The organism is Leptospira saintgironsiae (assembly GCF_002811765.1).
GTDB classification, from domain to species: Bacteria; Spirochaetota; Leptospiria; order Leptospirales; family Leptospiraceae; genus Leptospira_B; species Leptospira_B saintgironsiae.
Map to the genome: position 1 here is coordinate 807,400 of NZ_NPDR01000001.1, position 115,343 is coordinate 922,742.

General features: G+C 39.3%; 108 protein-coding genes, 4 tRNA genes and 1 pseudogene (2 of these 113 only partly in view). 54 read left to right on the forward strand and 59 right to left on the reverse strand.

Annotation, left to right across the window (positions count from 1 at the left end; translation table 11 throughout):
- Positions 1-1,511, reverse strand: the 5' portion of a protein-coding gene (locus CH362_RS03735; RefSeq protein WP_100708977.1) for a transglycosylase domain-containing protein. The gene continues 883 nt to the left of window position 1, outside the view; only the first 1,511 of its 2,394 coding nucleotides appear in the window; the start codon lies at positions 1,509-1,511; its stop codon lies off the left edge, out of view.
- A 207-nt stretch (positions 1,512-1,718) separates the two neighbouring features.
- Between CH362_RS03735 and CH362_RS03740 the strand changes: the two genes are divergently transcribed.
- Positions 1,719-2,618, forward strand: a complete 900-nt coding sequence (locus CH362_RS03740) for a class I SAM-dependent methyltransferase (protein ID WP_100708978.1) — start codon at positions 1,719-1,721, stop codon at positions 2,616-2,618.
- Positions 2,619-2,621: 3 nt separating this feature from the next.
- Here the strand turns inward: CH362_RS03740 and CH362_RS03745 are convergent, their stop codons facing one another.
- The 6 genes from CH362_RS03745 to CH362_RS03770 all read right to left on the reverse strand — a co-directional run bounded on the left by CH362_RS03745 (position 2,622) and on the right by CH362_RS03770 (position 8,319).
- Positions 2,622-3,878 carry an NAD(P)-binding protein gene (locus CH362_RS03745; RefSeq protein ID WP_100708979.1) on the reverse strand — a complete coding sequence of 419 codons (1,257 nt, stop codon included), beginning with the start codon at positions 3,876-3,878 and terminating at the stop codon, positions 2,622-2,624.
- A gap of 89 nt (positions 3,879-3,967) precedes the next feature.
- Positions 3,968-5,812, reverse strand: coding sequence for an OmpA family protein (locus tag CH362_RS03750; RefSeq protein WP_100708980.1), 1,845 nt, complete (start codon positions 5,810-5,812; stop codon positions 3,968-3,970).
- A 69-nt stretch (positions 5,813-5,881) separates the two neighbouring features.
- Positions 5,882-6,199 carry a hypothetical protein gene (locus CH362_RS03755; RefSeq protein ID WP_100708981.1) on the reverse strand — a complete coding sequence of 106 codons (318 nt, stop codon included), beginning with the start codon at positions 6,197-6,199 and terminating at the stop codon, positions 5,882-5,884.
- 61 nt (positions 6,200-6,260) lie between these two features.
- On the reverse strand, positions 6,261-6,521 hold the full coding sequence (locus CH362_RS03760) for a hypothetical protein (RefSeq protein WP_100708982.1): 261 nt from the start codon (positions 6,519-6,521) through the stop codon (positions 6,261-6,263).
- A gap of 218 nt (positions 6,522-6,739) precedes the next feature.
- Complete coding sequence (locus CH362_RS03765; protein ID WP_100708983.1) at positions 6,740-7,105, reverse strand: DoxX family protein; 366 nt, start codon at positions 7,103-7,105, stop codon at positions 6,740-6,742.
- 407 nt (positions 7,106-7,512) lie between these two features.
- Entirely contained in the window at positions 7,513-8,319 is an 807-nt protein-coding gene (locus tag CH362_RS03770; RefSeq protein ID WP_100708984.1) for an SDR family NAD(P)-dependent oxidoreductase, read from the reverse strand.
- Between the two features lie 136 nt (positions 8,320-8,455).
- Here CH362_RS03770 and CH362_RS03775 point away from each other — a divergent pair, with 136 nt between their 5' ends.
- Positions 8,456-8,863 (forward strand): winged helix-turn-helix transcriptional regulator, encoded by a 408-nt coding sequence (locus CH362_RS03775; protein WP_100709266.1) that lies wholly within the window; start codon positions 8,456-8,458, stop codon positions 8,861-8,863.
- A 519-nt stretch (positions 8,864-9,382) separates the two neighbouring features.
- On the opposite strand, the gene CH362_RS03785 is transcribed toward CH362_RS03775, so the two are convergent.
- From CH362_RS03785 to CH362_RS03795, 3 genes are all read right to left on the reverse strand, one after another.
- The gene (locus tag CH362_RS03785; protein WP_100708986.1) at positions 9,383-10,618 is read right to left on the reverse strand and encodes a glycosyltransferase family 4 protein; all 1,236 of its coding nucleotides are present in this window, start codon (positions 10,616-10,618) and stop codon (positions 9,383-9,385) included.
- Positions 10,619-10,703: 85 nt separating this feature from the next.
- On the reverse strand, positions 10,704-11,765 hold the full coding sequence (locus CH362_RS03790) for a hypothetical protein (RefSeq protein WP_100708987.1): 1,062 nt from the start codon (positions 11,763-11,765) through the stop codon (positions 10,704-10,706).
- Between the two features lie 75 nt (positions 11,766-11,840).
- Positions 11,841-12,227: a YfeK family protein gene (locus CH362_RS03795; RefSeq protein WP_100708988.1), complete on the reverse strand. Its 387-nt coding sequence runs from the start codon at positions 12,225-12,227 to the stop codon at positions 11,841-11,843.
- On the opposite strand from CH362_RS03795, the gene CH362_RS03800 reads away from it, so the two are divergent.
- The gene (locus CH362_RS03800) at positions 12,226-12,873 is read left to right on the forward strand and encodes a hypothetical protein (RefSeq protein WP_244280465.1); all 648 of its coding nucleotides are present in this window, start codon (positions 12,226-12,228) and stop codon (positions 12,871-12,873) included. The genes CH362_RS03795 and CH362_RS03800 overlap by 2 nt on opposite strands.
- A 598-nt stretch (positions 12,874-13,471) precedes the next feature.
- Here CH362_RS03800 and CH362_RS03810 read toward each other — a convergent pair.
- Positions 13,472-14,260 carry a class II glutamine amidotransferase gene (locus CH362_RS03810; RefSeq protein WP_100708990.1) on the reverse strand — a complete coding sequence of 263 codons (789 nt, stop codon included), beginning with the start codon at positions 14,258-14,260 and terminating at the stop codon, positions 13,472-13,474.
- Between the two features lie 126 nt (positions 14,261-14,386).
- On the opposite strand from CH362_RS03810, the gene CH362_RS03815 reads away from it, so the two are divergent.
- From CH362_RS03815 to CH362_RS03850, 8 genes are all read left to right on the forward strand, one after another.
- Positions 14,387-15,514, forward strand: coding sequence for a glycosyltransferase (locus CH362_RS03815; RefSeq protein WP_100709269.1), 1,128 nt, complete (start codon positions 14,387-14,389; stop codon positions 15,512-15,514).
- Entirely contained in the window at positions 15,511-18,273 is a 2,763-nt protein-coding gene (gene polA, locus CH362_RS03820) for a DNA polymerase I (protein WP_100708991.1), read from the forward strand. The genes CH362_RS03815 and polA overlap by 4 nt, the downstream gene beginning before the upstream one ends.
- Before the next feature lie 58 nt (positions 18,274-18,331).
- Positions 18,332-19,288 carry an aldo/keto reductase gene (locus tag CH362_RS03825; RefSeq protein WP_100708992.1) on the forward strand — a complete coding sequence of 319 codons (957 nt, stop codon included), beginning with the start codon at positions 18,332-18,334 and terminating at the stop codon, positions 19,286-19,288.
- 78 nt (positions 19,289-19,366) lie between these two features.
- The gene (locus tag CH362_RS03830) at positions 19,367-20,263 is read left to right on the forward strand and encodes an alpha/beta fold hydrolase (RefSeq protein WP_100708993.1); all 897 of its coding nucleotides are present in this window, start codon (positions 19,367-19,369) and stop codon (positions 20,261-20,263) included.
- Between the two features lie 84 nt (positions 20,264-20,347).
- Positions 20,348-21,169, forward strand: coding sequence for a histone deacetylase (locus CH362_RS03835; protein WP_100708994.1), 822 nt, complete (start codon positions 20,348-20,350; stop codon positions 21,167-21,169).
- Positions 21,170-21,284: 115 nt separating this feature from the next.
- Entirely contained in the window at positions 21,285-21,641 is a 357-nt protein-coding gene (locus CH362_RS03840; protein WP_100708995.1) for a PilZ domain-containing protein, read from the forward strand.
- Between the two features lie 100 nt (positions 21,642-21,741).
- Positions 21,742-22,521, forward strand: coding sequence for a GNAT family N-acetyltransferase (locus CH362_RS03845; RefSeq protein ID WP_100708996.1), 780 nt, complete (start codon positions 21,742-21,744; stop codon positions 22,519-22,521).
- Between the two features lie 172 nt (positions 22,522-22,693).
- A complete protein-coding gene (locus CH362_RS03850; RefSeq protein WP_100708997.1) occupies positions 22,694-23,788 on the forward strand; it encodes a hypothetical protein in 1,095 nt (364 codons plus the stop codon).
- Between the two features lie 10 nt (positions 23,789-23,798).
- Here CH362_RS03850 and CH362_RS03855 read toward each other — a convergent pair whose 3' ends face one another.
- Positions 23,799-25,541: an acyl-CoA dehydrogenase family protein gene (locus CH362_RS03855; RefSeq protein WP_100708998.1), complete on the reverse strand. Its 1,743-nt coding sequence runs from the start codon at positions 25,539-25,541 to the stop codon at positions 23,799-23,801.
- 16 nt (positions 25,542-25,557) lie between these two features.
- On the reverse strand, positions 25,558-27,582 hold the full coding sequence (locus tag CH362_RS03860) for an oxidoreductase (protein ID WP_100708999.1): 2,025 nt from the start codon (positions 27,580-27,582) through the stop codon (positions 25,558-25,560).
- Between the two features lie 137 nt (positions 27,583-27,719).
- Between CH362_RS03860 and CH362_RS03865 the strand changes: the two genes are divergently transcribed.
- The gene (locus CH362_RS03865; RefSeq protein WP_100709000.1) at positions 27,720-28,370 is read left to right on the forward strand and encodes a TetR/AcrR family transcriptional regulator; all 651 of its coding nucleotides are present in this window, start codon (positions 27,720-27,722) and stop codon (positions 28,368-28,370) included.
- Here CH362_RS03865 and CH362_RS03870 read toward each other — a convergent pair.
- The 3 genes and pseudogenes from CH362_RS03870 to CH362_RS03880 form a co-directional block, all read right to left on the reverse strand.
- The gene (locus CH362_RS03870) at positions 28,359-29,834 is read right to left on the reverse strand and encodes a flavin-containing monooxygenase (protein ID WP_100709001.1); all 1,476 of its coding nucleotides are present in this window, start codon (positions 29,832-29,834) and stop codon (positions 28,359-28,361) included. The genes CH362_RS03865 and CH362_RS03870 overlap by 12 nt on opposite strands.
- 155 nt (positions 29,835-29,989) lie before the next feature.
- Positions 29,990-31,999 carry a sensor histidine kinase gene (locus CH362_RS03875; RefSeq protein WP_100709002.1) on the reverse strand — a complete coding sequence of 670 codons (2,010 nt, stop codon included), beginning with the start codon at positions 31,997-31,999 and terminating at the stop codon, positions 29,990-29,992.
- Positions 31,983-32,750: pseudogene (locus CH362_RS03880) on the reverse strand (response regulator). Before CH362_RS03880 ends, CH362_RS03875 begins: the two are co-directional and overlap by 17 nt.
- Positions 32,751-32,860: 110 nt before the next feature.
- Between CH362_RS03880 and CH362_RS03885 the strand changes: the two are divergent.
- Entirely contained in the window at positions 32,861-34,126 is a 1,266-nt protein-coding gene (locus CH362_RS03885; protein ID WP_100709003.1) for a sugar transferase, read from the forward strand.
- 12 nt (positions 34,127-34,138) lie between these two features.
- Positions 34,139-34,552, forward strand: a complete 414-nt coding sequence (locus CH362_RS03890; protein WP_100709004.1) for a hypothetical protein — start codon at positions 34,139-34,141, stop codon at positions 34,550-34,552.
- A 117-nt stretch (positions 34,553-34,669) separates the two neighbouring features.
- Here CH362_RS03890 and CH362_RS03895 read toward each other — a convergent pair whose 3' ends face one another.
- The 5 genes from CH362_RS03895 to CH362_RS03915 all read right to left on the reverse strand — a co-directional run bounded on the left by CH362_RS03895 (position 34,670) and on the right by CH362_RS03915 (position 41,799).
- Positions 34,670-35,695, reverse strand: a complete 1,026-nt coding sequence (locus CH362_RS03895) for an LEA type 2 family protein (RefSeq protein WP_100709005.1) — start codon at positions 35,693-35,695, stop codon at positions 34,670-34,672.
- A 179-nt stretch (positions 35,696-35,874) separates the two neighbouring features.
- Positions 35,875-36,390: a hypothetical protein gene (locus tag CH362_RS03900; protein WP_100709006.1), complete on the reverse strand. Its 516-nt coding sequence runs from the start codon at positions 36,388-36,390 to the stop codon at positions 35,875-35,877.
- A gap of 86 nt (positions 36,391-36,476) precedes the next feature.
- Positions 36,477-39,836, reverse strand: coding sequence for an efflux RND transporter permease subunit (locus CH362_RS03905; protein WP_100709007.1), 3,360 nt, complete (start codon positions 39,834-39,836; stop codon positions 36,477-36,479).
- Between the two features lie 471 nt (positions 39,837-40,307).
- On the reverse strand, positions 40,308-41,408 hold the full coding sequence (locus tag CH362_RS03910; RefSeq protein WP_100709008.1) for a DegT/DnrJ/EryC1/StrS family aminotransferase: 1,101 nt from the start codon (positions 41,406-41,408) through the stop codon (positions 40,308-40,310).
- Between the two features lie 175 nt (positions 41,409-41,583).
- Positions 41,584-41,799 carry a hypothetical protein gene (locus CH362_RS03915; protein ID WP_100709009.1) on the reverse strand — a complete coding sequence of 72 codons (216 nt, stop codon included), beginning with the start codon at positions 41,797-41,799 and terminating at the stop codon, positions 41,584-41,586.
- A 155-nt stretch (positions 41,800-41,954) separates the two neighbouring features.
- Here CH362_RS03915 and CH362_RS03920 point away from each other — a divergent pair, with 155 nt between their 5' ends.
- Both CH362_RS03920 and CH362_RS03925 read left to right on the forward strand, forming a co-directional pair.
- A complete protein-coding gene (locus CH362_RS03920; protein WP_100709010.1) occupies positions 41,955-42,974 on the forward strand; it encodes a helix-turn-helix transcriptional regulator in 1,020 nt (339 codons plus the stop codon).
- Between the two features lie 10 nt (positions 42,975-42,984).
- Positions 42,985-44,223 carry a M48 family metallopeptidase gene (locus CH362_RS03925; RefSeq protein ID WP_100709011.1) on the forward strand — a complete coding sequence of 413 codons (1,239 nt, stop codon included), beginning with the start codon at positions 42,985-42,987 and terminating at the stop codon, positions 44,221-44,223.
- A 24-nt stretch (positions 44,224-44,247) separates the two neighbouring features.
- Here CH362_RS03925 and CH362_RS03930 read toward each other — a convergent pair whose 3' ends face one another.
- Entirely contained in the window at positions 44,248-45,390 is a 1,143-nt protein-coding gene (locus CH362_RS03930; RefSeq protein WP_100709012.1) for a DJ-1/PfpI family protein, read from the reverse strand.
- Positions 45,391-45,506: 116 nt separating this feature from the next.
- Between CH362_RS03930 and CH362_RS03935 the strand changes: the two genes are divergently transcribed.
- On the forward strand, positions 45,507-46,568 hold the full coding sequence (locus tag CH362_RS03935) for an AraC family transcriptional regulator (protein WP_100709013.1): 1,062 nt from the start codon (positions 45,507-45,509) through the stop codon (positions 46,566-46,568).
- A gap of 3 nt (positions 46,569-46,571) precedes the next feature.
- Here CH362_RS03935 and CH362_RS03940 read toward each other — a convergent pair whose 3' ends face one another.
- Complete coding sequence (locus CH362_RS03940) at positions 46,572-46,994, reverse strand: VOC family protein (protein WP_100709014.1); 423 nt, start codon at positions 46,992-46,994, stop codon at positions 46,572-46,574.
- Positions 46,995-47,567: 573 nt separating this feature from the next.
- On the opposite strand from CH362_RS03940, the gene CH362_RS03950 reads away from it, so the two are divergent.
- Entirely contained in the window at positions 47,568-47,903 is a 336-nt protein-coding gene (locus tag CH362_RS03950; RefSeq protein ID WP_008595389.1) for an LIC10421/LIC12816 family protein, read from the forward strand.
- 132 nt (positions 47,904-48,035) lie between these two features.
- On the opposite strand, the gene CH362_RS03955 is transcribed toward CH362_RS03950, so the two are convergent.
- Positions 48,036-48,272: a hypothetical protein gene (locus CH362_RS03955; RefSeq protein ID WP_100709270.1), complete on the reverse strand. Its 237-nt coding sequence runs from the start codon at positions 48,270-48,272 to the stop codon at positions 48,036-48,038.
- Between the two features lie 131 nt (positions 48,273-48,403).
- On the opposite strand from CH362_RS03955, the gene CH362_RS03960 reads away from it, so the two are divergent.
- Positions 48,404-49,969 (forward strand): LA_3751/LA_3752 family putative glycosyltransferase, encoded by a 1,566-nt coding sequence (locus tag CH362_RS03960; RefSeq protein WP_100709016.1) that lies wholly within the window; start codon positions 48,404-48,406, stop codon positions 49,967-49,969.
- A 30-nt stretch (positions 49,970-49,999) separates the two neighbouring features.
- On the opposite strand, the gene CH362_RS03965 is transcribed toward CH362_RS03960, so the two are convergent.
- The gene (locus tag CH362_RS03965; protein WP_100709017.1) at positions 50,000-50,407 is read right to left on the reverse strand and encodes a 5-fold beta-flower protein; all 408 of its coding nucleotides are present in this window, start codon (positions 50,405-50,407) and stop codon (positions 50,000-50,002) included.
- A gap of 154 nt (positions 50,408-50,561) precedes the next feature.
- A complete protein-coding gene (locus tag CH362_RS03970; protein WP_100709018.1) occupies positions 50,562-50,867 on the reverse strand; it encodes a hypothetical protein in 306 nt (101 codons plus the stop codon).
- A 163-nt stretch (positions 50,868-51,030) separates the two neighbouring features.
- Between CH362_RS03970 and CH362_RS03975 the strand changes: the two genes are divergently transcribed.
- The 10 genes from CH362_RS03975 (at position 51,031) to CH362_RS04020 (ending at position 60,688) form a co-directional block, all read left to right on the forward strand.
- Positions 51,031-51,978, forward strand: a complete 948-nt coding sequence (locus tag CH362_RS03975; RefSeq protein WP_100709271.1) for a helix-turn-helix transcriptional regulator — start codon at positions 51,031-51,033, stop codon at positions 51,976-51,978.
- A 51-nt stretch (positions 51,979-52,029) separates the two neighbouring features.
- Positions 52,030-52,923, forward strand: a complete 894-nt coding sequence (locus tag CH362_RS03980; protein WP_100709019.1) for a 4-(cytidine 5'-diphospho)-2-C-methyl-D-erythritol kinase — start codon at positions 52,030-52,032, stop codon at positions 52,921-52,923.
- A 10-nt stretch (positions 52,924-52,933) separates the two neighbouring features.
- A tRNA-Gln gene (locus CH362_RS03985) sits at positions 52,934-53,009 on the forward strand.
- A 25-nt stretch (positions 53,010-53,034) separates the two neighbouring features.
- Positions 53,035-53,790, forward strand: coding sequence for a sugar phosphate nucleotidyltransferase (locus CH362_RS03990; RefSeq protein ID WP_100709020.1), 756 nt, complete (start codon positions 53,035-53,037; stop codon positions 53,788-53,790).
- On the forward strand, positions 53,787-54,728 hold the full coding sequence (locus CH362_RS03995; RefSeq protein WP_100709021.1) for a ribose-phosphate diphosphokinase: 942 nt from the start codon (positions 53,787-53,789) through the stop codon (positions 54,726-54,728). The genes CH362_RS03990 and CH362_RS03995 overlap by 4 nt, the downstream gene beginning before the upstream one ends.
- Before the next feature lie 17 nt (positions 54,729-54,745).
- Complete coding sequence (locus CH362_RS04000) at positions 54,746-55,381, forward strand: 50S ribosomal protein L25/general stress protein Ctc (RefSeq protein WP_100709022.1); 636 nt, start codon at positions 54,746-54,748, stop codon at positions 55,379-55,381.
- 42 nt (positions 55,382-55,423) lie between these two features.
- The gene (gene pth / locus CH362_RS04005; RefSeq protein ID WP_086447991.1) at positions 55,424-55,987 is read left to right on the forward strand and encodes an aminoacyl-tRNA hydrolase; all 564 of its coding nucleotides are present in this window, start codon (positions 55,424-55,426) and stop codon (positions 55,985-55,987) included.
- A gap of 212 nt (positions 55,988-56,199) precedes the next feature.
- Positions 56,200-58,176, forward strand: coding sequence for an ATP-dependent zinc metalloprotease FtsH (ftsH, locus tag CH362_RS04010; RefSeq protein ID WP_100709272.1), 1,977 nt, complete (start codon positions 56,200-56,202; stop codon positions 58,174-58,176).
- On the forward strand, positions 58,173-58,652 hold the full coding sequence (locus tag CH362_RS04015) for an EVE domain-containing protein (protein WP_100709023.1): 480 nt from the start codon (positions 58,173-58,175) through the stop codon (positions 58,650-58,652). Before ftsH ends, CH362_RS04015 begins: the two co-directional genes overlap by 4 nt.
- Before the next feature lie 11 nt (positions 58,653-58,663).
- On the forward strand, positions 58,664-60,688 hold the full coding sequence (locus tag CH362_RS04020) for a PP2C family protein-serine/threonine phosphatase (protein ID WP_100709024.1): 2,025 nt from the start codon (positions 58,664-58,666) through the stop codon (positions 60,686-60,688).
- On the opposite strand, the gene CH362_RS04025 is transcribed toward CH362_RS04020, so the two are convergent.
- The 7 genes from CH362_RS04025 to CH362_RS04055 all read right to left on the reverse strand — a co-directional run bounded on the left by CH362_RS04025 (position 60,663) and on the right by CH362_RS04055 (position 68,410).
- The gene (locus tag CH362_RS04025) at positions 60,663-61,040 is read right to left on the reverse strand and encodes a hypothetical protein (RefSeq protein ID WP_100709025.1); all 378 of its coding nucleotides are present in this window, start codon (positions 61,038-61,040) and stop codon (positions 60,663-60,665) included. The genes CH362_RS04020 and CH362_RS04025 overlap by 26 nt on opposite strands.
- A gap of 149 nt (positions 61,041-61,189) precedes the next feature.
- The gene (locus CH362_RS04030; protein WP_165780231.1) at positions 61,190-62,689 is read right to left on the reverse strand and encodes a polyamine aminopropyltransferase; all 1,500 of its coding nucleotides are present in this window, start codon (positions 62,687-62,689) and stop codon (positions 61,190-61,192) included.
- Between the two features lies 1 nt (position 62,690).
- Positions 62,691-62,891, reverse strand: a complete 201-nt coding sequence (locus CH362_RS04035; protein ID WP_100709027.1) for a hypothetical protein — start codon at positions 62,889-62,891, stop codon at positions 62,691-62,693.
- Positions 62,892-62,900: 9 nt separating this feature from the next.
- A complete protein-coding gene (locus CH362_RS04040) occupies positions 62,901-64,862 on the reverse strand; it encodes a DUF4178 domain-containing protein (RefSeq protein WP_100709028.1) in 1,962 nt (653 codons plus the stop codon).
- 75 nt (positions 64,863-64,937) lie between these two features.
- Positions 64,938-65,774: an adhesin OmpL37 family surface protein gene (locus tag CH362_RS04045; RefSeq protein WP_100709029.1), complete on the reverse strand. Its 837-nt coding sequence runs from the start codon at positions 65,772-65,774 to the stop codon at positions 64,938-64,940.
- Positions 65,775-65,850: 76 nt separating this feature from the next.
- The gene (locus tag CH362_RS04050; protein ID WP_100709030.1) at positions 65,851-68,199 is read right to left on the reverse strand and encodes a heavy metal translocating P-type ATPase; all 2,349 of its coding nucleotides are present in this window, start codon (positions 68,197-68,199) and stop codon (positions 65,851-65,853) included.
- Between the two features lie 4 nt (positions 68,200-68,203).
- Positions 68,204-68,410: a heavy-metal-associated domain-containing protein gene (locus CH362_RS04055; RefSeq protein WP_100709031.1), complete on the reverse strand. Its 207-nt coding sequence runs from the start codon at positions 68,408-68,410 to the stop codon at positions 68,204-68,206.
- Between the two features lie 137 nt (positions 68,411-68,547).
- Between CH362_RS04055 and cueR the strand changes: the two genes are divergently transcribed.
- Entirely contained in the window at positions 68,548-68,937 is a 390-nt protein-coding gene (cueR, locus tag CH362_RS04060; RefSeq protein ID WP_100709032.1) for a Cu(I)-responsive transcriptional regulator, read from the forward strand.
- A 7-nt stretch (positions 68,938-68,944) separates the two neighbouring features.
- Here cueR and CH362_RS04065 read toward each other — a convergent pair whose 3' ends face one another.
- Genes CH362_RS04065 through CH362_RS04090 form a run of 6 tightly spaced genes read right to left on the reverse strand, consistent with a single transcriptional unit; the run spans position 68,945 to position 75,473 of the window.
- Entirely contained in the window at positions 68,945-70,120 is a 1,176-nt protein-coding gene (locus tag CH362_RS04065) for an MFS transporter (protein WP_100709033.1), read from the reverse strand.
- On the reverse strand, positions 70,117-70,500 hold the full coding sequence (locus tag CH362_RS04070; RefSeq protein ID WP_100709034.1) for a PilZ domain-containing protein: 384 nt from the start codon (positions 70,498-70,500) through the stop codon (positions 70,117-70,119). The genes CH362_RS04065 and CH362_RS04070 overlap by 4 nt, the downstream gene beginning before the upstream one ends.
- A 7-nt stretch (positions 70,501-70,507) precedes the next feature.
- Positions 70,508-71,254 carry an NRDE family protein gene (locus CH362_RS04075; RefSeq protein ID WP_100709035.1) on the reverse strand — a complete coding sequence of 249 codons (747 nt, stop codon included), beginning with the start codon at positions 71,252-71,254 and terminating at the stop codon, positions 70,508-70,510.
- A 1-nt stretch (position 71,255) separates the two neighbouring features.
- The gene (lsa66, locus tag CH362_RS04080) at positions 71,256-73,028 is read right to left on the reverse strand and encodes a fibronectin-binding adhesin Lsa66 (protein ID WP_100709036.1); all 1,773 of its coding nucleotides are present in this window, start codon (positions 73,026-73,028) and stop codon (positions 71,256-71,258) included.
- Between the two features lie 34 nt (positions 73,029-73,062).
- Positions 73,063-73,617, reverse strand: a complete 555-nt coding sequence (locus CH362_RS04085) for an NUDIX hydrolase (protein ID WP_100709037.1) — start codon at positions 73,615-73,617, stop codon at positions 73,063-73,065.
- On the reverse strand, positions 73,614-75,473 hold the full coding sequence (locus tag CH362_RS04090) for a carbon starvation CstA family protein (protein WP_100709038.1): 1,860 nt from the start codon (positions 75,471-75,473) through the stop codon (positions 73,614-73,616). The genes CH362_RS04085 and CH362_RS04090 overlap by 4 nt, the downstream gene beginning before the upstream one ends.
- A 105-nt stretch (positions 75,474-75,578) precedes the next feature.
- On the opposite strand from CH362_RS04090, the gene CH362_RS04095 reads away from it, so the two are divergent.
- Complete coding sequence (locus CH362_RS04095; RefSeq protein WP_100709039.1) at positions 75,579-76,490, forward strand: DnaJ domain-containing protein; 912 nt, start codon at positions 75,579-75,581, stop codon at positions 76,488-76,490.
- On the opposite strand, the gene CH362_RS04100 is transcribed toward CH362_RS04095, so the two are convergent.
- Complete coding sequence (locus CH362_RS04100) at positions 76,491-76,949, reverse strand: YHS domain-containing (seleno)protein (protein ID WP_100709040.1); 459 nt, start codon at positions 76,947-76,949, stop codon at positions 76,491-76,493.
- Between the two features lie 46 nt (positions 76,950-76,995).
- Between CH362_RS04100 and bufB the strand changes: the two genes are divergently transcribed.
- Together bufB and CH362_RS04110 are read left to right on the forward strand one after the other, a co-directional pair.
- Positions 76,996-77,808: an MNIO family bufferin maturase gene (gene bufB, locus CH362_RS04105; RefSeq protein WP_100709274.1), complete on the forward strand. Its 813-nt coding sequence runs from the start codon at positions 76,996-76,998 to the stop codon at positions 77,806-77,808.
- Positions 77,805-78,560 (forward strand): HvfC/BufC N-terminal domain-containing protein, encoded by a 756-nt coding sequence (locus CH362_RS04110; RefSeq protein ID WP_100709041.1) that lies wholly within the window; start codon positions 77,805-77,807, stop codon positions 78,558-78,560. Before bufB ends, CH362_RS04110 begins: the two co-directional genes overlap by 4 nt.
- Here the strand turns inward: CH362_RS04110 and bufA2 are convergent.
- Positions 78,550-78,807 carry a BufA2 family periplasmic bufferin-type metallophore gene (gene bufA2, locus CH362_RS04115; protein ID WP_100709042.1) on the reverse strand — a complete coding sequence of 86 codons (258 nt, stop codon included), beginning with the start codon at positions 78,805-78,807 and terminating at the stop codon, positions 78,550-78,552. The genes CH362_RS04110 and bufA2 overlap by 11 nt on opposite strands.
- A 163-nt stretch (positions 78,808-78,970) precedes the next feature.
- On the reverse strand, positions 78,971-79,558 hold the full coding sequence (locus tag CH362_RS04120) for a YceI family protein (RefSeq protein WP_100709043.1): 588 nt from the start codon (positions 79,556-79,558) through the stop codon (positions 78,971-78,973).
- Positions 79,559-79,726: 168 nt separating this feature from the next.
- On the opposite strand from CH362_RS04120, the gene CH362_RS04125 reads away from it, so the two are divergent.
- Positions 79,727-81,316 (forward strand): LA_3751/LA_3752 family putative glycosyltransferase, encoded by a 1,590-nt coding sequence (locus CH362_RS04125; protein WP_100709044.1) that lies wholly within the window; start codon positions 79,727-79,729, stop codon positions 81,314-81,316.
- Here CH362_RS04125 and CH362_RS04130 read toward each other — a convergent pair.
- The 3 genes from CH362_RS04130 to CH362_RS04140 are packed head-to-tail and all read right to left on the reverse strand — an operon-like array spanning position 81,305 to position 83,918.
- On the reverse strand, positions 81,305-82,000 hold the full coding sequence (locus tag CH362_RS04130; protein ID WP_100709045.1) for a glycosyltransferase family 2 protein: 696 nt from the start codon (positions 81,998-82,000) through the stop codon (positions 81,305-81,307). The two genes, CH362_RS04125 and CH362_RS04130, sit on opposite strands and share 12 nt — an antisense overlap.
- Positions 81,997-82,791: a hypothetical protein gene (locus tag CH362_RS04135; RefSeq protein ID WP_100709046.1), complete on the reverse strand. Its 795-nt coding sequence runs from the start codon at positions 82,789-82,791 to the stop codon at positions 81,997-81,999. The genes CH362_RS04130 and CH362_RS04135 overlap by 4 nt, the downstream gene beginning before the upstream one ends.
- A gap of 11 nt (positions 82,792-82,802) precedes the next feature.
- Positions 82,803-83,918 (reverse strand): LIC_10450 family protein, encoded by a 1,116-nt coding sequence (locus CH362_RS04140; protein WP_100709047.1) that lies wholly within the window; start codon positions 83,916-83,918, stop codon positions 82,803-82,805.
- A 505-nt stretch (positions 83,919-84,423) separates the two neighbouring features.
- Between CH362_RS04140 and rpsT the strand changes: the two genes are divergently transcribed.
- From rpsT to CH362_RS04190, 9 genes are all read left to right on the forward strand, one after another.
- Entirely contained in the window at positions 84,424-84,693 is a 270-nt protein-coding gene (gene rpsT, locus CH362_RS04150; RefSeq protein WP_100709048.1) for a 30S ribosomal protein S20, read from the forward strand.
- Positions 84,694-84,709: 16 nt separating this feature from the next.
- Positions 84,710-84,782 (forward strand) — tRNA-Val (locus CH362_RS04155).
- A gap of 37 nt (positions 84,783-84,819) precedes the next feature.
- Entirely contained in the window at positions 84,820-86,211 is a 1,392-nt protein-coding gene (gene glmM, locus CH362_RS04160) for a phosphoglucosamine mutase (RefSeq protein ID WP_100709049.1), read from the forward strand.
- Positions 86,212-86,214: 3 nt separating this feature from the next.
- On the forward strand, positions 86,215-88,047 hold the full coding sequence (gene glmS, locus CH362_RS04165) for a glutamine--fructose-6-phosphate transaminase (isomerizing) (RefSeq protein WP_100709050.1): 1,833 nt from the start codon (positions 86,215-86,217) through the stop codon (positions 88,045-88,047).
- 5 nt (positions 88,048-88,052) lie between these two features.
- On the forward strand, positions 88,053-89,096 hold the full coding sequence (locus tag CH362_RS04170; protein WP_100709051.1) for a GlmU family protein: 1,044 nt from the start codon (positions 88,053-88,055) through the stop codon (positions 89,094-89,096).
- 18 nt (positions 89,097-89,114) lie between these two features.
- Complete coding sequence (locus CH362_RS04175; RefSeq protein ID WP_100709052.1) at positions 89,115-90,722, forward strand: carboxyl transferase domain-containing protein; 1,608 nt, start codon at positions 89,115-89,117, stop codon at positions 90,720-90,722.
- 306 nt (positions 90,723-91,028) lie between these two features.
- Positions 91,029-92,327, forward strand: a complete 1,299-nt coding sequence (locus CH362_RS04180; protein ID WP_100709053.1) for an ammonium transporter — start codon at positions 91,029-91,031, stop codon at positions 92,325-92,327.
- Positions 92,328-92,362: 35 nt separating this feature from the next.
- The gene (locus tag CH362_RS04185) at positions 92,363-92,707 is read left to right on the forward strand and encodes a P-II family nitrogen regulator (protein ID WP_008595143.1); all 345 of its coding nucleotides are present in this window, start codon (positions 92,363-92,365) and stop codon (positions 92,705-92,707) included.
- A gap of 135 nt (positions 92,708-92,842) precedes the next feature.
- Entirely contained in the window at positions 92,843-93,634 is a 792-nt protein-coding gene (locus CH362_RS04190) for an SH3 domain-containing protein (protein WP_100709054.1), read from the forward strand.
- 54 nt (positions 93,635-93,688) lie between these two features.
- On the opposite strand, the gene prmC is transcribed toward CH362_RS04190, so the two are convergent.
- From prmC to fusA, 7 genes are all read right to left on the reverse strand, one after another.
- A complete protein-coding gene (gene prmC / locus CH362_RS04195; RefSeq protein WP_100709055.1) occupies positions 93,689-94,552 on the reverse strand; it encodes a peptide chain release factor N(5)-glutamine methyltransferase in 864 nt (287 codons plus the stop codon).
- Between the two features lie 7 nt (positions 94,553-94,559).
- Positions 94,560-94,636 (reverse strand) — tRNA-Arg (locus CH362_RS04200).
- Between the two features lie 26 nt (positions 94,637-94,662).
- Positions 94,663-95,304, reverse strand: coding sequence for a Crp/Fnr family transcriptional regulator (locus CH362_RS04205; protein WP_008594423.1), 642 nt, complete (start codon positions 95,302-95,304; stop codon positions 94,663-94,665).
- Positions 95,305-96,366: a cyclic nucleotide-binding domain-containing protein gene (locus CH362_RS04210; RefSeq protein WP_100709056.1), complete on the reverse strand. Its 1,062-nt coding sequence runs from the start codon at positions 96,364-96,366 to the stop codon at positions 95,305-95,307.
- Between the two features lie 24 nt (positions 96,367-96,390).
- The gene (locus CH362_RS04215; protein ID WP_100709057.1) at positions 96,391-97,620 is read right to left on the reverse strand and encodes an amidohydrolase family protein; all 1,230 of its coding nucleotides are present in this window, start codon (positions 97,618-97,620) and stop codon (positions 96,391-96,393) included.
- A gap of 36 nt (positions 97,621-97,656) precedes the next feature.
- Positions 97,657-98,310, reverse strand: a complete 654-nt coding sequence (locus CH362_RS04220; RefSeq protein ID WP_425269011.1) for an LIC_10271 family cell wall hydrolase — start codon at positions 98,308-98,310, stop codon at positions 97,657-97,659.
- Between the two features lie 93 nt (positions 98,311-98,403).
- The gene (gene fusA, locus CH362_RS04225; protein WP_100709058.1) at positions 98,404-100,524 is read right to left on the reverse strand and encodes an elongation factor G; all 2,121 of its coding nucleotides are present in this window, start codon (positions 100,522-100,524) and stop codon (positions 98,404-98,406) included.
- Positions 100,525-100,783: 259 nt separating this feature from the next.
- Between fusA and CH362_RS04230 the strand changes: the two genes are divergently transcribed.
- Positions 100,784-102,352, forward strand: coding sequence for a TrkH family potassium uptake protein (locus tag CH362_RS04230; protein WP_100709059.1), 1,569 nt, complete (start codon positions 100,784-100,786; stop codon positions 102,350-102,352).
- A gap of 9 nt (positions 102,353-102,361) precedes the next feature.
- Here CH362_RS04230 and CH362_RS19230 read toward each other — a convergent pair whose 3' ends face one another.
- On the reverse strand, positions 102,362-102,532 hold the full coding sequence (locus CH362_RS19230) for a hypothetical protein (RefSeq protein ID WP_165780211.1): 171 nt from the start codon (positions 102,530-102,532) through the stop codon (positions 102,362-102,364).
- A 223-nt stretch (positions 102,533-102,755) separates the two neighbouring features.
- On the opposite strand from CH362_RS19230, the gene CH362_RS04235 reads away from it, so the two are divergent.
- From CH362_RS04235 to CH362_RS04250, 4 genes are all read left to right on the forward strand, one after another.
- A complete protein-coding gene (locus CH362_RS04235) occupies positions 102,756-103,655 on the forward strand; it encodes a decaprenyl-phosphate phosphoribosyltransferase (RefSeq protein WP_100709060.1) in 900 nt (299 codons plus the stop codon).
- Positions 103,656-103,673: 18 nt separating this feature from the next.
- Entirely contained in the window at positions 103,674-104,189 is a 516-nt protein-coding gene (locus CH362_RS04240; RefSeq protein WP_100709061.1) for a redoxin family protein, read from the forward strand.
- A 71-nt stretch (positions 104,190-104,260) separates the two neighbouring features.
- A complete protein-coding gene (locus tag CH362_RS04245) occupies positions 104,261-105,031 on the forward strand; it encodes a hypothetical protein (protein ID WP_100709062.1) in 771 nt (256 codons plus the stop codon).
- A 75-nt stretch (positions 105,032-105,106) separates the two neighbouring features.
- Positions 105,107-105,760, forward strand: a complete 654-nt coding sequence (locus CH362_RS04250) for a DsbA family oxidoreductase (protein ID WP_100709063.1) — start codon at positions 105,107-105,109, stop codon at positions 105,758-105,760.
- Here CH362_RS04250 and CH362_RS04255 read toward each other — a convergent pair.
- Positions 105,757-106,644 carry a hypothetical protein gene (locus CH362_RS04255; RefSeq protein ID WP_100709064.1) on the reverse strand — a complete coding sequence of 296 codons (888 nt, stop codon included), beginning with the start codon at positions 106,642-106,644 and terminating at the stop codon, positions 105,757-105,759. The genes CH362_RS04250 and CH362_RS04255 overlap by 4 nt on opposite strands.
- 158 nt (positions 106,645-106,802) lie before the next feature.
- On the opposite strand from CH362_RS04255, the gene CH362_RS04260 reads away from it, so the two are divergent.
- Both CH362_RS04260 and CH362_RS04265 read left to right on the forward strand, forming a co-directional pair.
- Positions 106,803-107,366, forward strand: coding sequence for a polyhydroxyalkanoate synthesis regulator DNA-binding domain-containing protein (locus CH362_RS04260; RefSeq protein ID WP_100709065.1), 564 nt, complete (start codon positions 106,803-106,805; stop codon positions 107,364-107,366).
- Positions 107,367-107,433: 67 nt separating this feature from the next.
- Entirely contained in the window at positions 107,434-108,312 is an 879-nt protein-coding gene (locus CH362_RS04265) for a HEAT repeat domain-containing protein (protein WP_100709066.1), read from the forward strand.
- A gap of 93 nt (positions 108,313-108,405) precedes the next feature.
- On the opposite strand, the gene CH362_RS04270 is transcribed toward CH362_RS04265, so the two are convergent.
- Positions 108,406-108,479 (reverse strand) — tRNA-Val (locus tag CH362_RS04270).
- Positions 108,480-108,806: 327 nt separating this feature from the next.
- Here CH362_RS04270 and CH362_RS04275 point away from each other — a divergent pair.
- Both CH362_RS04275 and CH362_RS04280 read left to right on the forward strand, forming a co-directional pair.
- Entirely contained in the window at positions 108,807-109,658 is an 852-nt protein-coding gene (locus CH362_RS04275; RefSeq protein ID WP_100709067.1) for a metal-dependent hydrolase, read from the forward strand.
- Positions 109,659-109,668: 10 nt separating this feature from the next.
- Entirely contained in the window at positions 109,669-110,514 is an 846-nt protein-coding gene (locus CH362_RS04280; protein WP_100709068.1) for a metal-dependent hydrolase, read from the forward strand.
- A 67-nt stretch (positions 110,515-110,581) separates the two neighbouring features.
- On the opposite strand, the gene CH362_RS04285 is transcribed toward CH362_RS04280, so the two are convergent.
- From CH362_RS04285 to CH362_RS04295, 3 genes are all read right to left on the reverse strand, one after another.
- A complete protein-coding gene (locus tag CH362_RS04285; RefSeq protein ID WP_100709069.1) occupies positions 110,582-110,878 on the reverse strand; it encodes a YciI family protein in 297 nt (98 codons plus the stop codon).
- A gap of 64 nt (positions 110,879-110,942) precedes the next feature.
- Complete coding sequence (locus CH362_RS04290; RefSeq protein ID WP_100709070.1) at positions 110,943-112,028, reverse strand: fatty acid desaturase; 1,086 nt, start codon at positions 112,026-112,028, stop codon at positions 110,943-110,945.
- Positions 112,029-112,141: 113 nt separating this feature from the next.
- A complete protein-coding gene (locus CH362_RS04295; RefSeq protein ID WP_100709071.1) occupies positions 112,142-113,425 on the reverse strand; it encodes a UvrD-helicase domain-containing protein in 1,284 nt (427 codons plus the stop codon).
- A 132-nt stretch (positions 113,426-113,557) separates the two neighbouring features.
- Between CH362_RS04295 and CH362_RS04300 the strand changes: the two genes are divergently transcribed.
- On the forward strand, positions 113,558-114,064 hold the full coding sequence (locus tag CH362_RS04300) for a GAF domain-containing protein (protein ID WP_100709072.1): 507 nt from the start codon (positions 113,558-113,560) through the stop codon (positions 114,062-114,064).
- A gap of 32 nt (positions 114,065-114,096) precedes the next feature.
- On the opposite strand, the gene CH362_RS04305 is transcribed toward CH362_RS04300, so the two are convergent.
- Positions 114,097-114,999: a prohibitin family protein gene (locus tag CH362_RS04305; protein WP_100709073.1), complete on the reverse strand. Its 903-nt coding sequence runs from the start codon at positions 114,997-114,999 to the stop codon at positions 114,097-114,099.
- 145 nt (positions 115,000-115,144) lie between these two features.
- Between CH362_RS04305 and CH362_RS04310 the strand changes: the two genes are divergently transcribed.
- Positions 115,145-115,343, forward strand: the 5' portion of a protein-coding gene (locus CH362_RS04310) for a hypothetical protein (RefSeq protein ID WP_100709277.1). 146 nt of this gene lie beyond the right edge of the window; the window shows 199 of its 345 coding nt (coding positions 1-199); the start codon lies at positions 115,145-115,147; its stop codon lies beyond the right edge, outside the window.

Genomic DNA, 115,343 nt, shown 5'->3' on the forward strand with positions numbered 1-115,343 from the left:
GCAATTGTGTTTACAGACTGAGCAAATGCAGTTCTGGTTTGCATCGCTCCTCTATGGCCTTTGTACCAGTTTTTTGGGGCATAACCTCTGATCTTGATTGGCTCATCCACAACGATAGAAGTTGGAGTTGCGATCCTTTTTTCGAATGCCATCAGATATACAAGTCCCTTGATCACAGAACCTGGTTGTCTTACCGCAGAAACTGCACGGTTTAATCTAAATATATTAGAAATTTTGTAACTACCAACCATTGCTTCTACATATCCGTTTGTAGGATTAATGGAGATTAAACTTCCGTTCATGTTTTCAATGATCTTGTTTTGTTTGGAAGCTTCTTCTGTTTTGCCGGCTTTTAGATAATTAGCTTTATCTTCGGAAAGTTTTTTGCGAACTGCTTCGATTCCTTCTCTGAGAGAACGTTCTGCTGCTTCTTGTTTATCGTAATCCAATGTGGTATACACATTCATGCCGCGGCTTTCCAGATCGATCTCCGAAAAATTCTCGATCACGAATTGGCGGACACCAAAATTAAAGTCAGAAGCTAAGTTGATTGTAAAATCTTTATCAAATCCGTACTTTCCTATCTCGGAAGTGATGACTACTTTATCCTCTTCTTCCTTGGTTTCCTCTACCACATAGAATGATCTGAATTTGCGGATATTCGCATCTACCTTCTTCTCAAAATCTCTTTCAATAGATTTAGGATTTGGATGAAGGTTTTGGTTTTTGCCCATAACGGTCATCACCATCTTCTGTCTTTTGAGAGCTATCTTAGGATTCCTAACAGCATTATAGTTAGAAGGAGCCGGAATTGTTCCCACAAGAAGTGCCGCTTCTGCAGGAGTTAACTCGTATGCGGGTTTATTAAAATAATAACGGGAAGCTTCTTCTACTCCTGTGTTACCTTCTCCCAAGAAGATACGGTTTAGATACATAGCTAAGATCGTATTCTTATCGAATTTGCTCTCTAAATAGAATGTGCAGTAAAATTCGGTGAGTTTATTAAATACATTTCGAGCTCCTAAATCCAAAGTGAGCTTTGCTAACTGTTGGGTGAGAGTGGAACCACCTTGTTTTTGGAAAGTAGTTAGGTTTACTATGATCGCTCTAAGTAACGCAGTAAAATTTACACCATTATGTTCGTAAAAATCTCTGTCCTCGGAACTGAGTAGGGCCCATATTATATTTCCATGATTTGCTAAATTATCAGTGCGAATCGGTCTGAATTTTCTGCGAGAGAATTCTCCGATCAATTTTCCATTTTTATCCAAGATACGAATTGGTTTGATCTCATTTGGATCGTACGCATCTGAAACTTCTCTCTGGAAAGTTTCCAAATTACGGGCGACTTCTTCTTGTTTGGTGAGCCACACAACATAGGATCCTCCTATTAGAAATGAAAGGATTACGATCCCGGAAATTACCGAGACTTTGATAATGGATCTCCAGTTTGTTCTAGAATATTGGAGGAGTGCAGCTAAAATTCCAAGGATACGATCTTTGATGTTCATAAGGTCCGTCGGTAGGTTTTCCGCCGTAAGTTAAGGAAAGAAAAGGACTTTTTTTGCGGATTTTTGTCCGGACCTCACTCTCTTATGTCGGCATAAAACATATCCGAAAGGATTAGAGAACGGACAAATAAAGGTGATTCTGGTAGACAGTTCGTAAATTCTATGTCCAATAAAGTTTTGCTTTGGGCAACCGAAGACTAAGGAATCATGGAAGACCTGCCTTACAAAAAAGAAATTTCTCTTCGCCATCATTCTTTTCCTGCAAAGACGGATATCTGGCCCAAGGTCAGGCTATTATTTGGAAGAGAAGGAATTCCTACAGATCTATCTCATCTCTATTTGAACGAGCATGGAGAATCCTGGGCCAATCTGGGTTATTGGGAAAACACAAAAGAATACGGGACGGCTTGTGCAAATCTTGCAGAACATTTGGGAACATTAGCTGGATTGGATTCCGATTCTAAATTATTAGATCTTGGATTTGGATGCGGAGACCAATTTAGGATTTGGGAAAATATATTTGGAGTAAATGTTTCGAATATATACGGGATTAATATTTCCAAGACACAGATCGAATTTGCAAAAAGACGTTATGAAGGTAGAAGCAGTTCTCCCAATTTAATTTTAGGAAGTACAGAAGGTTTAACAGAATTCGAAGACAAAACCTTTGATGTGGTGATCGCCTTAGATAGTTTATATTTCATTCCGAACCGAAATAGATTGGTTGGGGAAATTTATAGGATCTTAAGACCGGGAGGAGTATTTGTATCTGCAGAGATATTATTCTCAGATCGAAAGATTTCGTATTGGGAAACTTTCAAAAGAAATTTGATCTCCAAAATGGCAAAAATGTCTTCTGATCTTAAAAAGGTAGAAGGTATCGTCTCAGAATATTCTGCCTTAGGTTTTAACTTCGAAGTTTTAGAAAGAATAGATCCTTTTGTATTCCCTGGATTTTCTCAATTTATATTAGAAAAAATTAAATCAGAAAACAAAATCCCAAAACGACTCGCGGGAAGATACGAGATGCTAGGAGAATACTTCGGTTCCGAAACAATCAAAAAACATTTTGAATATTGGGTCTATAAAGTCAGAAAACCTGTTTAGATCTTAAGATCTAAGAGAATCTTCTATCCATCGTTTAACATCTAAAGAAGTGGAAACTCCTGCTTCTAAAAGTGGCATTCCATATTTAGCGTAAGAACCGCAGAGTAATACTTTTTTGCCTGGAAGTTCTTGTAATTCTTTCAACTCTTCTAAGATCTTTCTGGAGGCGATATCTATCACAGGTCTTTCAAATTTGGATCTGCTGATAAAATCTTTTTCATTTGGTTCTACGAGTGGATTCCAAGTTTGGAATACAGCCTTACCTTTCATAGAAGGGAGAACCTTGTTTAGAAGAATAGTAGCTGTCGCAGTGGAACTATCTTGTGAAAGAGAAAAACACATAGGTGCCCAATGTCTTTTCTGTTTGGGCATAAATTTTTCGTCAGAATGAACTACTACTTCAGAAGCCTCATATCTAAGTCTGGAAAGTAAAGCCTTCTCCTTTGAATATTCGTCGGGAAGAATTGAAATTGTTTGATTGGCCGGGGCAGCAACCACCACTCTGTCGAAAAGTTCTTCTCCATTCTCAAAAACCAGTTTTACTTTATCTTTTTCTAAAACGATTTTTTTGGGATCAGTGCTTAAACGAACAGAGGAAGCTCTTTTAGAAAGTTTTTCCGTAACATCTCTAGTCCCTTTTTCTGGGGTTAAAAATCTTAAGAACTTTAAACCACTAGAATGATAACCTATCACAACTTCTGCAGGATAATTTTTAGCACTTTCAGAAGTACAGGTATTGATTGTGGAAAACATTGGGATCAGATATAGATCTTCGAACTCTACAGAATAACCGAATCTGCTTAAGAATTGAGAAATTGTAAGTTGTTCTCCCTCTAATGATTGGAGTTCTCTTTCTGATTCTTCGTAAAAGCGGATCGCATCCGAAAAAATACGTCTAGAAGTTTTATTAGAAAAACAAACCCAATATGGGATCGGAACAAAATTGCCTCCGATGCCCAAAGTAGAAAAACCGAAATATGTAGTGCCATCTCCGTAGTTTAAAGAAAACGAATAATCTACAGGTCTTACTTCGATTCCTGCTTCTTTGTACAGATCCAAAAGACAGGGATAATAATTTCGTTTAAATGCTCGGAAGGGAACATCAACTCGGATAGAATGCCCGTTGGAGAAAAGATCAGTACCGTGAGCATCCATACCGACCAGAGGATGTTTTTCTATAAGAGAGACTTCATGTTCTTTGCCCAAATACCAAGATGCGCTTAAGCCGGCGATTCCGCTACCGATGACCGCTATTTTCATTCCAGATTAGATTCCTTTTTTAAAACAAAAATTCAAGGTAAAACCTGAATTTAAGGAAGGAATGATACAAAAAAGGAACCGAACGAAATTCAGTCGACGATCTGTAATACAACTCTTCTATTCCTTTGACGGTCGGAAGCGTTGTCATTGGAGGAAATTGGTTGGCTGTCCCCAAAACCTTGGGTCCGAACTCTTTCGCCATCGATTCCATGTTTGGAAATCAAATAATCTGCCACAGCTTTTGCTCTGTTTTCGGAAAGTTCCAGGTTACGTTCTTTTTTACCTACGTTATCTGTATGACCTTCTACAGAGATTTTGAGTTTAGGATTCGATTTTAAAAAAATCCCTAAACGATCCAATTCAGGTTCAGAGTCTTTGGAGATCTCAAATTTGTTTGTCTCAAAAAATAAATTGTTCAGAAGGATTTGTCTGCCGACTGCCAGAGCAGGAAGACGAAATTCAACATCCAACTTAGCATCTTCTTGTTTGGATTCTGTAAGATCAATATTTCTGGAAACGGAAAGATGGCCAGACTTCTCCGCATAAAAACCGTATTTTTCGCCATAAGGAAGAACTAGACTAAATGAACCGGTTTTAGAATCACTTTTAGCGCTTCCTCTTTTTTCTAAACGTGTTAAAGATTCGTAATGTATTTCCGCACTTAATGGATTTCCTTCTTCGTCCAAAACTTTACCGTTGATAACGACAACAGGGTTTGGTCGGAAATCGCGAGGTAGATAGGCCATGTATAACTGACCTTCTTTGCTTACGTAAGCCCAGTCACTATTTACTGGAATAGAGAAGAAGTTTACACCTTTTAGATTGGCAGAGACCTCAACTGGTTTAGTCCAATTATCCCAACCTTCTCCAATTCTTTTTGTCACATATACGGAAAGTCCCTTATGACCATCGCTACAGAAATAAAGAGTTCTATCATCTCCTGCTAAAAATGGAGCAGTTTCCTCAGAAGAAGTATTCACAATATCCCCTAAGTTTTTACCAAGAGTGAAGGAACCATCCGCCTTTTGAATACTTACGTAAAGATCCAATTTGCCATAAGAATCAGGTTGTTGGACAGAATAGATCAAGATCCTTCCGGAAGAAGATAGAGTGGAACCGCCGAAAACCGAAGTATTATTTTTTAAATATATATTAGAAAACTCAGGAAAATTAATCGCCTTAGGGTAGGACCAACTTCCTTTCTCTTTATAACTTTTATATAATGGAACAGTTGCCTTATTTTGGAGTAGATTTATTTTGCGAAGATATTCGTAAGCGAGTTGTTCTTCCTTTAAACGAAATTCCATTTCGTCTCTTGTGTTTCTTTTTAACTCTTCTCTTTTTTCTTGGAACTCTACTTGTATTTTATGAGTGGCCTCGTCATCACCGAAAGAACCGAAAACGAATAATTCATTATTACTCGGAAGAACTGCGATCACCGCAGAGTTCAGATCATTATTCAAAGGAGAAGGCATTTCTTTACCATCTCTCCAGAAACCTCTGTCATCCTTCTCCGCAAACCAAATCCTTTGAGTGCCTGATTTACCTTTGCTAGAATACACAGTCCAAAAGATAGATTGTCCATCAGGAGTTACGGTAGGATTAAAAGCGAAATAACCTCTGTTCACATAATTTGGAATTCTTTTCAAAGTCCAATCTGCTAGGCCCTTAGATTCGGAAAAAGGGTAGGTCTCATAACGTATCGGGTCGCAATTTTCTCCCCTCATCTGGCAAAGAACACGAATTGTTTGGTTATGAAGTCTGGAAAGTTCAGGACTCAGATCATTGGAAAGTACTTGGATGAACTCGTTGCCTGTACCCAACATTCTACCAAATTGAAGAAGTTTACCTTCGATAATTTTTTCTTCCGCAAGAAGATCTGAAGAGAAAAATAGAAAGATAGAAGAAAGAAAAACAGAAAGAAGCCGGTTCATATTATATGTTTCGGAGAATAATATCCAAACCGGAAGAGAGGAAAAGAAAAAATTAAAATTAGGAAGAGATCAGGCGATCCAACCTGGGAAAAACTTGCGGATGAGAAAAAGACCGACCAATAGAATACCAAAGTTTAAAATAGAAGAGACAAGAATAAAGACAAGCTTGGAAGGTTCTTTGTCCTGAGACTTGTGACGACTTGCAGTAAAAGCCGCCCCAATACTCAAAACTAAGCCGGATATAAAGGAAATCTCAGGCAGTTCGTTCTTATCATAAAGGTAGGAGCTCAAACTTTCAGAGACCACTAACATAATACAAAGAACGATCAAAAACACAAAACTTCTTATGAACCCTAGGACATAAAAAGAAGTCAGATCCTTATTCATAAAACCCCACCCAAAAGTTTGTATGAGGTAGAAGATTTAACGATTAATCCGGCTTGTAAACTTAATTGCAACTGCAGGCGGAACCTTTTCCTCCAATAGATTGAGCATAATTATCAGCATCAGAAGAATAATCGAATTCTTTCAGGATACAAACATTAGAACCTCTAGCAGATTTCATCTGATCCAAAGTGCGTGAATCCGATTCAATCTTACCATCAGCACAAAAGACACTATACTTAGTATTCGCCTGAACCTTTGAAGAAGAAAAAGTTAAGCCCAAAATCAAAACACTTCCACAGATCGCTATCCATAACTTGAACATAAAGAAACTCCAGAAACTTAGAAGGGGAGAATATCTTCTTCTAAAACCTTTTCAATAAATTTTTGACTGAAATAAAAAGTAAAGATAGGGCTTTTGTGAGCAAAAGAAATCAAATCGATTGTATACGATGATCTAAAAGGAATATGTGATAGCTTTGTAGGAGTTCCAACACGACAAAAGCAGTGAGTTGTTGGACCTCCTACAGAAAGGACCAAAACTTAATACGTAAAAGTGTAAGCCCAGTAAATCAGAAGTAATTGCAAAGGAAGCCTTAAAATTAAGGCCCAAGTAGGAGGATCCTTTCTGGTTCTTGATTGAAAGTGGTAGACGTTAGCTGGAAACACAGCGATCAAAAGAAAGACCACTCCCCAAGCTGCTAACACTTTGGTTTGAGGAAAGAATAGCCCGAGTCCTAAAGCGATCTCTGCAATACCGCTGAATTGGACCATAAGTTTATGATAAGGAATCCAAGGTGGCATGATCCTCATATAAAATTTAGGGATCACAAAATGAAGAATACCGGCGATCGTATATATGGTCGCCATGATCCAGAGACTGATAGTTTTAGCGTCTAGGTTTTCCATGGAAAACCATGATAAGACAACTATGGTGACAAGGTCTGCCTTTTTTCTCTGTTTTTATTACGAAACCTTCTCTGTCTGGAATGAGAAGACTTATTGGCGATCTTTAGGAAGGTGAGATATTTTTCTTTAGCGACGAAGGGACGATTTCTCTCTTGATGATCCGTGCGAGGTCCGGGAAATTTCAGCATAGGCTTTGCTCCTTGCCGTTAAATTTGCCAGTCATTATAGTAAAGGCGAAGAAAGTACAAGCGAAAAAAAAGAATCTTCAAAAAAATTCCGAAACAATTTATTATAAAAGTTTGGGCGCGTCCCTTGCAATGCAAGGGTCGGTCTTTTACGGACTCGGTCCTTCGGACCACGTCCTGCAAAGACCTCGCGCGTTATAAAAGTGTAATAATATTGTTCCCTTATGATTTGGCTTTATGTAGTCTTTTCATGATCGAACTCTCAAAAGCTTTATACGCATAGTGTTGCATCGTAAGAATAAACGAAGCACCTTGCCCAACTGGGAAATTGAATTTTGGATCTTTTTGATTTATAATTTCTACCACAGTGTTTACAACCGGTTCTGGAGTAGGAGCTTTATCGAATGTTTCTTTCGAGAATGCAGCGGTTTGTTTTCGAAGTAGATCGTAATCTTCAATTTGTACTTTTGATCTAACGGCGCTCGTGCCAATATTTGTTTTGAAACCCATCGGCTCAACCATACTGACCTTTATATTAAAATCCTTTAATTCAAATCGTAATACTTTGAAATAACCTTCCAAAGAATGTTTCGAAGCCGAATAGTAAGAAACATTGGGAAGACCGATTAAACCTAGAATAGATCCTACAGTAATAATTTTTCCATACCTTTGTTTTCTGAAATAAGGCAGCAATTGATTGGTGAGTTTTACTGTTCCCCAAAAATTTGTCTCGAATTGTTGTTTACCTAGATCAATAGGGGTTTCCTCGGCAAGACCTGATACCAAATAACCTGCGTTGTTTATGAGGACATCTAAACTTTGAATCTGACTGAATAGCCGTTTCGGGAAGGATTCAATTGAACTGTCCGAAGAAATATCTAATTCTAATAATTTAAAAGGTAATTTAGAACTATGTTCTTCTGGATTGCGGCTTGTGCCGATGACGGTATGACCGCTCTGGTGGAGTTTATTGGCAAGAAGGAGCCCAATGCCTGAAGAAGCTCCTGTTACTAAAATTGTCTGTTTCATCTTATATTCCTTATTTTGCGAAGTTTCGCGGCCTTTTCATATTTATTATGGCCAGCTAAATTACTTGCAAATTGCAAGTAATTATAGGGTGCGGAAAAATACTTGCTTTTTGCAAGCTAATTTTAAGATGAATTTTATGTTAGAGGGAAAAAAAAGATCGGATTGTCCGATTAGTTGCTCCCTGGATATCTGGGGCGATAAGTGGTCGCTTCTCATTATTAGGGATCTTATGTTTAACAAAAAAAGGACTTACGGAGATTTCCTAAAGTCCGACGAGGGTATTGCTACAAATATCCTGGCATCTAGACTCCAATCCTTGGAAGAAAACGGTCTGATCGAAAAATCGGAACACCCAGATAGCAAAGCGAAAGTCCTTTATAGGCTTACACAAAAAGGCATCGATCTTTTGCCGGTATTTGTTGAGATCTATATGTGGGCGGAAAAGTATTTTGATATTCCAAAAGAAATCAAAGTCGCATTAAAAGATGTTAAGAAGGACAAAGAATCATTCGTAAGATCGATGACGAAAGAATTGAAAAAGTAATTGCTTTAGATAGTTATTAAAAACCGAAATATTTTAATTCAAAATCATTCGGTTCAAACGCATTTACTTTAGGAATTAAAAATAGAGAATCTGTATCGCAAGGAAGAATGAGCAGGGAATCATATAAATATTTTATATCTTTTTCTCTATAATAAACGGAACCCGAGCAAGATCCGTTGCAGCTTAAGTAGTTTGTGTAATCATTAATTTGAATTAAGTCGATTGGGTGCTGATTTTTTTGGTCGAGACACTTTACTATTCTAATTAAAGACACGTTTGAGATTCTATCTAATGCTTCTTTTCTGGGAATAAGGTTAGTTTGAAGATTAGCTTCGATATCGACAAGGATGCAGCTTGGTAGGAAGAAAAGAATAAGTAGGAATTTATTTGTATAAATTCTCGCAAATTCAATCAACCACATGATATTGAAATAAAAAGTGTCTAACTTAGTATTTTGAAAGTAAAATATTAGAATTTTTGAAGAATGTAAATGATTTTGTTCAAAAGCAAGCTCCCCTCCTAGCTCCTAACCATCTGCACTTTCAACTTAATTGCTTTCCTGGCTTTCGTTGCTTTTTTCTTAGAAAGAGAAAGTTTAGAGTAAGTCATCTCCAGAGAATCAGTAACATCTTCCCAGGTACAGGAAGCTGCGATCTTTCTTGCAGCGAGACCAAGTTTGAGAGCTAATTTTTTATTCTCTGCTAATAGGCAAGACTGTTCTATAAATTCTTCTTCTTTGTCGAAACCAGAGAGTAGGGCGGATTTTCCGTGTTTGAGATGTTGGTTGGCGGCAGCGTAGTTATAAGCAACGATTGGAAGTCCAGATGCCATTGCTTCTACGATTACGTTTCCGAAAGTTTCTGTTAGGCTTGGGAACAAAAATAGATCCCCGGTCGCATAATGTTCTGCTAATTCTTTTCCTTTTCTCATTCCTCTGAATATGAAGTCAGGATTTTCTTTTTGCAATTTTTCTTTAGAAGGTCCATCTCCCACTAAGATCAATTTTGCATTTGGAACTCTTGTTTGGAGTCTGCGAAATGTTCTTACTAATAGATCTAGATTTTTTTCTGGAGCTAATCTTCCTACGTATAGAACTCCAAGTTCAGAAGGTTTTAATCCCCATTCCGTTTTTAGTTTGGAATTCCTACGAGCAGGATGGAATAGATCAGAGTCAATCCCTCTGGAAACCACTTGTACATTTGTATATCCTTGTTCTGTTAACTGTTCTCTGATCTGAGCAGTCGGGACCAAGGTCATTTGTGTTCTATTATGAAGTCCTTTTAGGTAATTATGGACCAGTTTTCCTGCGAATCCAAACTTATAATATTTTGCGTATGCATGGAAATTTGTCCTGAAATCGCTGATGATTGGAATTCCAACATGTCTGGCAGCTCTAACTGCGGACCAGCCGAGTGGCCCTTCTGTGACCACATGTACTATATCAGGTTTTTCTAATTCGATTAATCTGCGTAATAGGTATTTTTCAGGAAATCCAAATCTTAAGTCTTCGTATAATGGGATTTTTGCCCCTCTTACAAGAACTTCTCTGTAGTTATTGCTCGCTGTTGCGTAATCATTATGACCTTGTTTTGGACGGACCAGAATTATCTCGTGACCTCTTTGCAAAAGATCACCCAACATTCTATGAAGTGTCTTGGCGACTCCATTTATCTCAGGAGGAAATGTTTCGGTCACCACTAAAATTCGAAAGGGACCCGCTTTAGGATAAGAACTGATATATGTCGATGGAAGCATCGACTTTTGATCATCTTAAATTTTTGTATCTACTCCATGAAGAGAGAATTACTTTTTCGTTACAGAGATCGGACCGAAGTACAGGTTACTGTTCGATTCCAGTGGCGAATGCCTTTCTCAAAAGTCTTCCACAATATACTGATTCTGCGTAGGCTAAACCGGATGTAGAATATCGGGCGATTATTCCATAAGTAGTGACAGTTGGATCAATCCAAGGATAGAATCCAAATTTTCCAGGACTACTGTATGCAGAGTCATTTCCGGAAGAATCTTCTACCCAATGTCCATAAGAATAATGTACGTCTTCCAAAACAAAAGGTGAGTACTTTGCTTGGGCTGGATGTACGGAAGGTAATGTAGGCACAAGATCTGCGCCTAAATAACTTCGGATTGTCAGATTAGAATTTAATATTCTTCTTAAGAATTGTGCATAAACGGAAGCGGAAGTTCTAACTCCGCCTGCAGGTTGAGGAACTGCATAATCTATTCCTGGATTGGATCCTCCGAATAAAGTGTTTCCTATCTCAGTTGCTAGTTGTGTACGAGTGTAATTTGTAAGTGCAGGAGTTAAGCCGCTTGGGTTTAGAGCTGCATAAGCTTGGAAATGTGCTCCATTATAATAAAAATAATTTAGATCACCCGCATTATAGTAATTATTATTATTTGTATTATCTCTACCTGGGCCGTTTGTAAAACATGCATTAACTGTAAGAGCTAGATTACATTTGTTATCATCCAGATTATCATAACCTGATCTCATTCTAAGATACGATTGTTCTATCGTTGTTGGAGTTCCAACCTTCTCCAAAACGTAAGCTCCCCAAATCCATTTAGATGCGGAAGCTATTAGAAGTAATGTGGATCCATTCACAGAACCGTTTACAGAAGAATATCCATAAGCTCCGTTTACATCTCCAATCTCCCAATAGAAGGCGCCCAGTTTTGTGCAAGTGGAGTTCTTTGTTGCAGTAGCTTCTACCGCGTCTAATTGGGTCTGTTTCGTTGAATCTACCACAGTAAATTCCGCAGGAACTTGTATATTAGATAATGTTAATGCAGATATTAGGGAAGAAAGCGGATCTTCGCTAGGCGGAGGAGGACAGGCGAATAAAAGGGAGATAGGAAGAAGGCACAGATATTTTCGCATAAAATTCTCTAGTTCAATTCGACTCAGCCATTCTAGAATAACTGCCGAGTTTATGTAATTTTTCGCTTAGGTAGCTTATTTTTTCTTTTTTGGTTTGGCTACAGGCGGAGGATTACGCAATTCATTCAATTTGTCAGTCAGCCATTTTTCGGATTCTACTTCCTTTCCGTCAGGAAATTTGATCTTGTAGGGAGTTCCTGTAATCGAGGATTTGCTTGCTAATCCTTTGATAAAATCTTCTGTGCTAGTTATCTTACTTTTGGCCGCGTCATATTTTCTGAGCAAATGAGCCTTTGCTTCGTCCAGCTTATGTTCCGAACCGTTTCTTATAAAAACACAACCTTTGCAAGAATCTAAGGAAGACACCAAGGTTTTGATTTCGTCTTCAGGCTCTGCTGCGAAACTTGGAGCAAGGCTAAAAACTGAAAGTGTGATTATAAGATAAAATAGGATTTTTTTCATGGTTGTCCGGAGAACTAAATCGGATCTTTCTTCTTCTGCAACTATAATTAATAAGGAAGTTTGGGTGAAAAAGTTAGCTATATTTTGTATATTTTTATTCGGTCTTACACCCCTTCATTCTCAGGAACTAACGACTACCGTTCCGGAAACAAAAGATAGATCTCGTTGGGATCTGGTTTGGAGAAGTGCCGTTCTTCCAGGTTGGGGACTTCTTCATGCAAAAGAATACAGAAAAGCTAGATTAACAATGGTGATCACTTCTATCTTAGTCCTTTCTGAATTGAAAGGTCATAAAGAAGAAGTACAAAGAAAAGAAGAGTTCGAAAACGCAAGGAATCTATTTATCGCGTATTCTAATTTTTATCCTCAACCTGATCCTGGAACGATGATCTTTTTAGCAAATTATCAACACAGTAAACAGGATGATTTGGAAGGAGTTCGTAGCAGAAACGATCTGAGATTGGCTCTTTTAGGAACAAAGTATATTCTTCAATTGGCTTATACGTATTGGAGAGGTATCAAATGGGAAGAAGAAGATAATTCTTCAGGTTTCGATTTCAATATTCGAACTTATTCTCAACTAGATGTGAGAGATCAAGTTAGGGATACATTTGGAATGGATTTAAGATATAGGTTCCGTTTTTAGGGCCTTATTCTTATCTGTGATTCGGTTCCTTATTATTCATCGAGAATTTTATTCGATATACATGAGGCGAAAAAAAGAATTCCTAAAATGAAAAGATTCATAAAAATCTGAAAATAAAAGTAATTTGAAAATAGTAGGTCCCAGGGAGGCCAAATAGAATACACTAGATTGATATTTTGAGCTGGATCAGTGAATTTCAGGCTGAGTAATTGTACGAAAACATACCATAAAAAGGCCCCAACCCAAGGGAAAGGGAATAATCCTATTCTTCGAAAACAATATATTGAGATAAACGCATATAATAAATGTGTAAAATATGAAAGTTTGTCTGACGAGTAATCGTTTAAAACTTCATCGGAAAGCCAAAGAATAGTTCCGAGTATTAGCCAAAGCCCTCCGATTCGAATTCCTTTTCGAAATTCGAAAATTAAACTTCCTGAGACTAAAAATGCAGAAACATGGCAAATCCAAAAATAATTATCCGGTTCTCTCCATAAATAATTCGTAATCAGGGTGTAGGATAAAAGAAAGATTCCTAGAATTTTTAGATAATTTGGAAATTTTCCAAAAGGATTCATAAAAGGATATTAGATAAGATCTATTTAATATCAGGAGAAAATCTTTGCCATTGTTTTCCTTCTTTCCATACCTGAAATTCCCCAGGTAAAAAACTGGTCCAAATTTCATCTTGGGTCAAAGGACTTGTAGCTAAAACTGTAACTATATCTTTCGGATTTGTATGTTTACTAAAGTCGATACTTAGATCTGCATCTATAAGTTTGGCTTCTCCAAATGGAGCATGTCTTGTTATATAAACAAGTTTTGTCGAACAATACGCATATAAATACTTAGAATCCGAAATTAGAATATTCGAAACTCCCTTTTTGCCAAGTTTGGAAAGTAGTTTTTGGATCTCCTGGGAGAGTTGTGTTTCGTTTTTAGGTCTTGTCTTAAACTTCTTCTTTAATTCGGAAAGTAGCCAACAAAAAGCATATTCACTGTCAGTGGTTCCGACCGGAGCAAAATCTTTTAATGGTTGTTTCTTCACTCCTTTCAATTGTCCGTTATGAGCGAATGTCCAATAATATCCCCAGAGTTCTCGAACGAACGGATGTGTATTTTTCAGATCCACCTTACCACGATTTGCTTTTCGGATATGTGAAATGACTAGATTACTTTTGATAGGAAATGTGCGGACCAGTTCCGCCAATTGAGAATCTGCACTAGCTCGCGGATCTTGAAAGACCCTGCAACCTTTGCCTTCATAAAATGCGATCCCCCATCCATCTTTATGGGGTCCGGTTTTCCCGCCTCTTTGGACAAGGCCGGTGAAACTGAAGCATATATCTGTAGGAACATTGGCACTCATTCCCAAAAGTTCGCACATTCTGGATTCCCTCTGCTATATTAGAATTATTGTCGCTAATGCGAATCCCGTTTGTCCAGGACTTTTTTCCTAAAAAGAAATGGCGGAACTCTTGCAGAATTCAAGCCAGAACCCCAATTTGATCGGGTGATTCTTCATATCGACACGGAAACCGGCTGGAGAGGAGGGGAAAGGCAACTTTTTCTTCTCGCAGAAGGTTTAAAAAAACACAAAATCCCTCAGCTCATTCTTTGTAAACCAGGCTCTGCATTAGAGACCCGTGCTAATGAGGTTGGACTTCCAACAGTTACTCTTCCTTTAAAAGGAGAATGGGACTTTGGTTCCGTAAAAGCACTCCAAGAACTTATCGTTTCTAAAGGGATCAAACTCATTCATGCACATACTGCAAAAGCACATTCTATTGCTTGGATGGCGAAAGCAAAACATCCTCAAGTAAAACTTGTAGTGTCTAGAAGAGTGGATTTCAGACTTAGAAAGAATTGGTTTAGCAAACGTAAGTATGTTTCTGATAGAGTGGACCTTTACTTAAGTGTTTCAAATCGGATCCGTGAAATTCTGATCATGGATGGGATTGATCCTGCAAAAGTTGTAACCGTATATAGCGGGATTGATCTAGGTGCTTCCAAAAAAGCGAGTGATATATCTTATCTAAGAAAAGAATTCAATCTTTCTAAAGATGAACTGATCATAGGAAATATTGCTGCGTTAGTCGATCATAAGGACCAAAAAACTTTACTCAACGCTTTATCCAATATTGAAACGGACAAAAAATACAAGGTCCTAATTGTTGGCGAGGGTGAACTCAGAAAAGAACTAGAACGTATTGCTTCCGAAAAAAAACTTTTGGATAAAGTGATCTTCACAGGATTTAGAACAGATATCTCTGAACTTCTTTCCTTATTCGATATTTTCACATTAACCTCAAAAGAAGAAGGACTCGGAACTTCCGTTTTAGACGCGATGGCATCCGGCTTGCCGATCGTAGCCACAAATGGTGGGGGCATTGCGGAAATGCTTACAGAAGGTAAGGGTGCATTCGTTTCTCAGGTGGGAGATGCAGTTTCTCTTGCTTCTTCTTATAAAACTTTATTAGAAGATCCTAAAGTTCGAAAATCTATGGGAGCATTTAATAAAGAATCCGTAAAAAGGTTCTCTGTTAAAAATACCATCAAGAAAACTGAACTGGCATATTATAGTTTGTTGGGCGAAGAGATCTATTCCGGCTCGAAAGGAAAATCTGGGGAAGCAGCATGAAAAAATTACTCATAGTAGACGGCCACGCATTCGCATTCAGGGCGTATTATGCATTTGCAGCTTCCAATCTGAAAAATTCTAAAACAGGGCAGCCAAGTGGTGCGGTCTTTGGATTTTTTAGGATGTTATTCAAACTGTTCGAAGATTATTCTCCTAGTCACGTAGCAATGACATTCGATCCTGGTGGACCCTTGGAAAGAGGGGCAACATTTGCAGAATATAAAGCAAATCGTAAACCTATGCCGGAAGATCTTCGCCCTCAATTGAACGAGATTATGGAAACCTTAAAGGTTCTAGGTTTCAGGATCCTGAAGATAGAAAAACATGAGGCGGACGATATCATTGGAACTCTTGCGGAAAATTATAAATCTTCTGCAAAAGAGATCCTGATCTTCTCTGGAGATAAAGACTTATATCAATTATTAGAAAAAAAGAATATTAAAATGCTCAGAGGTAAAAAGGGGGTCACTGAATTTGTGGAAATTGACTCCGCCTGGGTAAAAGAAGAAGTTGGTGTAGATGTAAAACAAATCCCTGACTATATGGGGATCGTTGGTGATACTTCTGATAATATTCCTGGAGTAAAAGGAATTGGGGAGAAGGGCGCTTCTAAACTGATCCAAGAATATAAAAACCTGGAAGGGATCTATAAAAATATAGAGAAGATCAAAAATCCAGGCCTAAAGAATAAACTTATAGAGCATAAAGATAATGCGTTCATGTCCAGGCAATTGGCCACGATCAAAAGAGATTTGGATCTTGGTATTAAGGATGATGATCTTAAACTTCCTGATTATGCTTCCGACGAAGGGATCAAATATCTAAAGAACCAAGGATATAATGTTCTATCACGCGACTTAGCTAAGTCTGTAGGAAAAGAACCTCCTAAAGATGATCCGGAAGAAGCAGGTGCGGATTCCACAAAAGGTCCAGCTGGCAAGAAAGGAATTTATAAACGAGTAGAAAGTGTAGAAGAATTAACCAAACTCGCAAGAGCTTGGAAAAAATCTCCCATCTTGTCTGTGGACACGGAAACCACATCCCAATACGCTTTTGATGCTGAACTTCTGGGTATTTCCTTATGTAACCAAGAAGGGACAGGTTTTTATATTCCTGTCTCTCATACCCAAGAGGGTTTATTTGCCAATAAGGAACAACTTCTTCCTTTGGACCAAGTCCGTGAAATATTGGGACCTATATTAGCAGATCCGAATATTCCTAAAGTGGGTCAGAACATTAAGTATGATCTGATCGTTCTACAAAACCACGGATTCGAAGTTACAAATATCGTTTTTGATACGATGATCGTGGCCTATATTTTGGCACCTGAAAGCCGCAGATTTAATATGGACGATCTTGCAGAAGATCTTCTGAATTATAAAACGATCACTTATGCTGAACTTGTCGGAACTGGTAAGAATAAAAAAAATCTTTGGGAAGTGGACCTGGACAAGGTCTCCGAATACGCTGCAGAAGATGCGGATATTACTTTAAGATTATATAATGTTCTTCGTAAATCTCTGAAACAGTCTGGACTGGAAAGTGTATTTAAGGATATCGATTTACCTTTAATTCCTGTTTTGACCCAAATGGAGAAAGCAGGGATTGCAGTAGATTCAAAATATTTTGCAGAACTTTCCAAAGATTTCCAAAGAGAAGTAAAAGATCTGGAAAAAGGGATCTACAGAGCTGCTGGAAAAGAATTCAATATCGCTTCTACCAAAGAACTGCAAAAAATTCTATTTGATGAATTACAACTGAGAGTTGTTAAAAAGACCCAAACAGGTTATTCCACAGACCATGAAGTTTTGGAAGAATTGTTGGGAGAACATCCTATCATCGAAAAACTTTTGGATTATAGAAAATATACAAAGTTGATCTCTACTTATGTGGATACTCTTCCCAGTATGGCTTCCCCTAAAGATGAAAGAATTCACACCAGCTATAATATGACGATTGCTGCGACTGGAAGACTTTCTTCTACAGATCCGAACCTGCAAAACATTCCGATCCGAGAAAAAGAAGGAAGATTGATCCGAAAAGGTTTTATCTCCGGTCATAAGGATTTTGAGATCTTAAGTTTGGACTATTCTCAGATAGAACTCAGGATCATGGCACATATTTCTAAAGATCCTGCCATGGTGGATGCATATAAAAAAGGGATCGATATCCACAAAAGAACTGCCGCAGCAATCTATGGAGTTTCAGAAGAGCTGGTTAGCCCGGAAATGAGGGATAAAGCAAAGGTAGTTAACTTTTCCGTAATATACGGGGTTACTCCTTATGGTCTCAGCCGTAATCTCCGAATTTCGAGAGATGAGGCAAAAAGTTTTATAGAAAGATATCTAACTCAGTATCCAGGTGTCCAAAAGTATATGGATGATACGATCGCCTTCTGTGAAGAGAAAGGTTATGTAGAAACCATGAAAGGAAGAAGGCGACCTGTTCCAGATATTAACTCCACTCATCGTCAGGCAAAAGAAGGAGCCAAAAGGGTAGCGATCAATACCCCTATCCAAGGAACCTGCGCCGACATGATCAAGATCGCAATGATCCAGATCCAAGACGAGATCGAAAAAAGAAAATGGAAATCCAAACTTCTACTCCAAGTGCATGACGAATTGGTATTCGAAGTGTATAAATCTGAAAAGGATGAGTTCCTAAAAGTTTGTAAAAGACTGATGGAGAATGCTCTTCCTTTGGATATTCCAATCAAGGTAGAAGGGAAATTCGGACAAAACTGGGACGAAGCTCATTAATTTTAGTTGAGTCTTCGGCCAAACTACTCTTAAAATTCTGCCGCTTGGGGAGAACTTTATGGAAATCACTTATTCCAGAAAAAAGTTCCTGAAACTTTTGGCGCTATCCGCCGCAGGTTTAGGTCTTTCGGAGAAAATGATTTCTCCGTTATTCCCCCAAACGTCCGGAGCCTCTAAGATGTTAAAACGTAAGATCCCAAAAACTGGAGAAGAAATTCCTGCAATCGGTTTAGGTACTTGGCAAACTTTAGATGTGGATCCTGATCCTTCTTCTTTGGCTCCTTTAAAAGAAGTTTTGTCGGAGTTCCTACATACTGGTGGAGGAGTTATAGATTCTTCTCCCATGTATGGTCGTTCTGAGGAAATTTTCGGGATCTTATCCAAGGATTTTTCAGATATAGAGAAAAAGAAATTTTTCTTAGCCACAAAAGTTTGGATCAGAGGAGAAGCGGCCGGAAAATCGCAGATCGAGGCTTCTTTCAAAAAAATGAAAGCGGAGAAGATTGATCTATTCCAAATTCATAATTTACTAGATACTCAAACTCATCTCAAAACATTAAGAGGTCTGAAAGAAAAAGGGAAAATCCGCTATATAGGCCTAACTCATTTTACTACATCTGCATTCTCCGAGATGGAACGTATTTCCGAAAAAGAAAAACCGGATTTCTTGCAGATACCTTATTCTATCCAAACGCGTGAAGCAGAGAATAGAATTTTGCCATTTGCCCAGGAACATGGGATCGCAGTCCTGATCAATCGCCCTTTCGAAGAAGGTGGACTTTTCAGAAATACAAAAGGTAAAACATTGCCTGAATATTTTAAGGAATGGGATTGTAATTCATTCGCGCAGGGCTTCTTAAAATATATTCTTTCTCATCCAGCAGTCACTTGTGCGATTCCAGCTACTTCTAAAATTTCTCATCTTAAAGATAATATGGGTGCTGGACTTGGTAGATTTCCGGAAGGCAAAGAAAGAAAAGTTTTTCTATCCAACCTTTTGGATGCAATGGACTGAAATTTCCTCCACGTTATTGATTTTACACTTTCCATTCCGAAAGCAGGGAGTACAATATTGCTCCTTCTGGAGGAGTCTATGTCGGAACCGCTTTGGAGAACCCACCCTTTGGCCTGGAAGGCATCGGGAGCTTTCTTTGAATGGAAAAAAAGAAAACTATTCTATCGGATAGGTGGAGAAGGAGAAGCACTTCTTCTTTTACATGGATTTCCCACTTCTTCTTGGGATTGGAAGGAAGTATGGGAAACTCTTACGCATCAGTACAAAGTTCTGACCTTAGATTATCTGGGCTTCGGTTTTTCTGATAAACCTAAAGATGGACATTATTCGATTTTTGAATACGCGGACCAGGCCGAGTTCTTCCTACAAGAACAAGGGATTAAAAAGGTGCATATTCTTGCTCATGATCTGGGAGATACGGTCGCGCAAGAATTAGTCGCAAGATTTAGAGAGAAATTATCCGGACAGAGAATTGGTGGACCCGACTTGGAGTCTGTATTCTTCCTAAATGGTGGGATTTTTCCGGAGACCCATAGACCTAGAGCAGTGCAGAAATTATTAAACGGTCCCTTGGGATTTTTATTCTCTCGTTTAGTGAACAAGACCTCTTTTCAAAAAAGTTTTTCAGAAGTTTTCGGACCGAATACAAAACCTCCGCAAGAGGAGTTGGACGGTTTTTGGGAATGTGTGAGCAACGGAGGGGGGAAGTTGATCTATCACAAGTTGATAAGATACATGAGAGAAAGAAAAATTTTCAGAGATAGATGGGTGGGATCAATACTCGACTGTCCAATTCCTTATGCATTGGCAGATGGTCTGGATGATCCAGTCAGCGGCAAACATGTGGTTGATCGCTTGAAAGAGATGAGACCGGACGCGAAAGTGTACGAACTCTCCGGCATTGGACATTATCCTCAGACAGAAGCTGCAGACCAGGTTTTGAAAGCGTACTCAAACTTCAGATCTAAACTTTGATATTTCTCAGATAGTTTGGTGACCGGATTTATTTCCTTGAAAAAAGGAAGAAACCTGCCAGACTGTAAGAAAGCGAAAGAGTAGATGGGTAAGGTTGCATACAATAATCCGCGTTTTTTTGATTTTGTATACGACGACTTTTTATGTGCGGCGGTGGACTCTCATGTCGCACAATCTGGAGTTCTATTTCACTCTTTGACCAAAGAAAGTGTTTGGGAACTTTTCGAGATCACTGGAGTTCTGGCTGAACTTAAAAAAAGAGGATACGACTCCTTTGAGCTGGATCTTTCCGGAAGTGATGATACCTACCAAAAACTCATCCTCACTTTTCAGAACGAAATTTTAGTACATCTACGTTTGAGCATCCAAGAATATAGGATCCGTCTCAACGATTACTTCTTCAAAGAAAAATATCTGGTTGTGAATTGGCTTCAGACACGTCATCCGAAACAGGTGGAAAGAGATTCGACTCGTTTATATCCAGGCCAAGATGTTCCTGGTCTTGGAATTTTTACTGAGATGGCTGACCTAATCGGATTTCTAATCATCTCTCTTAGATTGAATGGAGCTGTGATCCGTCCCGAATATTTTCATGACGCTGTACTCTTCTCCCGTAAGTTCCATTTTTTAGAAGCCGACTCTAAGGCTCTTTATCTGGCTTTGAGAACAACATTTCCGAAACATTCTATCCGAGCCATCTCCACTCTTTTACAACATGGAAAGATTGTAGATGCAAAACGAGGAGTGATCGAATGGAAACCAATAGAGATGATTTTCTTTTTGGAAAAATCTTTGAACTTCTTCGTGTTCAATCGTAAGTTTGAGAAGAAGGTTTCTAAGATACTCTCTACTTACAAACTCTCTCTGATCGAAGGTGCAGAGGCAGAATTAGGACTAAATACTTAGCACTATTTTGAACGAGTGTTACGTGATTATTTTTCGTAAGAAAACCGTTTTTTTCTCCCGTCTTATCCATTTATAATATAGGTTTGGCCATTATTCTATTCCGGAGGGTCCTCGGATGGAGAAAAGAAAACAGGTAAGGGTAGTCCCTTTCCCTAAACAACCAGTTCAACTCCAATTGATGGGGAACGGTTTTTTAGATATTCTTGTCGCCCAGGACGTTAGTGAGGGAGGGATTGCGGTTCGTGTTCCTCATAGATTTGATGGCTGCGATATTCATTCCAGCGTCGAAATTGTGGTTTCTCTACCCGGATATAAACCATTTAAAGCATTAGGTAAGATCAAACACTTGAGCGCTTCCAAGGAAGCACAGGGCCTTTTCGGGCTCCAATTCACTCAAATTGACGTAAAAGGGAAGGGATTCCTGCTCGATTATGTCAAAAAACTGACTTCTCTCCGCAGAATGGCAGGATAATCGGCCAGGTCAGTCATCGGAATTTCTTTCCAGCGTAATCCGACTGTAACCATTTAGGATGATACATAGAAGCATCCTAACAAGGAAAAGAAGGACGACAATGGGATCAGGAACAGTCCAAAAAAAGCAAAAATTAGAACGTAAGCTTGAAGTAAGGATCGCAGAGAACCAACTCGAGATCGAAAGAACTTTAGCTCTTCGTTATGATGTATTCAATCTAGAGCTGGGAGAAGGTTTACCACAATCCGCAGCTACACGTAAAGATAGAGACGAATACGATTTATTTTGCGACCACCTTATCGTAGTAGATAAGAACAGAGATGATATGATCGTCGGAACTTATCGCATCCTACGCAGAAGTGTCGCAAAGGCAAATCTAGGATTTTACTCAGACAACGAATTCGATATTACTAAAATTTACGAATTAGAAAGAGAACCTGCAGAGATCGGACGCAGCTGCGTTCATCCTGAATACAGAGACGGATCTGTAATCTCTCTTCTTTGGGGCGGACTCGCTCAATACATGAAGAAGAACAATATCGGATACCTATTCGGTTGTGGTTCCGTTCACAGCACTGATGCTCAATCTGCAAACGAAGTTTATGCTTTTTTGAAAGATAAACAAGCTCTTGCTGGAGAAGCTTTCGACGTAAAACCTCTTCCTGGATTCGAGATGCCAGGTTTCGATCAGAACTATTCTCCTGAAGATATCAAAGAAGTTTCTAAAAGAATCCCTGCATTAATAAAAGGGTATATTAGAGCCGGATCAACAATCTGCGGAATTCCAGCATTGGACGCAGTTTTCAAGACTACCGACTTCTTCATCATCTTCGATATCAAAGACATCGAAGCAAGATACAGCAAACATTACCTAGAGTAGAACTTAGGAACTTAAGTTTTCTCGTAAGGCGGGTCTCTTTTGAGGCCCGTTTTTGTTTTTAGCCCTATTCTCACGCCTAAATATGGGCCGATACACCTTGACCGTTTGGGCTTCTCCTTTTTTTCTATACTAAATTCATTCTAAATAAGCAAAAACCCAGTTTGGGTGCCTCATGAATCAAATCGATTTCCAACATCCCTCTTTTAAGGACCAGATCCGCTTTTATACTCTAGTATTTCTGTCCTTTTTGATCATGAGTGTTGGGTATTATTTAGGGATTTCTTCTTATATTCTTGGCTGGTTCGCATTTTGCATCTCCGCATTTTCTGTAGCAGGTAATGACGCTGTCCAAACTGTTGGGACATTTATAGAAAGTAAAAAATCAGTGCACTGGTTTCCAAAACTTGCTGCATTAGGCGGACTTCTTGCTTTGGTGTTTGGATATGCTTGGTGGTCTGCAAGCGGAGAAGTTCATTTTCACAGGTTGGATAATTTTACTCCTCCTGCAGAATATAATTTTCTACAATTGATTGCACCTATCATTCTTGTCATCATCACTCGGATGAAATCTCCGATCTCTACTACGTTTTTGATCCTAGGTTTATTCGGCGGGCAGAATATAGAGAAGATGCTGACTAAATCCTTTTTAGGATATATGATCGCATTTATCACTGCATTGGTAGTCTGGGGAATTTTAGTAAAAGTTGATCCGAAAGAATATTATAACGATCATATGCCTGATCCAAGAACGGAAAGAAAATGGGCGATCTTACAGTGGTTCTCCACATTGTTTTTATGGGCTGCTTGGCTTGCTCAAGATGCTGCGAATATAGTTGTATATCTTCCTAGACAATTGAATTGGATGGAGCTGACTGGCGCTGTTTCTATTCTAATAGGTGCTCTTGGTATCATATTGTATACGAATGGCGGAACTATCCAAGAGATAGTTACTGAGAAGTCCGATATCCAGTGGTCCAAAGCTGCCACTATCGTAGACTTAGTATATGCTAGTATTCTAATATTCTTCCAGAAGATCAGTAATATGCCTATGTCTACCACTTGGGTTTTTTTGGGCATGCTTGCAGGAAGAGAGATTGTGCTAAATTTCCTTACCTACAGGGACGCTCCTTATTTGGAGACATTCCGCAAAGTAGGTAAGGATGTACTTCTTGCATCTATAGGAATTGCAGTAAGTATTTTTATATTCTTACTCGCTTCTCAGTTTTATCCTGAAAAGACTTCCTTTATTCCTAAATTCCTAAAGTGATCTTAAGGTTCTATACGGCATTCTCTATTCTATAAATACATGCTTTCGAAATTGCTGTACTATCGATTAGATATGCTCTACAATCTTTTGCCCAACGATCGAATTGGTCGTTTTGTTTCAGCTTAGCTACAGCTTTTTCATACAACATACTGCATAGATATCTCGAAGTAATGATCATCAGATTTTCTGCGACCCTTTCTTTAGCTTGATCGTCTTCGATTGATTTGAATTTAGCAATTGCCTCTTCGAATATTTGGGATTGTTCATTTAGATATTTAGAAGGTGATTCCACTTCTGCTTTGATCGATTCCAGATATTTTTTGAAATTTCCTTCCCCACTCATTCCCGCTACAATCGCGCCGACTGCAATTCGAACATGGATCTGGCTTGTTCCCTCGTAGATCGTATTGATTCGGGAGTCGCGAAATATTCTAGCTACATCGTAATCTTCAGTGTAACCGGCTCCACCATGGATTTGGATAGCGAGGCCTGCACATTTATGTCCTTCTTCTGAACAATAGTATTTAGAGATAGGTGTAAGTACTGTAGCAAGATTTCCCCATTTTTTGACTCTTTCGTCTTTGCGGATCTCTCTATCTTCTTTATTTGCTTTTTCCAAACGGATCTGGTGGTGCTGATACATATCCACAACACGAGCCGTTTCAAATGTGAGAAGTCTCATTGCGTTAACTTCTCTTTGAATTTTATGAAGCATTTCTGCAACTGCAGGAATTTCTGCTATAGCTTTTCCGAACTGTTGTCTTTCTTCTGCATACTTTTGAGATTCGTAATATGCTCCGGCTGCACTTCCTGGACCACAAGCAGCACTTCCGAGCCTCATAAAGTTTGTCATTCCAGTGGTGTATCTGGTAAGACCTAGTCCTTCTTGTCCTAAAAGTTCACCATGACTGTTTTCATAAACGATCTCGCAAGTAGGAGATGCGTGAATCCCCATTTTTGTTTCGATTCCTGCAACAGTAACATCTTCACTTTTTACAAGGAATACTGATAAGCCTCTAGCTCCTCCGTTTCCAGTTCGCGCAAGAGTTAATAGGCTAGATGGATAAGGGCCGAGTCCACAACCTTGGGATATAAAACGTTTTGTTCCGTTTAGGCGGTAATACCCGTCTTCCATTTTTACTGCAGTCGTTCTAACGTTATTTAAATCGGATCCGAAATCTGGTTCGGTAAGTGACATTGCAAAAAGAGTTTCGCCAGTTGCTGCTTTCGCTGCAAAATTTTCTATTTGTTCTTCTGTTCCATATCTAGAAACAATCTGAGCTAGATTTAGTAGAGCTACAGTCATACAAAAAGAAACATCTGCTCTTGCCATAACCATTCCGTAAAATGCGCTAATGGTTCCTGGTAGTCCGAGTCCTCCTGCTTCTCTTGAAATGGAGAATGGCATGAGTCCTGTATCACGGAATTTTTCGTAGACTGATGTGGTTTCGTCTGGAAAGATCACTTTTCCATTTTCGTAGCGTAGATGTTTCTTATCCATGATGCTTGAAAGTTGAGAAACATCTTTTCCGAAAAATTCACCCAAGGATTCAAGGCTTGATCTGTATAATTCTACAGCCTCTTCGACGCTAGAAGGTGCCATTTCGTATCTTGGGTTATTCGTTTTCTTATAAAGTTCGTGTTCGAAAAACTCTTCGCCCTCGGTTGATTTTACGATCGAAGCCCAATCAATCAAATGTTCGAAAATTAGTTTTAGATCTTGGTCGTCTGTAAAATAATTATTAGCTATCATATATTCCCTTATTTATTTATGCGTTCGCGGTAATTTTGTTTTCTTTTCCGATACTATAAGCGGCGTTCAATCCTTCTAAGAATGCTCTCTCTGCATCAATTCCTTTCGAGTCCTTTGCTCCACCGATAATGAATATCTGCTTTTGTGGGTATAAAGATTTGTAGGTTTCATAAAGAGAACTTTCTTTTTCCTGTCCCACACAAAGAACCAATGAATCGCACTGATAAAGAACTTCTTCTCCATTTTTCAATGTTATCTTGAGACCTTCTTTAGTGATTTCCTTATAGTTGAGTCCTTGGAAGAATTCTACTCCGGATGCTTCTAATTCTTGTTTGAGAGCCCAAAAAGTAGTAGGTCCCAAGCCGGCACCATGTTTTCCACTTCTTCTAAAAATCGCAACATCTCTTTCCGATTTATGAGGCTGGATAACAGTATTCGTATATGAATCGATATTATATTTTTTTGAATAAGATTCTAGATTTGGATCGTTTTCTTCGGTGAGTTTATGAGCCACATCAACGCCGATTCCTCCTCCGCCGATCACTGCCACTTTTTTTCCTGCTTTGAATTTACCAGTCAGATAATCTGTATAATTTCCGGCAGGAAGATTATGAATACCAGGCAGTGTAAATTCTCTTGGTTTAACACCAGTTGCAAATATAATCGCATCTGGATCCAATTCTTCAAGTAAGTTTAGATCACAATTTGTATTTAAACGAATATCAACTCCAAGTGCTGGAAGTTCGTTTTTAAAATAACGGATTGTCTCTTTGAATTCAGATTTGCCCGGAATATTAGAAGCAAGTTGGAACTGTCCACCTAGCTGATCTGCCTTTTCGAGTAATATAACTTCGTGACCTAGAGAAGCGCTTGCTCTTGCTGCTTCCAAACCTCCTGGTCCAGATCCGATCACCACAACTTTTTGAGGTTTCACAGTCGAATCAATTTTGTATTCCAATTCATTTACAGCTTGAGGATTCACTAGACAGGAAACTGACTTATCTATGAAAGCATGATCTAAGCAAGATTGGTTACATGCAATACATGTGTTGATACGATTTGACATACCTGTTTGGATTTTTTTTACGATAAACGCATCAGCGAGAAATGGTCTCGCCATAGAAATTATATCTGCTTGATTCGTATCAAAAATTCTTTGTACTGTGTTCGGATCGTTTACTCTGTTGGAAGCAATGATAGGAATGCCAGGAGTTTTTTCTTTGATACGTCCTGCAATATTTGCCCAAGCTCCTCTCGGAACTAATTGGCTTATGGTTGGGATCCTTGATTCATGCCATCCGATCCCTATATTCAAAGCAGATACACCTTCTTGTTTTAATGTTTGAGCTAGATCACATACTTCTTCGAAAGTCGGATTTCCAGGAATAAGATCGATACCCGACATTCTAAAAATAATCGGAAAACCTTCTGGAAGATTTTTTACAACTGCTCGAAGAACTTCGACAGCCATATTCATTCGTCTTTTGTGATCTCCTCCAAAATGATCATCTCTATGATTTGTTACAGGAGAGAAGAATTGGTTAATGAGATATCCTTCACTCCCCATAATTTCTACTGCTCCAAATCCTGTTTCTTTCGCGAGCTTTGCTGCGATCCCGAAATCTTCTGCGGTTTTCCAACATTCTTCTTCTGTGAGAGCTCTAGGAACATATCTATTAATTGGAGCGCGGAGCGCAGAAGGGCCTACGCAGTTTCTATCGAATGCATATCGTCCTGCATGGAAAAGTTGAGCGCACATAGTTCCGCTTCCATTCAGAAGATCATTCATCTTCTTTAGTTCGGATGCATGTTCTTCATTTTGTATATTGAAGAAGTGTTTAGATCCTCTTCCTTCTTCGTTTACACTTATTCCACCGGTAACTATAAGGCCTACACCACCTTCAAAACGTTTTCCATAAAATGCGGCCATTCTTTCTGCAGTTTCGGTTTTGCCTTCGAGTCCAAGGTGCATAGATCCCATCACAAACCGATTTGGAAGGGTAAACTTTCCTATATTTATGGGTTGAAATGCTTTTTCCATGGTACAATTTCTCCGCTAATTTACGTATTGAAGCGATTATTTACCAATGGTAATATAAATGATCTAAGATTCAAGAGATAAATTACCACTGGTAAATATGTTCTTGCAAAGAATTGGAAATATTAAGAATCGTTAGTATGCCCGTAAATAAGAAACGCCGCCAACAACAGGGTCCAGGAAGGCCGTTTAAAAAAGATAAGATCACCGTTAGGGAAGATCTTATATCCGCGGGAACCGAATTATTAAAGACTACTCCTCTAGAGGAGATCTCTTTGCGAAAAGTTGCTTCTCTTGCAGGTGTGAGTCATGCTGCATCTTATCATCACTTCGAAAATAAAAACGCATTGCTTGCTGCGATCTCAGAAAGAGGATTTCAGAAATATTTTTCAGAGTATCAAAAGGAACTCGAAAAAACGGAAAACGATTTTCTGGGCCGTTTTCGCGCTCTTGGTTGGACCTATATTCAGTTTATTCTTAACAACCAACAATTCGCAAGGATTATGTTCGGTGGTATTGATATAAATTTACATCCCACATTGTCTGCAGTTTCTAGAAGAACATACAGACAGTTACATGAAATTATACGCATGGGTCAAAGACTGGGAGCAATTAAGCCAGGGCAAACTCGCGAAAAAACTGTAGCCTCTTGGTCTATGATCCATGGGATCGCAATGCTCTTTTTGGAAGGTAGGATAAAACCCCAAAAGAACAAAGAGGACATGAAAAAATTTATCTTGTCCGTGATAGAGTGTGCTTACACTGGAATGACATTACCTTTAAGCAGATAGAATTTCGTATTCGGATAGATCAATCTTTCTAGTCTTATAAGAATATTCGTAAGTATGACCGGGCCAATTGTTTGTGTTCTTACCGGAAGCATTGATATACCAGTTTGTACATCCAGTGTCCCATACGAATTTATCAAATTTTTTGTTTAATGATGTATTGTAGTTTTGCATGCTTCTAACTTTGGGGATCAATGCTTGGATCCCTTTTTTATTCATTTCATTCAAAGCAGAAATTAGATAGCGTACTTGAGATTCGATCATATACACGATAGAGTTATGAGCTAGATTGGTATTCGGGCCGTATAAAATATAAAAATTCGGGAAGCCTGCAACAGCCAAGCCTAGATAAGCCTCTGCACCATTCTTCCAAACTTCATTCAGATCTTGGTTTTTGGTTCCTTTCACTTTCATAGGAGAAAGGAATTCAGTAGCTTTAAATCCAGTTCCAAAAACGATCGCATCAAATTTTTGGAGACCAACTTTAGTTACTATTCCTTCTGGAGTCGCCTCTTTGATGGATTCAGAAAGAACTTTTGTATTCGGTTTTGCTAATGCTTCATAATAATCATTAGAAAGAAGAATACGCTTGCATCCTGCAGGATAATCAGGAGTCAGAATTTTACGTAGTTCTGGATCTTTTACAAACTTTTTCATATGGGAAAGACTCATCCATTTTACGATCTTGTTTGCATGATTATTCTTTTGGAATGCGATCATTCGGATCTCGTTCCAAATATAAATTTGGAATCTAAGTAATAATCTATATCCAGGAAAATATTTGAATAAGAACTTTTCGAAACCAAAATATTTACGATCTGGTTTAGGAACCACCCAAGGTGCAGTTCTTTGAAAAACAGTTACATCTGCTCCCTGGTTTACGATTTGTGGAATGAATTGAATAGCGCTCGCACCAGTTCCGATGGCTGCTACCTTCTTCCCTGAGAAATTATAAGAAGGATCCCAGTTTGCAGAATGAAATATCCTGCCTTTAAAACTTTCTAAACCTTTAATTGAAGGTAGAGCAGGGCGATTCAATTGCCCTACGGCAGAAATAAAAACATCATGTTCTAATGTTTCATTTTGAGAAGTTTTGATCTTCCAAACTCTAGACGAATCATCCCAATCTGCAGATTTGATCTCGGTCCCAAAACGAATATGTGGAAGTATTCCGTATTTTTCTGCGCAATGTTTTAAGTAAGAAAGTATCTCAGGCTGAGCGGAATATTTTCTAGGCCAGTTAGAATTTGGCTCAAAAGAAAAAGAATAAAGGTGAGAAGGAACATCACATGCAGCCCCCGGATAAGTATTTTCTCTCCAAGTTCCTCCTACTGAATTTGATTTTTCATAAATTACGAAATTATGGAATCCATTCTTCTTAAGTTGTATTGCAGCACATAAACCGCCGAAACCTGTACCTACAATCGCGATAGAGATCGATTTTTCTTTTTTATTTTGTGACTGCATGTTTTCCAAACTCCGGATAATGTTTATGAACAAATGTTCATGAGGCTTGATTTTTTAGGATTCGACTTAAGCGCATCATTGAAAGGAAAATCATTCTAGCAAGTCGATTTTTTGCGCTATAATTGTATCGAACCTTGTTAAATATCAACTTACGTTTATTCTTGAGGAGAAGGAAGAAAGATCCGGATCATCGCTTCCTTAGAATTAGGAAATTCCAATGTCAAAGAACCTTGGAAAATTCTCAATAATGCACTATGTATTTTCAACCCTTGGCCGGAAGAACGTACTGATATAAGATCTTTTCCTATTTCGTTTTTGATCTGAATGGATAAACCGCTTTCATATTGAATACGAATGTAAATGCCTGCTGATCTTAACTCTCCAGAATATTTTACTGCGTTGCGTAAGGATTCCCTGAATGCATAATACAAAACTTCCTGAACTTCGGGAGGATAGTTTTCAGTTTGTGAATTCACATTTGGATCTATTTTCCAAATTAGAGTGTAATCTTTTGCATCAATATCCTGTAGTTTTTGTAACATTGAAATTAAGCCTATCCTGGAAATTTCTAAGCCAGTATCAGACATTTCTCTCAATAGAGAGGATATTCTTTTATGAAGTTCTGTTAGAGAATTTGCATGTTGGGCATTGAGACTTCCCGATTTGTCATTAGAGATTTCCAAAATAAGAGAATGGATTTCCGGAAGTATTTCATCATGAAGTATTTGTCTAGTCTTCTGATCTGAAAGTCTTTGTTCTTGGATTTTCTTTCTTTGAAGTTCTTCTAAAATATTTCCTGTTTCCTCTAAAAATAGGGAATGTACGAGCCAAGTTCCTGTGATTCTTGCAATTTCAATTTCTTCTTCTGCGAATAGTCCTCCATTTTCTTTTTGGCCCAAGATTAAGTAGGCATCTCCGGAAAGTACACTTTCTATTTTTACTCGGACCACAAATCCTGAAAATTGATCTTTGTCTAAGTATTGAATATTTGGATTTTCTAGATTTGGAACTATTTTAGAAAAATCAAATGTTTCCGGCGGAATATTTTCCGGATAATAAATATTCGTATCTGATATGTATGGGATTTTTCCTTGGAATACCAAAGCCGCCTTAGTCGCTTCCAATACATCTTTGCACAAATATCCGAAAGAAAGTTTGATTGAACCGGAAGATAAGATCTTTTTTAATACTTCGTTTTGGTTGGAACTGATCTGTTTGTTTTTTCGAACTGTAAAAAATCGGGAAAGGAAGAAGGAATAAGAGAATATGATGAAAATTTCCGCTCTAGGATAGCCTAATTTTGCGAAAACAAAATATAAACAAGAAAGTAAGAAAGCCACATAGATTGAATTTTTCCATTCTTGTTTTAGGCTAATCTTAGGTAATATTCTTCCTGTAATTATTTCATAAGATGTTAATGCCCAACCTAAAACTAAAATAGAAACACAAATCAACAGTTGTATACTGAGGACAAATCCGTAAAAGTATTTGGGTTCTTTTTCTGCTTTTAAGATCAAATTTTCTATAATTCCGAATTCATCGCCTACAAATAGAAGAGAAACTAGTAAGACAACTCCGAACAAGGAAAAGCCAATTCCTTTTAAGAATGGAACTGCCTTTTGTCTTCCTAACTCGGAAAGACTATTATCCGAAATTTTGAATAAGAATAAACAAAGTAGGGAAAGAAATACGCACGCAAAAATATAGATTAAATAAGCGGATTTAAATGAGAAGGGAACTAATTTCCAATATTCAAATAAACTGATATTCCAGCTTCGTCCTGGGTTATAAATAAGTAGGATGGAGATTGCAATTAATTGGCAAAAAGATAAGATATAGAATAAATAAAAAAAGATCCCTTTCTTTTTTAAAAATCCAAAAAACCAAACAATTACTACAAACCATCCGAATGGAATCAGTATCAATAATATCAATCCCGGAAAAAAATATAAGATTGGATAAGAGGATACGACTAAAAACCCATTTTGGCCAAGGATTGCAGAGAAAGAGAATAATAACGAAGATACAATTAAAGTAAAAATACTAAAATATGCAGCAGCGTTTTTCTTTTCCAGATTTGTTCCGGTGGTTGATCCTAACCAAAACAAATTTGTAGAAAGAAAGATAAAAACGGAGCAGATTAATATTTCAAGATCTATAGTCAATATTAGGCTTCCATGGAATTCTTTCTCCAGTAGAATTCCTATAAAATATTTTTTCGTCTTCTTCCCATTCTAAAAAACGATTGGATAATACGATAAGTGCTGCTCTTGTGCGGGCCACTTTTTCATCTGAGTTAGTTTCGTTTAGTCCCCAAGCCGAGTAGATTTGTCCATTGATCCTGCTGATTGTTCTTTTATCTTTAAATCCAAAATGTTGTGCAATTTGTTCATTACTAAATCCTTGAGACAACATTTCTGCTACTGATCTTTCGTTCGGTTCTAATACTGCAAGAGGTGAATTTTCATCCTTCTCTCTGACTTCTGTAACTCTGGATTCGATTTCAGGATCTATAAAACTTTTTCCATCGTAAGCTAATCGAATAAGTGGTGCCACCATCTATGGAAGCAGATAATTCGATTTTCGAACGTATGCATAATGGCTTAAAATTCCAGAACTTCTGAAAGTCCTAAAATACTCATCGCTGTCTTGTATAGAATAGATGACCACAGGTTTACGTGGGAATTCCTTTCGAATGGAGATAATGGTTTCTATCCCATTTAATTTTCCGGCAAGTCTTACATCCAAAAGAAGAACGTCTACTTCTCCTTCTAAACAATAACGAATCGCGTCTTCTCCTGAATCACAGTCGAATACGGATTTTATTTTTCCGGATTCTTCCAAGCCAGAGATCATCGCTTTTCTAAGTTTTAGATTATCTTCTGCAACCAGTATCTTGAGAGGCTCGGCTTTCATCTGTTCTCAGAATTTTAGGATAAGAAGAACTAGGAGGTCAAGCACTTGAGTGCTTGGTGATCTGCACTCGGAAGGTGGGTTTATTTTTAAAATTCGATATTCTCTGATCCATGAAACGAATTTTAGAATTTTCTTTGGCTTTAATTGCTCTGGTTGTATTTTTCCCGGTTGTATTAGGGATCTTTTTACTGATTTCTGTTTTTGATCCAGGTCCTGTTTTCTTCCTACAAGAAAGGATCGGTTTAGGAAAGAAGGTATTTAGGATCTGGAAATTCAGGACCTTAAAGGATGGAGTTCCCACAAGGATAGGTTTGTTTTTGAGAAGTACAGGTTTGGATGAACTTCCTCAGATCTGGAATATTATAAAGGGAGATATGAGTATTGTAGGCCCAAGGCCATTGACTTCACAAGATATTGCGAGGTTAGGTTGGGGAGTAGAAGGTTTAGACAGAAGATGGGCCGTTCGTCCTGGGATCACAGGGCTTTCTCAATTGTATTCAGGAAGGGGCTCCAAATATTCTCTTTGTTTTGATCTTTCTTATCTTAAAAGAAGGAGTTTTATCTTAGATTTCAAGATCATACGTTTGACCTTAGTAATGAATCTTTTCGGCAAGAAAAGAATTAGAAATTTATTATGGACTCTTCTTCAAAAGCGGGACCGAGGTTATTTTTGGGGAAATTGGGCGAAACATTTCAAAAAAAATGCAGATCGCCCTTATCCTATCGTTCAAGAGCAGGTAATCGGTTTTATTCCTCAAAAGAGGCTTCCTGTAGCTAAATCTCTTGCAATCTTTCAGTTGGGAGAAGCGGGAGAAGGTAGGATCGCAAAAGATATCGATCATGTACATATCTACGGAGTGGATCCAAATTATAGAGAAGCACTAAAACTTTTTGTAAAAGAAGAAGGTAGACATGCGCGTATTTTAGGAGATTGCGTCCGTGCATTAAGAGGAGAACTGATCCAAAGTAACTGGACTGAAAAACTTTTTCATTTTGGAAGAAGGCTTTTAGGAACTAGACTCAAGCTAATGGTGCTACTCGTCGCAGAAGTGATTGGAATTTGTTTTTATAAGAAGATTGCAGAGAAAATCCCATTTGGTTCCGTTAAAAATGCACTTTTACATATCGCAGCAGATGAAGAAAAACATCTCATCTTTCATTCTACATTTTTTAGGATGAGGCTTAAGAATCCGATCACTCGGTTCCTTTTTAAGATCATGTGGAGATTCCTTTCTTTTGTGGCTTGCGTATCTGTCTTAATGGATCATCGCAAAACATTCAAAGCATTAGAAATTCCTGTTAAAGATTGCTATTTACAGTTCAAAAATATTTCCAGAAACACGGAGAGAAAAATCCTCCAGACATTTTTCGCCTAAGGAATTTCTTCTATGAATATAGTTTTAGTATTTAGAAGGAAAATTCTAGGTTATGGATTCGCATGTGAAGAAGGCGAGGTCGTCAACGAATCAAAACTTATTCTGGATCGTTTGGATCGGTATTTAGTAGAGAATCATATTCCAAAGAAACGTTTTACTGAGAAATACGAAAGATTCGGAAAAGTTTTAAAAGGATTTATTGGTTTTCTTGAAGAAGATATTTCATTTCTTTCGGGTGACTTTGAAGAAGTGGAGATCGAAACAGGTAAGTATTTGAAATTTGGAAATTCTTCTATCGTTGTTGCGGCCGGCGAATGGTTTTACGTTGACAAAAGAATCCAAACTTACTTGGAAGAGAACAATATCAGAACGGATTGGATGAGATTTTCTTCGGGAAAAAATTCGTATCTTAGGATTATTAATTAGATAATTATAATATATTTTGGATCAGCGCCGCGCAACGGATCGTAGCGGAAATCCTGCGCAGCAGATTGGAGCGGAGAGCCGGGTGCTCGCCAAAATGGCGAGCATGCGCCCAAACTCTTAATTCCAGCTAAAAGAACCGGATTTGTCGAATTTAAATTGGACAGGACCCGTTCCGATTTCGGGAGCTTCGGTGGTTGCTTTTCCGTTAAGTCGGAATGCTGCGGACCTTTTGGAAACTGCGTTTGCGATTCCTTGTGTGACTGTTCCGAGTGGGAAGGAAGTGCGAACGCTAAGAATAGATTCTTGTCCTTGGTTTTCGATCCGAACAGGTTGGCCTGTTAAGAATTTTTCTTTTTCAAGTGTGAGCTCAAATTCAAATTCAGAAAATTGTAATCTAGATGTAGCTCTGTTTTTTAATACGATTTGGAATTCGGTGTCTACTTTTAAGTCGAGTGCTGATAATCCTGCAGCGACCGCTGAGCCTGGTGATTTTTTCTGAGGACCGAGTAAGGTGTCTAAGAATGTTGTCGCTTTTTTGGCTAGATCTTCTGTGCCAGCGGAACTCAAAATGGTAGAAGGATCCGGTTTGATAATTTTAAAATTTCGGATCTCTATGTCCGGAAGAACTGCAGGGATTTTTCTTTCTTCTTCGAATGGAAAGTCGAGTGATGCAGCACCTGCAATGGATCTATATTTTTCAGGAATAGGAAGTGATACAACTCCTTGCACTTTGACTACTAGGTCTATCTTTCCTGGAACTTTTTTGTAAAGTTCTGCCAGATCATTATATGCAAACGTTAGATCTACTGGAACTGGTTTGTTGGAATTCCCACCAACGGTTGGGATTTTGGTTTTTGCCTTCGTAAATTGTTGGCCTTCAATCAAGATATTCATCTCAAGATTGGTGGCTGGCAACGCAATAGGATACGGATTTTTTACTTTAGAATCAACTCTAAGTTTGATCTCAGACAAATTGATTTCTGCGATGGAAACTTTTTCTAAGATAAAGGCAGGTCTATCTAAGTCCTCGATCTTTTCTTTTACTTTTTTTAAATCAACATTTTGTAATTGAGCACAACCGAATAGAAGGTTTGTTACTAGAGTAATTCCAATATAGGCATGTAAGGAAATTTTTTGGATCATAAACTACCCCTGAAGGTGAAGTCTTTATTTGGGATTTGTAGATTATTGGGAACTAAGTTTTGGAGGCTTGGAAATAAAAAATGGAGTTTTTGAGATCAGTAAAATGGTTTATTGCAAATAGATTTGGATCGGCAAGAGCGATGTTGGAATTCCAACATCGCAAACACTGAGAAAATCGTTTAAAATTGGCACTGAGGATTCGGCGGATAGCTAGGATTCTGAGTGTAACACTGAGCACTTTGGCTCGACGGGTCAATCAAGGATAATAGTTTTAAAATGCCCACAGGATAGCTTGCATTTTGCTGATAACCGTTACTCCAATCGATTTTGTAATTTCCATAGTTATCGGCAGGTCTTATTGTTCCCTTCAAAGTTGTATATGTTCCCGTCCCGCCTTGTTGCATACAAGATCGGATAGTATTAGAATCGGTAATCTCCAACCAAGCTGTGGGAGTCGGTCCGCCGTCTGCACAGCTTGCTACCAATACCCATTTTCCGTTCAAATTGATTCTAGAATCTTTTAAATCTTCGGCTTTTTCCTTACAACCGGCGAACATTAATATTACAAAGAGCCCTGTTAATATCCCTAAACGTTTCATTCGTTCTTCATTTTCCTTTGTTTTTTCGTTTAATTTATGAAAAAACAGAGAAATAAATTTAGAAAAATGAGGAAAAGTCAATAATTTATTATTCATTATAATATTAAAAAATACTTTTTTTTAATATTATGTAAACTTGAATTTTATAAATAAAAAAGGGCCGTTAGGCCCTCTTTTAATGGTTATTTTTTCTTCTTCGAACTAGTTCCTTTCTTGGGTTTGGACTCCACATCTTGGGCCCATTCACTTAAAGAAGGTTGACTATGGTTCGTAGAGACAGCGGCACTTCCGGAATGACCACCACCTTCGCTGTGGATGGTCGCTGTCATATCAGGACGGAACTTGCCTTCTATCCATTCTCTGAACTTGTCAATACCACCGAAGATAGACGGAACGACGATCAACGTAACTAACGTCGAAAGGATCAAACCTCCGATGATCGCGATACCCATTGCAGTTCTGGATTTAGCCGCTTCTCCAAGACCTAATGCGATTGGAACAGTTCCCATGATCATCGCGATGGATGTCATTAAGATCGGACGTAATCTCACAAGACCTGCTTCGAAGATTGCTTCGTCTCTTGTGATACCTCTTTCTCTCACTGCCTGCATTGCATAATCCACGAGTAAGATCGAGTTTTTGGCAACGAGTCCCATGAGTAGAATGAGTCCGATCATAGAGAATATATTCAGCATTTCTCCTGTTAAGAACAGAGCGAAGAATGCTCCGGAAATTGCAGGAGGGATTGCGAATAAGATCGTGATCGGAGTGATGAAAGATTCATAAAGAGATGCAAGAACCAAATAGATGAATATCAACGCGAGACCGAATGCTACGATGATATTCAAGAATAGTTCTTTTAAGTCTTCCGACTGACCTTGGAAATTAAAACGAACTCCTGGAGGAGGAGGAATCTCTTTGGTAAGAATTTTAGTAGCTTCTTCCATTGCAGTTCCGATCGCGCCACCTGGTGCAAGGTTTGCGTTCATCACAACAGCTCTTGCTCTATCAATACGATTGATTCGAGAAGGACCTAGGTTTTCTTTACCGGTACTGATCGCTGCCAGAGGGATCAATCTGTTTGCGATATTCGGGACTTTAGTTTGGTTATATGCTGCTCTTAAGTTCCTTTGATCATGCCCGAGTCTCATACGAACTTCATATTCGATCCCTTTATCGTAAAACTTACTGACCTGATCTCCGGCGATTTGGTATCTTAACTCGGAACCTGCAACACCAGGAAGAACACCTACTAATTGCATTTTAGAATTATCTAAAACAATTTGGTATTCAGGTTTTCCTCCCCTAAAGTCGGAGTCGATGTCCGCGAGATCTTTGATACCTTTCAGTCTTTCTATTACTTTTTTAGAATATGCTTCCACTTCTTCCAAGTTGTTTCCTTTGAGAACTAACTGGAATGGATACTGGACTCCGCCTCCCACAGCAGAATAATCCGAAACCGCAGGCCTTGCGTAATCATAGGCCTTTAACATTTTTCGGATATCTTCTTTGACGGAGGTAGTATCTCTAGATCTTTTTTTGGAAGAAACAAGTGCGATTGCTAATATAGCAGTGTTTGGCTCTCCACCATCAGGCTTACCAATTGTAATCGCGATCTTATCCATCTCAGGGAATTTTTGGAGTTCTGCTAAAACCTTATCAGAAACATCTTTAGTTCCTTGTAAGCTAGTGCCTGGAGGAAGATCCAAAGTTACCATAAATTCACCTTGATCATTCGCTGGTAAGAATGTCTTTTTCACAAAAGCGCAACTTACAAAGGAAAGAATGAAAATCAGGAAAGTGAGAAGTATGATCTTACCTGGATGAGCCAATGCATAACGCATTGTGATCGTATAAATTTTTTCCAACCAAGTTTGGAAACGATCGAATGCTTCTACCGCAGCGTTCTTTTTATCGTGTGTAAGTTTACCCGCGAAGTAAGCGGACAACATAGGAGCTACAAAAAGACCGTCGAAGAGTGAAATGATCATGGCAAAAACCACAGTCAATCCGAACTGCTTGAAGAACTGGCCTACGATACCTGATAAGAATCCAACAGGGAAGAATACCGCGATCACAGTTAAGGAAGTTCCAATAACCGCAAGAGCCACTTCCATGGTTCCTTTTTCTGCGGCTTCCATTACGGTTGCACCTTCTTCCAATTTACGGAAGATGTTTTCCCTAACTACGATGGCGTCGTCGACGAGTAGCCCCACTGCGAGAGATAAGGCCAATAAGGTCATAACGTTAATCGTGAATCCCATGATCCACATGATGATGAATGCGCCTAATAAGGAGTTAGGCAATGCAAGACCGGTAATGATCGTAGATCTTAAATTTCCTAAGAAGAAATAAACGGTGATTACCGCGAGGAGGATCCCTAAAACGATCGCTTCAGTAACATCTTCTACGTTGTAACGGATCCATCTGGAACCGTCACGGATCAATCTGATCTTTGGCTTTCCTTCCAGAGGTTGGATATCCGCATTTAACTTATCGATCCTCTTTAAGACCTCGTCCGCAACTGCTACGGTGTTTGCTCCCGATTGTTTGTAAACATCGATGAATAATGCAGGTTTAAGTTCTTTTTCTACAACTTCGCTTTTCTTTCCCCCGAAAAGTCTTTTGACACGTTTAGGGATTTGGGTTAACCAAGTGATCGGATGAGTTAAAAGACCTACGTCTTCTTCTTCCACTTCGTCACTTTTGGAAGCCCAAAGATAACCTAAAGTTTCTTCATCTTCGGTTCCATCTCTTACGATCCCTAATTGTTTTATGAGTACTGAATTGCCAACATCTCCTCCGAAGGAAACGATCGTGTTCTCAATTTGGGAAAGAGTTTCATATCTTCCTAATGTTCTATAAGAAGTTTCTTTTGCACCAGAATCGAATTTACCAACAGGAACGTTTAAACCAGCAGTTTTTAATCTGTTGGCGATGACCACCATAGGCATTTGATAAGAAACTAATTTATTTCTATCTAATTCGATTTGGATCTCTCTTCGAGTTCCACCGACTAATCGAACAGAACCAACACCAGCAATTTGTTCTAACTTAGCCTTAACGGTTTCTTTGGCTAAATCGTACATTTTTGCCTGATTCAAATCAGCAAACACCGCCAAACGAATGATCGGCTGGTCAGCAGGGTCGAAACGAACTACTTTAGGTTCTTTGATTCCGTCCGGAAGTTTGGGACGAACTGATGCAGTCTTATCTCTAAACTGTTGCTCAGCATATTTGATGTCGGTAGAAAGAGTAAATTCACCTAAAACTACGGAAACACCTTCCTGGTTACGAGAAGTGATCTTTTTCAAACCTGCAATGGAAGAAAGTTCTTCTTCTAAAGGTTTAGAGATCAATTCCTCAATCTCTTCCGGACCTGCTCCCGGATAGATCGTAGTTACAGTCACCACCGGGATATTTACATCCGGAAAAAGATCCACTCCCATCTTGCTAAGAGAGAAGACACCGGTGATCAACATTAGGATCACAAGACTGGTAATAAGAATGGGACGTTTAATAGAGAGGAGCGCGATATTCAAGTTGCCTCCGGAGTATCCAAACATTTCGAAAATCGAATGAAGGAACTGCTCAGAGGTCCATTGCGGTCGATTCCTGAATTTTCGAAAACAAATTCGCGGACCGCGGTTCGGAAATTTGAACAGAAAGGTTTTGAGATCGTACTAAGTGTTTGAGTTTGAAATTAAAGAGACTAAATCAGAAACAAACGTCAGACGAAGTCTCTCGAATGATTCTAAACTTCTCTAGACGAAAGTCGGTCGGGTTGGCTGACCCAGCTTCGCTGGCCAGTTGTAGGAATTCCTACACAGATTTTAAAAATAGGATTCGGTTGACGGAGCCAGAATTTTATGATAAGCGAAAAGCGGTCTCCCACGGGCCACTCCCCCCAAAACCCAATGCAGGGCGGGGGCGATCTTCATTTCACGTAGGAACTCCTACAGAAACTCAGATGAAAACCTTTGTGTTCTCCGTGAACTCTGTGTGAAACTATCTTAATAAATTCTGCGAATCGCCTGAGAGATCCTTTGCACATTATCCTTAGTTAAGTTAGGATAAATCGGAATGCAATGACCTCTTTGATACAATCTTTCCCCGTTCGGGAAATCGGAATTAGAAAGTTCAAGAATATGATGGATCGGTTCTGCAACAGTTCTACGAGTACCAATTTGTAAGGAACGGAAGTACCTTTCTACCTGCTCGTAATTACCTGGAGCTATGATCACAAATCGATTGAAAGTTTCAGAATTCGGATCGTTAAAATGAGAACCAACTTGGGAACCTTGGATGGATTGCAGATACACCTGAGCGATCTTTCTTTTTCTTTCTAAGATCACACCAAGATTGGATAATTGTTCGATCCCTAAAGCAGCTTGGTAATCGATCATATCATAATCTAATCTAGGTTGGCCTTCTTTACGCGGATAAGGATCTTTACCTTCTTTTCTGGCTCTGATCTTTTTTGCCAAAGAATCATCATCAGTACAGATCAAAGCTCCATTTCCAGTAGTGATCAGGTATTCAATAGAAAGACCGCAAATAGAAATTTTTCCCTGTTTACCTGGAGTGAAAGTTTCTGTTCTTGCGCCAACGGTTTCTGAAAAATCTTCGATAACAGGACGATTTTTGAAATCGTATTTGGAGAAGTCCGCCAAAGATCCGAAAGTATGATCTACAACAACAGCTTTTACGGATTCATCTTCCAAAGCGGAAGATAATCTTTCAGGGCACATATGGAAAGAATGTTTTCCCATATCCACAACCAAAGGTTGCGCTTGCATTAAGAAAATTGCATCTAGAGCGGCAAGAGGTGCGAATGTAGAGATTGCTACTTTATCTCCAGGTTGGATCTCAAGCGCCAATAAGGATAGGTGATACGCAGCAGTTAAACTGTTTGCGGAAACTACTTGTTTAGTCCTGAAAGTAGAAGAAAAAGCTTTCTCAAACTTGTGAGTCACAGAACCGGAAGCAAGATGGTCTTCTACCAACGCCTCTAAAACGGTTTTCAGGTCTTCCCGAGAAAGAGTCGGTTTATGGAATTCGATATCGGTCTTTTTCCGGCTTGGTTTCTCTAAAACTTCGGTTTCCGCGCTCATCTTCCCTTCTCAGGTTCCAGTAATTTTATTATGTCGCATTGTAACCCATGTACTTGGCTCGTAAAGACCTTTTTCCAAATCTCCGGAGCTGGCTATCCCATGGATTGCAAATGCAAATAAATAGAATACCAGCGGAAATGTCTAGACGTTTTCGTACAAGGAAAAAAAGAGCTCCTCAATCTCCGAAAATTTTCTTACGGATCCCAATCCAGATTTCAGGCAAATAAGCCCCAATAATGATCAATATTAGACCGGTATAGGTCCATTTATTAAAATAAGACTCACCAGCGAAACGAAGTGTGGCTACATTGATGATAGTTGTCCACCATCCGAGTAAAATAAGAATAAGACCTACAAAATTCGGAAAAAGAAAACCTAGTATTTTACCCATAAAAACCTCTAAGAATAAGCGACTGAAACGAGAGAATTATCGAGATCAGATCTTACTCATCAAGTTGTTTTTTGGGACTTTCTCTGAATTCAAAACAGGGCAGAGATTTTTCCTTGCCCAGGGACTTTATAAAAATCAAAATTTAGAAACGAGCCATGAAAGAAGAACTAGACAAAGATATAGATCAGGAAATCGAGCCGAGGGAGATGAATCCCACAGAGTACAGGCTTCTCACATTATTATTCAATTTTTTCAGATTTCCGGACGGGATCACTTTGAGCTCTCTAAGAAAGATCATGGAGGGATTTTACGATAACGAGAACAGAGACTCCGACAGACGAAAATTATCCAGAGATATAGAAGAGTTAGGCGCCTTAGGATTTCATATTAAATATTATCCGCAAAAGAACGGAAAGGATTTTGTATACGTACTCGTAAAAGATCCACTTTCCAAAACTTTAGAGTTCTCGGAAGAAGAGCTTAGAGAGATATCCGCGTTACTCTTAAGAGGATATTCAGAAGCTCCAAAATATGAACTTTATACCGCTGCTAGAAAAATATTCGCAGGAGATCTAGAATACTTTCCAGAGATACCAGAAAGCTCTGAGGAAAATTCAGAAGAGTTCGGCGAGGCTGCATTTCAAATTTTAGAAGCTCTCAAAAATCATACTCCAATCCGAATTAAATATTATAAAACTTTCCCAGAAGATTCATATTTGAAAGAAGCAGATCCAATCAGGCTGATCCGAAAAGGCGGCCAGGATCATTATCTATTAGCTTATGACAGAGAAGAAAAGACCAAAAAAAGATTTGTTCTACCTAAGATCTTATCTGTGGAACTCCTACAAGGAGATCCACTTTACCAGGCAAGAGGTGCTAAAAAAGAAACAGAAGAAGATCTAATCACACACGCAGGATTATTTCCAGTCCACGAACCCAAAAATGTGGAGTGGATCTGCAAAGAAGAAGGTCTCGTAAAAGCAAAACTATTCCTGACAGGAATTAAATATGCCGAAGAGAAAAATAAACTCAGTTTCCAATCTACCAATCTGGAAGGTTTATTACCGTTCTTATGGAGATGGCCGGATGCAATCGAAACAGTTCTTCCTGAAGAATTGAATTCAGTCTTCCGAAACTCAGTAAAACAGATCTCAGAACTCTACGAAAAAGTATAAAAACCATTACATGAAACTTAAAAACATTTTATTTTCTTTATTCTCCCTACAGATCTTACTCACACTCGTAATGAAATATTTCTCCTACCAAGGCGATCTATCTCCGGAATTACATGAAAGAATTCTAAAGTATTTTACCCAAGATGATATAAATTCAGGGATAGACTATGAAAGAAGGGGATTTTTTGTTTCTATCATTGGTTCCTTGCTTGATTTTGCTTTGGCGGGAGCATTCGTATTTTCCCCAATCTCAGTAAAGTTAGAGGAATACTTCCGCAGAAAAACGGGAGAAAGATTTTACCTTACAGTATTTCTATTCTTCATTTCCTTCTATCTTGTAGAATTTATTATTTCTCTACCGTTCAGCTATTATTTCGGATATGTGATAGAACACGAATTTCAATTCTCCAATATGAGCGTAACTGATTGGATCTTATTTAAAGCAAAATCATTCGGGCTCGGATTTCTATTTGGCGGATTAGTAGTCCTCGTAGTTGCATTCGTGCTTAAAAATCTTCCACGTGCTTGGAAATATATACTTCCTATCTTGTCACTTGGCTTCGGACTTCTAATGTCTGTATTGTACCCAATTATCATCACTCCTATCTTTTACGATTACGGTCCTATCCAAGATGGAAGTTTAAAAACAAAAATATTGGCTCTCAGCCAAAAAGCAAATATCCAAGTAGAGAATATCTACGTGATCAACGAGAGCAAATACTCGGGTCACACAAATGCATACTTCACCGGTTGGGGAGAAAGTAAAAAAATCTTCTTATATGATACACTTATCAACAACCACACAGAAGAAGAAGTGGTAAGCGTACTAGGACACGAAATAGGTCACTGGGTGCACAATCATCAAATGATAGAGATCGCGCTTAGCACATTAGAAACTTTCTTACTATGCTTCTTACTCGGATATGTATTCCAAAAAGTAAAAGAAGAAGGATTGATCCCATTAAAAGAATTTTATTCTCCTTCTTCCTTACCATTTCTGTTTTTGATACTATCCCTTGTTGGAACAATACTTGGACCATTTTCCGCAACACTCTCTAGAGTTCTGGAAACCCAAGCCGACAGAGAAGCACTCGTGCTAACCAATGACAAAAAATCATTCATTAGCACTGAAATCAAGCTGGCAAAAGACAATAAATCCAGATTGAATCCTCACAAACTGGAAGTGATCTTCGAACATTCTCATCCAACTACTTTGGAAAGGATAGAATTCGCAGAAGGCTGGAAATAAGAATCTGGCCTTCTTAAGCCGAACCTACTTCCTCCAAGGATATTCCATCTGTAGAGCCACAAATGCTGCAGTGTTTGTTCCGTATTTGGATTCAATCTCTGCGAGATTTTTATCATAGGCAGTTGCAGCCGCTATTCCATTCAGATTTTCTAAAATAGAATCTAAATTGGCGGCTTCTGACTGCGTTTTGTCTACATGTAATAATAAACCACTCTTGGTTCGGATTTGTTTTTGATCTGAAACAGAAAATACTTCCGATCTATACGTTCTGGAAAAAGAATCCGCTTGTAGAGCGAGTACTACTTCGTCCATTCCATCGGAAACCCGAACACCTAAGTTTTCATAATTCCAAAAGCCCAGATAATTTTTCGCAGCAATATACATATCTTTGCCGCCTAAATAAAAATCAGAACTTTTATGAGTGGGTTTCCAATCTTTAGCTCCTAAGCTAGACGCAATTTCTGATGCTTTTTCTTTTCCGGAAATTGCTTCTATTAAAGCCAAGGAAACTGGAATAGAAGCAGTGATTCCAGTAGTAGTAACGATCTTTCGATCTGCAATGTACCTTCTATCCTTGATCCATGTAGTCTCAGGAAACTCTTTCTCTAAATTAGAAAAAGAAAACCAATGACCGGTTGCCTTATGATCTTTCAAAACACCTGCATTTGCGAGCACCCAAACTCCGTCGCATACTCCTATAATCGTAGAACCTTTTGCAGATTGTTTTTGTACAAAAGATAGAAGGGCGGGATCATCCGAATAATGGACTGCAGGTACGATCACATAATCCGCGCCTTCAGGATATTCTGAATCAAAAAGCTCAAAAGACTTCTCCGCTTCTATTTTTAGTGCAGGAAACATTTGGACCGGGCCAGTTTTAGGGAAAACAGAGAGTACCTTTGCGATTTTCGCAGAAGTTAAAACTCCATAAGGGATCATAAAATCAGTTAGCTCAGTCATTCGGTTCTCACCGATTACAACAATGACTGGTTGTTTTCTGCCGAATCTAGGTTGGTAGCTTGGGATTTTGGAAACTTCTTCTTGGGTTTGGACTTTCGAAGTTTCAGAAGATATTCCGTATTCTACAGTTCCGAACAAGAGCAAGAAAGCCAAACTCCCGTAGATGGATTTCAAAAAACGATTTGGTTGGAGGCTAAGATGTTTCATACATTCAGGATACGATCTTTTTCTAAAGCGGTCGTCCTTCCGTATCCGGATGGACTAAAAAAAGAAAAATCCTGAAAAAATCTGGACATTCAATTCTCTTCAGACTCTTTCATTTTATGGATACGTTTCTGGCGTTTGGAGCAGGGCTTTCATTCTTATTGGCCATTTCTGAATTCATCCGAAAAAACAAAAGGCAGCCAATCGGTTTTTTCTTTCTGTCTCTTTCTATAGTACAATTCCATCTGTATTTGGAATTATCCAACCAGTTAAAGGAAGAGCTTTGGTTTGCGGAAATCCATATCCCTTTCCTATTTTTCACAGGCCCTTTGGCGTATTTGTATTTTAGAAGATTAGGAGGACTACCAGCAAAGGCACTCAATCTGGTCCATTTTGCTCCTGGATTCGCGGCGTTTTTGTTCCTTCTACCTTTTGTTCTATCCGATCCGAATTCCAAATTAGAATACGTAAGTGTATTCCCTCCCAGAAATATTTATTTCCAGTTCTTGTTTGGACTTTTGATCTTAGGAACTATTTCCAACTTAGTATATCCGCTTTTACTGATCGGAAAGATCCGCAAATGGAAAACCTTCCTCCAAAAAGAAGAAGGACGAGCATTCTCTCCATTTCTCGCGCTCTTCTATGCAAGTATATTTGTGATCTTTTTATTTGTGGTTGCTCAGATCTTCTTCATGCCTTTGTTCACTGTTGCGGCTGCAGGTCTCACTTTGATCGTATGTTGCGTTTTTTTAAGTGCTTCTATATCTCCTGAATTGATTGTTTCGTTTGAAAAAACAGCGAAGGAAGCAGGGTATAATGAGACAAGGCTGCAAGGTTTGGATGTGGACTCAGTCATTCAAAAGATGCAAGAATTGATGAGAGATAAAAAACTCTATCTGGACGAAGAGCTTACACTTCCACTTCTTTCAGAAGAATTAAAGATTAAAACCCATCAATTATCAGAAATATTAAATGATAAGATGAGGATTGGTTTTAGGGAGTATATCACTGGGTTTCGTTTAGAAGAAGCGTCTAAATTATTAAGAGAAGAGCCTCAAAGATCAGTACTTGCTGTGATTTACGCGGCAGGATTTAAATCCAAATCCGCGTTCCATAAGTTATTCCAGGAGAAATACGGATGTTCTCCTGGAGAATATCGTTCTTCTTATTCTAAAAACTAACTCTTACCATTCTCCAGTATTCGCCATACTCTTCCAAGGTTCTGCAATCTCTAAAGATTTTCCTCTTTGTAGCAACTCAATGGAGATAAGATCAGGTGATCTAATAAAAGCCATTCTACCATCCCTAGGCGGGCGATTTATAATTACACCTTTCGCCTGAAGATTCGCACAGGTTTCATAAATATTATCTACTTCAAAAGCAAGATGACCGAAATTCCTTCCGCTTGTATAAGCCGAATCTTGGTCCCAATTATAAGTTAATTCTATTTCAGGAGAATTTTCATCTAACTCAGATAAGAACACAAGAGTGTATCGTCCTTCTGGATGATCATGTCTTCTCGTTTCTTTTAGTCCTAACTTGTTACAGAAAAAATCCAATGCTTGATCCAAATCTTTTACTCTGATCATAGCGTGTAAGTATTTCATTTTGTGTCCCTTGGCAGAAATCTTCTCTGAAAAAGAAGATTTGTTCGTTCTTTATGGGAAGGGTGCTGCGGATTTTCCCTATGACAAGCCCAAAGCAAAGATTAAAAATCGAACAAATTAGAAAAATCCGTCATATTGGATTTTCCCGATTTACCTCCAAAAACACCCTTTTTGACCCCATTTTTGCTTATCATGGGGGCGAAATGCTTAATTTGTGTGCTCAAAAAATAAGCATTTTCTGAATTTCTAATAAAGAATTGGCTTAAAAAAAAGGCCCTTTGGATCGATACTTGTACTATATTCAAGCAGCGGTATGAGAAATCATCCGATTTCGCTTCTTTTTTATTCAATGTGAATGGATAGAAGCTAGTTGAAATAGAGTGCTTAGAAAATTAGATAAATCTAATAAATGTAAATGTGATAAAAGGTTCTTTGAGTTCGTTTAACAAAAATTTTTAATTTTTTCTTTATATAAAAATTTTTTTGTTCCATTCATCAACGCAGATAGGTCAGATGGATGTAAGCGAAAACAAGAACAGAAAATATAAAAAAATAACTTGAGGTTTCAATTTTATGAAAATCAACAAACTCACTTCTCTTCTATTGGTAGTAGGCTTCTTAGCAGGATCTTCCGTTTTTGCAGTTTCTCAAGACACTGAAGATCGTCTTTTAGAGCAAGCTTTGGTATCCGCTGCGGTTACTAAAGAGCAAAAAGTTGCAGTAGCTACTTACTTGAAAGCAATCGCTCAACAAAAGAATGAAAGAGCGGAAGAGTTAAGAGCATTGGCTAAACGTTCTACTGGTGGAAAATTCCTCGCTAGCAACGCTCAGTCTGAAAAATTCTTAAGACAAGCAAAAGCTCTTGAAGCAGAAGCTGCAAGAACTCAAGAATTTTTAAACAATCTTTAATTTAGTAGTCACAAATCCTAAAAATCCATCGACTATGAGGCGCCGTAAGGCGCCTTTTTTTATGTACTGTTTATAAGAATAAAAGAAGAAGGTTAACTGAAAGGAAGATCGTGGCCCGGCACGGGGGAATTTTTATTTGGAAGTCTTTTTATCTTTAGGAAAACAACTCATACTGAAACCTTCTATCATATAACAAATAGCATCTTTGGTTTCACATCTCAATGCATCATTATAAGTAGCGCTTTGGATTTCCAAGTCCATACGTTCACAGACCATTTTTTCTCTGGTAGAAGTTTGGATGCTTGTGTCCTGGCCGAGCAAGCCACCGGCGAATAGGAAACAAATTGCGAATAATACCGATTTTTTCATCATTCTCTCCGGAGAATTCTCTGATTCTATGACCCTTTCAGGTTTCCTTCCTTGAGTCAATCGATTTGGGAGAAGAAGACAAAGCTTCGAAAAAGGATTGTGAGACGATTTGAACCTTCTAATTTGCCCTGATGAGTTTTCTGGACGGAAAGATGCACTCTAAATGGACAAGACTCACGTTTTGTTTGCTGTTCCTTCTTCCTTTATTATATCCCTTCTTATTAAAGCCTGGTGAACAATTATACTCTGACCATTTGGGCAAATTTATATTAGGTGAATCAGTAGGAAGAAACGGATTTCTTTCCGGCAATTTGGTTCTGCCTTCTCGAGACCTAGACCCGGAAGGAAATTATTGCCCTACAGAATGTATTCGTATCGGCGAAGAATTGATCAGCCCATTTCCAGCGGCATTGGGCTATGTTTATGCGGTATTTCTCCCTTGGAGTGGAATAGTTGGAGTGTATATCGCAGTTGCGGTCTTAATACTTCTGTCTTTCGTATTTCTTTCTATCTTATGGGATTGGGATCCGATCTATTTAGGAGTTTTGGTTTTGGCCTCTCCTTTTTTGGTAAACGGATACTTTTTTCCAGATGTGGGTATTGCTTCCTTTTTCTTTATAGGGGGAAGTTTTCTATTTTTAAGATCAGGTCCTTCTTCTTCCTGGTTTAGGTTTATAAGTTCAGGTTTTATCTGCGCTTCTTCTGCTTGGTTTAGAATAGAAAGTATAGTATTCCCGTTAACATTTATATTTTTCTTAAGTATATCTAAGTTTTCTAATACAGAAGAAAGAAAGAAGATCTTAGGATATTCAGTTGGTTTTTTAGTTGGAGTAGGACTTTTGCTTGGGATCCAATATGTTCTTTATGGACATCCTTTGGGCCCAAGGTTTTCTTTTAACCAGCCTACAATGTTCCTGCTTCCTTGGAAAAAGTGGAAAATTTACGCAGGACTATTGATTGCAAATCCGAATCGGATCGGATTTTTCGGATACACTCCCGGGTTTTTGATCGTTCTATTCTTCTTTATATATTATATTTTATTTAAGAAGAATCCTTTAAAGAGAAGTGTGACTCTCGAAATCTCAAATCGGGATCTATTTGTTTATTCTGGCTTGGTTGCGTTTTTAGCTTTAGTGGTTTCTGCGCCGAATGACGGGATTATAGATTTTGGTTCCAGGTATTTGCATTTGAGTTTGCCTGCTTTTGCGGGAATGTTTTTGATCTTACTCGAAAATATTGGAGAGAAGTTCCGTAAGAGCGCAAAAATTGTTCTGTATACGATCCTTTTGTATTCAGTATATATTAGTTATTCTTATACTCAAATTTTGGGAAAATATGGAAGAAAGACCACTAAACTTAATGCGATCTATTTGGAACAAAAGCCAGACTTGGTTGTGGTTCAGATCAGAACTTATTCTCAAATTTTAGGTAAATACTTTTTCCAAACTCCTTCTGTATGGTTGTTGAGAGAAGGTCATATTAAAAAGTTTTTCTCCAAGAATAGTCCTAATCAATTTAAAAAAATATTATTTGTGCAAACGAAAGCCTCGATAGCACAAAGTTTAAATGAGTCTGATCCTTTTCTAGAAAATAAATATTATGAAAGTATTACCCAAGCCTTAGGTCCTGATTTCAAAAAAGTTTGGTCGGAAAATAAGGAAGATGTTTTACTTTTTTCCATGGAAAGAAAAAAGTAAAACCCTGCCATCTGTGGTTTTGTTCAAATCTTATTCGTTCAAAAAGTAGAAGAAAAAGAATCCTGCTGCTTGCGCTCTTGGAATTCCAACTGCACTTCCGATCAAGGAACCATTTTTTCGTACATCACCATTACTATCAATGCGTCCGATCAGACTTCCGTTCTTGCGTACATCTCCGCTGGAATCGATCGAACCTACTAGTGATCCATTCAATCGGATATCTCCGTTAGAGTCAATTCTACCGATCAGGCTTCCATTCTTCCGAACGTCCCCGCCAGATTCAAATCTTCCCACGAGAGATCCGTTCAACCTTACATCTCCATTGGAGTCAATACTGCCAATAAGTGAGCCGTTTTTTCTCAGATCACCTGCTTGTAAGGAGCTCAAGCCAACGCTCAAAAAGAAAACTGCGGCTACGAGTTTCAAAATTGGTTTCATTCATGTATCTCCGTTGTTATATGCAAAAGTAACAAGTATGGAGATGGTTTTTGAGGAATTATTTTCCTGGAAATGTATCGTTCATTCCTTTTACCATACTGAGCCAGCTTGTGCGAGTAGATATCAGCTTAAGATCGAACTATAACGTTATTCTCTATTCAATATCCTCATCAGATTCTATTTCTAATTCACAAAACTTAGAATAATATTTGGATTGTATTTCTTTTCTTTCTTTTACGATTCCGGAGATTTGTATAAAAAAATTTGATCTAAGTCCGTACAATCTTCCGTAAACTCCATCTCCTTTTTTATAAGAAACTCTGGAGTCTATACGAAATCGTAAGATCTTCTTTCCTATTATCTGTGCTGCTGCCAAAAACACTTGGTCAGAATCAAATAACTCCAGATAGAATTGAGGAAGAAGTTTGAATGTATTTTTTAAAAAAGACGTTTGGGCCATATAAGCATATTCTATTGGAAACTCCGGACAAACAGGTATCATCCGTCTTAAAATCCTATGTTTTAGGTTACGATTCTGTAAAAAGAAGGCTCTAAAAAAATCCTTCTCAAATGATACGTATTTTTGATTGTCTCAAAATTTCCCGAAAGAAAGAATGTCCGACATGAATCCAAGTACGAAAAAACTCCAAACGAAACTGGCAGTGATTCATCTTTTGCAAGAAAACAAAAGAATGAGTTTGGAGGATCTTTCCAAATATTCCGGTATTGATGATATAAAAGATCTTAAAAAAGAACTCGGGAAATTGTACATGGTGGGTTCTTATCCTTATACTCCAGACCAATTTGTGGAATTGGATTATGATGGGGAAACAATTGGCATTCGTATGCCAATAAGCTTGGAGCAAGGTTTGGTCCTAAGCGTAAAGGAATGGGCTACAATCCGAAAATTATTTTTGGAAGAAGGCGAAAAAGAAACAGTTCCTTCCAGAAAAAAAATACTGAAATCTATATTAGATAAAATTCATACAATTCTTCCTTCTGCGGGAATTCCGAGCGAAAACGAATTAAAGAAGAATATTGAAGATTCTATCTCCGAAGGCAAATCTTTACAGATTAAATACCGCGCACAAGGAGAGGCAGAGCCTGAATCCAGAAAAGTAGATCCTTGGGCTTTATTAAGTTTCAGAGAGGAATATCTGATCGGATATTGCCATTCTAGAAAGGCTCCTAGAACATTTAGATTGGATTCGATTCTTCAATTGAATGGCACCCAGGAGAATGTTGCAGAGATCCCAGACGAAGAAAGAAAAAATGCAATCTCCAAATTAAAACAATTTCTCCAAGGAGGAGAAGGGGACTCGAATTTTGCAGAGATCTATCACACTGCAGAAGTGTATTTTAATCTACATTCTCGCTTACATTTAGAAAGGACTTCTAACAAAAAACAAATTGGAGATACCACATATTATCTTTCTAAAGCAAGGATCAGAAACCAGGATTGGTTTTTATCTATTCTGAAAGGTTTTGGTCCGAATGTAATTCTTCATAACCCACCTGCGTTAAAAGAAAGAATGACTGCGTATTGGGAAACTATTTCTTCTGGTTCTTGAAATTGGGAATCGATTGACTCACTTCTATTTACCATTGATTCAGGATATACATTGCTTTCTCCCGCAAAGATCAATCTAGGCTTAGAGATCCCTTACAAAAGGCCCGATGGATTTCATGAGATCCGAAGTGTATTTTTACGTTTAAATTGGGGAGATGATATTCTAATAGAGCCGATCACTCCCGGATCTTTTGAGCTGGTTTCTGATAATCAGATCATTTTAGAAAAGAGACGTTTATATGATGAGGTTTCTGAAAAAGGAGACCTAAGTAAGAATATTCTTTTCAAAACATTTTCCAAGATCCGTGCTCATTACAGAGAACTTCCAGGTGTGAGGATCCATCTTACTAAAAAAATTCCTCCTGCTGCTGGTCTGGGAGGTGGATCTACAAATGCTGCATCACTTTTCTCTTTTTATTTTGGTCTGAGCCCAGAGTTTAATTCGGATCATATTTTCAAATTGGCAGCTGAGATCGGAGCTGACGTTCCCTTCTTCTTATCCGAAAATCATTGTTTGGTGTCTGGAAAAGGTGAGATCTTAAAGGACATTCAAGTGCATTCTGGGCAGGGAATTTTAGCCTTAACTCCTCAGGTACTCTCGACTGCCGAAATGTACGCAGGTCTCAAAAAGCCTTTACAAGCCGACCCTCCCTCGAAAAGATGGATTTCTCTAGGCAATGACGTCGAGTTTTCTTTAAAAGAAGGAAATTGGGCGGCTTTGAGAGAAAAGCTCGTAAACGACTTCGAGCCTCTTGCATTCCAAAAGTTTCCCCAACTAGGGAAATTAAAGGAAAGTTTTTTGGCGAATGGAGCTAGTTACTCCTCCTTAACTGGATCAGGATCTTGTGTCTATGGTTTGGTGCAGGGATTGGAAATACGGGAAGAGCTGTTCGCCAAAATGCAAACGGAATTTCCCGACCTTACGTTTGTAAGCTTTAATTATTAAAGAACGAAACTGGGCCGTCGCCAAGTGGTAAGGCAGCGGTTTTTGGTACCGCCATTTCATAGGTTCGAATCCTATCGGCCCAGCCACTGTTTGATTTCACCGGATTACTGAATGGACGCCAAAAAGGAAGCAGTCGCCGTAGTATTAGCTGCGGGAAAGGGAACCCGCATGAAGACGGAGCTCCCAAAGGTGGCTGTTCCTTTAAATGGAAAGCCCCTTTTAAACCATGTTATTGATCACCTCAAAGAAGCGGGTATCAATGACATAGTCATAGTTGTAGGCTATAAAAAAGAAGAAGTCCAAGCACTTTGCGCAGGAATTCCTGGCATTCGTTTCGCCGAACAAAAAGAGCAATTAGGCACAGCTCACGCAGTATTAAGCGCCGAAGAATTTGTAAAATCCCATAAAGGTCCTATCCTTGTAGCATGTGGTGATGTTCCAATGATCACCGGGGACACATTCGGTTCTCTCGTTTCCACTCATGTCCAAAATGAATTTTCAGCTACTCTTCTTTCCGCAAAGGTAGATGTTCCTACCGGTTACGGAAGGATCGTTCGTAATTCTTCTGGAGAAGTAACCGCAATTGTTGAAGAAAAAGACGCAGATGCGGAACAGAAAAAAATAAACGAGATCAACACAGGGACTTATGTTTTCAGTTCCGAAATTCTTTTCGAATCTCTTAGAAAAATAGGAAACAGCAATGCTCAGGGAGAATATTATCTTCCTGATCTAGTAGAGTTGTATAAAAAAGAAGGAAAAAAGTTGGGCGCAGTAATTCTTAAAAATAGCGGAGAAAGCCAAGGTGTGAATTCTCCTGCAGACTTGGAAAACTTAGCGGCAGTTTTAAATGGAGCGGTTGCAAAATGAGCGGCTCTAATATCGCAGTTTTTTCAGGATCTTCTAATCGTACGATAGCAAATGAAATTTGCCAAGAGTTAGGAATAGCTCCCGGCAAGATCAATCTTCGTAAATTTTCCGACGGAGAGATTGCAGTTAAGATAGAAGAGAATGTAAGAGGAAGAGACGTATTTGTAATCCAATCTACTTCAGCTCCAGCAAATGATAATTTGATGGAATTACTTTTGATCATGGACGCGTTAAGACGTGCTTCTGCAAAAAGTATTTCAGTAGTTGTTCCTTATTACGGTTATGGACGCCAAGATAGAAAAGCGGAACCAAGAGTTCCAATTTCTGCAAGAGTAGTTGCGGATCTGATCGAAGTTTTAGGCCCTACAAGAGTGATCGTAATGGATCTTCATGCGGACCAAATCCAAGGGTTCTTCAAAGTTCCTGTGGATAATTTACATTTTAGTCCTGTTCTAGTAGAATATATTTTAAGCAAGAAATTCGAAGATCTAGTTATCGTTTCTCCTGACTCAGGTGGTGCGGAAAGAGCGAGATCCTTTGGTAAAAAAGTGAACGCAACTTTAGCGATCATAGACAAGAGAAGACCGAAGGCAAATGTTTCCGAAGTGATGAATGTGATCGGAGAGATAGAAGGTAAGAATTGTATCCTTCTGGATGATATGATCGATACTGCAGGCACTATCTGCAAAGCAGCTGATGCTCTTTTGAAAAATGGAGCTAAATCAGTGTATTGTGCAGCTACTCATGGAGTTCTTTCCGGAGAAGCTATCGATCGTTTGAACTCTACTCCTTTTACGGAGGTCGTATTATCTAATACGATCGAAATCCCAGAGTCCAAAAGAATCACTAAGTTAAAAACTCTCTCAGTAGCTCCGTTATTCGCAGCTGCAATCCAGAGAATATCGACCAATCAATCGGTCAGCGACCTATTTATATAAGAACAAGGGTAAAGACAATGAGCCACAAATTAGCTGTTAAAAAAAGAACTGAAACCGGCAAGAACATAAACAATCGTCTTCGTGAAGCTGGACAAGTTCCTATTAACATTATCGGAGGCGGAAATGCCGCATCCGGTTCCGTAAACGAGAAAGAACTTGAAAAACTAGTTCATTCCGGGATCCGTCAATCCACTCTAATCGAGTTGGAAGTAGAAGGAGAAGGAATCCAAAAGGTTTTCGTTAAAGAAGTACAACGTTTTCCTGAAATCGACAGAATTCGCCACGTAGACTTCTACAAAGTTGAACCTGGTAAGAAGATCGTTACTAAGATCGGAATTCGCACTGAGGGAACTGCAAAAGGTTCTAAGATGGGTGGTCAGTTCGACCATTTGATCCACGAGATCCGTGTGAAAACTGTTCCTGAGGATCTGCTTGAGACTCTGGTTCTAGATGTAACCGATCTAGATGTAGGCGATTTTATCAAAGTTAGTAACTTAAAAGTTCCTGCAAGCTGGGAAATTTTAGTTAACGGAGATCCGATCGTTGCTGCAGTTCTGAAAACCAAAGCTTTACTTGCTCAAGAAAGAGCAGAAGCTAAGGAAGCAGCTGGAGCGAAACCGGGAGCAAAAGCCGGAGCTAAAAAAGGGAAATAATTTTCCCGTCCCGAGATCTAAAAAATTGGAGTACGTTATTGTATGAAGCTAATCGTCGGACTGGGTAACCCCGGAGACAAATACAATAATAACCGAGCTAATATCGGCTTCAAAATTTTAGACGTGATCGCCAATAATATAAACGTTGAGATCAAGACTAAAAAGAAAAAGTCTTTGATCGGGCGCGGTGATTTCGAAGGAGAAGAGGTTGTATTATTAAAACCTCAGACCTTCAGCGATCTATCGGGAGAGTCCGTTCTGTACATAGCTTCCTTCCTGAAAATTCAGGTACAGGATATTCTTGTAATCCACGAAGATCTAACCTTACCCTTGGGTAAAATTGTAGTGGATAAGGGAGCTAACGGGAATGAAAATCCTGGGATCAAATCAGTGATCCAATCCTTACGTTCTCCAAATTTTATTCGTATCCGAATTGGGATCGGTAACGACCAATTTGACGGCACAAATCTGGACGGATTTTTGAAGGAAGATTTCCAACCTTTAGAAAACTTAAGTTTAATCCAGATCATCAACGACGCGGAAGCCGCAATTCGCTCCATCAGTTTGGGCGATATTGAAGACGTGATCGAAAAATACAGATTGTAAAATCTATTTTTCAACTCGGTTCCGCCGAGATCTAAAAATCCTTTACTTTTCCGGAAAAAAAGGGACTCTGATTATGGGGAACCTTTTCACTCGAAACGGTTTCCAAATAGTATCCGGTTTACGATTCCGGCAGGTCCAATGCCTGTTTCCTTTAGTCTAAAACTACGGGAAGAATGTGGCTCCGAAGAGATGGCGGAGCTTGGGAGTTACACATGAATAACAATAATAAAGGTCTTAGATTACTTATACTTTTTATCTTAGTAATCCTAGGATTAGCACTTCTCGTCCCGCAGATCCAAACTGCTCTGGGCAAACCTAGAATATTACCGTTCTCTCAATTTATGAACATGGTAGAGCCGGATGCTTCTTCTAAACCGAAAGGCAAACTGGTTAAAACCACAGATTCTAATTTCCCTGGCTGCGACAAGTTAGTCATGGAAGGAGACATGATCAAAGGTTGTTACGAACCATTTGAAGAAGGAGCAACAAAAGCCCCTGTTCGTTTCGAGACCAGAATCGCTCCTATCGATAAAGAATTCCTTTCTTCTTTAAGAAAAACGAATATTGATCTGGAAGTAGTTCCTTCTGAGAACGGACACGGATTCGGAATGTTAAGTTCATTCCTTCTGATCGCTGTGATCGGTATTTTCGTATTTTACTTTTTCATTATGCGCCAAGTTCAGTCTACCGGCAATAAGGCTTTCTCATTCGGAAAATCTAAAGCTAAGATGACTGTAGATCCAAAGGTTAAGGTTAGTTTCGCAGACGTTGCAGGATGTGAAGAAGCCAAAACCGAATTGGTCGAAATTATAGAATTCTTAAAAGACCCTAAAAAATTCCAAGCAATGGGTGCAAGGATCCCAACTGGAGTACTCTTAGTAGGTCCTCCGGGAACTGGTAAAACTTTACTCGCTAGAGCGGTTGCAGGAGAAGCTGGAGTACCATTCTTCAGTATCTCTGGTTCCGACTTCGTAGAAATGTTCGTGGGTGTGGGAGCTTCTCGTGTTCGCGATCTTTTCGAGCAAGGTAAGAAAAATTCTCCATGTATCATCTTCATAGATGAGATCGATGCAGTGGGAAGATTGAGAGGAGCCGGATGGGGCGGTGGTCATGACGAAAGAGAGCAGACCCTGAACCAAATGCTCGTTGAGATGGATGGTTTCGAGAAGAACGAAGGTGTGATCGTAATGGCAGCTACTAACCGTGCTGACGTTTTAGATCCTGCGTTACTTAGACCAGGACGTTTCGACCGACAAGTGATGGTAGATCTTCCTGACTTAGTAGGAAGAGAACAAATCCTAAAAGTGCATTCTAGAAAAGTTCCTTTAACAAGTGATATCTCTTTGAATTCAATTGCAAGAGGAACCCCTGGATTTACAGGTGCGGATCTTTCTAACTTGATCAATGAGGCTGCTCTGCTTGCTGCACGTAAGAATAAAAAACGTGTAACCCAAGAAGAATTAGAAGAGGCTCGCGACAAAGTGATGATGGGCCCTGAGCGTAGATCTTTCTTCATTTCCGAAAAGGAAAAAGAAGTGATTGCGTATCATGAGGCAGGTCACGCGATTTTAGGAACGCTTCTGGCTTATACAGAACCTGTTCACAAGGTAACCATCATTCCAAGAGGAAGAGCATTAGGTCTTACTCAGTCTCTTCCTACAGAAGATAAACATATTCATACTAAAGCATATTGGTTGGATCAAATCGTAGTTTGTATGGGCGGTTTTATCGCAGAAGAGTTTAAGTTCAAAATGACTTCTACTGGTTCCAGCAATGATATCCAACAAGCTACCAATATCGCGAGAAGAATGGTCTGTGATTGGGGAATGTCCGAAAAACTGGGTACAATCAATTACGGAAGTGGCCACGAAAGTCCTTTCTTAGGAAGAGATATGGGCCAGAGCAATAAGGCTTATAGCGAAGAATTTGCTGCAATGATCGACAAAGAGATCAGAGGGATCGTTCAGACCTGCTTAGATAAAGGAAGAGAACTGGTCCGTAAGAACTCTACCAAGTTCGAAAATCTTGCGAAGGCGCTTCTTGCAAAAGAAACAGTTGCTCACGACGAGTTGATGGCGATCGTTCATCCTTCTCATGAAGAAACTAAAAAGAAAACTGAACGTTCTAGCAAAAAGGAGAAGGCGGGAGAAATTCCTAATAAACCCGCATATTCTACTGGCATTGAATGAAATTCTGGCTTTTTAAAACCGAGCCTGACGTTTTTTCCATAGACACTTTGGCTTCTTCTCCCGGCAAAATAGCGCCTTGGGAGGGAGTCAGAGGTTATGGAGCGAGAAATTACCTAAGGGATGAGATCAAAAAGAAGGATCTTATCCTATTCTACCATAGTAGTTGTAAACCACCCCATGTAGCTGGACTTGCGGAAGTTGTCAAAGAAGGTTATCCGGATCATTTCGCTTTCGATAAGAAACATAAGTATTATGATCCAAAAAGTGATCCACAAAAACCGACCTGGTTCATGGTAGATGTGAAATTTAAGGAAAAATTTTCTCGCGCAATTTCGCTAGAAGAATTAAGATCCCACGGGCAACTAAAAGGAATGGTGCTTTTACAGCCGGGTGGTAGACTTTCCATCCAACCGGTCAGCGAAGAACAGTTTCATTATATTTGTAAATTGGCCGGGGCAAAAAGTCTTCCCGGTTAGGGAGATTTCTGGTGAATATTTTCCGAAAAATTCGGAATATCAGCTTCATTCTGTTGATCCTTATCCTAGGTATAGGTTCTCTATACTCGCAGGAAGATGTTCCCGTTTTTCCGATCTCCGGTTCTATGTCCGGAACTCCTATAAATAAATTTACTTTTGTCCGTAAGATCCGCCCGGGAGAAGTGAAAACTCCTACTGACTTAGAAATCGGTGACTGGACCAGAATGGATAAGGACAGTTTATCTTACAGTTTCACTGATGATCAGTTTTTAATAAAGTTCAAGATACAAGCTCCTCCTAAAGAAGGAACGATCTCCTGGTATTTAGTTTTGAATAACCCTGGGATGGAAAATCTCATAGTCTACAAAAGAGTATGGGGACCGGGGGGATGGGCATGGTCTGAACTTTCCAGAGATATGAGGATGTCGTACATCCAACCTGCATTCTTAATTGAAACTCCTCCAAACAAGCAGGAAGAATTTTTAATCCACGCTTCTACCAGAAGGTCTCTTGTTTTAAATTTCCAAGCATGGGCTCCTAAAGAATTCGCTGCTCATATCCAAATGGAAAATTTGTTCTTAGGAATCTTCTTCGGAGCAATTGGGATCATGTTAGTTTATAACGGATTTCTTGCATTTGTGGTGAAGGACTCCAGTTATTTCTTCTATGTTTTATATCTATTGTTTTATGGATTTTGGCAGATGGCAGTCACAGGAGTTGGCGCGCAGTATCTGATCCCTGCTCCTGCAACTTCTTGGAATGATTATCTAACCGGATTTGCGTTTTTATCAGTTGCATTCTCTCTTTTATTCACACGTTCCTTCTTGCATATGGAAAGAGAGACTGGCTGGAAAAATTATGCTTTCTTAATATTGTCTGCGTTTGCGATTTTAGGATTTATTGCTTCGTTATTCTCCAGTATTTATGGGCCGATGATTTGGGCAGTGTCCTGGTATCCTTTCTTGGCTGCAGTTTTGGTGATCTATTCTGCTGCAATCCGTTTGAGAAGAGGATATCGACCTGCACGTTATTTCCTATTGGCATGGTCTGTTCTCATTCTTTTCGTTTTGATTACTGCTCTTAGGAACTTATCTATTATCCAAGATACTGAACTCACTCATTGGTCCGCTCAATTTGGTTCTTTGGTAGAGATGACACTTCTTTCTTTTGCTTTGGCGGATAGGATTAAAACATTAGAGAAAGATTCTCTCCAGGCACGACTAGAAAATTACGAAAGTCAATTGAAGCTAACTGAGATCGAGCAAGAGCTTAAGATCGCGAGAGAATTACAAGAGTCCATTCTTCCAGATCGTTTACCTGAAGTAAAAAATCTAAAACTTTCTGTAAGAGGGGAGTTTGCAAGTTCTGTGGGTGGAGACTTCTACGATTTCCAATATTTGGAATCAGGCAAGTTAGGTATATTTTTATCAGATGTTTCAGGTCATGGAGTTCCTGCTGCGATCATTTCTTCTATGGTCAAGTTGGCATTCTCCATTGAATCCAGAAAGAATGAAGATCCTGCAGAAGTTTTAAGAAGTATTAATAGATCTTTAAGTGGTAAGTATGGAAAACATTTCATTACTGCAGCTTATCTTATAGTCGATCCTTCAAATGGAAAAGTGACTTATTCTAATGCGGGACATCCTCCGATCGTTGCTATAGACAAGGAATCAGGAGAGACTAAAGAAATATTTTTACCTGGTTGGATCATGGGAATGGATCCGAATCTGAAGAACTCTGTTGTTGAATTCCAGATGAAACCTGGAGACCGTTTGATCATTTATACCGATGGGATCACGGAAGCCAGAAGTAAAAGTGGCGAAATTTTTGGATTCCAGAGATTTTATAAATTATTAAGTGATCATATGCAATCAACTGGCGAAAAACTTGGCGAGGATTTGTTTGCTACTGTGAGAAGTTTTACGGGGAACCGAAAACATTTCGAGGACGATCTAACTTTTCTTGTCCTAGATTATTTGCCGGTCCCAGATGAGAGTGACGTTAAAGAAATTACTTCGAGTTTTTCAAAAAGCTGATTAACTCATTTGAAACTTGAATAGGGCGTTTTCTGTAGCTCTTCTTATATTCTTTTTTGTATTCTTTATGACAGTTTTTGCAGGATGATTCCAGATCTCCTGATGCAAGAGCTTGGTCCGTGATCTCTTTCCATTTTGTTTTTTGTTCGTCTAAGGCCCAGTTCGGAACTTCTTTTAAGATCCTTTCGAGAGCTGCCTTATCACCTTTCTTAGCTTTTTTAGAAGCAGGTTTAGTATAATCTTCCATGAAGTCGTGTAACGTGGTTTCTGTGGTTCCTGATTGTGCATAGGAAGCAGAAACACCTAGTAAGAATAATAAAACGATGCAGATATTTTTAAGTTTACGGTTCATCTAAGAAAGTCCTCTTTTTCCTATATTTTTAAGTCTTTATAAGTTTAGGGAAGTTCTTTCCTTTTTTTAAGAAAGAATCCTAGTTTAGAAAAATCACTGCATGTTTGAAATTTTGGGAACCTAAGAAAAGGTAGAAGTTCGGGATCTTTTTAATCTAAGATACGATTCCATTCTTGGTCGTAATACCGTACAAGACTTTGGTTATCTAATCGGTTCGGTTCAGTAGGCACTCTGGACATATCTTGGGGGAATTCCGAAATAGATTTGAGTTCAGTTTCATTCAGGAATTTTAATCCTGCGGGAAGATCTTTTCTGTATCCGCCTAATTTGCCTACTGATCCTAAAATAAATCCCCATTCTCCAAAAGAAGGAACGTAAACATGTAAGGCCCTGGTATTAAATCCAGATTCTTTGAGAGTGGCTTCTACACACCAGAAAGACATTCTCGCAAATAGAGGAGAAGTGGATTGTATCTCTACGACTGAAAATTCGTTGAGCCTTCTTTTTAAACTTCTGTAAAACGCGGTACTGTATAATTTTCCAATAGAGAAGTTACTTGGGTCCGGGAAATCAATTAGCACCACGTCGAATACTGAGCTTGATTCTTCTAACCATAAAAAAGCATCTGCGTTCTGTACTTTTACTTTAGGATTTTTTAAACTAGATCCATTGATCTCTGTGAGAATAGGTTGTTCCGAAAAAATACGAGTCATCTCTGGATCCAAGTCTACCAAGGTAATGGATTCTACACTTGGATATTTTAGGATCTCTCTGACTGCTAAACCATCTCCTCCACCCAAAACTAATACTCTTTTTGGATTTGGATGAGATAGAAGGGCGGGATGCGCTAATGTTTCGTGGTATCTATACTCATCCCTGGAGCTGAATTGCAAATGCCCATTCAGAAAAAGTCTAAGCTCACTTTTATATTTAGTGACTATGATCTTTTGAAAATTGGTTTGTTTAGAATAGATTATCTCATCTGAAAAAAGATTTTCTTCACTATAATAAGTGATCATCTCAGAAAATGCGAAACCTAATCCGAGTAAGGTCAATACAAGTGCGGATTTTGCTCTCAATAGGTTTTTATGTTTTTCGGAAAGGGGTAGGACAAATGTTCCCCATAAAGCTGTTCCAGCATTTAATAAGCCAAAAAAGAAGGAAGTCCTTACCATTCCCAATTTAGGAGCGAAGAAGATCGGAAATGCCAGAGAAGCCAGAAGCGCTCCCGCGTAATCCAAACTAAGCACCTTGGAAACCATATCACGAAATCCTAATTTATTTTTTAGGATGCGTAGAAGTAGAGGTATCTCCATTCCTACCAAGGTTCCGACTGCAACTACGATACTAAAAAGTGGGATTTGGAAAATTCTAGTCTGTCCGAAACTTAAAAACAAAATTGCTGCACTGAACCCGCCTAATAACCCTAATGCGAGTTCTACATCTAAAAATTTAGGGATTAGATCTTCTATTAGGTATCTGGAAAGCCAACTTCCGATTCCCATGGAGAATAGATAAACTCCGATGACTAGTGAGAACTGAGTGACTGTTTCTCCGAGCAAGTAACTTGCCACAGTGCCCGCTAATAGTTCATAAACTAAACCGCAGGAAGAAAGGATTAGGACGGAGATTAATAAGGCTCTCTGCAGTTTATTTTCCCCCTGGGAAATTTCTGGTGAACCAAGCATAATGAGAACGGTAGATCCCAGGGTTCTGTCTGACAGTTTTAGGGACCTGGTTCACTTCTTCGAAATCAGTGGTGGCTCCACCTTTTGTATAGTCCGAAAAAAAACCAAGCCCCAATGAGGCCGCGAAGAAAGGATAAACAAGACCTTTTAAAAAATTCCACATAATAAATCCTTAAACTCTTTTGGATTCGAAAGAATAACTTCTGAAAAAAGTATAGATCAACGGAAGCCACAAGAAGATAGAAAATAAGAAGAATGGAGCAGGGCTCATCACATCTCTTATGATCTTAACATTATAAACGGAACCCCAGCCTTCTGGAAAGTCCGATTGGCTTTCTAATCTAAGATAATATCTTCCTGGAGGGATTTCCGCTAAAGATTTAGAATCCGATCTGGAACCTTCTGACCAGGATTCGCCGTCATCAACTCCATGATAATAACTAGTTTCGATTGAAGTATCGTAAGCAGTATCTGTATCTTCGTTAATCAGAGCAGCGGAGAAGAATATATATTTATTATCTATATTAGGAGCTTCGATCTGTATCTCTACATTTTCGTTCGCAGAGCCCTTTAATTCGAATACATCCGTTACGAAAGAATTGTCTCTGAAATTTGAACTTCCTATTTCTGCATTCGGAGTCGATGTCTGAACGTATTTGAATTTTCCTTCGTACACTATTTGGTTTTTAGCCTTGATACATCCGTATACTTGGAATACTAAAAATACTGCTGTTAGAGTCGCTGCCACCCAAAGATTTCTTTTTAATCTAATCTTGAATGGATTTGGTTCGCATACTCCAACTATTTCAGGTTTTCTTAATTTAGAAGCAGTGTCCAAAGGAACTGCCGACTTCATTGTATCAAAAGGGATAAAGACTCCCTTGGACCAAAATAATTCCTTATCTGTTCTTTCAGAAGAGATCATATAAGGAGGAGAAATAAAATCTTCGAGCTGTGCCTTCTCTCCTGCAGAAACTTTCCAGTAAAATTCTCCTAACGCGAAGTCAGTATTAGAATCTGAATTAGCAAACCATTTATAGGATCTTTTCTGGAAGATGCGTTTTAATCCTGGCGCCCATTTAGGAACTCCAGCAAGAGGTTCGAAATAGGTCCAGTTATCCCCGTTCTCATTTAGCCAAGCATATCCACCTCTGTATCGAAGAAGATAGTCAGTCCAGGTATAGGTCTCGTCATCCACCTCAGTGGATTTTCTTAATACACCGATAACTTTGGATTCAGGAAAATTAGGTAACTTGATTGGAGTTCCTAAAGGAAGAAGAACATTATCTCTGGAAACTTGATCGAATTTGGCAATGATCTTTAGATCATCACTTTCAGTATCCATTACTGATCCACAATATTCACAGGCTAAGGATTTAGAAAAGTCAGGACTAAATTGATTGAGAGAAGCTCCGCAACCTTTACACTCAATCGATTTTGCAGGGATTTGTGTTTGGTTGTATGCGACTTCTTCTTGTCTGAGTCCTGTTAAATTTAATTCTTCTAATGTAGAAAAATTTCCCGAAAATAATAATGCAGGAGATTCAGAATAATCCAAGGTTCCGAACAATCCATCTTCGCTAGCAAGATCTAGTAAGACTGCTTCGTATCCAGTTTGGAATCCGATAGGAAGTTCACCTTCTCCACCTATGCAGGTAGCTTTCATGATCTCTTTGAGAGTCCAGTTTTCTCCCAAATAAAAACTGTCTCCAGGGGTGATCCTTTCTCTACGGCCTGAGGCGATTACGATCGGGTCTTCGTCACCTTCTAAATTTGGGATCTTATCTGTTGGAATTCCAACATTTAGTTTTGTATAATAATAAGAACCTTGGGCTTCTCCCAACCATGCAGAACTTCCATCTCCTTCCATGAGATGCCATTCGTTCCAAAAGCCTAATTCGAATTTAAGTTGGATCCTTCCTATAACTCTGAAAGGGGTGCCTCTATAGTTCCCTTGAGTCCCGAGTTGTATAATAGAATGATCGTCAGCGAGTTCTCCCGCTGTGCCGATCTTTTCCAGATTCACATCCTTTTTAAGAGAGAGAGTTTTACAACTGGAGCAAACCGCATAAACGGAAGCCTTATTGATGATCGGGACTGGGGCTCCGCAATTAGGACAACTTAGTTCGGACACAAAGAAAGGTGATAACTTCGGGAGGATACTCTGTCAATCCTGGTTTTAAGGCGTCGAAAGAAATTTCCTGAATTTTTAGGGAACGACAGAGCGTTTCGCCATTCTTCTTGCCCGATCGCTGGCGGGATCTATATCTCCCAAAGCTTTTTCCAATTCTTGCAGACCCGGATTTTCCCAAGTAGCTTCGTATAAGTTGGGGGAGTTAAATATATAAAAATGGTTATCGAAATGGATCCGATTATAATAGTCCGCCTTGGTAAACATTGCACGGTTTATCTCATTATAAATTTCTTCGAATTCAGTGGTTTGCAGATCCGGTTCGAAGTCGGAAAGATATTTTAAAGAAAGAAGAATGACGTATTCTCTGGACTGTTTTAATAATTTCAGAGCTTCGTATAAATATTGGGTTTTGATACCAGGCAAATATGGTCTTGTATTATCAGCGATTGTTTTCTTTTGGTTAGAAGCTCCGTATTCTCTATAACCCATTTCCAAATGATGTCTTGCTTCCGCATCTTTTGTTCTAAGAGCATACTTGGATAAAAAATCCAATTCCCTTCTTACACTTGTGGCCGATGCTTCAACAGCTTTGCCATATAATATAACTAATAATCTTTGGGTTTGGCGCATTTCATCGTAAGAATGGGAAAGGTCAAATTGTAAATACAAAGTGAATGTCTCAATATGATGTTGGAGACATCTACGGAATAATGCCTTATCTTCTTCCGTTCCGTAATTAGAGATCGTACTATTGATGGCTTTTAGATGAAATTCGTTTTGTTTTAATCCTCTTTCTACTCGGACTAAGGCCGTAGCTCTATTACTGTCCAAGTCCGCTTTTGTTTGTCCAAAAGGAAGAATGATAAATGCGAAAAGAAGAATGATATATGTAAAATTTCTTTTCGAACCCATATTAGGATTTTCGGAAATAGGAGGGGTCCAAATTGAACCCCATTATAGGATAAATTTTACTGAACGATTTTTTGTCTTATGTCCTTTTCTTGAGTCGGAGTGCATTTAGAACCACGGAAACGGAACTGAATGCCATCATAGCACCTGCGATCCAAGGAGCTAAAAGTCCTGCTGCTGCAATCGGGATACCTAGAGTGTTATAAGCAAGCGCCCAGAAAAAATTTTGTCTGATATTCCCGGTTGTAGCCTTAGCGATCAGGATTGCCTCTGCGATTTTTTCTAAATCTCCTTTTACTAAAACTACTCCTGCAGTTTCGATTGCTACTCCTGTTCCTGTGCCCATTGCAAATCCTACATCTGCTTTTGCTAATGCGGGTGAGTCGTTGATACCATCACCAGTCATCCCAACTGTTTTGCCTTTGGATTGTAGGTCTGATAGTATCTCTGCTTTGTCTTTTGGCAGAAGAGAAGCATGCACATTTTTGATCCCAACTTTTGAAGAAATACTTTCAGCAACGGATCTGTGGTCTCCAGTTAAGAGCAGTGTTTCGATTCCGAGAGAATCTAATTTCTCCAATGCAGATTTTGCATTTTGGCGGATTGTATCTTCTATTGCGAAAATAATCCATGTAGGAGTTCCAACATGGGTATTGGAGTCGGAGCCGGCCGCGTTATCAGAGTTGAAACTTTTCTTATTTTCTAATCTTGTCCAGACTACCGTTTTACCTTCTTTCTCCCAAGAATTAGAAATTTCTAATAGATCCTTAGGTAAATTTTCATTTTTTTCGAAAAATTCCAGTTTTCCTATCTTAATTTTGTTTTGGTTTGTGTTGGCAGTGATCCCAAGTCCAGGAACAGTCTGCAAATTTTCAGGAGAAAGTATAGAAATTCCTTTTGATTTTACAAAGGAAACAATCGCTTTTCCTAAAGGGTGAGAAGATGCAGATTCTGCGGAAGCAGAAGAAGAAAGTAGATCCGATTCTTCTCCTACAAATTTATAATCTGTTACGGAAGGGTTTCCTTCGGTGATTGTTCCGGTTTTATCGAAAGCTATCAGAGTGAGAGAAGCTGTTGTTTCTAAAACTTCTGAGTTTCTGAATAAGATCCCAAGGCCTGCTGCTTTTCCTGTTCCTACTAAAATTGAGATCGGAGTAGCAAGTCCTAAGGCGCAAGGACATGCAATTACCAAGATAGCGATCGATTTTTCTAAAGCGGAACCTAATACGCCTGCTTCTAAAAAGAAGAACCATAATAAAAAGTTAAACACAGAGATCAAGATCACTGCCGGAACAAACACTGCAGAAATTTTATCCGCAATCTTTTGGATCGGAGCTTTGGAACTTTGTGCTTCTTCGACGGTTTTAATAATCGATGCGAGTACTGTTTCAGAACCTACTGAAGTCGCTTGCACAATCAGGTTTCCATTTCCGTTGACTGTTCCACCGAATACTTGGCTATCTTTCTTTTTGTCTAGAGGAAGACTTTCGCCAGTTAGCATGGACTCATCTACAGAGCTGAAACCCTCGATTACAATTCCATCGACAGGAAATTTTTCACCTGGTCTGACTTGTAGGATATCCCCTTTTTTTACGTATTCTGTTGGGATCTCTGACCAAAATTCTTCTTTTTTAATACGAGCTGTTTCTGGTTTTAATTCTAGTAATGTTTGGATTGCAGAAGAACTTTTTCCTTTTGCTTCTGCTTCCATCCATTTTCCCGCGAGTATAAAACAAAGTAATACTGCAGATGTTTCGTAGTATAATGGTGGAAGTGAATGTATATGTGCTCCTTCTTCCCAGAAAGATGAGAAGAACAGATCTCCTTGTTGGATCCCTTGTAATAGAGAAAGTATAAAACTATATCCGAATGCTGCAGAGGTTCCTAAGGAAACCAATACATCCATGTTTGCGCTTCCGTTTCTAATTGCTCTGAACGCACTTTTGTAAAATGGAAATCCAATCCAGAACTGAACTGGAAACGCTAATACAAATTGTATCCAAGGATGCATGAGCGCTTTTGGATTCGGTAAGAACTCCAAAAATGAAAAATGGGAAACCATTGAATAGAATAGGGGAGAAGCGAATAAAAGAGAGATAAAAAATCTAGATCTTAATTTCGATCTTTCTTTTCTATGTAGCTCTTCTGTTTCTTTATAATTATTCTCTGAGTGTTCTTTTGCAGAATAACCTAAGGATTCCACTTTAGAAAATAATTGTGTAGAATCTACAGACTCATTGAATCTTACGAATGCAGTTTCCCTTCCGAAATTGACTCGAGCTTCTTCTACTCCCGGAACTTTGTTTAAACCTGTTTCTATCCTTCTTGCGCAGTTTGCACAGGTCATTCCAAAAAGATCTAAAGTGATCTCGGATGTTTTTTCTTCGGGGGAGAAGGTTTTGGATTCTTCTCTAATTTCCGTGCTCATCTTTTTACTCCTGTTTGATGGAAACCACAGGATATCCTTCTTCTTCTAATAGTTTTGGAAGAGGGGAAATATCCTTTTTGGTTTCGAAACGTGCAGTCTGGGAGCTTAGGTCTACCACTGGTTTAGACTCTGAATCGAAGGATTGGATTGTTTTAGATACGGTCCCTACACAATGATTGCAGGTCATTCCTGATAATTTGATCTCGTACATTTTATTTCTCCTTGATCTATAATCTTATTGTCAACCTTCCAATAGTGGGAAGGTCAAGACCCAAATCCAAAAAAAATCCGGTTTTTCATAAAAAATAAGGCTTTCAAACCTTCCAATAATTAGAAGGTTATGAATTTATGAATATCGGAGAAGTCGCCAAATTATCCGGGGTAAACCCAAAATTAGTCAGGCATTATGAATCCATTGGACTAGTCTCTAAACCCATTCGTGCAGATTCCGGATATAGACTATATTCAGAAAAAGATATACATACATTGAGATTTATCAAAAGAGCTAGAGGTCTTGGGTTTTCTTTGCCTGAAATCAAACAGTTATTGGGGCTTTGGAAAAATAAATCCAGAGCAAGCGCTCAGGTCAAATCTTTGGCTCTAACTCATGTAAAAGAAATGCAGGCAAAAATTTTAGAATTACAATCAATGTGTGATACTCTTACTCATTTGGCAAAACATTGTCATGGGGATCATAGACCGGATTGTCCAATCTTGGAAGAGTTAGAAGGAGAATAGGCTACTTTTATTCTTCTGACTTTTTAATAGAAAGACGAATGAAATAGAATGAAACAGTTACAGAAACTAAAGCTGTGATTAGGAACATACTTTTAGGTCCTGAATAAAACCAGATCAATCCACCAAGATTACTCGCGATCAAAGCAGCGATACTATTCAATCCTGCAAATGTTCCGATTGCAGAAGCTGAATCCGTTTTAGGAATAATATTCGTGATCAATGCTTTGGAAATTCCTTCCGTGGTAGCAGCATAAATCCCGTATAAGAAAAATAAGGAATAGAAGTGGATCTTATCTTCTGCAAATGCCATTCCCCCGTATACAAAGGCAAATGCAAATAAGCCAAAGACCAATGTTGGTTTGAGTCCTATCTTATCTGCGAAAATTCCTGCCGGCAGCGAAAATAAAGCATATACTAAATTATAAAATATATATATTCCAATCACTTGCGAATCTTCTAAACCTTTTGCTTTTACCATCAAAAGAAGAAAAAGATCCGAACTGTTAACTAGTCCAAAGACTAAAAGTCCTACTACTAATTTTTTATAAGAGATTGTTGCATTCTTCCAATAAAGAAAATGAGATAGAAAGTTTGATTTTTCTTGTATGATAAGTTTTTCTTTTTTCTTTTCTTTTAAAAGACCTGAGATCAGAAACGCGGAGAGGCCCGGGATAGCCGCTATAAAAAATAGGGCAGTATAATTTTCTGGATAAAAATGTAAGAACACTAAAGCGAATGTAGGCCCGAGTACTGCTCCTAGAGTATCCATAGAACGATGAAACCCGAAAACTGTACCTTTAGATTCTGGTGTTGCTTCGTCAGAAAGTAATGCATCTCTTGCACCAGTTCTGATACCTTTTCCCAATCGATCCATTGTCCTGGATAAAAAGATCCAGAGTGGGAATGTGAAAAATCCCATGATAGGCTTTGAAATGGCGCTTAATAAATATCCGAACTGAACGAATGGAACTCTCTTGCCATTTAGGTCTGAAAGTTTTCCGAAATAACCTTTGCTAAGTCCCGCAATTGCTTCTGCAAATCCTTCTAAGACTCCGATCAGTACGATTGAGAATCCTATACTCTTTAAATAAAGAGGCATGATAGGATATAACATTTCGCTGGATACATCAGTGAAGAGACTGATGAAAGAAAGAACCCAGACTGCTTTGGTGATTTTTTTCAGGAGAGAGGCTTTTTATCTTTGTCGAAGAACTTTTTGTGGATCAGGTCTTGGATAAGGTCTTTATCTTCTTCGGAAAGGGTAATAAAAATTACGTTGGCCTTTTTTCCGGAAACTCGGATCACTTCTGATTCGAGTTCCATATTTTTGCCGTTGATATTTCCATATAGGATGATCCGGTCTCCTTCGAAAACGGAAGTGCGGGTCTCAATACCAGCTCCTCCAGTTCCTATATCAACGATGAATACTGGAAATCTTTGGGTCCTACCCTTAACTATAAAATCACCATCGATGGTGATTTTGACGCGAGCATTCTTCCTCTTCTGCTGAGAAGGGTCCCGGTATTCGTATTTATCGTCGAAAAGGGAATTAGTGCCCGCCATACGACAATCATGCAGAAGTTCGAAATTCAGTCAAAGTGAAATTGTAATCCTCTTCAGGCCCTTCTTCACAAGGCTGAGAATTCTTGTAAGAGAAATAAACAGAAGTTCCATCTAAAACAATTACTGTTCTCGAGACAGAATGCGCGTCTCTTCTATGCATACAAGGCGACAAAGCGCCTTGTTCTGGTAAATGAGAAGATAAGAAAGACTTTGCTATGTTTGTAAAACCTGAGGCATCCGGTAGGGAATCGGTGCGAAAATTTTTTTCGAAGGTTTCTCTTCTGGCGACTTGGGCTTTCGGTCCTTGAGTGAAGGAGCTTCCGAAAACTGCAAATGTTTCTGAGTCCGTTTCCGTTTGGTAAGTTTTACCGTCCCAGATAAATATTTCAGTTTTGTCTTTGTTTACTTTGAATAATTTAAATGGATAATATTTTTCTAACTCTGAATCAGTATAAGATTCAGGAGTTCTTTCTCCGAGTAGTATAGAGCGGACTAGCAACCCTCTACTTATAGGATTGCGCAATAATTTTAAGGTGGCTTCGTAGTAGTTTACTAGACAGATGATCTCTCCTCTTTGGGAAATTCCGATCCAAGTTCCTCCCGCTTCTCCATCAATTGGCGCGATTGCTTTTCCTGAATTTGATTCTAATAGCTGAGGAGATAGAGAAGGTTTTCTTTTGAAAGATTCGTCTCTGTTAAATCCGACTCCAAGTATTCCTTTGCTTGGGTCTCTATAAATTAAAGAAGTGCACATTTTATTTTCCTACACTTAAGAAGAAATCAACTCTTTCGTTTCGATCTACTTCGTAAGCTCCATTGCCTGGAATCAAAGGTAATGTTTCTCCATAACCTCTGTATCTATATCTTCCGAATTCATAATCTTTTCCGAATAAAGATTGAAATACTTTTTTCGCTTTTTCTTCAGAAGCTCTTAGATTGTATTCATCGTCTCCTCTGTGAGAAGTGTGAATTTGTAACTCGGCTTTATAACCGGGAAATTTACTTAAGACTGATTTTAGTTTAGAAGGTAATGTCCACCATTTGTCTTCATAGATACGATTTGGGACGGAGAATCTGAATCCTTCTTTTTCTTTTACTACTAGGATATCTGTTTTGATATCCCCTAATTCTAATTCTTCTTCTCCGCCGAATACATCTTTGTAAGAGAGAACAAATCTGAGTTCTGCAAGAGATCCTATTCTTCTCCCCTGATCGTCCAATCCATACCAGATCAATTTGTCTGGTCCATTGCCGATTCCGTTCCAGCTACGGACAATTCTTTCTTCTTGTTTGTCCCCATCGTAATAGGATTCCAAAATATTGATCTTCCAGGACACGATTGGAAGCCCCTTAGATTTTATACGGATCTCAACCAGATCTTTTTGCCAATCTCCATCAGGTGTAAATCCGCCGGGAGAAACATCGTAAGAGAATTTTGGCTTCTGATCTGAAAGTTGGAATTTTTTAGGAATGCTTATATACTTATCGTATCTATTATAAACTGTTAGACGATAGAAATAAATTCCCGGACCTAAAGGTTTATTTTCTTTGTTTTTTGGTTCCCAGATGAGTTCTGCTGGAGGTTCTCCCAAAGATTTTTGGGAGAAGACTAAATTATCTTCTTTTGCTTCGTTCTTGAAAATTTCTAATTCATAAGAATCTGATTTTAATTTAGAAGAAACGTATGAGCTAAATTTAATGCGATTTAAAGAATTGTTTGGATCGGAAGGAAATAAATCTCCTTCTACATTTAAATCCACTCCTGAAGATTCATTTTTGACTGTAAGATTTTCGATCTTGTCAATGGATTCGTTTCCTGCAGGATCTCTTCCTGTGAGTTTATATGTATACAAACCTGGAGAAACCGGTCTACCATTTGAATCAGTTCCATCCCATACTAGTTGATAAGGAACTTCTCTATTTCTCCAAGTATATGCTTTTAAAGATCTGCCTTCGAAGTCTAAAAATTCTCCGATAAAAATATCAGCAGATTCTCCCGAAGTTTTTTGTTGTATGATAATCTTGGATAAGTTCCGGTCTTCGCTTAATAATAATTTGGTTTTACAATTTGCTTCTGCTTTAGGAGGCCTTGCATCCAAGTAGAAGGTAGACTCTTCGGAGAGGATCCTTTCTTTGTTTGCAGTCAGTAAAAATAACTGATAAGTATAATATCCATCTCCAACTGGAGTTCCATTTTCATTTTCTCCATCCCATTCCAGGATAGAAGGTAGATAAATATCTTCTGGAGCGAATTCATTTTCGTCTGAAAAAACAGTGAATCCCTTTTTGCGGATCTTACCTGCTTCGAATTTTCGGACAGTTTCTCCTGAGGCACTTCTGATAGTAAGCTCCCAGTCTTGTAGTTTTGGCAAAGAAGAAGTTTGTATCTTAAATCTGAGAATATCAGAGACCCCGTCCCAGTTCGGAGAGAAGGAGCCGGATTCAGTGCTGATCAGTGAATTTGCGGAAATCGAAGAGGAGTATAGAACTCCCAGAAGACCTAAAAAAGGAAAAAATTTTCCGAACATGCTACTAGGAAATTCCTTCCGAGAAAAAATGCACTTATGTTTTATCCTCTAGTTTTCTATTGCGGATAGAACCCATATGAGTTACAGCGTCGGAGGATATTCCAGGTTTTTCAGTATAACGTTTTAATGCAAATGTGACCGAAGCAAATGCGATCTCTTCCCAAGGGATTTCTTCCAGAGAAAATAGTTTTACTTCTTCCGATTCGGGGCTTTCTGAAAAGATTCCGTCGATTAAGTTTGCAAGAAAGAACATATAAACTTGGCTGATATGAGGAATGCTATATACGGAATGAAGGCGAACGATATCGATCTTTGCGTTTGCTTCTTCCGAAGTTTCTCTCGCGGCTCCCTCTTCTACTGTTTCTCTATTTTCTAAAAATCCAGCGGGTAAGGTCCAATATCCCTTTCTTGGTTCAATCGCACGTTTGCAGAGAAGTATTTTTCCTTCCCAGATAGGAATGGTACCAACGATTACCTTTGGATTTTGGTAATGTATGGTCCCGCAGTTCTCACAAACATGTCTTGTGAGGCTGTCTCCTTCCGGGATTTTTTGGACTACTTCAAAGCCGCAAACACTGCAAAATTTCATGCTTTAGAAAACCTTCTCCAAGCCAGGATCGCTTCTAATAATAACCAAACGGTTAGAAAAATCAAAACTCCTCCGACTGTCGCGAGTAAATAACTAGGCGATTTGGAGAATAAGAAATCGTAGAAGTTAATAACCATTGCCCACAGTGTAGCACCTAATACGAATATCATAGGTATAAAACTGATCCAGGTCTTTTTCTTAGAATACAATAGATAGATCGTGATTACAAGCAAAGCAAGTCCTGCAAGAAGCTGGTTTGTGGTCCCGAATAGTTTCCAAAGTGCGAGCCCCGCTGTGGTCTTTTTGCCTCCTTGATCAATCTGTAAGAATGCAAAAAATCCGATTGCTACACATGCAATAATACTGGAAACATAACGATTTCCTAAAGTTTTTCTGATCGTTTCTGATCCGAAACTTTCTGCAATCTCTTCTATATTATATCTTAATAATCTGGTTGCAGAATCCAATGAGGTCAAAGCGAAACTTACTACTACAAGGGCAATAAAACCTTGCGCAAAACCTTCGTCAAAACCAAGTTGAGAGATAAATCTTCCAGTTCCATAGATATAAGCTCCTACTGAAGGTGCTAAACCTTGGATACCAGACCAGGATTTATAAAAAGAAGACCATTCTCCTGCAGATGCAAATCCGATCGTGCAGGCAACAACTGATGTAAGGCCTAAAAGAGATTCACCGATCATTCCGCCGTATCCGATCACTCTTGCATCAACTTCTCTGTCTAATTGTTTTGCGGTAGTTCCTGAACTTACCAAGGCATGGAACCCAGAAACTGCTCCGCATGCAATCGTGATGAACACAAATGGAATGATATCCATATCTACTTTTTCTGTTCGGATCGCTTCCGCGTTAAAAGAAGAAAATTCTCCGAAGATACTTCCTTTCACAAAACCGAAATAAATTGCGATGATTCCCAGATATAATAAGAACGAATTGATATAGTCTCTACTTTGGAGAAGTAGCCAGACTGGAGTTACGGACGCCAAGAAAGCATATGCGAGAAGTATAATTTTCCAGATTGGAACACCAGGAGATTTATCTATATCGTTCAAGCCTGTCCAGGTTAAGATAGAATCGTTCATTCCAAGAACCATTACTACCAAGGTGAGTGCCACTGATGCAAATGTAAGAGGTCCAAGCTTCATTCCCTTTTTATAATGAAGCCATCCTACTAAAACTGCAAACACCATGATCCCCGCAGTAGGAATTACCGCTTCTGGGAAATGACTTCTGAGTTTAATTGGAGAAGAAGGGGTTTCTACTCTAACCTCTGAAGGATGCACATGGTCTTTGATACTAGGAGTAGTTTGTGTTTGTTCAATTTGTGGAGGAGGAGTAACTGGCGCCTGTTTTAATTTAGGATCAGCAGAGAACATTTCCGCAAGAACGATCACGAAAACACCCATTGCCAATGCGACTAAGAAAAAAATGATCGCATGAAATAAACTTCTCGCCCTTGGTCCTAAAAGATCCTGAGCAACTTGCCCGATTGATTTTCCTTGGTTGCGGACTGAAACTACAATTGCTCCGAAATCATGAACACAACCGATAAAAATTCCTCCAAATACCACCCAAAGCATTGCTGGCAACCATCCCCAAATCACTGCAACTGCTGGTCCTAAGATAGGAGCGAGTCCAGCGATGGAAGCATAATGGTGTCCGAATAGGACTGCAGGTTTTGTGGGAAGATAATCCACACCGTCATTGAACTTATGAGCCGGGGTATCACCCACAGTGTCTTTGAGTTGGAAGATGGACTTGGATAAAAATCCCGAGTAAAACTTATAACCTAAAAAATAAAGAGTGAAACAACCGAAAACCGCGAGAAGGGGTAACATGTGGGAAAAATCTCGTTTTATGCGGTCCGGATCAAATCTTTTTTATCGGGAAAATGAATAGACAAACTCAGGTAAGGCCGGAGGGTCTAAGTATAGGTTCTCGCTTTGAACGCCCGTAGTTTCGATCAGGTCAAATCATCCTTAGAAGACGTAATCTTTGAATTACAGTCCGGGACCAATGATTGTGAGTGGTTTATTTCCTCCGAAAAACTGATCGAAATTTTAGAAATCCGACGAGAGGATTATTTTAAGCTCCTATATACTCTCCGTGGAGAAAGGGAATATTCTTCCAAAGGTTCCCAAGGATTCACCCAAGATAATGCGGATCTTCTCATTTTATTATTGGAGAAGGTCCTAAAAATCGAAGGTCTCGCCTACGAGTTTGCAAAGGGCGGAGTGCATTTTGATGACACTTATCTGGACGAATTCCGTGCCTTTCTGAAAGAGATCGTTCTTTCCAAATTAGAAAGACATGATCTGGACAAGGAACTTCTACTCTTACTTATATCTTCTACCAAAAAATTCGAAGATGCATTCGATTCATACTTCGACGATAAATTCGATGTACAAAGATTAGTGGATAACGGGATCACCGAATTTTTAGAAAGAAAAGGTTTTTCAGGAGATCACGGAGCCGACGTATTCTTAAGAAATTATTTCTTTCAGATCTTAAATACAAAATTATTTCCGATCCGACAAATCACTTCAGAATATAGAGACAGAGCTTATTACGAAATTTTCGGAAGATTCAGAGAAGAAGAGAAAGAAAAGACTAAAAAGAAAAAATCAAACTTCCGTAAAAAATTTTCTTCGAAATCGTTTTACGAAGATGAAGATGCGGAAACAAGAGAACATCGCGAATTTTTAGGACTCTCCGAAGATTATTCAAAAGCAGAATTAAAAAATAAATATAAAGAGATGATCAAGAAATACCATCCTGACGTAAATAAGAATGGATTGGAAATGACACAAAAGATCATCGCTTCATATAATTATTTAGTAATGAAAGATCGTTAATTAAGGATTTGATTCCTTTCTAGGTAAAACCTTCCACTGATTATCCGCTTTTATAATATTTCCAGGCACATCTCTTTCCCAAAAACCGTGGACCTTTTCGTTGTAGTTTAAATATAATTTTCCAGAGACAATTTTCCAAGCCTTAGGATTTGTTTCATAAGTTTCTCCATCTCTCATTGCATAAGCACAATATCCTCCGTACTGAGGAGCAAAGTTCTCCGGGGATTTTTTAAAAGTTTCCAGATTTTTTGCGGAAGAAAATCTCCAATCAGCTCCTTTCCAACGATAACTGAATTTAGGATTTCCTTCTGTAGGTTTGGATTCGGTAAAATAAGAGACCGGATCGTAACCATGGATCGCGGTTTTCCCATCCTCTTTAAAGATTGGATCCACAACTTGTCGACTTCCGCAGTCCAAAAGAAGTAAAATTAAGATCGGTAAAAAATACGACTTGTTCATGTATCCTTCTTCGGATCGAATCGAAATAGGTTACATTGGAGAAAATATGTCTTCCATTGGAGTAGGCTTAAGAAAAGAACATTATCCTTATTTAAGAAAGGGTGAGGCTGTCAAAATTTCTTGGTTCGAAGCAATTACTGAAAATTATATGGATACCCAAGGTCGTCCTTTGGAGATGTTAGAATCTGTTCGCAAAAATTTTCCTGTGGCTTTACATGGAGTTTCATTATCCATTTTAGGCGGAAGTTTTCCTGATAAAAAATATATAGAAAAATGGAAAGAGCTTATTGGGCGAATTGATCCATTTTTAGTTTCGGATCATCTTTGCTGGACAGAACAGTCCGGAAATTATCTGCATGATCTTCTTCCTTTTCCATTCACAAAAGAATTTTTAGAATTTGCGATAGAAAGAGCTCAGCAGGTCCAAGAAATTTTAGGAAGAAAGATCTTACTAGAAAATGTTTCTACATATTTGAGTTTTCCCCAAAGTGAAATGACTGAATGGGAATTTATCTCTCTTCTTTCTAAAAGAAGTGGATGTGGGATCTTATTAGATATTAATAATATATATGTAAATTCTATCAATCACGGATTTTCCGCAGTTGAATATTTATCCTCTATTCCTTGGGAGAACGTGGGGCAAATCCATCTTGCGGGACATACAGATACTGGAGAATTTTTATTCGATACTCATTCCAAACCTGTATCAAAAGAAGTCTGGGATCTATTCTCTTCTTTTTCAGATAAGATCCGTGGAATTCCAATCCTGCTAGAATGGGACGAAGATATTCCAAGTTTTCCCGAAATGGAAGAAGAAGCACTGAAAGCAAAATTTATACTGGAATCTCTAATAATATGAACCCAGAAGAATTCAGGAAAATTTTTTCAAGTATACTTTTAGGAAAAGAAGAAGGTCTGCTATTGTCAGATTATATACTGCCTGGCGGAAAACTGGAAACTGATTCTGCAATTGCAGTCTATCAGAATGCATATAGTGCTAGATTTACAGATGCTCTGGGAGAAAAATATGAAACTGTCTGGAAAATCCTAGGAGACGATGACTTTTTCGAAACAGCAAAAAGTTTCATAAAGCAGTACTCATCTCATTCTTATAATTTATCTGATTATGGGGAAAGATTCCCCGACTTCTTAAGAAAGAATTTTTCAGAACATACTTTGCTGAGTGAAATCTCAGATTTTGAACTTAAAGTTTTTAAGATATTTCATCTTCCTAAAAATGAAGGTTCAAGCTTGCAAAACGGATTGTCCCAAGGAGAAACAGAAGACCTAAAGATCAGTTTTCATTCTTCTATCTTATTTTTAGAATATTCTTATCTAGTTTATGATCTTTGGAAAACTGAAGATCAGGAGAAACTCCCTGAATTTTTAAATGAAAGAAAACAATATCTTATCATGGGAAAAAAAGGATCTGACTTATTCGTATCGGAACTAGACGAATGGGAGTGGACTTTTGGTAAAAGTTTGCAGGAAGGAAAAACTATTTTAGAGTCTTTGGAAATTGCGGGAAATCCCCCGAAAGGACTCGGATCCATTTCAGAATTCCTCTCGGGGATGACCAGGAACGGTTTGATAATTCAAGTTAACTCTTGAATGTACCCTTCTTAAAATCACATTCTTTTTTAGTAAGAGAGATCCAACCTTCTCCTTTGCAGGAATTTTTTCCAGCACAGCTATGTCCTTTTCCTCCACAGTCTCCGGTTCCTTTACAAGAATTAATCCCGTGGCATTCTCCCTTAGGTTCTTCCTTTTTTGCTTCTTTCTTTTCCGCCATAACTCCGGTAGCAAATAAGCCGGTTAGAGCGGCACCAATGATCATACTTTTAGTCAGATCGTTCATGTTTTCGTTTCTCCAGACGAATTAATATAGATCGGATTTAAATCATTCGATCTGTTTTTATTTCGTTGGATTGATTAGATGGTTACAGAGGAAAAAGAAAAGAAGGGAAAAGATCTGAAATATCGGGACCTTCTTTTCGAAAGCCCCGATTGAATAATGTGAATTATTCTGGAAGTGCTTCGCCTTCGATACGGATAGAAACTTCTTCTCCGATCAAAAGTCCGCCTTTTTCTAAAGGTTTGTTCCAAGCGATATCGAAATCAGCTCTTTTGATTTTAGTTTCTGCTTCGAAACCTAGGTGAGTGTTTCCCCACGGGTCTTTTGCAGAACCGGAAAATTTAACATCTAAAGTAACTGGTTTAGTCACTCCTTTAATAGTTAATTCTCCTTGGATCTTTGCAACTCCGCCTTTTTTAACAGTCGCTTTTTTGGCTTTGAAAGTAAGAGCAGGGTGATCTTCAACGTTGAAGAAATCTTTTCCTTTTAGGTGTCCGTCTCTTTTTTCATCGTTAGTGTGAATAGAAGCTGCTTTGATGGTTACATCTAGATCAGTAAGAGTACCGGTAGCTTCGTCGTAAGAGAATTTTCCGCTGAAGTCTTTAAAACTTCCGGATACGTTAGAAATGGTAAGGTGTTTGATTTTGAAGCCAACGCCTGTATGAGCGTTATCTAATTTGAAATTTCCTGCTTGAAGACTACCGAAAGTTAAAAGCACCAGAAGGCTAGGGACCAGATAAAGTTTCGTTTTCACGAGTGATTTTCTCCTTTGAGAATGTTTGGGTTTTAGACTGATCTCCCGGTGTAATTATCGAAATTACAAGTAAAAATATAAAATTTATTTCGAAAAACTGAAAAGGCAGGTGTTTGTACCGGCAAGAATTCGTTTCATAAATTAGGGGGTAGGGGATGATTGCCTTCGATGAAAACAACTGGAATTTCAAAAGGATTCTTTCTATTTAGCGTAATTTATTTCGCGATACTAATTTTACTAAAACCTTGGGAGGCACTTTTTTCAGATCAGTTTTTGAAATACCACCAAGCCTATTCCATGTTTCAGTCCGGTTTCAGCACCGAAAATCTCATCTATCCTTCCTTAGATCTGGATCCAACTTACAGTTATTTTCTTTGGAAAGCTCCAATGGTTTTCCAGATTGGAGACAGGATGATCGGTCAATATCCGATCTTTCTTACACTTCTAATCGCACCTTTTTTAGTATTTGGTTGGGTTCCTGTCGTTTCTATTTTGATGGGAGTATTCAATCTTATCTCCGCTTTTATTTTGAGAAGGTCCTGGGAACTTTCCTGGTTCTGGCTCGTATTTACTTTTTTCGGAACATATATCTTTTTGATGGGACCCGAACTTTCGGAACATCCTCCTCTTCTTCTTTTAGAATTACTCGGACTCACTTTCTTTTATAAAACAGAAGATAAAATTTTAAATAAACTAATCGGAGGAATTGCTCTAGGACTCGGAGTTTGGTTAAGATTAGAAGTTCTGATTTTTTTTGTAGTCTTCTGGGCGGCAGGTTGGGTCGCTTTCGGAAAAGATTGGTGGAAAAAATCTTTTTGGTTCTCCGTTTCATTTTCTGCAGTAGTACTTCTACTTTTCTTATTCCATACATTGGATTACCAACATCCAATCGGACCTAGATATTTCCAAAATTTTAATACTGGAGAAGACCAAGGAACAGTTCTTTCTAGAGCATTCACAATCCTGATTGGAACTTACTCCATGCCAGGACTTTTGGTATATTTACCGATACTTCTTCCTCTTCTATATTTCTTTGTTAAAAAGTTCAAAGATGGAAAGATAAGCTCTTCTTTCTATCATTTAGCGATTAGCGCTTATGTGTTTATCATATTGATCGCATTCCTTGCTCCAAACGATGGAGTTTCCAATTGGGGACCAAGATATGTCGGGCTTGCATTGATACCATTTGTTTTGGTTTTGAAAGAAGTAACTGAAGTTTTGGAATTAAAACTTGGGAAATCGGGCAAAAACTTAGCGTTTTCCGTTTTAGTAATTTATTCTTTCGGAATGACCTTGGCGGGATTTGTGAATTACCAAAGAAGTTCCAAAGAGATCAAAGCGATCCGTTCTATTTACAAAGACTCCCAAGCCTCCAGTCTACTATTCTTGGATGACGTTCTTTGCGGATCTATCGGGCCTTCTTATTTCCAAAAAAGAGTATTATGTATTCATAATGAAACTTCTGCACAGGGAATGGATACTATAGTGGCTTTCCTTTCTAAAAAACATCCTGGGGAAAAGGTGGGGTTTATTTCTTATTCAGACGCAGTGGTGGAATATGCAGCAAAACTTCCTGAATCGAATAATATTCTAATGCATAAATACAGAATGAAAGTATTAACAGAGGCGGCGATCCGTCCTGTTTGGCTGGAATTATTCAGTCATGCTTGGAAAGAGGGAGAAGTAAAAACGAAAGGTCTTTGGGAATATCGAGAATACGAAATTCCCAAAGAACAGAAAACTATATTAAGAAAATAGATTGTATCTTAGGATACAGTAGATGGCTCTAAATCCGTCTTTCCAACCTATCTTTTTACCTTCTGCGTAAGTGCGTCCGTAATAAGAGATCCCTACTTCGTAAACACGAATGTCTGGGATCTTTGCAATTTTTGCAGTGATCTCAGGTTCGAATCCGAAACGATTCTCTTTAATATCGATTCCTTGGATCACTTCTCTACGGAATGCTTTGTAACAAGTTTCCATATCAGTCAAATTAATGTTCGTGAACATATTGGACAGAGTGGTTAAGAATAGATTTCCGAGACTATGCCAGTAGTAAACGACTCGATGAGGTCTTCCACCCATGAATCTACTTCCGAAAACTACATCAGCTTTTCCTTTGTAGATCGGATCGATCACATCTGGAATTTCAAACGGATCATATTCCAGGTCCGCGTCTTGTACGATGACTATATCACCTTTGGCAGCTTTGAATCCTGTGCGGAGTGCAGCACCTTTTCCCTGGTTTTTCTCGTGGAATATGAGTTGGTCCACCAACTTCTTAAAAGGAGCGGTCTGTAGGAGTTCCCTCGTTCCGTCCGTGGAAAAATCGTCCACAAGGATGATTTCTTTATCCTTATATGGGACCTTCTTTACGGTTTCTAAAATATTTTTGATGGTCTGTTTTTCGTTATAACAGGGAATTACAATGGAAAGTTTCATTTAGCGTCCAGACCGACTAAGTCGCTCATCCGGAAATCCCGGATGATATTTTCGGCTTTAACGATTATTTTTTCTAATGCGATGCCGAAAAGTAAATTCTTATACGCTTCCGAAGCTTTCGGATAGTCTCTATCGCTGACTTGTACGGTCATTCTGTCGCTGACCCTGTTTTTCTCCACACATTCCAATGCGGTTTTTCTGAGTGCTGCGAGCGCGATACATACTTCTTTAAGAATGTTCTGGGAATCCCTTTCCATTGCGGATTGATTTCCATTCGCATCTAATAATGCCTTAATATGTTCAGAGATACGAAGAGAAGGCATCCCTCTTTTAGTGACACCAACCCTTTCAATCATAGAGATACTATCTTGGAAGGCAGAATATTCAGGAGTCCCTCTGAATATATGAATTAGAACAGGAAGGTCGGTATCTGCAAATGTAGTCATAGCACCGTAGAAGTATCTCATTTCCGGTCTGGCTAATGGATGGAAATCCACCCTTTGGTATTTGGAAAGTTTTTCCTCTTGTTCGTCCAGGATACGATTGATCGTTTCTCCCTTAGAGGCGTTCCTTCTTTCTGTAAGTTCTTTATGTTTAGTTTTGATCTTTTCCAGAAAGTCTACTTCGTCTTTCAGGAAATTGTCCAGGTTTCCCCTATGTTTTAGGGTTTGGATATAACGATCTTCGAAACCTTTGGCATCGAAAACTTTCGGACTTTGTTTGGCCCCTTCCCGGTATTCGGTTCGGAGTTTTTCTACGATTGTTTTTATCTCTTGATCGCTAAGTGCCATGCAAAAGGTTTCTATCCTTCGCTATCGGCCCATTTTTGCAAGGAGATAAGTAGTCCTCCTATATCTTCCGAACAATATAATAGGGCGCTTCTGGCATCCTTATACATCTGTTGTTGGTTATAGGCTACTTGTTTTAGGTGATTTTCGTTTTTAGTATTCAGGACATTTAAGGCATTCAGGACCATTTTTTTGACTTTTCTGGTCAGATCTAATAGAAGTTCCTGCATTTCCCAACGGATCACTAATTTTAATTTTTCTTGATCAGAAGTTTTGGACTGCAATGCCTGCTTACGATGTGACTCGTACTTTGCCACATAGTAGGTGACGGATCTAGGATAAGAAGTCAGCTCTTTATGATAATTTAATATCTTATCCAACTTTTGGAAGAACTCTATATCAAATTCTCTTGCCAGGTTCCCTACCATGTTTTTGTTTTCAGAAGGATCTCCGGTTGCTTCGAAAATTTTAGAATTTCGAATATTATTCAGTACGGATTCGATCCTATCCTTGATCTTCTGAAATTGTTGAACGCTATCTTCGATATATTTCGTTTCTCTGTTAGAGCCTGCTTCTATGTTTTCTATAAAAACAGGAATATCTTCTTTTCCTGCGTTAGAAGAAAGTCCTGCATCTGAGATATTTAGATCTACTTTGGAAAGATCGAATATATCATTTTGGACAGAATTCATTCTTGCAGTTAGGTCCGGACCTTCTGAAGGAGTGATGTCTAATTCTTTTTGGGAATTAGGGGTATAAGCGGGCTTTTCTGAATTTGCAGAGCTTGGCTTAGTATTTTTTGTTTTTTCGGCCAGGTTTTCAATCCAGTCAGCACTTGGATGTTTTGTACTTTTAAGAAGATTAGATAATTTCTGTAGATCTAACGGATTGGAACTAGCCTTAGGATTAACTCTACCTAGTTTAGGTTTATTCGCTTCTGCTTCGGACGCTTTTTGAAGAGTGATACGAATGATCTCTGCCTTTCTACTATCTTTATTAAAACGAACAGCATAACGATTTCCGTTCCTGTCCAAATACTTGGTTCCCAATTGAGCCAAAGAAAGTTTATTAGGATCGATCTCGTCAATCGAGTTCACGATGATATAGTCTTGTGCTTGTCTGGATATCATGCGAGGCGTCCTTGGATCTTCCTATAGGACGGATAATTAATTTCCTATCTACTAATTTAAAAAAATAAGATAAAAATAAGTACAAGCAAAGCAAAAAATTTTTTCGGACCCGAGTTTAGGAAATTTATTTCAGACATACCTCGTTTAAGGTAGATGAGGAATTTACGCAGGTCCTGAAGATGAAGTTGGAATTTCTACAACGAGATTATTACAAAAGAAAACAACTATTACTCAGGGAACTTAAGAGCAGATAACGCTATCTACAAATTCGAAGTCGGCATCAGTGAGGACAATGGTCCTTCTTCTTATCCGCCGAGACTTGGGCGGATCTTTACGCGACAACGATCGTAGCGAAAATCCCGCGTAGCGGATTGAAGCGGAGAGCGTGATCGCTCGCAAAGCGAGCGAGTCGCCCATCCATTCGAACAAAAGAAGTAAAAGCTCGTTGACAGGCTGCCTGGGTACGAAAATCTGGGCTCAATCCCTGAATAGGAAGTAGAGATCCTTGGCGAATATTAAATCTTCAGAAAAAGATATCCGTAGAACGAAACGCAGAAATGCGGCGAATTCTCAAAACAGGAATCGCCTTAGGACCCAAGCTAAAAAGATCCTTAAAGCGCTCCAAGACGGAGAGAAAGACTCCTTAAATTCTTTGTTCGGACAATATTCTTCTCTTCTGGACAAAGCTGCGAAAACCAACCTGATCCACTCTAAAAATGCAGACCGCAAAAAGAGTCGGATGGCATTGCGTATCAATCAGGCTGCAACCGCATAATAACCGTTTTCATAACGGGCGATTAGCTCAGCTGGGAGAGCGCCTCCCTTACAAGGAGGATGTCGGCAGTTCGATCCTGTCATCGCCCATGTTCTCATCCCAATTTAAAAAACATTCCTCGGAATCATGGCTCTAAATCCTCAAAAACCGGTCTTCCAACACCCGGATTTGATGGTTTCAGTGTCCGGAATCCGGGGAATCATTCCCACCGGATTAAGTCCCGACGTAATTTTCCATTCACTTATGGCTTTTGGGTCCAGGCTCAAAGGTACTACCGTAGTCATCGGAAGAGATTCTCGTCCGAGCGGCGCTTATATAGAAAATATCGCGATCGGAATCATGCTCGCAATGGGCAAAAAAGTCATCCGCTTGGGGATTGTTCCTACTCCTACTGTTAAAGCAGTGGTGGCTCAGTCAGGAGCTGCTGGCGGGATCATGATCTCCGCTTCTCATAATCCAGTAATCTGGAATGCATTTAAGTTTATCGGACCTGGTGGTTTTTTTACAAACGCACAAGACTTAGAAGGTCTTTTAGATCTGATCCGAAAAGAAGATTATAAACCTTTTCAATTTAAACCGAATACGGATGTCGAAGATGGAACCGACAGGATCCAGGCTCATATCGACTCTGTTTTGGCCAGAGTGAATGTATCTGCGATCAAACGTAAAAAATTTACGGTATTTCTGGATGCAGTTAACGGTGGCGGAAGCTTCGTTTTACCGGAATTGTTAAGTCGCTTGGGTTGTAAGGTCATTCTACAGCATTGTACTCCTGATGGAACATTTCCTCGTCCACCTGAGCCTACACCTGAAGCACTCAAACAATCTTCTCGTCTGATCAAAAAATCCAAGGCTGACATCGGATTTGCTTTAGATCCTGATGCGGACAGACTTGTAGTTTTATCTCCTAAAAAAGGAGCGATCTCAGAAGAATTAACTCTTCCTCTCAGTTTTATGTCCTACCTTACTTCTAATTCTCTTCCGAAGAAGGCATCCATCACCGTGAACCTCTCCACAAGTTTTGTGAATGATTGGGTCGCAGATACTGTTGGAATTCCGACTTATCGATCTAAGGTGGGAGAAGCAAACGTTGTGGCAGAAATGATACACCGTAAATCCGTTTTTGGCGGAGAAGGGAACGGAGGAGTGATCGATCCGGCGATTCCTTCTTTTGGAAGAGACTCTCTTTCCGGGGTGGCTCATATACTGAATCTGCTTGCCCTAAAGGGGGAAGATGCTGAAACTGTGATAGGTAGTCTTCCTGCGGTCCATATGCGCAAGATCGCCTACAAGATCGCGGGTCAGAAGACGGAGCAGATTTATTCTAAGTTTCGCAGCGCCTTCTCCGAATATAAAGAAGATTCGAGAGATGGTTTACGTTTAGCAAATCAGGACTCTTGGATACATATTCGACCTTCGAATACCGAGCCGATCCTCCGGTTGATTGGAGAAGCCAGAACCAAAAAGGATCTGGAATCCCTTTTAAATAAAGCCGGAAAGATCATGGAGAATTCATAATATATGTGTGGAATCGTAGGATACGCTGGCGATAAGAACGTAGAATCCGTACTCATAGTAGGGCTCATCGGTTTGGAGTATCGTGGATACGATTCTGCCGGGATCGCTGTGCTGGATAGAGGGGAGATCCAAGTCCGCAAACAGAAAGGCAAAATTAAGGATCTGGAGAATTACCTAAAGGAACATCCGATCCGAGGTAATGTTGGAATTGGTCACACTCGTTGGGCAACCCACGGAGAACCAAATCAGATCAACGCTCACCCTCATACTGATTCCAAATCTACTGTAGCAGTAGTGCATAACGGAATTATAGAAAATTATTCCGAACTAAAACAAGAGCTTAAACAAAAAGGTTTCGTATTCCATAGTATGACGGATACGGAAGTTCTTCCTAATCTTTTGGCGGAGAGCAGAAAAAGAGGCTTATCCAATAAGGATGCTTTTTTAGAATTATTTAATAGAGTTCATGGTAAATGGGCAATCGCAGTCGTATTCGATAACGAGCCGGGCAGAGTGTATTTCGCACAAGACGGTGCACCTTTACTTTTAGGAAGAGGAAAAGAAGAATACTATCTTGCTTCTGATATTTCTCCTTTAACTAGGAACTGTAGAGAAGTTTATTATATTAACTCCAAAGAATGGGGATACTTTTCAAAAACCGAATGTAAGATTTTCGGATTCGACGGTTCCGAAAAGGAATTCGAATTTAAAGCACAAGATATTAAATTCGAAGATGTCGACAAAGGTGGTTATCCTCATTATATGATCAAGGAGATCCACGAACAACCTGGGATCTTCCGTAGGATCATCCAATCTCGTATCGGAGAAAGTGGAGAGATCGAATTTCCTGAAAGTACAATTTCCAGAGAGATGATGTCCAAGGTAAATCGTATCATCATCCAAGCAGCTGGAACCAGCTATTATGCAGGTATGCTTGGAAAACATTATCTGGAAAATTTCGCAAAAATCCAAACTGATACGGAAACTTCTTCGGAGTTCCGTTATAGAAACCCTGTGGTAGAAGGTGATACTCTTATCGTAGGAATTTCTCAGTCAGGAGAAACTGCGGATACTCTTGCTTCTCTTTTAGAAGCGAAAGCAAAGTTTATCAAAGTTCTTTCTTTGGTGAATAATGTGAACTCAACGATTGCAAGAGAATCAGATTCATTCATCAGAACGGATGCTGGTCCTGAGATTGGGGTCGCGAGTACAAAGGCATTCACTGCGCAGGTAATCAACCTTCTTCTTTTTTCATTATACGTAGCCCGTTTAAAATGGATCGTTTCCGACGAAGAGCTAAAGACCCTGATAGAAGAGATTAGGCTTCTACCTGGCAAAATGGAAAGAATTTTGTCCCAGGCTCATATCCTGGAAACATGGGCGGCGGATTTTACTAAAACCAAAGATTTTGTATTCTTAGGTAGGACCTACAACCATCCGGTCGCGTTAGAAGGAGCCTTAAAATTAAAAGAGGTCTCTTATATCCACGCTTCCGGCTATGCAGGTGGGGAATTCAAACACGGACCGATCGCACTCATCACAAATGAGGTGCCAGTAGTATGTATAGCGACCAAATCTGAAATCTATACCAAAATGCTTTCCAATATCCAGGAAATCAAGGCGCGGAACGGGATCATGATCTCCATCGTAACCGAAGGGGACAAAGAGGCAAAAGAGCTTTCAGACTATTGTTTTGAAGTTCCGGAATGTCCGGAAATTTTAAGTCCGATACTGAATGTTCTTCCTCTCCAACTTCTGGCCTATTATTCTGCCGTGGCTAGGGGTTGTCCTCCGGACCAACCTAGAAACCTAGCAAAGTCCGTCACAGTGGAGTAGTGAGCGTGGGCAGAATTCAGAGAATTTGGATCGATGAGAGGGAAACTCCTCCCGGTTTGGGAGCATTAACCAGAATTCGATCTTTCTCCGAGATTCGAGACGGGGTTTTGACCCCACTGCAACGTTTAAGAGAGCAGTATCCTGATTCTAAGATACTGTATTCTCACTCAAGTCCTGCATTCGAGAAAACATTCTTCGAAAGAAATCCTAAGATCACTGAGTACGATGGTAAGGATGTAGATCTAATCATCCGTCCTGAGGAATTTCTACCTTGGAAATCCTTGGAGTCTGTGGGCAAAAACATAGACCAGGACTTGGAAAATCATAAGGACCTACGCAAATGGGCCCGCAAGCTCAAGGTAAAGTCCGGTGATTTCCAAGTAGTAGGAAAATCTAAACACGTTCATATCCATCCTTCTGCTAAAATTTATCCAGGTGTGGTAATAGATGTAACTTCTGGACCTGTGATCATAGATAAGGATGCGAAAGTAACCTCTTTCAGCTTTTTAGAAGGTCCCTTATACATTGGCCAAGGCACTCATGTGGACAATGCTCGAATCACTGGAAATACTTCTATAGGGAATGTTTGCAGGATAGGCGGAGAAGTAGGCGATAGTATTATATTAGATTTTACGAATAAACATCATGAAGGGTTCTTAGGACATTCTGTTATAGGAAGTTGGGTCAACCTTGGTGCATTATCTACTACCTCAGATCTAAAGAACAATTATGGTGTAGTCAAGATCAGAGAAGAAAATACCGAGATCACGACTGGTTCTATCAAATTCGGTTCTATCATTGGGGATTTTTCCAAGATAGGTATTGGGGTGATGTTGAACACAGGAACTGTGATAGACTTTGGATGTAATGTGGTTTCTTCCAAGGCGAGCGGATATCTTCCTCCGTTTATTTGGGCGGATGGACAACCTTATATCTTAGATCTATTCCTTCGCGATTCGCGCAAGATCATGGCAAGAAGGAATAGAGAACTTTCTCATTCCGAATCAGAACTTATTAGAATTTTATACGAAACCAAGGTCCGGAAATAAAAAAGGACCGGAGGCTCCATGGAAGTTTTGGAATCGCGTATTAGTACGTCTTCCCCTGAATACAAAGAGAATTTCAAAGACCTTTCAGAAAAGGTCGCGGATTTACGTAAACTTCTCCAAAAAGCCGGACAAGGCGGAGGAGAAAAATCCATCCAGAAACATAAGAGCAGAGGAAAGCTCACTGCAAGAGAAAGGATACAAGGTCTGATAGATCCAAATACTCCTTTCTTAGAATTCTCCGCATTGGCTGGGGAGAAGGTCTATGCGGACGATGTTCCTTCTGCAGGTATTGTTACTGGGATTGGTAAAATTTCAGGAACTCCTTGTGTGATCGTTGCAAATGACGCCACAGTCAAAGGTGGGACTTATTATCCACTCACTGTCAAAAAACATATTCGTGCACAAGAGATTGCATTAGAAAATCGTCTTCCTTGCGTTTATCTTGTGGATTCAGGTGGAGCATTCCTTCCGATGCAGGATGATGTATTCCCTGATAAATGGCATTTCGGTAGGATCTTTTATAACCAAGCAAATCTTTCTAGAGTGGGAATCCCTCAGATCTCAGTCGTAATGGGAAGTTGTACTGCAGGTGGTGCATACATTCCTGCGATGTCAGATGAATCTGTAATTGTAAAAGGAAATGGTACTATCTTCCTCGGTGGGCCTCCTCTTGTAAAAGCAGCAACTGGCGAGATTGTTACTCCAGAAGAATTGGGTGGTGCTGATGTTCACTGTAGGATCTCAGGAGTTACTGATCATTATGCAGAGAATGATCCACATGCACTCGAGATCGCTAGACATATCGTTTCTAGTTTGGGAGCGAGAGCCAAAAAATTAGAAGAGCAGATCGCTTACGAAGAACCTCTTTATCCTCCTGAGGAAATTTACGGCATCATCCAAAAAGATATCCGTAAACCATATGATGTGAGAGAAGTTATCGCAAGAGTTGTGGATGGCTCCAGATTCCAAGAATTCAAAAAATATTATGGAACTACGATCGTTACGGGTTTCGCAAATATCTACGGAAAGACTGTAGGAATTATTGCGAACAACGGAGTTCTGTTTTCTGAAAGTTCTTTGAAAGCGGCTCATTTCATCCAGCTTTGTAACCAAAGAGAGATCCCTTTACTCTTCTTACAAAACATCACAGGTTTTATGGTAGGGAAGAAGTATGAGAACTCAGGTATCGCAAAAGACGGTGCCAAGATGGTAAACGCAGTCTCTACTTCTGTAGTTCCAAAATATACTGTGGTCATCGGTGGTTCTTATGGAGCTGGAAATTATGGAATGTGCGGCCGTGCATTCGGACCAAGATTCTTATGGATGTGGCCAAACGCTAAAATTTCTGTGATGGGAGGAGAACAAGCAGCAAATGTTCTACTCACAGTGAAGCAGGAACAATTGGAGAGGGAAGGGAAATCTCTTTCCGAAGCAGAACAGGCAGAGTTCAAGAGACCTATATTAGAAGATTATGATAATCGTTCTTCCTGTATCTATTCTACTGCAAGACTTTGGGACGATGGGGTCCTGGACCCTGCCCGTACTAGAGAAGCTTTAGGTTTAGCACTGTATTCCGACCTTTCTCCTAAAGGTATAGAACCTTCTTATGCCATCTTCCGGATGTAAACTTCTTCCGGGAGAATGATACCTAAGTATAGTTTTCTCTTCTAAAATTTTGTTTTATTGGCAGATCCCAAAAATCTGCCTAATAAGTACGCAAACTGCTAGGCTGAACCTGGGATCTTTCTCCCTAAACTAGGGAAAAATCTGCCGAAGGTAAAAATTTGGGTACTTTTTCCGAGTAAAAACCTCGTTTCAGGCCTCTACGATTCCTATTCTGTTTTTTTAATCATTTTTTGAACTAATTTTTAACTCAGGTACTCTTCTTGCATTATTTGGATTAAACATATTTTCGAGATGAGATTTGAGAAAATGAAAATTGCCCAAAAACTTATCGCGCTCTTGATCTTAATCGCTCCAGTACTGATCTGGGGTCAAGACGCTACACCAGCACCAGCCGCACCTGCTGCCCCTACTTTGGATAAAGGGGATACCGCATGGATGATTGTGGCTTCCACTTTCGTGTTCTTCATGATCCCAGGACTCGCGCTGTTCTACGGCGGTATCGTAAGATCAAAGAACGTTCTTTCTACAATGATGCACAGCTTTGTTGCGATCTTAGTTCTTACTATTCAGTGGACTCTTTTCGGCTATAGCTTCGCTTTCTCGGGAGAAAGTCCGTTTTACGGAGACTTCCAATTAGCTCTGTTAAACGGAATTACAGATGACTCTCTTGAACTAACGATCCCGAAATACATTCACTTCCTATTCCAAGGAATGTTTGCGTTAATCACTCCGGCTCTAATTTCCGGTGCGATCGCAGAAAGAGTGAAACTTTCCGGTTATATCGTATTCATTCTCGCATGGTCTACTTTAGTTTATGATCCAGTCGCACACTGGGTATGGTCCGGTAACGGTTGGCTTTTCAAAAAGACTGCTCTGGATTTCGCAGGTGGAACAGTAGTTCACTTGATTTCGGGTATTGCAGGCTTAGCAGCAGCAATCGTACTAGGAAAACGCAAAGGAGAAGGCGCGGCACTTATCGCTCCGAACAACTTGACCTACACTCTGATCGGTGCAGGATTCCTATGGTTCGGATGGTTTGGATTTAACGCAGGTTCCGGTCTTGCTGCTAATGGTCAGGCTGCAAGAGCTTTCGTTGTAACTTTGGTTGCTCCAGCAACTGCAGGTGCTGTTTGGTTATTGATCGAATATCTTCATACTAAAAAAGCTACTGCTCTTGGAGCGGCTTCCGGGATCGTTGCAGGTCTGGTAGTGATCACTCCTGCTGCAGGTTTCGTGGACGCTAGTGGCGCATTGATTATGGGAGCGCTTGTTTCCCCAATCTGTTACGGTGCTATCCTACTGAAAGGTAAACTCGGTTACGATGACTCTTTAGACGCTTTCGGAATTCATGGCGTTGGTGGAGCTATCGGAGCGATCCTTACAGGTGTATTTGCACTTGCGAATTATATCCCTGAGGGAGTTACTCGCGGAGATCAGATTATCGTTCAAATCATCAGCGTTGTAGCTACTGGTGCTTACTCTATCGTTGTATCCTTAATCTTAGTGTTTATCATCGAGAAAACAATCGGATTCAGGATTTCCGAAGAGAAAGAGATTGCTGGACTCGATTCCGAGATTCACGGAGAAAAAGGTTATATTATATAACCTTTTGAATTTATACATTAAGTAAAGGAGAGCATATGAAATTAATCGTAGCAATTATCCAGCCTCATAAACTGGAAGAGGTTAAAGCGGAGCTTACTAAAAATGAAATTTATAGACTTACCGTAAGCGACGTGCAAGGCTACGGGCAGCAAAAAGGTAAAACTGAAGTATTTCGTGGACACGAATACCAAGTAAACCTTCTAAGAAAAGTAAGATTGGAAATCGCGGTAAACGACGAGTTCGTTAAACCAACCGTTGATGCAATCTTGAAAGCTGCCAAAACTGGTGACGGAAAGATCGGAGACGGAAAAATTTTAATTCTTCCTCTCGAAGACGTGATCCGTATCCGCACTGGAGAAAGAGGAAGCTCAGCGATTTAATTCTTCCCCAATACGAGTCGAAACTAGCTTCGGGGTCGGTAATTTGCCGACCCCATTTTTATGTACGGGCTTGATATCGTCTGTTTTTTGTTAGACGATATGACTCTAAAAGTGTATATCTAATCCGTGTGCCTCATGATTAGATTTTTAAAATACTTCATTGTAGCATTTTACATTACATTCTTGTTGGGATGTTTTTCTAATTACCAATCTGCATATGTAAATAACGGAGCCGGACTTAGGATACGCTCTGCTCCAAAACTTTCTTCTGAAAGGATGGGAACAGTTCCATATAAAGGAGAAGTAAAGATCCTGGAGAAGGACCAAAGATTGGCTCATATAGATGGATTTGAAAACTATTGGTACAAGATTAAAAGTGAAGATGGAGAAGGATGGGTTTTCGGAGGATACTTAAGTTTTAAACATCCGGACTTTTTACCTCCAGGTTCTAATTCGTATACAGGACTTGTTTATCATCATCGGATCCAATCTCTCAAACTAATTCGTACTCATTTCATAAACCAGGAATTGTTCTTAAATATTTACGAGGCCGACCCAAAACATATTTTCGCATTTTTAGAAAGGAAAAACCAGATCTCAGAAAATCTGATAGAATGGAGAATCTTGCATGCAATCACTCTGGATATTCCTCAAAAAGATGAAGAAATATTGAATCGTGTTACGGCCCAATGTTTTACTCCTGGACTGGATGGGAAAGAGGTCATACTTGCGATCTTAAAAATACAAATGCGTAAAACGGGAGTAACGATCGGCAACCATTATGAAATGGCGTTAGATAAATTGAAAATCCGCAAAGCCTGGACTCTAAGCGAGGACGAGTTATTCCTACAACCAGTTATGAAAACGAAAGGGATAGAATGTACGATCTTTGATCCGGGGAATCAGTTGAAAGCGATTTCAGAGTAGAAGGCGACAGTAATGCTGCGAGAACCAGATTTTTGCAAAACAAGTAGGCGGCCGTTAGACCTTTAATCTAACAAAACTATCTCTGCCAGAAAGATCCTTTTTCAGATCTGCCTCAGAGTATCCGAGAGATAATGCAGTTTCTTTTAACCAAGTAGAATACCTTGGATGAGTTTCCAGATATAATCTGCCTTCTGGTTTTAGTTTTGTTTTTGCTTCTGTCAGGATTTTTGTATGAAATCCTTGGAAATCAGAAACGAATAACGCAAGATGAGGTTCGTAATCTATAACATCCGGCATGATCGTCGGTTTATCTGCTTCAGGGATATACGGAGGATTAGAAACGATTAGATCGAATTTGGTTTCGTCTGGAATAGGAGAAAATAAATCTCCATGATAAAGTTCGAAACTTTTTTCTGTATTTAAAATTTCTTGAATATTCTTTTTGTTAATCTCTAAAGCAGATTCAGAAGCATCTGTGAAAGAGACCTTCCATTCTTTTCTGGCTTTGGCTAGGCTAATCCCTATACATCCACTTCCTGAGCAGAGGTCCAATACTTCTAAAATGTTTTCTTTATTGGGATATTCTTCTAATACCCAGGCGACTAATTCCTCTGTTTCCGGTCTTGGTATAAGCACTGACTCGTTTACATGGAATTCTGAATCGAAGAATGCCTTCTTCCCTATGATATAAGCTGTAGGTCTGAATTTAGATCTTTGGACGATCCGTTCCCTGTATTCGTCTTTTTCGGGGACGGAAAGTGGTCTTTCGAAATCTATATAAAGTTTAACTCTTGGGATTTTGAGTAGATCAGCGAGTAATATCTCCGCGTCCAATCTTGCGGAAGCTATGTTTTTCTTTTTTAGAAATTCTTCCGATTTCTTGAGTAGGTTCAGAACGTTGTCTTGGGAATCTGCCATGGTTTGATGGTGGCCCCGAGAGGATTCGAACCTCCGACCAAAAGTTTAGGAAACTTCTGCTCTGTCCACCTGAGCTACGGGACCTTTATCTTTAGAGCGCGTATATTCGGTTAAGAAGGTTTACGCTTCTGGGAGACTATTCTCTGGAAGTCGTTAATATTGTGAATTACGATTTTATCGGAGTATATCTCGATTTTACCGCTTTTAGCAAATTGGTTCACAACCTTCTGGACTTCTCCCACAGGTTGAGCACACCAATCTGCCACGTCTTCTACAGTAACGTTGAGCACGACCTCTTTGAATTCAGTATGTGTATGCATCTTTTCATACAACATTAAGAATACGTCGGCCACTTTTCCGATGATATCATCCAGCAATAGGATAAGCAATCTTCGTTTCGCGTCGTAAATTCTGACGGAGAAGATTGTGAGGATCTTAAGTGCAAGTGTAGGGTTCTTGGTCATCAATAGTTCGAAGTTTGCTCTATTGAAGTTAAGTACTTTCACTTCTGAGATTGCGATTGCGGTCGCACTTCTCGGTTGTTCTTCCAAGATCGCCATCTCTCCAAAGATATCTCCTTGTTCTAAGATATCTAAGGTTTTGATCGAATTCCCTACAGTTTTAGTGATCTTTACCTTTCCGGCTTGGATCAAAAAGAAATCGTTTCCAGGTTCGTTTTCGCAGAATATGATCTGGTTTGGTTCGAAAGTTTTTCCGAACTTTGAGAACATCGACTCGAGCATTAAATCCATTTAGGTGCTGAGCTCCTTGGCTTTTTGGCGAGCCTTCTGGGAGAGACTGTCTCTTTCTGGAGGAAGTAATGCTACCTTGCCGAATAACATTCCTGCTCTCTGACGATCTCCTTGTTGTTCCGCGATCTCTGCCAAATGAAATAAAGACTCTTTTACTGATTCTCCGGATGGATGCTTTTTAATATAAGCGGAGAAGGTATTGCTCGCTGTTTCCAAATTGTTCAGCTTTAGGAAACAAACTCCCATTTGGAAAAGTGCATTGTCCACAAGCTTCTTCTCGCTATCGTATTTGAAATCCGTACGGACCATCAGATCTTTGAAGATTCCGGCTGCTTCTTCAAATTTTCCTACATTCAAGAACGTATGAGCCCGGTTATAAAGAGAAGTAATCGTGTTATCAGTTCCGGCGCCCAGATTCGTTTTCTCTGCAGCAGGCTTCATAATGTTCTGCAGATTTTCCTGGGACATAGGTGCTCTGGTAGAAGCAGCATCATAAACTAGAGGAGGCATATTGATCGGGTAAGGGGTTCCCTTTCTAGCTAGGTCTTGCAGCTCAGTTGCTCTTCCTGCATAAGGGCCGCTAGGATAATGTTCCAGATATTTTCCGAATCCGTAGGCAGCATGTTCGAAGTTATTGTTCTTATAAAATACTTCGGCAACGTTCATGAGTTCGAATGCAGGGTTTCTAGCTTCTGCCTGACCCAAGATCTCTCTCAATTTTTTGTGAACAAGTCGCAATTGGCTGGAGAATACCTTCATCATCTTTAAGATGAGATGAGTTTTTTCTGCTACGAATGTTTCGAAGTCTGAAAGTTTGAAAACTAAGACGGTTGCTCCGCCTACGACCTGAGCGGTTTCTTCCCTAGGATACTTTCCGAGTGCGGATTTGACTCCGAAAAATTCTCCCAGTCGTACATCTTCTTTTACTTCGTAACCGGAATCGATCGCGGTATACGTGAGAACGACTCGACCTTGTCTGAGGACATAGATATCCTCCGATCGATCTTTCTCGAAGTAAATAATAGAACCGCCTTTATAAGTTCGGATTATGGGCCCAGCCAAGACCGTTACCTTCTTCTCTAAATCTCACCCGACAGGAAAAAATGCCAAATCCTTTTTGTAACCAAGGGCCCGGGTGACCGATTCTAGCAACCCTAGGGGGTCTCCTGCAAGGTATTTATCGGTTCCGGCGATCTTAATTTCGCGCCCTGTCACACCAGTTTCATCAAAAAAATCTTTCAAAGAAAGGTCGCCATAGGAAGGTTTCCCATCCTTCACCACCAAACGAACGGACTTAAGATCCGCAGTGCAAAGTGTTTGGTAAGCGTCTTCTTTTTCGGAAGAAAGAACTAAAAGATCCGCCTTTTTTCCGATTTCCAATTTGCCAAGATCGTTCTCTACCCGAAGAGCCTTTGCAGGATTTTCAGTGACCATCTTAAAAACAATTTTAGGATCCAATTCTTTTCCATATTCTTTGGCAAAAAATTCCCGAGCCGATTTGATCTCTTGGAAAATATTTACGGACCCAGACATTGGAGAATCCGTACCTAAACTCACGTTGATCCCTGCTTCCAGGATTTCCTGGATTGGAGCCGTTTTGCCGAACATAAACAAATTGGACTCAGGACACCAGACCAAGTTTGCCTTTGTTTTAGAAACTGTCTTGATATCTTCTGAATCGAAAGCGATCCCATGAACGAGTACTGTGTTTTCTCCCAAACAACCAAGAGAATTTAATTCTCTTACTGCGTTTTTGGATTCTTCGTCGAATCCTTCGGAGATATGGGTTACGAAGGGAAGATTCCCTTCTTTCGCTCTTGCATATTCTATCTGAGGACCATCTCCCCAGCCAAGCGAATAAGAACAGATACTATGAGAAAGAGTAAAACGTTCTAGGATACGAACTGGAGATTTATCCAGAAATGGTTTTTGGACGAAGTGGGGGATATGATCCAAAACGGAAGTCACACCGCTAATCAGATTTTTATAAGCGCCTAATAAATAAAGCTGCTCAGGCTCGAGCTGTTGTCTTTCTGCATATACTACAGAAGATTTGAGATCATTATCCCAAGGGAGCCAATTCAAATAAGGACGGTTTGTTCCAACCTTAGGAAGATAAGTCCCGAGTAGATGATCATGAGCGTTAATCAGTCCTGGATAAACGAAATTCCCTCTTAGATTGATACGAATAGGCAGAACGTCTTTCGGGATCCCGGCAGAAATAGAAGAGATCCTTCCGTCTTTGATACGGATAGTTGCATTTTCCATTACCCCTTGAGGAGTAACAGCCTTAGAATTTACAATTTCCCATTCCATTCAGTGCAAAAACCTAATATACTTAAATAGCCGCGATCAGTATTTCAAAAGTGGGATCGGATCCACAGCTTTAGTGCCTTGGTTGATCTGGAAATAAAGTCCTTTACCTTCTTCCAATTCTCCTAAGGAATCTCCTGCTTTTACCGTTTCGCCTTCTTTGACAGAAACGGATCTGAGATTTGCATACACGCTGGAGTATCCGCCTTTATGCTCTAAAATAATATATTTCCGGTAACCGTCCATTTGGTCCAGTACAACTACTTTGCCGGACCGGATCGGATGTACGTCTTTATGTCTGCTTGCCTTAAACAGGACTCCCTTATTCGGATAATAAGAGAGATTAGAATACGGAAGTGAAACAGGAGGAAGTACTTTTAAAGGAGAATGGAACTTAGGATTTACAGAAGAAGGTGCTTCTTCAGGCAAATTTTTTTCGATCTTAGAAGAGTAGGACAGATTTTGGGGGATTTTCAGTTTTTCTCCCACCTTCAAACCTTCGTTTTCTTTTTTACCATTCCATTCCAGAAGCATTCTCCAATCCAATTTGTACTTTTGGGAGATAGAAAATGCAGTCTCCTTCGGTTGGACAGTATGGATCTTTAATGGAGTTCCCGCGGAATTAATTTGAGAAGGAAAAGAAATGAGGATCATTCCGAAACATATCAGACGAATGAAATGGAACTCCCACATACTCTAAAATATCGGCAAATTTTGTTCCCTACCAAAAAGAAAAGGGAGCCGGATTGGCTCCCTTTTTTCCAAAAAGAAAGAGTTGGCTTAAGATCAATCTTCGTCTTTGGAGTTTGGTTTGTACTTTTTCATCAATTCTTCTGCTACGTTTCTTGGAACAGGAGCGTAACGAGAGAATTCCATGGAGAACTCCGCTTTTCCTTGGGTAGAAGAACGGATCACAGTAGAATATCCGAACATGTCAGAAAGAGGAACTTCAGCTTCCACTTTGCAATATCCGTCTTGCTCAGTAGTGTTTAGGATCATTCCTCGTCTTTGGTTCAGGGAAGCAAGGATTGGACCTTGGAATTCCGCAGGACCGTCAACTTCTACTCTCATGATAGGCTCAAGGATCTGAGGATTTGCTTTGCTGAAACCTTGGCGGAATGCATAGCGTCCTGCGATCTGGAATGCCATATCGGAAGAGTCCACGTCGTGGTAAGAACCGTCGTTGATGGTCAGTTTTACCCCGATGATAGGGAATCCGATCATACTTCCACGATCCAAACAACTCTTGAATCCTTTATCTACAGAAGAGATAAATTCGCGAGGGATTGCTCCTCCCACTACACTGTTTACGAATTCGTAATTCTTATCTTCTTCCAATGGGATCGGCTCGATAAATCCTGCAACACGACCGAACTGACCTTGACCACCCGTTTGTTTTTTGTGAGTATAGTCGAAGTCCGCGCGAGCAGTGATAGTTTCACGATACGCAACCTGAGGAGCACCAGTAATCAGCTCCACTCCGTATTCCCTTCTCATCCTTTCGATATAAACTTCGAGGTGAAGTTCTCCCATCCCTTTGATGATGGTTTGTCCGGATTCTTGGTCTACGTGAGTTTGGAACGTAGGATCTTCCTTGGTGAAGCGGTTAAGGGCTTTTGCAAGGTTGTTCAAGTGTTTAGATTCTTTAGCTTCGATTGTAAGAGAGATTACCGGAGCAGGAACGAACATGGATTCCATGGAAACGTTCATTTTTCCGTCGGTAAAAGTATCCCCGGAAGCACAATCGATACCGAATAATGCGATGATATCACCAGCTTCTGCATAGTCGATATCTTCCATCTCATCTGAGTGCATACGACATAGACGACCAACGTTATGTTTCTTGTTGTTCGACATGTTGTAGATGGTCATCCCTTTTTGGATCTTTCCTTGGTAGACACGAACATAGGTCAACTGACCGTAACGTCCGTCCTCGAGTTTGAATGCGAGGCAAACGAGTGGTTTGTCTTTATCAGAAGGTAATACTACTTTTTCGGATTCGTTTTTAACGTCCAAAGCGGAGTTAACAACGTCCACAGGAGAAGCCAGGTAATCCAAAACTCCATCCAGAAGTTTTTGAACTCCCTTGTTCTTGAAAGCAGAACCCATGAAAACTGGGGTCAGTTTCAAAGAGATCGCTCCATTGCGGATCCCGGTTTTGATTTGCTCTACTGTAGGTTCTCCTTCCAGCATAGCTTCAGTCAATTCGTCTGAGAACATAGAAGCTGCATCTAAGAGTTCTTCTCTCTTCTTCTTAGCAAGTTCTTGTAATTCCGCAGGAATCTCTTTTTCAGTGATTTCCATTCCGTCTTTTCCTTCGAAATAAACGGCTTTCATCGTAACTAAGTCTACGATTCCTGCTAAGTCTCCTTCGAGGCCGATTGGAATTTGAACTGGAACAGCATTATGTTTTAACTTCTCACGTAATTGGTCGATCACGCGGAAAGGATTCGCTCCTGTACGGTCTAGCTTATTAATAAAAGCTACACGAGGAACATTATAACGGCGCATCTGTCTGTCCACAGTGATGGACTGGGATTGAACTCCGGAAACTCCGCAAAGTACTAAGATAGCGGAATCCAGAACCCGTAAGGAGCGCTCTACCTCAACGGTAAAGTCCACGTGGCCCGGAGTATCAATGATATTGATAGTATAGTCTTTCCACTGGCAGTAAGTAGCAGCGGATTGGATGGTAATTCCTCTCTCGCGCTCCAATTCCATACTGTCCATTTTCGCACCGACTCCATCTTTACCACGAACTTCGTGGATCGCATGGATACGGTTAGTATAGAATAGAATCCTCTCGGTCAGGGTGGTTTTCCCTGAATCGATATGGGCGGAAATTCCGATGTTCCTAGTTTTTAGGAGTTTTTCGGTAGGTTTGAAGTCCGCAACTGCAGTGCTCATTAGAGTCCTCTTTAAAAGTTCACACGGAAAATCTTATTAAACCCTTAAACTGGGTAGAATAGGAACTTTACGTGGATACTAATCTGACTGGGTTCCCTAGGTAAAGGAACCCTAATTCTTACCAATTTTCGGAAAGGACCTCGTTTGTAAAGATCCTTTCCAAGAACAGATTGCAGGTTTGCTTCCCGGACAAGGAAATTCATTGCCCGGGTTTGCCAGGGTCAAAATAGTTTCAGGAAAGGGCATTTTGCCCTTATACATGGGCTCATTTAAGTTCCTCAAACGAAACGTAAACCGAATTGCCAGGGCATTTTTGCTATTATCCGTAGCAAGGATCCTTTGCTTAGCATTTGCAGGAGCGATCTTGGTTGGGTCCTTTATGATCTATGCTTCGGAAGAAGGTAGGATCTCTTACGCGGATTCATTCTATCTTTCCGCCTCGGCCATCTGTGTAACAGGTTTGACCACTGTTACAATCAGTGAGTTAGCATTCTCCACCCAAGTAATCATCATGTTCTTATTCCAGATTGGTGGATTGGGAATTATCACATTTACAGTGCTTGTAGGTATCTTAGTAGTTCGAGGACTTTCCAGAAGTACTCGGATCGCTGCATTTGTATTCGAAGCAATTGATTCCCACGAATCAACAGACGGAAAGAGTACGAATGCCCCTTATGTTCGAAGGATCTTATTATCTATTTTGAATATATCGATTTCGATAGAATTGGTCGGCGCATTCTTATTGTATTGGGCAATGCCAGAAGATCTAAGTGGATTGCCTGGAGATCCAAATCGGCTCTTTTTAAGTTTATTCACTTCTGTTTCTGCATTCAATAACGCAGGCTTCTCGATTGTAGATGATCTATCATTCTTATCTAAAGAGCCACTTTCTCTTTTGGTGGTAGAAAGTTTAGTAGTTATGGGAGGTATAGGCTTCCCGGTTATCTTATTTTTTGAAAAAACATTACTCGAAGCGTTTAGAAATGTGATGCATAGGGTAGAAGTGGTCATGGAAACTTATCTCATGTCCCGTGCATTAGAAGAAGGTAAAGAACCTTCCTGGATCTATCTCATCCTGATCCGTATGTCTTTCTGGGCAGAAGAAAGACTCGCTCTTTATAGAAAGGCGCTCAAAGGCGAAGCAAACAGGATACAGATGAAACTTCTACTTTATGGAACTATAATATTGGTCCATGTGGGTGGAATTGGGGTATTATTGTCAGAATGGGACAATCCTGAGACAATCGGAAAATTGGACTTTGTAGATAAATTATTTAACTCCTTCTTCCTTTCGGTATCTTCTAGAACTGCAGGATTTAATACGTTCGATCTTTCTGAAATGAGGAGTCCGACTTACGTACTTCTTTGTTCTTTGATGTTCGTAGGGGGTGGTCCTCAGGGTGCCGCAGGTGGTATCAAGATCACAACCTTTGTAATTCTATTAATGTACTTGCGAAATGTGATCAGTCCTCAAGCAAGAGTGACCATCATGGGAGAAGAAGTTTCCAAAAATTCGATCGCGATCTCTACTCGGATCTATTTTCTAGCAACGATATCTATCGTATTTTTTATGTTAGTGATCACGATTGCGAACGGGCATAGACATGGAATAGAGGAAATATTTTTTGAAGTCATGTCTGCATTTGGTACTGTAGGATTAACGAAAGGATTAACTCCCTATATCACTGGAGTAGAAAAGTTTTTATATCCTTGTATTATGTATGTGGGAAGAGTTGGGGTATTCACTCTTCTAATTGCATTTACTGGCCATTCCGGATTGGGAACCCTAGGCGCCCAGGACGATGGAGTCAAGATCCAAGTAGGATAATTGCTCTTTTTAAGAAAATTGGTGAGCCTCTGCCAATTTGAAGTAATAGATATAACGATCCAGTTTTAGATCATGAACTACTGAAATGAGTTCGAAACCTATTGCTCCTAAAGGATCGAATGCATCTTGGATCAAAGGATCCTTACTTTCCACGATCTTGTATGTGATTTTCCTGTTCATAATGGAAAATTAATAAGCTAACAATGAGTAATCGTAAAGCTTAAAATTAAAATAAGAAGATTCTGATTTTAATCCTTTCAGACTAGTTTTTTGTTTTTGTCTCTTGTGGAATATCCTTCCAAATCCTGAGAAATCTCCTTCCATTTTAGAGCCAAAATTCCCTTGCAAGCCTTCTATTTCAGATCAATCTGGCCCCTAAAGCGAACTGATTTCTGGAGAGAGAATGTTATTTTCCTATATAAAACTTTTAAGACCCCACCAATGGATTAAAAATATCATCCTATTTGCTGGGATCATATTCGGTAAAAAATTAGGAGACCTAGAATCGGTAGAAAGAGCGATTTACGCGTTTTTTCTATTTTCACTTACCGCAAGTTGCCAATATGTTCTAAATGATTTTCTGGATAGAAAAGAAGATGCACTTCATCCGGAAAAAAAGCATAGGCCTCTAGCTTCAGGAGCAATCTCTCCAACTATAGCACTTCTACTGACAGCGGTTTTACTTTCTGTAACCCTGCTGTTTTCCTTCAAACTACAGGCAGATTTCTTTTACTGGGTTGTCGGCTATCTCATCTTCAATATAGTTTATAGCCGCTTCTTAAAACATATGGTCATCTTAGATGTGATGAGCATTTCTTTTGGATTCGTAGTGAGAGCAATCGCTGGTTCTATCGTAGTTGGAGTAAGTTTCTCTTCTTGGCTTCTTCTCTGCACATTCATGTTAGCTCTTTATTGGGGATTTGGAAAAAGAAGGGGAGAGCTTATCATCTTGGAAGAAGGAGCCAAAGGCCACAGAAAGATCTTAGAAGAATATTCTGTTAACTTCTTAGACTTGATGATGGGAATTGTTGCCACAATGACCTTGGTTACTTACGTTATGTATGTTACCAGCACCCATACCATTGAAAATTTGGGCACAGATAAAATGGTGTATACGATCCCGATCGTAGTCTATGCGATCTTTAGATCTTTGTACATAATCTATATCAAGAACATGGGCCATAATCCTACTAAGGCTATTTTAACTGATTGGGGTGTCCTTGTGGCGGGATTTTTATGGCTTTTGTTAGTTGTTTGGATAATGTATTCAGGTTCCGGACAAAGTCTTCCTTTTCAATTATAGTCTAGGTCTAACTAAGGCATGAACAAAAGAGTCAAGTCAGGATTTCAGTATGGAGGAGCATTGGCTCTTCTACTTTCCGCGACTTTTTTTCTAGCCTGGTTTAGAGCCTTGGATACAGAACCTGTAGTGAGTCTGGATGGTAAAGAATTCAGAACTCCTATAGGTGAAAAGGCGAATATAAAAGGTAAGACCACAGTAGTATATTTTTGGGCAACCTGGTGCGGAGTTTGTAATACGAATCTTCCTTTGGTCAAGTGGTATGCATCCACACTCAAAGATGAAAACCATTATGCATTCATCAGTGTAGAAGAAGGAGAAAATTCTTCCGCTCTCAAAGACTATCTCGAAAAACAAGCTGTTGATTTTCCTGTGATTGTAGGAAATCCAATGTTGCTCAGAGATTGGGGAATCAGAGGTTATCCTAGTTTTTATATTTTAGATGGAGAAGGGAAGGTAAGATTCGCAGAATCCGGAATTATGAGTCCTTTAGGCATGTTTCTAAGGCTAATCTGGGCAAGAATTTTATGGTCCTGATCGTCTTAAAACTAGTCGGTCTTTCTTCTCATTTTTGAATTTATTACCTCCAATTTCCGATAATCATTCCGATGGACTCGTACAAACCGAAACCACTTCTAAACAAATCGGAACTGAAACAGATCAAACGTTCCAGGACTCGGGTTCACGGCCAAAAAGTAATTACAGACGACGTTAAAAAGTTAAAATCGCTTAGCGTCACACCTGATTTACCTGAAGAAGAATTAGTAAATTATTATAAAGAACCAATCTGGATAGAATATTATATTCCAAGAGAATCCAGATTTGCCTACGAGATCAAATATCTTTACGTTTATCTTGTAAACTCTGAAGCAAGACCTTCTCCAATGGATTCTATCCTAAGAGAAGCTGTGAAAAATGATCAATTTGTGGATCTTGTGGATATAGCAAGGCTTCATCCTGAAAAAGAAAAACTGATCAGGACTTCTTATACAAACTCTTGGCCATTTTTCGAATCTATTTCTAACGGATTCAAACAATACCAACAGACCAAAGATCCGTACTACTTAAGAGTTCCTCTTTATCATACTGAAAATCTAATGAAAAGAGAACCTTCTCTCTCTACTTTAGAGTTCACGGGAAACTTTTTTATCCATAATCTGAACTGGCTTATCCGCAGAATGAATAGAGGCGGAAAAGAATTCTCTTTAGAAGATGAGACAATCTCAGTTCTGATCAAAAGAAGAAACGAATACTGGGAGAAAAAAAATCTACCGGCTGACGAGGACTTCGATCTATTTGCGGCGTTATTCTATGAGCAGGCATTTCCAAATCGTGGTTTGGAAGAAATAGAAGCAGCAGAACTTTTGGACGAAGATTAATTCATCCTCTTCTCCACAAAAAAAAGAATGCGATTTTAAGACTCCCTGTAAGTCTAAGAATTACAGGAGAAGGCATTGGAAACTAGTATCTCAATTTATTCGGACGTAGTTTGTCCTTGGTGTTATATAGGTAAAAAAAGATTAGAGAAAGCAATCGAGTCTTGGGAATCTAATCATCCGGAAGACAAGATTGTCGTCGAGTGGAAACCATTTCAATTAAATCCTGATCTTCCTGCACAGGGAGAAGATAGAGAAGCTCATATGGTCAGCAAATTCGGTTCTTTGGATCGAGTAAAAATGATGACACAAAGAGTTTCCGATATCGCAAAAGAAGATGGATTAGAGTTTGCTAATATTCTTCAAGGCCATCAGCCGAATACTTTCCTTCTACATGCTCTCATTCGTAAGGCCAGAAAATATGGAAAAGAAGGAGAGCTCGCAGAAGTATTCTTCCAAAAGTTTTTCTCAGAAGGAAAAAATCTTTCTGATGATTCTATTATCCAAGAAAGCCTAACTCAAGTTGGAGTCCCAATATCTGAATTAGAAGAAGTTCGCAAGGATCCTTCTCTTCTTACCCAAATAGAAACGGAAGAGAATGAAGGTAAAATGCTGGGAGTAACTGGAGTGCCTTTTTATATATTTAATGAGAAGTATGCGGTTTCAGGCGCACAACCAGTAGATCTATTCTTACAGGTTTTTGATAAATTACAATCAGAGGCTGGTGCTTAAGCGGAGATCTCAGTCCCTCTATTTGCTCCTTCTCCCATCCATAAAAATAAACGGCGGATCCTGTATAAATAGGCAGCTTCCGCTCTTTCTAACATTCCGTCTGGAACATTCGGAAACTCGTATTCTCTGATATTTCTGGGACTTCCTGACCAATCGATTGCTTGGAAAAATGAATCCTTAGGAGGAGAGGCAAGCGCCAGTCTATCCCTTAAAAAAAGAAGAAGGTCCTTTGGCTCAAAAAACGCCTTTGCAATATCCTTCAAACCCGTAGCCAAATTTTGGTACACATTTTCTTTATTAAAATCTATCAAACAAAAGCTAAGAGGAAAATAAGGTGTTCCTAAAAGTCCTTTCATTTTAGGGACAAGTTCTCTTATTGAAAAAGATTCAGAGTCCAGGACCAGAACTCCAGGTTTGGTTTCTTTTAACATATTAGGAAGTCCTAATATATCCTTACACCAATGTGCGTTTGACCCGCAGGCTCTAAGAAGAGATCTGTACTTGGAAAAAAGATCGGGGCTTTGGGTGAGTACTACCATCTCAGGATGTAGCGGTTTTGAAAACTTAAAGAATGGAAATTCTTCCAGCGGAAAAGAATTCAGATCATAGATTCGAGTCGCTCCGGCTCTTACGAAGGAATTCTTTTCTTCAGAATCAAATCTTCCGATCAAAGAAACTTCTCTAGACCAATCATGAGCCGAGCGGATATCTTCTGGACTTGCATCCTTTTTCCAAACTAGAACTTCTTTAGTGGAAGAGGGAAACCCAGAACTTCGTACCCATTCTAGATGATCTATACCTTTCCACTTTAACAAAGCGACTAGGAAGTCTTGTTCATCAGAGCTGAGTCGGTGCAGAAGTAAGACATCGGATAGTAAGTTCATCTCTTTGCAAAGGAAGGGTTTTTTCCTTGACCTTGGGGATTTTCATCCGATCCTAGAATTGGTGCATTGCGGAAAACCCGCAACTAGAAAGGGGAATCGGAAAGAAAAACAAGTTTGCAGGCTTGTCCTGAAAGCGTTGATTACGAGCAAAACCAAGAATGAAAGTTCTGAAAAGATACGCAAACAGAAGGTTGTACGATCCCGAAACCAGCAAAACGATTACTCTAGAAGATGTCGCCGAGATGATCATCGCGGGCGAAGAGATTAAAGTGATCGATAATATGAGCGGTCAGGACATCACTCCTAAAATCCTAGGCCAGACCTTTCTTAAAGTAAGTTTGGGTCAAAGAAACGAAGAATTTTCCAATTACATGCTTTCCGCCCTGATCCGAGAAACGGGCAAAGATATCAGCGCATTATTCGGCCGTTTGGTCCTGGGAGGGATAGGTCTTGCCTATCTAACCAAGGAAAAAATGGATAGGATCCTACAGAGTATGGTGGCTTTGGGCGAACTTCGACTGGAAGAAGTTAAAAGTTACCGAGAAGACCTACTCACCCATTTGGCCCAAAGAGCCAGCGAAAACAGCGAACAGATCCAGGAAGACCTCAAAAAAGTGGGTCGAGAATTGGAAGAAGGCGGCGAAAAGGAATTGGCTGTCGAGGATCTATCGGAGAAAATTCGCAAGATTGCGGAAAGAGTCAAGGAATCCGAGCCCCTTTGAGGGATTTGCGGCTTTCTAAAGTTAAGATCGACCTTACCAAATCCGATAAACAACATAGGGGGAACCCATGTCGACCGTAAGAATCCTAGTCCTCGGAATCATATTATCACTGACTACTCAGATTTCCGCAAAGGAACAAATCTATGAGAAGTTGGACCAATTATTTTATGACCAAGTCAAAAAATTGGAAAGCGGCAACCTAGAAGAAAGGATCCAGGCTGCGGATTATTTAAAATTCGTAAGTAGCAAACTGGCTGTCCGTCCTCTTCTGAAGGCGTTAAAGGGAAATGTAAATGTTCCTAAGTCGGAAGAAAATTCCCCTACCTTAAAGTTCACAATTGCGCAAGCATTGGGAGCGATGGAGTCCGATATCGCCGGACCTGGAATGTTGGAAGAATTTAAAAAGATTTCTGCTACCGTTCAGGAAGGTGATTATCCTTCATTCAGTTCACCTGAAGGTTATAATCTGGTGATCGCTGCCGGAGAAATTATCCGAAATGTGGGACTTCTTCCTTATACAAAGGAAAATCAAGAAGCGATCGTAAACGCTTTAAACCATCCGAATTTTTATGTAAGAGCTTCCGCAGCGGACGGGTTGAAAAATCTAAATCGCAAGGATGTACTCTCTCAATTGAATTCAGCGATTGATAAGGAAAAAAATCCTTTTGCGAAAGTTGCAATCCTAAACGCGATTGTATTCATCAATCGGATTGCGAACCAAAAGTTCTATGATATGTGTGCCTTCTTAAAAGACGAATCTCCTTTAGTTCGATATAGAACATCAATTGCGGTAGGAGAAGTGGATCTAAAAGCGGGAGAATATTCTCTTAGAGAAGCGTTACTCGTTGAGCATGATAAAATGGTAAGAGAGCAGATCAAAAAGGACCTGGCAAGTGTGACAGGATTCAAGATGCCTGCGAATCTTCCTCTTTTCTTGAAAGATTAATGCTTTCTTAAAGTGTTAAGATGGAAAAGCCTCCGAATTCGGAGGCTTTTTTGTTTTTAAGGGGTTATAAGAAGAAGGGTATGAATAAAACCCTGGGAGATACTGGGATCGAACCAGTGACCTCTACCATGTCAAGGTAGCGCTCTAACCAGCTGAGCTAATCCCCCGGTAATAGTCAGTATTTAGGTCCAAAGCTCAGCGTAAAGCCTTTGTTGTTTCCAATGCTTCCAAGAAGAAGTTTCCATCCTCTCTAAAAGAAAGCTCCTCTGTGCATTTTTATAAAAAGAAGAAGGTCCACTGATTCTAAAATTTACCGCTTTGATCGCCGGTTTTTCATAAAACGAGTGTTATAAAAAGAGCTTTCTGGAAGAAATTTCCTAGTTTTTCTGGCCGATTTCGAAATCGGCGAGGGTTTTCCGGGATCGGCGGGCAGATCCGTTTGCAAAGGTTTATAGTAAGCCTCACGAAACCCGAAAAAAACAGGGGGGATGGAAATGTCAGTGAAGGCAGAAAAAAAAGAACGGAATATTAAGCCGATCAACGGCGAGTCTCCAAGCGTTCGTAAGATGGACTTCGAAGGGTTGGACCAATTATCAGATTATTACGTGGCAGGGAATTCTTTCCTGACCCATACGGTAAATGCGTACCATGTGATCTTTCCAGAAGGAGAAAGATTTTTTATTAAGAGCGTAAAAGCTTTCGCGGATCAAGTGAAGGATCCTGCATTACAAAATAGTATTAAAGGTTTTATCGGACAAGAAGTACAACACGGAAAAGAGCATGAAAAAGCCCTTGAGATGTTGGAAAAACAAGGACGTCCAGTTTCTAAAATCCTGAATTTTTATAATAAGACTGCTTACGGATTCTTCTGGCCTGTTTTAGAATTTATCTTTGGTAAAAAGTTGAAACTTGCGGTGACTGCAGGTTTGGAACATTATACTGCATCTTTGGGAGAAGTTACCTTAAGATTCGGACTTCATGAACAAGCAGAAGGAGAAATGAGAAATTTACTTCTTTGGCATGCATGTGAAGAGATAGAGCATAAATCTGTTGCGTATGATGTTCTTCAAACAGTTTCTAAAAATTATATCTTAAGAACTTTCGGGTTTATCGTAGCTTCCATTATGTTTTGGGGATATGCATTCACTCTTCAGCATATGTTTATATTTGCTGATCCTAAGATTGGATTCAAAAGATATTTTTCAGATCTTATCTCTGCTCGTTCTTACGCTAGGTTGATCGTTATAGAAGTCGGAAAATTGGCTTTATTATATTTCAAACCTGGTTTCCATCCGAATCAAACAGGCGGTTACGATCTCGCAAACGCTGCATTAGCAACTATTTAAGGAGAATACAATGAGTACCCAAACTAAGAATAAAAATCTAAAATCAATAGATGCAAATTCTCCTACGGTTCGTAAGATGAATTTCGAAGGTCTGGAAAATTTACCGGACCACTATATCGCAAATAATTCATTCATGACCCACACTGTGAATGCGTATCATATTCTATTTCCGGAAGGAGAAAGATTTTTTATCAAAAGTGTAAAAGCTTTTGCTGATCAAGTGAAAGATCCTGGTCTTTCTTCCAGAGTGAAATCTTTTATCGGACAAGAAGTTCAACACGGAAAAGAGCATGAAAAGATCCTAGAAATTTTGAAAGGCCAAGGAAGACCTATCACTCTTATGGAGAAGGTTTATAAATGGACTGCTTTTAGCTTTTTCTTACCAGTATTCGAATTTTTCTTTGGTAAAAAATTGAAACTCGCGGTGACTGCAGGTTTAGAACATTATACAGCTAGTATGGCTGAAATTTCAATCCGCCATAATTTCCATGATGATGCGTATGGCGAAATGAGAAGCTTACTTCTTTGGCATGCTTGCGAAGAGATAGAGCATAAATCAGTTGCTTACGATGTTCTTCAAACAGTTTCTAAAAGTCATTTCTTAAGAATTATGGGATTCATCGTAGCATCCTTCATGTTCTGGGGATATGCTTTAAGTCTGCAACATTGGTTCCTTTTAACTGATAAGAAAGTAGGATTCCGCAAATATTTCCAAGACATGAAGTCTGCCCGCAAGATCGGAAGGATCTTATATCCTCAACTTTTTAGTGCGGCACTTCTATATTTCAAAAAAGATTTTCATCCTGACCAAACTGGCGGATACGAGCTTGCGAATGCAGCTCTGATAACAATCTAGCACCCATCCAATCACTTTGCTCCCCGCTTCCCGTGCTCCGAAAGGGGTCGGGAGGCGGTTTTTTTCTTCAGCCTTCTAACCAACTCTTTAGGAATGTCTGGTGTTTTACCGGATGGAACTCAGTGAATTTATAATTTGCGTAGCCTAATTTCGCAAACGGATCTTCTTTCATTAATTCGCTGATCTTTTCTAAGGAGATCGACTTTGCGATGATCTTTCCGCCATTTCTCGGTTCTTTAGGTCCGGACAGAAGAAAGGTCCCAACATCATACAAGGTTTGTAAAAACTCTCTATGAGCAGGGACCGCTTGGTCTAATTTTTCGAGGGGTACTAAATATTCTAATTCGATCAGGAAAAATTTCATTCTGGAAATCAGACTTGCTGGCTTCCCTTAAAAATCAATTCCCAATCGTTTAAAAATGAAATTTTTAAGTCGCAGCAGTTTCTAATTCAGGCTCTGACTCATCCTCATCGTTAAATGCTTCCGAGTAGGTCATCCATCTTCCGGTATCTGGATCCATCAGTTTACATTTGGATGTGGATTCCATATAGTCTTTCCAAACGGATTTTCTTTCTACCACATAAGCTCCGTAATGTACTTTGATCTCTTCCAAAGCCTGGCCCAATTTATAGAAAGGAATTTTCATATGAACATGATGAGGAGAATGGATGAAAATATTATGCATGAAGAAGTTCAGCAATTTGGGCACATGATAATTTACTGTTCCTCTCATTTGTCCGTAAAAAGGAGTCCAATCATCCGCCTCTTTCCAAGGAACTTCCGGACGAATATGATGCACATATACGGTAACTCCGATAAAATAATTCCAAGAAATAAAAGGAAGAAGCCAAACTTTTAGGAAAAACCAAGTTCCGAGCCCAAGATCAAATCCAGTCGGAGTGTTTCCCCCAAAATAGAAAACAGCGCCTGCAGAACCGAATGCAAATGTAAGCATTAACAATTTATCCCTGAGAGCTTCTTTCATTGGAGCTGTAAAAAGAACCATTCCTTTTAGCCAGATTTCTACCAGATAATAGATCCCTCCTCCTAATGCAGACCAGGAAAGTCTATGAAATGCCTTTCTGAATATTCCAAAATTTTTATATTGTTCAGGAGTTACTGGATGCCATACGAAATCACCTTTTACCTTGATTGTATGTCCGTGGTGAACTCTATTATGTCCATATCCCCATTGGTTATAAGCATGAAGAGAAGGAAGCATTGCGATCTGTCCGATCCAATAAGCAAGTCTTTCATTTTTGAATAAAGATCCATGGCAAGCATCATGGCCTATAATAAAAAGAGAAGCGGTGATCAATCCTGCAAATGCCCAAAGAAAAGGAAGATAATACCAAGTTTCTACATTCCAAAGCAGGAATATAGTGACCGAGAAGAAGAATAGATCTCGGATAAAATATGCGATCCCTAAATAAGCGGGATTGTCGAAGCTGCTGTCGGAGATAATTTCCCTTACGCTTCCAAGAGTTTCTTTCAGTTCTGTATTCTTTTTCATCTTGTATCCTTTGATTCCTTGAATAGGAGCTTTTATTTATGGATCGTTAGATGAGAGCATGTCCTTTGGACTTTGTTGCAGAAAAAGATCAGGATTTAAAATAATTCTCCGATTCAAGATTTGAAGATTGGAAGTTCGCTCTTAAAATAAGAGAAAAATAAGTCCTCTGCAGTTTCTCTGCCTGAACCTGTCTTTTTACCCAAGATGATTAGGCAGTCCTTGGCTCTAGATAGCCCAACATATAAAACTCTATGTTCTTCTTCTCTAATATGTTCTGGAGAATCTTTTCTGAGATTCCACCCGTCTGCTAAGTCCACAATTACAGTATGAAATTCTAAACCTTTGGCAGAATGGATCGTAAGTAAAAGCTCAGGTGGAACTCCCACACGCAAATATTCTCTGATCCTATGATTAGAACGACATAATATTTTTAATTCTCCTCCACTTCGCTTATACAATTCTCCCAAATAAGCAAATAGTTCCGGGATCTTATCTATTTTGAGCCTGGAAACGATTGCTTTTCCTTTTCTGTGAGCGATTACCTTCTTCTCTATTTTGTTCTTATTTTTAGAGATAGGTATGGAAGAAGTATCCACAATCTTAGGTAAGGATCTATAATTCGTGTTCAGGAATTTTCGAGTGCAAGGTTGGAACATTTTAGGAAAATTCAAAAAATTGAATATATCCGCTTTTCTGAAGGAATAAATTCCCTGACTGTCATCTCCAACAACCAAAATCCTGGATTGTTCCGATAGTAATTTTAAAAATCTAAGTTGTTCCGGATCAGTGTCTTGGAATTCATCTACTAAGATCCTTTTCAAACTTCTCTTTGGAATTTCTGTCCAAGATTCTCCATTTTCTAAAGAATCTAAAAACATTGTGACTAAATCGTCCAGGTCTAGTTTTCCTTCTTTTCGTTTGAAGTTTTTGTAATCTTCTAATAACGGGCTTTTCCAAGTTTGAGGAAAATCGGCAGGTAATGTAGAAGTTTCGATCAAAAGCCTATATGGAATCCCGCCGATGATATCCGATTCTTTGCGGAACCATTCTCTAAAGAATGAATTCTTTTCAGAAGAAGTTAGTATAGAAGATCTTTTATTTTTAAAATCAGGATGCCAGGTGATCAATGCTCTCAGGCAGAATGCATGAAATGTATGAACTCTTACTGAATCTATATTAGTTTTTTTCTTAATTCTTTCTCTGATCTCGCCCGCGGCCTTTCGAGTAAAACTTAGGACCAGTATTTCTTCTCCGCTTGTACCTTTAGAGAGTTCGTTTTGTACTACTCCTACTAAGGTGCTGGTCTTTCCGGAACCTGCTGCGGCGATTACTTGTAAAAATCTGGAATGATCTTGTATGATCTCTTGTTGGGCTTCGCTGAATTGGGAAATGTTCATGCAGAACCGTTTCCAGAATTTTGATCGTTGCGCGGAAATAATGGGATGTTTTGCGGAAAAATTTTGAGAATACTGAATTCTATGCTTGATCCGTATAAATTGGAAAAGGTTGTATTTGGTAGAGGGATTTAGGTGGCCGAATCGATTATCGTAACTGAAACTACGGATAGAAAAACATTATACCGGGAATTATATCCTCAATTGGAAAGTTTAACTCTAAATGAAACGGATCTGATCGCTAATCTTGCAAATATAGTCGGTGCCTTGCGCCAGACATTCCAATTTTTTTGGGTAGGTGTCTATTTCGTAAAGGGAGAAGAATTAGTATTGGGACCTTTTCAAGGTCCGGTTGCATGTACTAGGATTTCCTTTGGAAAAGGAGTTTGCGGATCTTCTTGGAAGAGAAAAGAAACGATCCTGGTCCCAGATGTGGAAAAATTTCCGGGGCATATCGCTTGCAGTTCAGAATCCAAATCCGAGATAGTGATCCCTGCGTTAGACGATTCTGAGAATGTATTCTTGGTTTTAGATGTGGATAGCGATCGATTGGATGATTTTTCCGAAACGGACCAGATCGAGTTGGAGAATATAGCCCGTTTAATCGAAAAATTATGGAATAAACAACCTTCCTCCGTTTGATCTTATCCGAAGGAAGGTATAGATATTCTTCTTTATTTATCTCCTGCGGAAGGAAGGTCCATAGCCTTAGGTCCGTCGGAAGGAGTATTTATGATCATAGGAAGAGAATCTTTTCCTGTAGGAACAAACAAAAGTTTTGTATTAGGATTTTCGAAAGCTTTTAGTTGGATATATTGTTTTGTCAACTGGGCTGCAATCATCTTCTGAGCTTTAGCTCTTGCTTGCGCTTCGATCACAGTTGCTTGTGCAGTTCCTTCTGCTTCAATCACTGTGGATTTTGCTTTAGCTTCTGCATGGATTACTGTAATTTCCGCGTCCTTCTTCGCTATATTAATCTCGAACTTCATCTGTTCCTGTTCTTGTTCTTTCGTAAGTTTACCTTCGATCGCGGTTAGGATTGGACGGCTGTATTCAATATCGTCTATGATCACATCATCTATTTCTACATGTTTTCCTCTTAATTTTTCTCCCAAGGCTTGGCGAATATCCTGAGAGACCTTAGGTGTTTCTTTGGAAATTTTGATCATACTATATGCGGATAAGGCGTTACGAACAGATGTCCTGAATTGAGGGCGCACCACTTTTTCGTAATAGTCCGGACCAATCTCTATTTGAAGATTAAAGATTTCTCCTGGAACAGGTCTTAGAATGACTGCGGCCACAACGTTAATGGTCAAATCGTCTCTGGTAAGAACGTCCACTTTCTCTTTGTACGAGGTCCATTGGGTTTGGTATAATACTACATCGTTCCATGGAGCGTAGAAATAAATTGCATTCGTCAATAGGTCCTTTTGTAACCCGCTTGTTAAAGGGTGGTATCTGAGTCCTGCTTCTCCTGGACGAATATTCGTGTAACAACCTGTTCCCGCGAATAAGCTCAGGGAAAGAAGGGCAGACAAACTCAAACTTTTTGTTATTAATTGAAACCTGGTCATATATATCTCCGTAGGACCTATCTATAGTTGGACCAGGTTCGGATTCGGAACGTTTCCTGATAGTCCGAAATAGGAATGGGCGACAGTGAAAAACGAATGTACGGAACTATTCTTTTGATTTGAATTGGTCTAACGGATGGAAGGCATGGAAGAAGATCTCCAAAACTTGCCTAAAATCAGGACCAGATTCAGAGGGGTTGTAGAATCTATTTCAATAGATCCCAATCCGGAAAAAGCAAGGATCTTGATCAAAGACATAAAACTGCTGGTTTCAGGCAGAAAGGTTATCTATGCTCAGGACTTTTATTATTCTTTTCGTTTCAGAAAACAGAATCTGAAACAGG

Excerpts from the sequence above, each read along its gene's own strand:
- CH362_RS03740 (WP_100708978.1), top strand. The coding sequence starts at position 1,719 with ATGGAAGACCTGCCTTACAAAAAAGAAATTTCTCTTCGCCATCATTCT.
- CH362_RS03745 (WP_100708979.1), bottom strand. The coding sequence starts at position 3,878 with ATGAAAATAGCGGTCATCGGTAGCGGAATCGCCGGCTTAAGCGCATCT.
- CH362_RS03750 (WP_100708980.1), bottom strand. The coding sequence starts at position 5,812 with ATGAACCGGCTTCTTTCTGTTTTTCTTTCTTCTATCTTTCTATTTTTC.
- CH362_RS03755 (WP_100708981.1), bottom strand. The coding sequence starts at position 6,199 with ATGAATAAGGATCTGACTTCTTTTTATGTCCTAGGGTTCATAAGAAGT.
- CH362_RS03760 (WP_100708982.1), bottom strand. The coding sequence starts at position 6,521 with ATGTTCAAGTTATGGATAGCGATCTGTGGAAGTGTTTTGATTTTGGGC.
- CH362_RS03765 (WP_100708983.1), bottom strand. The coding sequence starts at position 7,105 with ATGGAAAACCTAGACGCTAAAACTATCAGTCTCTGGATCATGGCGACC.
- CH362_RS03770 (WP_100708984.1), bottom strand. The coding sequence starts at position 8,319 with ATGAAACAGACAATTTTAGTAACAGGAGCTTCTTCAGGCATTGGGCTC.
- CH362_RS03775 (WP_100709266.1), top strand. The coding sequence starts at position 8,456 with ATGTTAGAGGGAAAAAAAAGATCGGATTGTCCGATTAGTTGCTCCCTG.
- CH362_RS03785 (WP_100708986.1), bottom strand. The coding sequence starts at position 10,618 with ATGCTTCCATCGACATATATCAGTTCTTATCCTAAAGCGGGTCCCTTT.
- CH362_RS03790 (WP_100708987.1), bottom strand. The coding sequence starts at position 11,765 with ATGCGAAAATATCTGTGCCTTCTTCCTATCTCCCTTTTATTCGCCTGT.
- CH362_RS03800 (WP_244280465.1), top strand. The coding sequence starts at position 12,226 with ATGGTTGTCCGGAGAACTAAATCGGATCTTTCTTCTTCTGCAACTATA.
- CH362_RS03795 (WP_100708988.1), bottom strand. The coding sequence starts at position 12,227 with ATGAAAAAAATCCTATTTTATCTTATAATCACACTTTCAGTTTTTAGC.
- CH362_RS03810 (WP_100708990.1), bottom strand. The coding sequence starts at position 14,260 with ATGTGCGAACTTTTGGGAATGAGTGCCAATGTTCCTACAGATATATGC.
- polA (WP_100708991.1), top strand. The coding sequence starts at position 15,511 with ATGAAAAAATTACTCATAGTAGACGGCCACGCATTCGCATTCAGGGCG.
- CH362_RS03825 (WP_100708992.1), top strand. The coding sequence starts at position 18,332 with ATGGAAATCACTTATTCCAGAAAAAAGTTCCTGAAACTTTTGGCGCTA.
- CH362_RS03830 (WP_100708993.1), top strand. The coding sequence starts at position 19,367 with ATGTCGGAACCGCTTTGGAGAACCCACCCTTTGGCCTGGAAGGCATCG.
- CH362_RS03835 (WP_100708994.1), top strand. The coding sequence starts at position 20,348 with ATGGGTAAGGTTGCATACAATAATCCGCGTTTTTTTGATTTTGTATAC.
- CH362_RS03840 (WP_100708995.1), top strand. The coding sequence starts at position 21,285 with ATGGAGAAAAGAAAACAGGTAAGGGTAGTCCCTTTCCCTAAACAACCA.
- CH362_RS03845 (WP_100708996.1), top strand. The coding sequence starts at position 21,742 with ATGGGATCAGGAACAGTCCAAAAAAAGCAAAAATTAGAACGTAAGCTT.
- CH362_RS03850 (WP_100708997.1), top strand. The coding sequence starts at position 22,694 with ATGAATCAAATCGATTTCCAACATCCCTCTTTTAAGGACCAGATCCGC.
- CH362_RS03855 (WP_100708998.1), bottom strand. The coding sequence starts at position 25,541 with ATGATAGCTAATAATTATTTTACAGACGACCAAGATCTAAAACTAATT.
- CH362_RS03860 (WP_100708999.1), bottom strand. The coding sequence starts at position 27,582 with ATGGAAAAAGCATTTCAACCCATAAATATAGGAAAGTTTACCCTTCCA.
- CH362_RS03865 (WP_100709000.1), top strand. The coding sequence starts at position 27,720 with ATGCCCGTAAATAAGAAACGCCGCCAACAACAGGGTCCAGGAAGGCCG.
- CH362_RS03870 (WP_100709001.1), bottom strand. The coding sequence starts at position 29,834 with ATGCAGTCACAAAATAAAAAAGAAAAATCGATCTCTATCGCGATTGTA.
- CH362_RS03885 (WP_100709003.1), top strand. The coding sequence starts at position 32,861 with ATGAAACGAATTTTAGAATTTTCTTTGGCTTTAATTGCTCTGGTTGTA.
- CH362_RS03890 (WP_100709004.1), top strand. The coding sequence starts at position 34,139 with ATGAATATAGTTTTAGTATTTAGAAGGAAAATTCTAGGTTATGGATTC.
- CH362_RS03895 (WP_100709005.1), bottom strand. The coding sequence starts at position 35,695 with ATGATCCAAAAAATTTCCTTACATGCCTATATTGGAATTACTCTAGTA.
- CH362_RS03900 (WP_100709006.1), bottom strand. The coding sequence starts at position 36,390 with ATGAATAATAAATTATTGACTTTTCCTCATTTTTCTAAATTTATTTCT.
- CH362_RS03910 (WP_100709008.1), bottom strand. The coding sequence starts at position 41,408 with ATGAGCGCGGAAACCGAAGTTTTAGAGAAACCAAGCCGGAAAAAGACC.
- CH362_RS03915 (WP_100709009.1), bottom strand. The coding sequence starts at position 41,799 with ATGGGTAAAATACTAGGTTTTCTTTTTCCGAATTTTGTAGGTCTTATT.
- CH362_RS03920 (WP_100709010.1), top strand. The coding sequence starts at position 41,955 with ATGAAAGAAGAACTAGACAAAGATATAGATCAGGAAATCGAGCCGAGG.
- CH362_RS03925 (WP_100709011.1), top strand. The coding sequence starts at position 42,985 with ATGAAACTTAAAAACATTTTATTTTCTTTATTCTCCCTACAGATCTTA.
- CH362_RS03930 (WP_100709012.1), bottom strand. The coding sequence starts at position 45,390 with ATGAAACATCTTAGCCTCCAACCAAATCGTTTTTTGAAATCCATCTAC.
- CH362_RS03935 (WP_100709013.1), top strand. The coding sequence starts at position 45,507 with ATGGATACGTTTCTGGCGTTTGGAGCAGGGCTTTCATTCTTATTGGCC.
- CH362_RS03940 (WP_100709014.1), bottom strand. The coding sequence starts at position 46,994 with ATGAAATACTTACACGCTATGATCAGAGTAAAAGATTTGGATCAAGCA.
- CH362_RS03950 (WP_008595389.1), top strand. The coding sequence starts at position 47,568 with ATGAAAATCAACAAACTCACTTCTCTTCTATTGGTAGTAGGCTTCTTA.
- CH362_RS03955 (WP_100709270.1), bottom strand. The coding sequence starts at position 48,272 with ATGAAAAAATCGGTATTATTCGCAATTTGTTTCCTATTCGCCGGTGGC.
- CH362_RS03960 (WP_100709016.1), top strand. The coding sequence starts at position 48,404 with ATGAGTTTTCTGGACGGAAAGATGCACTCTAAATGGACAAGACTCACG.
- CH362_RS03965 (WP_100709017.1), bottom strand. The coding sequence starts at position 50,407 with ATGAAACCAATTTTGAAACTCGTAGCCGCAGTTTTCTTTTTGAGCGTT.
- CH362_RS03970 (WP_100709018.1), bottom strand. The coding sequence starts at position 50,867 with ATGGCCCAAACGTCTTTTTTAAAAAATACATTCAAACTTCTTCCTCAA.
- CH362_RS03975 (WP_100709271.1), top strand. The coding sequence starts at position 51,031 with ATGAATCCAAGTACGAAAAAACTCCAAACGAAACTGGCAGTGATTCAT.
- CH362_RS03990 (WP_100709020.1), top strand. The coding sequence starts at position 53,035 with ATGGACGCCAAAAAGGAAGCAGTCGCCGTAGTATTAGCTGCGGGAAAG.
- CH362_RS03995 (WP_100709021.1), top strand. The coding sequence starts at position 53,787 with ATGAGCGGCTCTAATATCGCAGTTTTTTCAGGATCTTCTAATCGTACG.
- CH362_RS04000 (WP_100709022.1), top strand. The coding sequence starts at position 54,746 with ATGAGCCACAAATTAGCTGTTAAAAAAAGAACTGAAACCGGCAAGAAC.
- pth (WP_086447991.1), top strand. The coding sequence starts at position 55,424 with ATGAAGCTAATCGTCGGACTGGGTAACCCCGGAGACAAATACAATAAT.
- ftsH (WP_100709272.1), top strand. The coding sequence starts at position 56,200 with ATGAATAACAATAATAAAGGTCTTAGATTACTTATACTTTTTATCTTA.
- CH362_RS04015 (WP_100709023.1), top strand. The coding sequence starts at position 58,173 with ATGAAATTCTGGCTTTTTAAAACCGAGCCTGACGTTTTTTCCATAGAC.
- CH362_RS04025 (WP_100709025.1), bottom strand. The coding sequence starts at position 61,040 with ATGAACCGTAAACTTAAAAATATCTGCATCGTTTTATTATTCTTACTA.
- CH362_RS04035 (WP_100709027.1), bottom strand. The coding sequence starts at position 62,891 with ATGTGGAATTTTTTAAAAGGTCTTGTTTATCCTTTCTTCGCGGCCTCA.
- CH362_RS04045 (WP_100709029.1), bottom strand. The coding sequence starts at position 65,774 with ATGGGTTCGAAAAGAAATTTTACATATATCATTCTTCTTTTCGCATTT.
- CH362_RS04050 (WP_100709030.1), bottom strand. The coding sequence starts at position 68,199 with ATGAGCACGGAAATTAGAGAAGAATCCAAAACCTTCTCCCCCGAAGAA.
- CH362_RS04055 (WP_100709031.1), bottom strand. The coding sequence starts at position 68,410 with ATGTACGAGATCAAATTATCAGGAATGACCTGCAATCATTGTGTAGGG.
- cueR (WP_100709032.1), top strand. The coding sequence starts at position 68,548 with ATGAATATCGGAGAAGTCGCCAAATTATCCGGGGTAAACCCAAAATTA.
- CH362_RS04070 (WP_100709034.1), bottom strand. The coding sequence starts at position 70,500 with ATGGCGGGCACTAATTCCCTTTTCGACGATAAATACGAATACCGGGAC.
- CH362_RS04075 (WP_100709035.1), bottom strand. The coding sequence starts at position 71,254 with ATGTGCACTTCTTTAATTTATAGAGACCCAAGCAAAGGAATACTTGGA.
- lsa66 (WP_100709036.1), bottom strand. The coding sequence starts at position 73,028 with ATGTTCGGAAAATTTTTTCCTTTTTTAGGTCTTCTGGGAGTTCTATAC.
- CH362_RS04085 (WP_100709037.1), bottom strand. The coding sequence starts at position 73,617 with ATGAAATTTTGCAGTGTTTGCGGCTTTGAAGTAGTCCAAAAAATCCCG.
- CH362_RS04090 (WP_100709038.1), bottom strand. The coding sequence starts at position 75,473 with ATGTTACCCCTTCTCGCGGTTTTCGGTTGTTTCACTCTTTATTTTTTA.
- CH362_RS04100 (WP_100709040.1), bottom strand. The coding sequence starts at position 76,949 with ATGAACAAGTCGTATTTTTTACCGATCTTAATTTTACTTCTTTTGGAC.
- bufB (WP_100709274.1), top strand. The coding sequence starts at position 76,996 with ATGTCTTCCATTGGAGTAGGCTTAAGAAAAGAACATTATCCTTATTTA.
- CH362_RS04110 (WP_100709041.1), top strand. The coding sequence starts at position 77,805 with ATGAACCCAGAAGAATTCAGGAAAATTTTTTCAAGTATACTTTTAGGA.
- bufA2 (WP_100709042.1), bottom strand. The coding sequence starts at position 78,807 with ATGAACGATCTGACTAAAAGTATGATCATTGGTGCCGCTCTAACCGGC.
- CH362_RS04125 (WP_100709044.1), top strand. The coding sequence starts at position 79,727 with ATGAAAACAACTGGAATTTCAAAAGGATTCTTTCTATTTAGCGTAATT.
- CH362_RS04130 (WP_100709045.1), bottom strand. The coding sequence starts at position 82,000 with ATGAAACTTTCCATTGTAATTCCCTGTTATAACGAAAAACAGACCATC.
- CH362_RS04135 (WP_100709046.1), bottom strand. The coding sequence starts at position 82,791 with ATGGCACTTAGCGATCAAGAGATAAAAACAATCGTAGAAAAACTCCGA.
- CH362_RS04140 (WP_100709047.1), bottom strand. The coding sequence starts at position 83,918 with ATGATATCCAGACAAGCACAAGACTATATCATCGTGAACTCGATTGAC.
- glmM (WP_100709049.1), top strand. The coding sequence starts at position 84,820 with ATGGCTCTAAATCCTCAAAAACCGGTCTTCCAACACCCGGATTTGATG.
- glmS (WP_100709050.1), top strand. The coding sequence starts at position 86,215 with ATGTGTGGAATCGTAGGATACGCTGGCGATAAGAACGTAGAATCCGTA.
- CH362_RS04175 (WP_100709052.1), top strand. The coding sequence starts at position 89,115 with ATGGAAGTTTTGGAATCGCGTATTAGTACGTCTTCCCCTGAATACAAA.
- CH362_RS04180 (WP_100709053.1), top strand. The coding sequence starts at position 91,029 with ATGAAAATTGCCCAAAAACTTATCGCGCTCTTGATCTTAATCGCTCCA.
- CH362_RS04185 (WP_008595143.1), top strand. The coding sequence starts at position 92,363 with ATGAAATTAATCGTAGCAATTATCCAGCCTCATAAACTGGAAGAGGTT.
- CH362_RS04190 (WP_100709054.1), top strand. The coding sequence starts at position 92,843 with ATGATTAGATTTTTAAAATACTTCATTGTAGCATTTTACATTACATTC.
- prmC (WP_100709055.1), bottom strand. The coding sequence starts at position 94,552 with ATGGCAGATTCCCAAGACAACGTTCTGAACCTACTCAAGAAATCGGAA.
- CH362_RS04205 (WP_008594423.1), bottom strand. The coding sequence starts at position 95,304 with ATGGATTTAATGCTCGAGTCGATGTTCTCAAAGTTCGGAAAAACTTTC.
- CH362_RS04215 (WP_100709057.1), bottom strand. The coding sequence starts at position 97,620 with ATGGAATGGGAAATTGTAAATTCTAAGGCTGTTACTCCTCAAGGGGTA.
- CH362_RS04220 (WP_425269011.1), bottom strand. The coding sequence starts at position 98,310 with ATGTGGGAGTTCCATTTCATTCGTCTGATATGTTTCGGAATGATCCTC.
- fusA (WP_100709058.1), bottom strand. The coding sequence starts at position 100,524 with ATGAGCACTGCAGTTGCGGACTTCAAACCTACCGAAAAACTCCTAAAA.
- CH362_RS04230 (WP_100709059.1), top strand. The coding sequence starts at position 100,784 with ATGGGCTCATTTAAGTTCCTCAAACGAAACGTAAACCGAATTGCCAGG.
- CH362_RS19230 (WP_165780211.1), bottom strand. The coding sequence starts at position 102,532 with ATGAACAGGAAAATCACATACAAGATCGTGGAAAGTAAGGATCCTTTG.
- CH362_RS04235 (WP_100709060.1), top strand. The coding sequence starts at position 102,756 with ATGTTATTTTCCTATATAAAACTTTTAAGACCCCACCAATGGATTAAA.
- CH362_RS04240 (WP_100709061.1), top strand. The coding sequence starts at position 103,674 with ATGAACAAAAGAGTCAAGTCAGGATTTCAGTATGGAGGAGCATTGGCT.
- CH362_RS04245 (WP_100709062.1), top strand. The coding sequence starts at position 104,261 with ATGGACTCGTACAAACCGAAACCACTTCTAAACAAATCGGAACTGAAA.
- CH362_RS04255 (WP_100709064.1), bottom strand. The coding sequence starts at position 106,644 with ATGAACTTACTATCCGATGTCTTACTTCTGCACCGACTCAGCTCTGAT.
- CH362_RS04260 (WP_100709065.1), top strand. The coding sequence starts at position 106,803 with ATGAAAGTTCTGAAAAGATACGCAAACAGAAGGTTGTACGATCCCGAA.
- CH362_RS04265 (WP_100709066.1), top strand. The coding sequence starts at position 107,434 with ATGTCGACCGTAAGAATCCTAGTCCTCGGAATCATATTATCACTGACT.
- CH362_RS04275 (WP_100709067.1), top strand. The coding sequence starts at position 108,807 with ATGTCAGTGAAGGCAGAAAAAAAAGAACGGAATATTAAGCCGATCAAC.
- CH362_RS04280 (WP_100709068.1), top strand. The coding sequence starts at position 109,669 with ATGAGTACCCAAACTAAGAATAAAAATCTAAAATCAATAGATGCAAAT.
- CH362_RS04285 (WP_100709069.1), bottom strand. The coding sequence starts at position 110,878 with ATGAAATTTTTCCTGATCGAATTAGAATATTTAGTACCCCTCGAAAAA.
- CH362_RS04290 (WP_100709070.1), bottom strand. The coding sequence starts at position 112,028 with ATGAAAAAGAATACAGAACTGAAAGAAACTCTTGGAAGCGTAAGGGAA.
- CH362_RS04295 (WP_100709071.1), bottom strand. The coding sequence starts at position 113,425 with ATGAACATTTCCCAATTCAGCGAAGCCCAACAAGAGATCATACAAGAT.
- CH362_RS04305 (WP_100709073.1), bottom strand. The coding sequence starts at position 114,999 with ATGACCAGGTTTCAATTAATAACAAAAAGTTTGAGTTTGTCTGCCCTT.